The 114765-nt window shown below is 68.7% G+C and carries 105 protein-coding genes and 1 pseudogene; 74 read left to right on the top strand and 32 right to left on the bottom strand.

Features of this window, described 5'->3' with window-relative positions; genetic code table 11:
* The first annotated feature begins 94 nt into the window (after window positions 1-94).
* From QRN63_RS25060 to QRN63_RS25045, 4 genes are all read left to right on the top strand, one after another.
* Complete coding sequence (locus QRN63_RS25060) at window positions 95-1114, top strand: iron-containing redox enzyme family protein (RefSeq protein WP_267317227.1); 1020 nt, start codon at window positions 95-97, stop codon at window positions 1112-1114.
* 75 nt (window positions 1115-1189) lie between these two features.
* The gene (locus QRN63_RS25055; RefSeq protein ID WP_285033649.1) at window positions 1190-1750 is read left to right on the top strand and encodes a hemerythrin domain-containing protein; all 561 of its coding nucleotides are present in this window, start codon (window positions 1190-1192) and stop codon (window positions 1748-1750) included.
* Window positions 1751-1755: 5 nt separating this feature from the next.
* Window positions 1756-2868 (top strand): M42 family metallopeptidase, encoded by a 1113-nt coding sequence (locus tag QRN63_RS25050; RefSeq protein ID WP_285033648.1) that lies wholly within the window; start codon window positions 1756-1758, stop codon window positions 2866-2868.
* Entirely contained in the window at window positions 2865-3278 is a 414-nt protein-coding gene (locus tag QRN63_RS25045; protein ID WP_267317230.1) for a low affinity iron permease family protein, read from the top strand. The genes QRN63_RS25050 and QRN63_RS25045 overlap by 4 nt, the downstream gene beginning before the upstream one ends.
* A gap of 31 nt (window positions 3279-3309) precedes the next feature.
* On the opposite strand, the gene ctaD is transcribed toward QRN63_RS25045, so the two are convergent.
* Complete coding sequence (ctaD, locus tag QRN63_RS25040; protein WP_285033647.1) at window positions 3310-4989, bottom strand: aa3-type cytochrome oxidase subunit I; 1680 nt, start codon at window positions 4987-4989, stop codon at window positions 3310-3312.
* A gap of 73 nt (window positions 4990-5062) precedes the next feature.
* Between ctaD and QRN63_RS25035 the strand changes: the two genes are divergently transcribed.
* Entirely contained in the window at window positions 5063-5599 is a 537-nt protein-coding gene (locus QRN63_RS25035; protein ID WP_267317232.1) for a Dps family protein, read from the top strand.
* Here the strand turns inward: QRN63_RS25035 and QRN63_RS25030 are convergent.
* On the bottom strand, window positions 5590-6558 hold the full coding sequence (locus QRN63_RS25030) for a TIGR03557 family F420-dependent LLM class oxidoreductase (RefSeq protein WP_285033646.1): 969 nt from the start codon (window positions 6556-6558) through the stop codon (window positions 5590-5592). The genes QRN63_RS25035 and QRN63_RS25030 overlap by 10 nt on opposite strands.
* A gap of 83 nt (window positions 6559-6641) precedes the next feature.
* Between QRN63_RS25030 and QRN63_RS25025 the strand changes: the two genes are divergently transcribed.
* Together QRN63_RS25025 and QRN63_RS25020 are read left to right on the top strand one after the other, a co-directional pair.
* Entirely contained in the window at window positions 6642-7310 is a 669-nt protein-coding gene (locus QRN63_RS25025; RefSeq protein WP_285033645.1) for a PAS and ANTAR domain-containing protein, read from the top strand.
* A gap of 30 nt (window positions 7311-7340) precedes the next feature.
* Window positions 7341-8366: an Rv2578c family radical SAM protein gene (locus QRN63_RS25020; RefSeq protein ID WP_267317235.1), complete on the top strand. Its 1026-nt coding sequence runs from the start codon at window positions 7341-7343 to the stop codon at window positions 8364-8366.
* Between the two features lies 1 nt (window position 8367).
* Here QRN63_RS25020 and QRN63_RS25015 read toward each other — a convergent pair whose 3' ends face one another.
* Genes QRN63_RS25015 through QRN63_RS24995 form a run of 5 tightly spaced genes read right to left on the bottom strand, consistent with a single transcriptional unit; the run spans window position 8368 to window position 13000 of the window.
* Entirely contained in the window at window positions 8368-9387 is a 1020-nt protein-coding gene (locus QRN63_RS25015; RefSeq protein WP_285033644.1) for a zinc-binding alcohol dehydrogenase family protein, read from the bottom strand.
* The gene (locus QRN63_RS25010) at window positions 9387-10004 is read right to left on the bottom strand and encodes a TetR/AcrR family transcriptional regulator (protein ID WP_267317237.1); all 618 of its coding nucleotides are present in this window, start codon (window positions 10002-10004) and stop codon (window positions 9387-9389) included. Before QRN63_RS25010 ends, QRN63_RS25015 begins: the two co-directional genes overlap by 1 nt.
* Window positions 10005-10023: 19 nt before the next feature.
* Window positions 10024-10845, bottom strand: coding sequence for a mycofactocin-coupled SDR family oxidoreductase (locus QRN63_RS25005; protein WP_285033643.1), 822 nt, complete (start codon window positions 10843-10845; stop codon window positions 10024-10026).
* Window positions 10842-12404, bottom strand: a complete 1563-nt coding sequence (locus QRN63_RS25000) for a flavin-containing monooxygenase (RefSeq protein ID WP_285033642.1) — start codon at window positions 12402-12404, stop codon at window positions 10842-10844. Before QRN63_RS25000 ends, QRN63_RS25005 begins: the two co-directional genes overlap by 4 nt.
* Window positions 12401-13000, bottom strand: a complete 600-nt coding sequence (locus QRN63_RS24995; protein ID WP_285033641.1) for a TetR/AcrR family transcriptional regulator — start codon at window positions 12998-13000, stop codon at window positions 12401-12403. The genes QRN63_RS25000 and QRN63_RS24995 overlap by 4 nt, the downstream gene beginning before the upstream one ends.
* Window positions 13001-13097: 97 nt before the next feature.
* Here QRN63_RS24995 and QRN63_RS24990 point away from each other — a divergent pair, with 97 nt between their 5' ends.
* Entirely contained in the window at window positions 13098-14369 is a 1272-nt protein-coding gene (locus tag QRN63_RS24990; RefSeq protein ID WP_285033640.1) for an HNH endonuclease, read from the top strand.
* Here QRN63_RS24990 and ypfJ read toward each other — a convergent pair.
* Window positions 14366-15256, bottom strand: coding sequence for a KPN_02809 family neutral zinc metallopeptidase (gene ypfJ / locus QRN63_RS24985; RefSeq protein WP_267317242.1), 891 nt, complete (start codon window positions 15254-15256; stop codon window positions 14366-14368). The two genes, QRN63_RS24990 and ypfJ, sit on opposite strands and share 4 nt — an antisense overlap.
* 32 nt (window positions 15257-15288) lie before the next feature.
* On the opposite strand from ypfJ, the gene QRN63_RS24980 reads away from it, so the two are divergent.
* Entirely contained in the window at window positions 15289-16809 is a 1521-nt protein-coding gene (locus QRN63_RS24980) for a carboxylesterase/lipase family protein (RefSeq protein WP_502888191.1), read from the top strand.
* Here QRN63_RS24980 and QRN63_RS24975 read toward each other — a convergent pair.
* Together QRN63_RS24975 and QRN63_RS24970 are read right to left on the bottom strand one after the other, a co-directional pair.
* A complete protein-coding gene (locus tag QRN63_RS24975; protein WP_285033638.1) occupies window positions 16797-17297 on the bottom strand; it encodes an SRPBCC family protein in 501 nt (166 codons plus the stop codon). The two genes, QRN63_RS24980 and QRN63_RS24975, sit on opposite strands and share 13 nt — an antisense overlap.
* A 33-nt stretch (window positions 17298-17330) precedes the next feature.
* Window positions 17331-17795, bottom strand: a complete 465-nt coding sequence (locus QRN63_RS24970) for an MPT63 family protein (RefSeq protein WP_285033637.1) — start codon at window positions 17793-17795, stop codon at window positions 17331-17333.
* A gap of 75 nt (window positions 17796-17870) precedes the next feature.
* Between QRN63_RS24970 and QRN63_RS24965 the strand changes: the two are divergent.
* A pseudogene (locus QRN63_RS24965) lies at window positions 17871-18521 on the top strand (phosphoribosyltransferase); the annotation flags it as partial.
* A gap of 2 nt (window positions 18522-18523) precedes the next feature.
* Here QRN63_RS24965 and QRN63_RS24960 read toward each other — a convergent pair.
* On the bottom strand, window positions 18524-19417 hold the full coding sequence (locus tag QRN63_RS24960) for an oxidoreductase (protein ID WP_285033636.1): 894 nt from the start codon (window positions 19415-19417) through the stop codon (window positions 18524-18526).
* 70 nt (window positions 19418-19487) lie between these two features.
* Between QRN63_RS24960 and aspS the strand changes: the two genes are divergently transcribed.
* Window positions 19488-21263 (top strand): aspartate--tRNA ligase, encoded by a 1776-nt coding sequence (aspS, locus tag QRN63_RS24955; protein WP_267317247.1) that lies wholly within the window; start codon window positions 19488-19490, stop codon window positions 21261-21263.
* Here aspS and QRN63_RS24950 read toward each other — a convergent pair.
* Complete coding sequence (locus QRN63_RS24950; protein ID WP_285033635.1) at window positions 21235-23793, bottom strand: flavin-containing monooxygenase; 2559 nt, start codon at window positions 23791-23793, stop codon at window positions 21235-21237. The genes aspS and QRN63_RS24950 overlap by 29 nt on opposite strands.
* A gap of 78 nt (window positions 23794-23871) precedes the next feature.
* On the opposite strand from QRN63_RS24950, the gene QRN63_RS24945 reads away from it, so the two are divergent.
* Window positions 23872-24303, top strand: a complete 432-nt coding sequence (locus QRN63_RS24945) for a nitroreductase family deazaflavin-dependent oxidoreductase (protein ID WP_285033634.1) — start codon at window positions 23872-23874, stop codon at window positions 24301-24303.
* Window positions 24304-24306: 3 nt separating this feature from the next.
* Here the strand turns inward: QRN63_RS24945 and QRN63_RS24940 are convergent, their stop codons facing one another.
* Window positions 24307-25491 (bottom strand): thiolase family protein, encoded by a 1185-nt coding sequence (locus QRN63_RS24940; protein ID WP_285033633.1) that lies wholly within the window; start codon window positions 25489-25491, stop codon window positions 24307-24309.
* Between the two features lie 96 nt (window positions 25492-25587).
* On the opposite strand from QRN63_RS24940, the gene QRN63_RS24935 reads away from it, so the two are divergent.
* The 9 genes from QRN63_RS24935 to QRN63_RS24895 all read left to right on the top strand — a co-directional run bounded on the left by QRN63_RS24935 (window position 25588) and on the right by QRN63_RS24895 (window position 37557).
* Window positions 25588-26064 (top strand): winged helix-turn-helix transcriptional regulator, encoded by a 477-nt coding sequence (locus QRN63_RS24935; RefSeq protein ID WP_267317251.1) that lies wholly within the window; start codon window positions 25588-25590, stop codon window positions 26062-26064.
* 9 nt (window positions 26065-26073) lie between these two features.
* Window positions 26074-26985 carry a DUF389 domain-containing protein gene (locus tag QRN63_RS24930; protein ID WP_285033632.1) on the top strand — a complete coding sequence of 304 codons (912 nt, stop codon included), beginning with the start codon at window positions 26074-26076 and terminating at the stop codon, window positions 26983-26985.
* A gap of 49 nt (window positions 26986-27034) precedes the next feature.
* Window positions 27035-30334: a transglutaminase family protein gene (locus QRN63_RS24925; RefSeq protein ID WP_285033631.1), complete on the top strand. Its 3300-nt coding sequence runs from the start codon at window positions 27035-27037 to the stop codon at window positions 30332-30334.
* The gene (locus QRN63_RS24920; protein WP_267317254.1) at window positions 30334-33018 is read left to right on the top strand and encodes a circularly permuted type 2 ATP-grasp protein; all 2685 of its coding nucleotides are present in this window, start codon (window positions 30334-30336) and stop codon (window positions 33016-33018) included. The genes QRN63_RS24925 and QRN63_RS24920 overlap by 1 nt, the downstream gene beginning before the upstream one ends.
* Window positions 33015-33911 carry a transglutaminase family protein gene (locus QRN63_RS24915; RefSeq protein WP_267317255.1) on the top strand — a complete coding sequence of 299 codons (897 nt, stop codon included), beginning with the start codon at window positions 33015-33017 and terminating at the stop codon, window positions 33909-33911. Before QRN63_RS24920 ends, QRN63_RS24915 begins: the two co-directional genes overlap by 4 nt.
* Entirely contained in the window at window positions 33904-34953 is a 1050-nt protein-coding gene (locus tag QRN63_RS24910) for a zinc-binding metallopeptidase family protein (protein WP_267317256.1), read from the top strand. The genes QRN63_RS24915 and QRN63_RS24910 overlap by 8 nt, the downstream gene beginning before the upstream one ends.
* A 33-nt stretch (window positions 34954-34986) precedes the next feature.
* The gene (locus QRN63_RS24905) at window positions 34987-35295 is read left to right on the top strand and encodes a DUF4333 domain-containing protein (RefSeq protein WP_244872566.1); all 309 of its coding nucleotides are present in this window, start codon (window positions 34987-34989) and stop codon (window positions 35293-35295) included.
* Between the two features lie 68 nt (window positions 35296-35363).
* A complete protein-coding gene (locus QRN63_RS24900) occupies window positions 35364-36200 on the top strand; it encodes a DUF3097 domain-containing protein (protein WP_285033630.1) in 837 nt (278 codons plus the stop codon).
* Between the two features lie 34 nt (window positions 36201-36234).
* Entirely contained in the window at window positions 36235-37557 is a 1323-nt protein-coding gene (locus QRN63_RS24895) for a replication-associated recombination protein A (protein ID WP_267317258.1), read from the top strand.
* Here QRN63_RS24895 and QRN63_RS24890 read toward each other — a convergent pair.
* A complete protein-coding gene (locus tag QRN63_RS24890) occupies window positions 37554-38171 on the bottom strand; it encodes a hypothetical protein (RefSeq protein ID WP_285033629.1) in 618 nt (205 codons plus the stop codon). The genes QRN63_RS24895 and QRN63_RS24890 overlap by 4 nt on opposite strands.
* A gap of 163 nt (window positions 38172-38334) precedes the next feature.
* On the opposite strand from QRN63_RS24890, the gene alaS reads away from it, so the two are divergent.
* From alaS to aroB, 9 genes are all read left to right on the top strand, one after another.
* Window positions 38335-41022 carry an alanine--tRNA ligase gene (gene alaS / locus QRN63_RS24885; protein WP_267317260.1) on the top strand — a complete coding sequence of 896 codons (2688 nt, stop codon included), beginning with the start codon at window positions 38335-38337 and terminating at the stop codon, window positions 41020-41022.
* A gap of 2 nt (window positions 41023-41024) precedes the next feature.
* Complete coding sequence (gene ruvX, locus QRN63_RS24880) at window positions 41025-41534, top strand: Holliday junction resolvase RuvX (protein ID WP_267317261.1); 510 nt, start codon at window positions 41025-41027, stop codon at window positions 41532-41534.
* A 14-nt stretch (window positions 41535-41548) separates the two neighbouring features.
* Window positions 41549-42823, top strand: a complete 1275-nt coding sequence (locus tag QRN63_RS24875) for an endolytic transglycosylase MltG (protein WP_267317986.1) — start codon at window positions 41549-41551, stop codon at window positions 42821-42823.
* Entirely contained in the window at window positions 42820-43596 is a 777-nt protein-coding gene (locus tag QRN63_RS24870; protein ID WP_285033628.1) for a shikimate dehydrogenase, read from the top strand. Before QRN63_RS24875 ends, QRN63_RS24870 begins: the two co-directional genes overlap by 4 nt.
* Window positions 43597-43863: 267 nt before the next feature.
* Window positions 43864-44304 carry a prepilin peptidase gene (locus QRN63_RS24865; RefSeq protein ID WP_285033627.1) on the top strand — a complete coding sequence of 147 codons (441 nt, stop codon included), beginning with the start codon at window positions 43864-43866 and terminating at the stop codon, window positions 44302-44304.
* A 2-nt stretch (window positions 44305-44306) separates the two neighbouring features.
* Entirely contained in the window at window positions 44307-44801 is a 495-nt protein-coding gene (locus QRN63_RS24860; RefSeq protein WP_285033626.1) for a GNAT family N-acetyltransferase, read from the top strand.
* Between the two features lie 42 nt (window positions 44802-44843).
* The gene (gene aroC, locus QRN63_RS24855; RefSeq protein WP_267317265.1) at window positions 44844-46040 is read left to right on the top strand and encodes a chorismate synthase; all 1197 of its coding nucleotides are present in this window, start codon (window positions 44844-44846) and stop codon (window positions 46038-46040) included.
* A 4-nt stretch (window positions 46041-46044) separates the two neighbouring features.
* Window positions 46045-46680, top strand: coding sequence for a shikimate kinase (locus tag QRN63_RS24850; protein ID WP_267317266.1), 636 nt, complete (start codon window positions 46045-46047; stop codon window positions 46678-46680).
* The gene (aroB, locus tag QRN63_RS24845) at window positions 46677-47756 is read left to right on the top strand and encodes a 3-dehydroquinate synthase (protein WP_285033625.1); all 1080 of its coding nucleotides are present in this window, start codon (window positions 46677-46679) and stop codon (window positions 47754-47756) included. The genes QRN63_RS24850 and aroB overlap by 4 nt, the downstream gene beginning before the upstream one ends.
* Before the next feature lie 7 nt (window positions 47757-47763).
* Here aroB and QRN63_RS24840 read toward each other — a convergent pair whose 3' ends face one another.
* Window positions 47764-48129 carry a hypothetical protein gene (locus tag QRN63_RS24840; RefSeq protein WP_285033624.1) on the bottom strand — a complete coding sequence of 122 codons (366 nt, stop codon included), beginning with the start codon at window positions 48127-48129 and terminating at the stop codon, window positions 47764-47766.
* Window positions 48130-48273: 144 nt separating this feature from the next.
* Window positions 48274-48846, bottom strand: coding sequence for a B-4DMT family transporter (locus tag QRN63_RS24835; RefSeq protein WP_267317269.1), 573 nt, complete (start codon window positions 48844-48846; stop codon window positions 48274-48276).
* Between the two features lie 33 nt (window positions 48847-48879).
* On the opposite strand from QRN63_RS24835, the gene QRN63_RS24830 reads away from it, so the two are divergent.
* From QRN63_RS24830 to QRN63_RS24780, 11 genes are all read left to right on the top strand, one after another.
* The gene (locus QRN63_RS24830; protein ID WP_267317270.1) at window positions 48880-49983 is read left to right on the top strand and encodes a M24 family metallopeptidase; all 1104 of its coding nucleotides are present in this window, start codon (window positions 48880-48882) and stop codon (window positions 49981-49983) included.
* A gap of 28 nt (window positions 49984-50011) precedes the next feature.
* Window positions 50012-50575: an elongation factor P gene (gene efp / locus QRN63_RS24825; RefSeq protein ID WP_073693684.1), complete on the top strand. Its 564-nt coding sequence runs from the start codon at window positions 50012-50014 to the stop codon at window positions 50573-50575.
* Window positions 50568-51035, top strand: a complete 468-nt coding sequence (gene nusB, locus QRN63_RS24820) for a transcription antitermination factor NusB (RefSeq protein ID WP_073693685.1) — start codon at window positions 50568-50570, stop codon at window positions 51033-51035. The genes efp and nusB overlap by 8 nt, the downstream gene beginning before the upstream one ends.
* A 2-nt stretch (window positions 51036-51037) precedes the next feature.
* Window positions 51038-51577, top strand: a complete 540-nt coding sequence (locus tag QRN63_RS24815) for a hypothetical protein (RefSeq protein ID WP_285033623.1) — start codon at window positions 51038-51040, stop codon at window positions 51575-51577.
* A gap of 64 nt (window positions 51578-51641) precedes the next feature.
* Window positions 51642-53891 (top strand): molybdopterin-dependent oxidoreductase, encoded by a 2250-nt coding sequence (locus tag QRN63_RS24810; protein WP_285033622.1) that lies wholly within the window; start codon window positions 51642-51644, stop codon window positions 53889-53891.
* A gap of 367 nt (window positions 53892-54258) precedes the next feature.
* Window positions 54259-55029: a GntR family transcriptional regulator gene (locus tag QRN63_RS24805; protein ID WP_285033621.1), complete on the top strand. Its 771-nt coding sequence runs from the start codon at window positions 54259-54261 to the stop codon at window positions 55027-55029.
* On the top strand, window positions 55026-55256 hold the full coding sequence (locus QRN63_RS24800) for a 4Fe-4S dicluster domain-containing protein (protein ID WP_061006677.1): 231 nt from the start codon (window positions 55026-55028) through the stop codon (window positions 55254-55256). The genes QRN63_RS24805 and QRN63_RS24800 overlap by 4 nt, the downstream gene beginning before the upstream one ends.
* 8 nt (window positions 55257-55264) lie before the next feature.
* Window positions 55265-56686, top strand: a complete 1422-nt coding sequence (locus QRN63_RS24795) for an ABC transporter substrate-binding protein (RefSeq protein WP_285033617.1) — start codon at window positions 55265-55267, stop codon at window positions 56684-56686.
* Window positions 56683-57537, top strand: coding sequence for an ABC transporter permease (locus QRN63_RS24790; RefSeq protein WP_285033615.1), 855 nt, complete (start codon window positions 56683-56685; stop codon window positions 57535-57537). The genes QRN63_RS24795 and QRN63_RS24790 overlap by 4 nt, the downstream gene beginning before the upstream one ends.
* Entirely contained in the window at window positions 57534-58277 is a 744-nt protein-coding gene (locus tag QRN63_RS24785) for an ABC transporter ATP-binding protein (protein WP_285033613.1), read from the top strand. The genes QRN63_RS24790 and QRN63_RS24785 overlap by 4 nt, the downstream gene beginning before the upstream one ends.
* Window positions 58274-60985, top strand: a complete 2712-nt coding sequence (locus QRN63_RS24780) for a fumarate reductase/succinate dehydrogenase flavoprotein subunit (RefSeq protein WP_285033611.1) — start codon at window positions 58274-58276, stop codon at window positions 60983-60985. Before QRN63_RS24785 ends, QRN63_RS24780 begins: the two co-directional genes overlap by 4 nt.
* Here the strand turns inward: QRN63_RS24780 and QRN63_RS24775 are convergent.
* The 3 genes from QRN63_RS24775 to QRN63_RS24765 are packed head-to-tail and all read right to left on the bottom strand — an operon-like array spanning window position 60931 to window position 64927.
* Complete coding sequence (locus tag QRN63_RS24775) at window positions 60931-62367, bottom strand: amidase (protein WP_267317278.1); 1437 nt, start codon at window positions 62365-62367, stop codon at window positions 60931-60933. The two genes, QRN63_RS24780 and QRN63_RS24775, sit on opposite strands and share 55 nt — an antisense overlap.
* Before the next feature lie 8 nt (window positions 62368-62375).
* Window positions 62376-63674: an FAD-linked oxidoreductase, L-gulonolactone oxidase family gene (locus tag QRN63_RS24770; protein ID WP_285033609.1), complete on the bottom strand. Its 1299-nt coding sequence runs from the start codon at window positions 63672-63674 to the stop codon at window positions 62376-62378.
* Complete coding sequence (locus tag QRN63_RS24765; RefSeq protein ID WP_502888190.1) at window positions 63671-64927, bottom strand: alanine racemase; 1257 nt, start codon at window positions 64925-64927, stop codon at window positions 63671-63673. Before QRN63_RS24765 ends, QRN63_RS24770 begins: the two co-directional genes overlap by 4 nt.
* Window positions 64928-65028: 101 nt before the next feature.
* Between QRN63_RS24765 and QRN63_RS24760 the strand changes: the two genes are divergently transcribed.
* Window positions 65029-66033, top strand: coding sequence for an AraC family transcriptional regulator (locus QRN63_RS24760; RefSeq protein ID WP_285033605.1), 1005 nt, complete (start codon window positions 65029-65031; stop codon window positions 66031-66033).
* Here QRN63_RS24760 and QRN63_RS24755 read toward each other — a convergent pair.
* On the bottom strand, window positions 66009-67229 hold the full coding sequence (locus QRN63_RS24755; protein ID WP_267317282.1) for an FAD-dependent monooxygenase: 1221 nt from the start codon (window positions 67227-67229) through the stop codon (window positions 66009-66011). The genes QRN63_RS24760 and QRN63_RS24755 overlap by 25 nt on opposite strands.
* A 47-nt stretch (window positions 67230-67276) precedes the next feature.
* On the opposite strand from QRN63_RS24755, the gene QRN63_RS24750 reads away from it, so the two are divergent.
* Window positions 67277-68947 (top strand): sulfatase-like hydrolase/transferase, encoded by a 1671-nt coding sequence (locus QRN63_RS24750; protein WP_285033602.1) that lies wholly within the window; start codon window positions 67277-67279, stop codon window positions 68945-68947.
* Here QRN63_RS24750 and QRN63_RS24745 read toward each other — a convergent pair whose 3' ends face one another.
* Complete coding sequence (locus QRN63_RS24745; protein WP_267317287.1) at window positions 68948-70162, bottom strand: serine hydrolase domain-containing protein; 1215 nt, start codon at window positions 70160-70162, stop codon at window positions 68948-68950.
* A gap of 112 nt (window positions 70163-70274) precedes the next feature.
* On the opposite strand from QRN63_RS24745, the gene QRN63_RS24740 reads away from it, so the two are divergent.
* The 8 genes from QRN63_RS24740 to pyrF all read left to right on the top strand — a co-directional run bounded on the left by QRN63_RS24740 (window position 70275) and on the right by pyrF (window position 80229).
* On the top strand, window positions 70275-71567 hold the full coding sequence (locus QRN63_RS24740; protein WP_502888194.1) for an MFS transporter: 1293 nt from the start codon (window positions 70275-70277) through the stop codon (window positions 71565-71567).
* 67 nt (window positions 71568-71634) lie between these two features.
* Window positions 71635-72231, top strand: a complete 597-nt coding sequence (gene pyrR, locus QRN63_RS24735; protein WP_285033599.1) for a bifunctional pyr operon transcriptional regulator/uracil phosphoribosyltransferase PyrR — start codon at window positions 71635-71637, stop codon at window positions 72229-72231.
* Window positions 72228-73172, top strand: coding sequence for an aspartate carbamoyltransferase catalytic subunit (locus QRN63_RS24730; protein ID WP_285033597.1), 945 nt, complete (start codon window positions 72228-72230; stop codon window positions 73170-73172). The genes pyrR and QRN63_RS24730 overlap by 4 nt, the downstream gene beginning before the upstream one ends.
* A complete protein-coding gene (locus QRN63_RS24725; protein ID WP_285033595.1) occupies window positions 73169-74458 on the top strand; it encodes a dihydroorotase in 1290 nt (429 codons plus the stop codon). Before QRN63_RS24730 ends, QRN63_RS24725 begins: the two co-directional genes overlap by 4 nt.
* Complete coding sequence (locus QRN63_RS24720; protein WP_073693701.1) at window positions 74455-74958, top strand: PH-like domain-containing protein; 504 nt, start codon at window positions 74455-74457, stop codon at window positions 74956-74958. The genes QRN63_RS24725 and QRN63_RS24720 overlap by 4 nt, the downstream gene beginning before the upstream one ends.
* The gene (gene carA, locus QRN63_RS24715) at window positions 74955-76082 is read left to right on the top strand and encodes a glutamine-hydrolyzing carbamoyl-phosphate synthase small subunit (protein WP_285033592.1); all 1128 of its coding nucleotides are present in this window, start codon (window positions 74955-74957) and stop codon (window positions 76080-76082) included. Before QRN63_RS24720 ends, carA begins: the two co-directional genes overlap by 4 nt.
* A complete protein-coding gene (gene carB / locus QRN63_RS24710; protein ID WP_285033590.1) occupies window positions 76082-79423 on the top strand; it encodes a carbamoyl-phosphate synthase large subunit in 3342 nt (1113 codons plus the stop codon). The genes carA and carB overlap by 1 nt, the downstream gene beginning before the upstream one ends.
* Window positions 79420-80229 (top strand): orotidine-5'-phosphate decarboxylase, encoded by an 810-nt coding sequence (gene pyrF / locus QRN63_RS24705; RefSeq protein ID WP_285033588.1) that lies wholly within the window; start codon window positions 79420-79422, stop codon window positions 80227-80229. The genes carB and pyrF overlap by 4 nt, the downstream gene beginning before the upstream one ends.
* Before the next feature lie 4 nt (window positions 80230-80233).
* Here pyrF and QRN63_RS24700 read toward each other — a convergent pair whose 3' ends face one another.
* Together QRN63_RS24700 and QRN63_RS24695 are read right to left on the bottom strand one after the other, a co-directional pair.
* Window positions 80234-80632: a hypothetical protein gene (locus tag QRN63_RS24700; protein ID WP_267317293.1), complete on the bottom strand. Its 399-nt coding sequence runs from the start codon at window positions 80630-80632 to the stop codon at window positions 80234-80236.
* 306 nt (window positions 80633-80938) lie between these two features.
* A complete protein-coding gene (locus QRN63_RS24695; protein ID WP_267317990.1) occupies window positions 80939-81310 on the bottom strand; it encodes a hypothetical protein in 372 nt (123 codons plus the stop codon).
* A 790-nt stretch (window positions 81311-82100) separates the two neighbouring features.
* Between QRN63_RS24695 and mihF the strand changes: the two genes are divergently transcribed.
* The 5 genes from mihF (at window position 82101) to metK (ending at window position 85980) form a co-directional block, all read left to right on the top strand.
* A complete protein-coding gene (gene mihF / locus QRN63_RS24690; protein WP_011894593.1) occupies window positions 82101-82418 on the top strand; it encodes an integration host factor, actinobacterial type in 318 nt (105 codons plus the stop codon).
* 39 nt (window positions 82419-82457) lie between these two features.
* The gene (gmk, locus tag QRN63_RS24685; protein WP_267317294.1) at window positions 82458-83012 is read left to right on the top strand and encodes a guanylate kinase; all 555 of its coding nucleotides are present in this window, start codon (window positions 82458-82460) and stop codon (window positions 83010-83012) included.
* Between the two features lie 75 nt (window positions 83013-83087).
* A complete protein-coding gene (gene rpoZ / locus QRN63_RS24680; RefSeq protein WP_020101623.1) occupies window positions 83088-83381 on the top strand; it encodes a DNA-directed RNA polymerase subunit omega in 294 nt (97 codons plus the stop codon).
* 19 nt (window positions 83382-83400) lie between these two features.
* Window positions 83401-84660, top strand: coding sequence for a bifunctional phosphopantothenoylcysteine decarboxylase/phosphopantothenate--cysteine ligase CoaBC (gene coaBC / locus QRN63_RS24675; protein ID WP_267317295.1), 1260 nt, complete (start codon window positions 83401-83403; stop codon window positions 84658-84660).
* Between the two features lie 111 nt (window positions 84661-84771).
* On the top strand, window positions 84772-85980 hold the full coding sequence (gene metK, locus QRN63_RS24670) for a methionine adenosyltransferase (protein ID WP_267317296.1): 1209 nt from the start codon (window positions 84772-84774) through the stop codon (window positions 85978-85980).
* 137 nt (window positions 85981-86117) lie between these two features.
* On the opposite strand, the gene QRN63_RS24665 is transcribed toward metK, so the two are convergent.
* The 6 genes from QRN63_RS24665 to QRN63_RS24640 form a co-directional block, all read right to left on the bottom strand.
* Window positions 86118-87344 carry an MFS transporter gene (locus QRN63_RS24665; protein ID WP_267317991.1) on the bottom strand — a complete coding sequence of 409 codons (1227 nt, stop codon included), beginning with the start codon at window positions 87342-87344 and terminating at the stop codon, window positions 86118-86120.
* Window positions 87344-88369: a PLP-dependent cysteine synthase family protein gene (locus tag QRN63_RS24660; protein WP_502888193.1), complete on the bottom strand. Its 1026-nt coding sequence runs from the start codon at window positions 88367-88369 to the stop codon at window positions 87344-87346. Before QRN63_RS24660 ends, QRN63_RS24665 begins: the two co-directional genes overlap by 1 nt.
* A gap of 192 nt (window positions 88370-88561) precedes the next feature.
* Window positions 88562-88957 (bottom strand): putative copper homeostasis (lipo)protein LpqS, encoded by a 396-nt coding sequence (gene lpqS / locus QRN63_RS24655; protein ID WP_267317297.1) that lies wholly within the window; start codon window positions 88955-88957, stop codon window positions 88562-88564.
* Between the two features lie 107 nt (window positions 88958-89064).
* Entirely contained in the window at window positions 89065-90543 is a 1479-nt protein-coding gene (locus tag QRN63_RS24650) for a flavin-containing monooxygenase (protein WP_285033561.1), read from the bottom strand.
* A gap of 81 nt (window positions 90544-90624) precedes the next feature.
* Entirely contained in the window at window positions 90625-91599 is a 975-nt protein-coding gene (locus tag QRN63_RS24645; protein ID WP_285033560.1) for an alpha/beta hydrolase, read from the bottom strand.
* 3 nt (window positions 91600-91602) lie between these two features.
* Window positions 91603-92526 (bottom strand): alpha/beta hydrolase, encoded by a 924-nt coding sequence (locus QRN63_RS24640; RefSeq protein WP_285033559.1) that lies wholly within the window; start codon window positions 92524-92526, stop codon window positions 91603-91605.
* Between QRN63_RS24640 and QRN63_RS24635 the strand changes: the two genes are divergently transcribed.
* From QRN63_RS24635 to QRN63_RS24605, 7 genes are all read left to right on the top strand, one after another.
* Complete coding sequence (locus QRN63_RS24635; protein WP_285033557.1) at window positions 92525-93253, top strand: lysoplasmalogenase; 729 nt, start codon at window positions 92525-92527, stop codon at window positions 93251-93253. The genes QRN63_RS24640 and QRN63_RS24635 overlap by 2 nt on opposite strands.
* 50 nt (window positions 93254-93303) lie before the next feature.
* Complete coding sequence (locus tag QRN63_RS24630) at window positions 93304-95250, top strand: primosomal protein N' (protein WP_410506073.1); 1947 nt, start codon at window positions 93304-93306, stop codon at window positions 95248-95250.
* Between the two features lie 15 nt (window positions 95251-95265).
* Window positions 95266-96192, top strand: a complete 927-nt coding sequence (gene fmt, locus QRN63_RS24625) for a methionyl-tRNA formyltransferase (RefSeq protein WP_285033555.1) — start codon at window positions 95266-95268, stop codon at window positions 96190-96192.
* Entirely contained in the window at window positions 96189-97649 is a 1461-nt protein-coding gene (locus tag QRN63_RS24620; protein WP_285033553.1) for an RsmB/NOP family class I SAM-dependent RNA methyltransferase, read from the top strand. The genes fmt and QRN63_RS24620 overlap by 4 nt, the downstream gene beginning before the upstream one ends.
* A 5-nt stretch (window positions 97650-97654) precedes the next feature.
* Window positions 97655-98332: a ribulose-phosphate 3-epimerase gene (rpe, locus tag QRN63_RS24615; protein WP_267317305.1), complete on the top strand. Its 678-nt coding sequence runs from the start codon at window positions 97655-97657 to the stop codon at window positions 98330-98332.
* Window positions 98329-99339: a bifunctional diaminohydroxyphosphoribosylaminopyrimidine deaminase/5-amino-6-(5-phosphoribosylamino)uracil reductase RibD gene (gene ribD / locus QRN63_RS24610; protein ID WP_350224474.1), complete on the top strand. Its 1011-nt coding sequence runs from the start codon at window positions 98329-98331 to the stop codon at window positions 99337-99339. Before rpe ends, ribD begins: the two co-directional genes overlap by 4 nt.
* Window positions 99340-99666: 327 nt before the next feature.
* Entirely contained in the window at window positions 99667-99912 is a 246-nt protein-coding gene (locus QRN63_RS24605) for a hypothetical protein (protein WP_267317306.1), read from the top strand.
* Between the two features lie 70 nt (window positions 99913-99982).
* Here the strand turns inward: QRN63_RS24605 and QRN63_RS24600 are convergent, their stop codons facing one another.
* Entirely contained in the window at window positions 99983-101560 is a 1578-nt protein-coding gene (locus QRN63_RS24600) for an MFS transporter (RefSeq protein WP_285033552.1), read from the bottom strand.
* Entirely contained in the window at window positions 101560-102276 is a 717-nt protein-coding gene (locus QRN63_RS24595; protein ID WP_267317308.1) for an LppX_LprAFG lipoprotein, read from the bottom strand. Before QRN63_RS24595 ends, QRN63_RS24600 begins: the two co-directional genes overlap by 1 nt.
* A gap of 491 nt (window positions 102277-102767) precedes the next feature.
* Here QRN63_RS24595 and QRN63_RS24590 point away from each other — a divergent pair, with 491 nt between their 5' ends.
* The 4 genes from QRN63_RS24590 to QRN63_RS24575 all read left to right on the top strand — a co-directional run bounded on the left by QRN63_RS24590 (window position 102768) and on the right by QRN63_RS24575 (window position 105697).
* A complete protein-coding gene (locus tag QRN63_RS24590; protein WP_267317994.1) occupies window positions 102768-103376 on the top strand; it encodes a riboflavin synthase in 609 nt (202 codons plus the stop codon).
* 118 nt (window positions 103377-103494) lie between these two features.
* A complete protein-coding gene (locus tag QRN63_RS24585) occupies window positions 103495-104754 on the top strand; it encodes a bifunctional 3,4-dihydroxy-2-butanone-4-phosphate synthase/GTP cyclohydrolase II (protein WP_267317309.1) in 1260 nt (419 codons plus the stop codon).
* Window positions 104751-105224, top strand: coding sequence for a 6,7-dimethyl-8-ribityllumazine synthase (gene ribH / locus QRN63_RS24580; RefSeq protein WP_267317310.1), 474 nt, complete (start codon window positions 104751-104753; stop codon window positions 105222-105224). The genes QRN63_RS24585 and ribH overlap by 4 nt, the downstream gene beginning before the upstream one ends.
* Window positions 105221-105697, top strand: a complete 477-nt coding sequence (locus QRN63_RS24575) for a PH domain-containing protein (protein WP_267317311.1) — start codon at window positions 105221-105223, stop codon at window positions 105695-105697. Before ribH ends, QRN63_RS24575 begins: the two co-directional genes overlap by 4 nt.
* On the opposite strand, the gene QRN63_RS24570 is transcribed toward QRN63_RS24575, so the two are convergent.
* Entirely contained in the window at window positions 105672-106166 is a 495-nt protein-coding gene (locus QRN63_RS24570; RefSeq protein WP_267317312.1) for a GNAT family N-acetyltransferase, read from the bottom strand. The two genes, QRN63_RS24575 and QRN63_RS24570, sit on opposite strands and share 26 nt — an antisense overlap.
* Window positions 106167-106185: 19 nt before the next feature.
* On the opposite strand from QRN63_RS24570, the gene QRN63_RS24565 reads away from it, so the two are divergent.
* From QRN63_RS24565 to whiA, 7 genes are read left to right on the top strand one after another with little or no spacing between them, the layout of a single operon-like run.
* Complete coding sequence (locus tag QRN63_RS24565) at window positions 106186-106929, top strand: hypothetical protein (protein WP_285033549.1); 744 nt, start codon at window positions 106186-106188, stop codon at window positions 106927-106929.
* Window positions 106926-108257, top strand: a complete 1332-nt coding sequence (locus QRN63_RS24560; protein WP_285033548.1) for a MurL-like N-terminal domain-containing — start codon at window positions 106926-106928, stop codon at window positions 108255-108257. Before QRN63_RS24565 ends, QRN63_RS24560 begins: the two co-directional genes overlap by 4 nt.
* Window positions 108254-109567, top strand: a complete 1314-nt coding sequence (murD, locus tag QRN63_RS24555) for a UDP-N-acetylmuramoyl-L-alanine--D-glutamate ligase (protein WP_267317315.1) — start codon at window positions 108254-108256, stop codon at window positions 109565-109567. Before QRN63_RS24560 ends, murD begins: the two co-directional genes overlap by 4 nt.
* A gap of 9 nt (window positions 109568-109576) precedes the next feature.
* On the top strand, window positions 109577-111577 hold the full coding sequence (gene uvrC / locus QRN63_RS24550) for an excinuclease ABC subunit UvrC (RefSeq protein ID WP_267317316.1): 2001 nt from the start codon (window positions 109577-109579) through the stop codon (window positions 111575-111577).
* Between the two features lie 58 nt (window positions 111578-111635).
* Window positions 111636-112514, top strand: a complete 879-nt coding sequence (gene rapZ / locus QRN63_RS24545; RefSeq protein WP_410506074.1) for an RNase adapter RapZ — start codon at window positions 111636-111638, stop codon at window positions 112512-112514.
* Window positions 112511-113581, top strand: a complete 1071-nt coding sequence (locus QRN63_RS24540; RefSeq protein WP_267317318.1) for a gluconeogenesis factor YvcK family protein — start codon at window positions 112511-112513, stop codon at window positions 113579-113581. The genes rapZ and QRN63_RS24540 overlap by 4 nt, the downstream gene beginning before the upstream one ends.
* Window positions 113578-114555: a DNA-binding protein WhiA gene (gene whiA / locus QRN63_RS24535; protein WP_029105256.1), complete on the top strand. Its 978-nt coding sequence runs from the start codon at window positions 113578-113580 to the stop codon at window positions 114553-114555. Before QRN63_RS24540 ends, whiA begins: the two co-directional genes overlap by 4 nt.
* Window positions 114556-114765: the final 210 nt, after the last annotated feature.

Below are 114765 nucleotides of genomic sequence, written 5' to 3'. Positions count from 1 at the left end.
TTCTAATGCCCGGTGCCGGGCGGTTCTACACCCGCGGTGCAGGCGTCTACACGTGGGTTTAGCCGTCCTCGTCTGCGGGTATCGGGGTGGTCTCATGTGCACAGAAGAACTAGTTCAGCCTTTGCTGCCAGACCCCCGCGGTCCCGTGTCCAATGTCGTGCTCGGACTGCTGGGCGAGCGATTGCCCACGCAATACCTGGCGCGGATACAGCTACCGCTGGCGAACGCGGACCCTTTCGGGCTCGACCTGCAGCTGGCGCTCTATGTCTGCTACGAACTGCACTATCGGGGTTTCGCCGACACCGACGAGAAGTGGGAATGGAACCCCGCTCTCCTCGACGTTCGTCATCGCCTCGAGGAGCGGTTCCTGGCCGCAGTCCGAGAGCTCGTCGGCGAGATCAGCCCTGACAGTTCGGCGCATGCCGAGCTGGATCGCTGTGACACCGAGCCAGTGGATGAGTCGAGTCTGTCGGTGTATCTACAGGACCAGGCTACGTGGCCGCAGATGCAGGAGTACTTCGTCCATCGGTCGCTGTACCACCTGAAGGAAGCCGATCCGCAGTCGTGGGTGATTCCGCGGTTGACCGGTCGCGCGAAGGCCGCGTTCGTGGCGGTGGAATACGACGAATACGGCGGGCGTGGCGGTTACGCGACCATGCACCAGCGGCTGTTCGCCGATCTGCTCGACGCCGCGGATCTGCGCAGCGACTACCTGTACTACCTCGGCAACGCGACGGGCAGCACGCTTGCCGCCGTGAACCTCATGTCGATGTTCGGTTTGCACCGCCATCTGCGCGGTGCGGCCGTCGGCCACTTCGCCGCGACCGAACTGACCTCGTCGCCGGGTTCGCAGCGAATAGTCAAGGGCCTCAAGAGACTTGGTGCTCCGCGGCCGTGCGTCGAGTTCTACCGCGAGCACGTCGAGGCCGACGCGGTTCATGAACAGGTGGTTCGCAAGGACGTCGTGGCAGACCTGTTGTCGCGCGAGCCGGGCCTGGAAGCGGACGTCGTGTTCGGGATTCGGGCATTCGATGCGATCGAGGGGCGGCTCGCCGATCACATGCTGTCGAGCTGGGCCGCGGGGTGCCCGTCGCTGCAGCACTGGCCCGTTTGACCGTCGGCGCACCGGGTAATCGATGGGGGACGCGCCCACAGCCCGGGCGCGTCAGACGTTCTCACAGGAGGAAATATGGCTGATCACGCCCTCAAATCCCCGTCTGATGTGATCGATCTCCTCACCGATCAGCACGAGCAGATCAAGTCACTGTTCACCGAAACCCTGGTGCTGACCGGCGATGAGAGAGCGAGGTCGTTCCGGGACCTGCGCAGGCTCCTCGCGGTGCACGAAACCGCAGAGGAAGAGATCGTCCACCCGCGGGCGAAGCAGAAGCTGCCCGGCGGCGAGAAGGTTGTCGATGCCCGGCTGCAAGAGGAGCACGAGGCGAAAAAGCTACTCGTCGAGCTGGAGTCGCTCGACGTCGACAGCGAGGAGTTCACCACCAAGCTGACGAAACTCCGCGACGCCGTGATCGCCCACGCCGAACATGAGGAGGCGGAGGAATTCGCCAAGCTCGGTGCCGAGCTGTCGCAGAAGGAGCTCGAGCGTATGGGTGAGATCGCCAAACTCGCGGAGGCGGTCGCGCCGACGCGGCCGCATCCTGGCGTGGAATCGCCGGTGGCGAATCTGATCGTCGGGCCGTTCGCCGCCATGCTGGACCGGGTGCGGGACGTGATCTCGAGCGCCCGCTGAGTCCGATGATCCAGCTGCTGCAGGAGCTGTTGTGGGCGTACGGGCCCTGCGGCCAGGAGGATGCGGTCCGCGAGATCTGCCTGCGGGAGCTGGCACCCGTGGTCGACAGTGCCTGGGTCGACCGGGCGGGCAACGTGGTCGGGCGGGTGTCCTCCTCGCCGCGCGAGGAGGCGCACTCGCCCGTCCGCGTGATGGCTCATATGGACGAACTGTCGATGCTCGTGAAGCGGGTCCAGCCGGACGGCAGGGTGCGGCTGACGCCCCTGGGCACGATGTATCCGGCGAACTTCGGCCTCGGGCCGGTGCTGATGCTGGGTGATCGTGAGCACGTATGTGGTGTTCTCACAGTGGGATCCGAGCACACCACCCAGGAGAGTCCGCACATCTGGCAGACCAAGCCCGACGGCGGTGACCGCGCACTGAACTGGTCGGACGTGTATGTGTTCACGGGCCGCACGCCGGAGCAGTTGGCCGCGGCCGGCGTCCGTTCCGGCACTCGCGTGTGCGTCCACCGGAGCAAACGCGAACTCGTCGAGATCGACGATTTCCTGGGGTCGTACTTCATGGATGACCGGGCGCTGCTGGTGGTTCTGCTGTCGGCGGCTCGCGAGTTGCGGCAGCGGCCGCAGCGACCGCCGCAGGACGTGTATTTCGTGTGCACGGTCAGTGAGGAGGTCGGCGGACTCGGCGGCTCGTACGCCAGCCGGGCCCTGCCCGGTGAACTGACCCTGGCGCTGGAGGTCGGCCCGGCCGAAGCCGAGTACGGCACAACCGTCGCAGGTGGACCGATCATCGGCTACAGCGACGCGCAGTGTGTCTACGACAAGGGCGTCGCGGACCGGCTGATGGACGCGGCGACCGCGCTGGGCGCCGATCCGCAGCCGGCAGTCCTGGGTGCGTTCGAATCCGATGCGTCGCATGCAAAGTCGAATGGGCACACGGCCGCGGCCGGGCTGCTGTGCCTGCCGACACTGAGCACGCACGGCTATGAGGTCGTGCCGCGCGGTGGCATTGCCGCGTTGTCCGCGGTGTTGGTGGAGTTCCTGGCGCGCCCGGTGCCGTTTGGCGGGGGCCCGTCCCGGGTAAACAGCGCTGCACCAGGAAAGGACGCGTCATGACCGCCTCCGACAATCCGGACCCTGACGTGATGCCGTCCGGCGCCTCCGAAAAACTGTCCCCGTTCGACCGATTCGCCACCAGCACGGCCGAAATCGTTTCGCGGGCCTGGTTTTTCCTGGCGTGCGTACTGCTGGTGATCGTCTGGGCGCCGACATTCGCCCTCATGACCGTCGACACCTGGCAACTGGTCATCAACACGATCACGACGATCATCACGTTCCTGCTGGTCGCCCTGCTACAGAACACCCAGAGACGTGCCGATGAAGCGCTTCAGCACAAACTCAACGCCATCGCCGATGCGTTGGCGGATTTGATGCACCACCAGGGCAGGGAGAACGAGGGCATCCGCGAAGACGAGAAACAACTGCGGGAGGCCGTCGGTCTCGAAGACCGCGAAGGCACCGGCTGACGATGAACGAGACCGGCTGCACCACTGATCGTCAACGCCCCACATGCGATTCGGTGTGCATCCGTTCGGTCATGTGCGGGTAGTGCAGCTCGAAAGCCGGCCGCTCCGAACGGATTCGGGGGAGCTCGGTGAAGTTGTGCCGGGGCGGCGGGCAGGTGGTGGCCCACTCGAGGGAGTTGCCGTGCCCCCAGGGGTCGTCGACTACGACGGGCTCGCCGTAACGCCAGCTCTTGAACACGTTCCACGCGAACGGCAGCACCGACAGCGCAAGGATGAACGATCCGATGGTGGAGACCAGATTGAGGGCGTCGAAGCCGTCGCCGGGCAGGTAGTCCGCGTAGCGGCGGGGCATGCCCTGGTCGCCCAGCCAGTGCTGCACGAGGAACGTGGTGTGGAAGCCGATGAAGGTCAGCCAGAAGTGCAGCTTGCCCAGACGCTCGTCGAGCAGCCGTCCGCACATCTTCGGGAACCAGAAGTAGATGCCCGCGTAGGTGGCGAACACGATGGTGCCGAACAGCACGTAATGGAAATGCGCCACAACGAAATACGAGTCCGTGACGTGGAAATCCAGCGGCGGGCTGGCCAGCAGTACACCCGAAAGTCCGCCCAACAGGAAGGTGACGAGGAAGCCGACCGAGAACAGCATTGGTGTCTCGAACGTCAACTGTCCCTTCCACATGGTGCCGATCCAATTCCAGAATTTGATGCCGGTAGGGACTGCGATGAGGAATGTCATGAACGAGAAGAACGGCAGCAGTACGGCTCCCGTGGCAAACATGTGGTGCGCCCACACCGCAACCGACAGCACCGTGATGGCCCACGTCGCGTAAACCAGTGTGGTGTAACCGAATATCGGCTTGCGGGAGAACACCGGGATGATCTCGGTGACGATGCCGAAGAACGGCAGCGCGACGATGTACACCTCGGGGTGCCCGAAGAACCAGAACAGGTGTTGCCACAGGATCGCGCCGCCGTTGGCGGCGTCGTAGACGTGCGCCCCCAGATGACGCTGCGCCAGCAGAGCGAACAGAGCCGCGGTCAGGATCGGGAAGGCGAGCAGGATCAGCACGCCGGTGGCGACGATGTTCCAGGTGAAGATCGGCATGCGGAACATGGTCATCCCGGGGCAGCGCATGCAGACCACTGTGGTGATCATGTTGACCGCACCGAGGATGGTGCCGAGGCCCGAAATGATCAGGCCCACCGCCCACAAGTCGCCGCCGGACCCCGGCGAGCGGACGGCGTCGGACAGCGGGGTGTAGGCCGTCCACCCGAAATCGGCTGCGCCGCCGGGCACGACGAATCCGGCCAGCACCACAAGTCCGCCGAACAGGAACAGCCAGAACGACAGCGCGTTGAGCCGGGGGAACGCCACGTCCGGTGCGCCAATCTGCAGGGGCAGCACCAGATTCGCGAAACCGAACACCACGGGGGTGGCATACAACAGCAACATCAACGTGCCGTGCACGGTGAAGAGCTGGTTGTACTGCTCGTTGGACAGAAACTGCAGGCCCGGCGTGGCGAGCTCGGTGCGCATCAGCAGTGCCATGATGCCGGCGCTGAAGAAGAACGCGAACGACGCTGCCAGGTACATCTGGCCGATCAACTTGTGGTCGGTTGTGCTGACGAGCGCGTACAGGACGGCGCCCAAAGGCTTTCGGCGCGTCGGGAACGGCCGCCCCGGCGTCAACGGCACTTCGACAGCGGTCACCCCGGGGCGGTACCCGGGGTGACCCGGGACTAAACGGTGTTTGCCCCGGTTGACCCAGGGGTAGAGGCAAGCCATGAGCGAATTCACCATTCCAGGGCTTTCCGAAGAGCAGAGCAGCCGGATCCGAGTGCTGCTGCAAATCCAGCTGAGTACGTACAACGACCTGCACCTCACGCTGAAGCACGTGCATTGGAATGTCGTGGGCCCCAATTTCATTGGCGTGCACGAGATGATCGATCCGCAGGTCGAGCTGGTGCGCGGCTACGCGGACCAGACGGCGGAGCGGCTGGCGGCGCTGGGCGCGTCACCGGACGGTACGCCGGGGGCGATCCTCAAATATCGCACCTGGGACGACTACTCGATCGGCCGCGACACCGCGCAGTCGCACCTCGCGGCACTCGACCTCGTCTACGACGGCGTCATCAAGGACGCGCGCAAGGCCATCGAAGAACTCGATGAGCTCGATCTGGTCACCCAGGACATGCTGATCGGTCAGGTCGCCGAATTGGAGAAGTTCCAGTGGTTCGTCCGTGCCCACCTGGAATCCGCCGGTGGCGAGCTGGCCAGCGGCGGTGCGCACACCGAGCGCCAGGCGGCGGCTCAGGCGTAAGCCGAAGCCTGGAATTCCGGCAGTACGTCGCGCTCCCACGCGTCGAAGAAGCCGTCCATGTCCGGGCCGATCTGCTGGACGTAGATCTCATCGACGCCGGCGTCGACGTATTTGCGCACCTGCTCGACGTGGGCGTCGATATCGGGTCCGCACGCGATGGCATCGGTCACGGTGTCGCGCGCCACGAGGCTCGCGGCGGCGGCGAAATCCTTTGGCCGGGGCAGAATCTGGTTGAGTTGCCCGGGTAGCTGCTCGGTGGCCCACAGACGATGCGCCGTGTCGGCGGCGAATTCCGGGTCCACGTCCCAACAGACCTTCATCCCGGCCTGCACGGGCTTGCGGCCGCCGCCGGCCTCCCGGAAGAGCGCCACCCGGCCGGCGTCGGGCGCGGTGATGCAATAGCCGTCGCCGATCCGCCCGGCCAGCCTGGTCGCTTGCGGGCCGAACCCGGATACGTAGATCGGTATGCGGTGATCCGGCAGCGTGTAGATGCGGGCGTCCTGGACCCGGAAGTACCGGCCGTCGTGGTTCAGTTCTTCCCCGCGGTGCAGGGCCCGGATGAGCGACACCGCTTCCGCGAGGCGGTCCAGCCGTTCTGCGGCCGAGGGCCACGGGTCGCCCAAGATGTGCTCGTTGAGCGCCTCGCCGCTGCCGACGCCCAGCCGGAAACCACCGCGCAGCTGAACGGCGGCCGTTGCGGCGGCCTGCGCGATGATCGCGGGATGCATCCGGAACGTCGGGCAGGTGACGGCGGTGGTGACAGGCAGTGCCGTCACCTCGGACAGCGCGCCCAGAACGCCCCAGACGAACGGACTTTGGCCCTGGTCGTCGTTCCAGGGGTGGAAGTGATCAGATACCCACAGCGCGTGGAAACCGGCTTCCTCGGCTCGTCTGGCCTGAGAGACCAGGTCATGGGGATCGAACTGTTCACAGCAGAGGAAATAACCGATATGTGTCATGTGGTCCGCGTACCCGGCAAGTCGGGCGGAGAATCTCGGTAGCGAGTTACGATGACGTCGGCCACCTGCCATCACACAACGACATGAGTGAAACCGACGGCGAGATCGCCGACTCCGAAGCCTGGGACGTCGCTGCCGTGTTCAGCGGCGGCGATGCGCAGCATGTCGGCAGTTTTCAGTTCCACCTCGCCGAACAGCGGTGGGTGTGGTCCGCAGAGGTCGCCCGCATGCACGGCTACGCGCTGGGGGAGGTCGAGCCGACCACCGAGTTGTTGCTCAGCCACAAGCACCCGGATGACCGCGCCAAAGTCGCCGAGATACTTGACCGGGTACAGACGGGTGGCCTCTTCAGCAGTCGGCATCGCATCGTCGATTCCGGCGGGAAGGTCCACTGGGTCGTGGTGGTCAGTGATCGGATGACCGACGACAACGGCGAGGTCACCGGCACCCACGGCTACTACATCGACGTCACCACCGGTATCCAGTCCGATCTCACCGTGGCCATGGCCACGGTGGTCGAGTCGCGCGCCGTGATCGACCAGGCCAAGGGCATCCTGATGGCCGCCTACGGCATCGACGCCGACCGTGCGTTCGAGATTCTGAAATGGCGTTCGCAGGCCACCCAGATGAAGCTACGGACCGTCGCGGCCCGCTTGCTGGACGCCGTGATGCGCCAAGGACTGGCCCCCGAGACCGTCGCCGCGATCGACCATCTGTTGCTCGTCGACGGGCCCACGGAAGACAAGGCTTGACAAAGTGTCGAACAATTGTTCGAATAAAGTGTGCGGTGGGATGGGCAGGCGGTGGCGCGGGCCGAAGCGGACGGGGCCCTACCGGGTCTTGAACGGCTCGGGCTGGTCCGCAGCGTCCGGGTCCCCAAGTTCGACGGCATCACGTTCCACGAGGTGCTCTGCAAGTCGGCGCTGAACAAGGTGCCGGAAGCGTCGAATCTCCCGTTCCGGTACACCGTCAACGCCTATCGCGGATGCTCGCACGCGTGCCGTTACTGCTTTGCCCGGCCGACACATGAGTATCTGGACTTCGACTCCGGAAACGATTTCGATCGTGAACTCGTGGTGAAGACGAACGTCGCGGAAGTGTTGCGGCGGGAGCTCTTTCGGCGCTCGTGGACGCGCGACGCGGTCGCGCTGGGCACCAACACCGATCCATACCAGCGAGCCGAGGGCCGATACGCGCTGATGCCGGGAATCATTGCGGCCCTGACGGATTCGGGGACGCCGTTCTCGATCCTGACCAAGGGCACGCTGCTGCGCCGCGACCTGCCGCTGATCGTCGACGCGGGTACCCGGGTCGGGGTCAGCGTCGCGGTGTCGCTGGCGATGCTGGACCCGGACCTGCATCGGTCGGTGGAACCCGGGACCCCGACACCGGCCGCGCGTTTGGAGCTCATCTCGGCGATCACGCAGGCGGGCCTCGATTGCCACGTGATGGTGGCGCCGGTGTTGCCGTACCTGACCGACTCGGAGGCACATCTGGAGGCGCTGCTGTCGCGGATCGCGGCGGCCGGTGCCACTGGGGTGACGGTCTTCGGGTTGCATCTGCGTGGCGCGACCCGTGGCTGGTTCCTCGCGTGGTTGGGCTCGACGCATCCCGAGCTGCTGCCCAGATATCGCGAGTTGTATGGCCGCGGTGCGTATCTCGGCCCGGAATACCGCGAGAAGCTGCGCAATCGGGTGGCGCCGCTGGTGGCGCGATACGGCCTCGGCGGCAGAGCGAACAGACTTGACACCGTGCGTACCGCCCCGGCGGCAGTGTCCGCCGGGGCGGTGCAGCCTGCGTTGTTCTGAGTCAGCCGACGTGCAGTACCGCGGCGCCCGAGATTCGTCCCGCCGCCAGATCCCCCAGGGCACGGTCAGCCTGATCCAGGGGGTAGATCGGGGCGGTGACGTCGATGTGGTGGGTGCCGGCGAACGCCAGGAATTCCCGGGCATCGGCGCGGGTGTTCGATGCCACCGACCGCACCTGGCGTTCCTGGAACAGGTGCCGCTGGTAGTTCAGCGCGGGGATGTCACTGAGATGAATACCGGCGATCGCCAGTGTGCCGCCACGATCGAGGGCTTCGAGCGCCGGCAATACCAGATCACCCACCGGCGCGAACAGGATCGCGGCGTCGAGGGCGACCGGCGGCCGGGTCGTGGCGCCCTGGGCCGAGGCGGCGCCGAGATCGAGCGCGAGTTGCCGAGCGGCCTCGCCCCGGGTCATGACGTGCACCTCGGCACCCTGGGCGAGCGCCACCTGGGCGGTGATGTGGGCACTGCCGCCGAAACCGTAGATGCCGAGCCGGCCACCGGCCGGCAGGTCGGCCCGGAGCAACGACCGATAGCCGATGATGCCCGCGCACAGTAGCGGGGCCAGCTCGGCATCGGTGTACCCCGCAGGCAACCGGTGGACGTAATCGGCTGGTGCCGTGACGAATTCGGCGTAACCGCCGTCGGCGTCCCAGCCCGTATAGCGAGAATGCGGGCAGAGGTTCTCCGCGCCCCGGCGGCAGAATCGGCAGCTGCCGCAGGTGTGGCGGAGCCAGGCCACCCCGACCCGATCACCGACGGCGAGCTGAGCCTCGGTGTGTTCGCCGACCGCCACAACTTCGCCCACCACTTCATGGCCCGGGATGACGAGCGGTCGGTGGACCGGCAGGTCGCCCTCGGCGATGTGGAGGTCCGTGCGACACACGCCGCACGCGCGTACGGCGATGAGCACGTCACCGTCGCCGGGCACCGGGACATCGATGGAGCCGAATTCGAGTGGACCGCGCTCGATCGGCGCGGGCTCACTCACTCGCCATGCGCGCATGCGCCCAGAAGTCATCAATTCTCCAACGCGCGCAGGCAGAACGCGTAGATGCGCTCGCTGCCGATCGGGGTGAGGTCGAGGCCCGGTCCGAGTGCGCGCAGCCGCAGGGCACCGAAGATCGTCTGCATGACGAGGGCCGCGGTGGCTTCGACATCGAGGCCGGGTGCAAATGTGCCGTCGGCCATGCCGCGTTCGACGATGTCGACGATGAGCGCGTGCAACGGTGTCAGCACCCTGCCGTAGTCGTCCGGCATCGTTTCGGCCAGACGGTCGTGGTAGAAGGTCAGCCCACGATTGATGCTGTCCTGGGTGCTGGACGCGGGCGGCACGCAGATGCGGTCGACCAGCTCACGCAGCGCGTCCGCGGGGCTCAGCCCGGCCGCCTCGGCCTGCCACGTCGTGGTGAACTCGGTCAGCATCGCGTCGATCAACGCCAGCACCAGCTCGTCCTTGGTGGCGAAGTGCTGATAGAAGGCCCGCAACGACGTCTTCGACCGTTCCACGACCTGAAGCACCGTGAACTCCGTGCGGCCGGTTTCGCCGAGGATGTCGAGGGCCGAGCGCATGAACTGCGTGGCGCGCGCCTGCGCGTCCGAACTGTTGTTTGCCACCTCGGCGTTCGACTTCGCCATGGCGACTGAGGTTACCCGGTCAGATCTTGAGATAACCCTTGTCTGCGGGTATTTGCGCAGCCGTCACCAACGACGATGCGTCGCTCGCCAACCACACCACGATGTCGGAGATCTGGTCGGGCTTGATCAGCGAATCCGTCGGCAGCGCGCCGGGGGAGAAGCTGTGGATGTACTGCGGATGGTCCTGCAGGACCTGGTACATCGACACGTCGTTGCCCATCGGGGTGTCGGTGCCGTAGGGGTGTATCGAATTCACGCGGATGCCGAACTCGCCCAGCTCGACGGCCAGCGCGTTGATCATGCCCACCACGCCGAACTTGCTGGCGCAGTAGTGCCCGCAGCCCGGCACGGCCTTGATCCCGGCTGCCGAACTGGTGGCGATGATCGACCCACCGTTGCCGGCCTCGATCATCGCCGGCACCACAGCCCGGATGGTGTTCCACACCCCGGTCAGGTTGATGTCCAGGGTGTCCTGCCACTGCTGCCGGGAAATCTCCCAGAGCCGCCCCCAGTTCAGCACTCCCGCGTTGGCGACCACGATGTCCAGGCGGCCGAACTGTTCGATGGTCTCGGTGACCACGCGCTGCTGACCGTCGGCGTCCCGGACATCGACCTGCTTGGCGTAGATCTTGCGGCCTTCACCTTCGACGAGATTCACCGTCTCGGACAGATCTGCGGGGGTGGCGGGCGCGTACCCGTTGGCCTCCGCCACGGGCGCGCAGGCGTCGATCGCGACGATGTCGGCCCCGGCGCGCGCCAGGCGGACGCAGTGCGAACGGCCCTGTCCCCGAGCGGCGCCGGTGACGAACGCGACCTTGCCGGCCAGTGGTTGATCGATCATGCGCTCAGTTCCTCACTGATCGTGGCTGCGTGGACATCGCTGAACTGGTAGTCCGTGAGCGGCGAGCGCCGCGCGAAAATCCTTGCACCGGTGATGGTCTGCGGTCGGTAGTAGGGGGTTTCGTGCTGCGAGTTGACGAAATAGGTGCGCAGCTCTGATTTCCGGGTGTAGTAGGTGTGCGCGGTGCGGCCGCGCCGGTCCATCAGCGCATTCCATTTGTGGAACGCCTCATTGCTCACCGCCGCGATGGGCGCATCGGCCCGCCGGCGGGCCTCGTCGATCATCCGAACGGCATGGGCGGCAACGGTTTCGACGTAGTCCATCCATGCGAACCCGACGAACCCGAGCGGGCCGACGATCTCCCAGCGGTTCGGCAGTCGGGGATGGGCCGAGCCGGCATAGGCGTGCAGGCCGTGGGCGCGGTAGTACTCGGCGAGGTCGAAACCGTTGGAGCCCATGATGGTTCCAGGGCGGTAGGTTTCCGGGTCGGTCCACAGCTCGTAGCCGGTGGCGGTGACCAGCAGGTCGGCCGGGTGGTCCATGCCGTCGGCGGTGCGGACGCCGTCGCGGGTGATCCGCTCGATGGGCGTGGTGATCAGGTGCGTGTCGGGGTGATTGAGCGCCGGTAGGAAATCACTGGAGATCACCGGGCGTTTGGCCATGATTCCGTAGCGGGGCAGCAGCGCCTTGCGGGTGGCCGGGTCCTGCACGGTGGAACGCAGCAGCAGACGGTAGAGGTTGCGGCTGTGGCCGTCATACAAGGGCATGAGCTTGGTCAGCACCCTGCGGGGCAGTCGGGAGAAGACGTGGATGATCGGCGCGACCATCGCCGCGTCCATCAGGAGGCGGCCGAAGACGTTGACCGCGCTGACAAAGCCCGGAACCTTGAGCAGGACTCGCAGCCACGGCGGGATGTCGAAGTCGACCTTGGGTAGCACCCAGGCCGGAGTGCGTTGATAGACATCGAGATTGGCGGCGACCCCGGACAGTGCCCCGGTGATCTGAACGCCGCTGGAGCCCGTTCCGATCACCGCTACGCGCTTGCCGCGGACGTCGTAGTCGTCGTCCCAGGCGTTGGGGCGCAGGATGGTGCCCTCGAAGTCCTCGATGCCGTCGATGTCGACGACGTTCTTGGCGTTGACGTAGCCGCCTACCGAGCTGATCAGGAACCGCGCCGTCACGTCCGGCTGGTTGCGGATGGACAGCCGCCACAGGCCGGCGTCGTCGTCCCATTGCTGGCGCACTACCTCGGAGCCGGTGCGCAGATGCGGTCGCAGGCCGAGCTTGTCGGCGGTATCGCGCAGGTAGGCGTAGATCTCCGGGCCGGGCGCGAAGAACCGGGACCAGTTGGGGTTGGGCGCGAAGGACAGCTGGTACCACAACGACGGGATGTCGACGGCGAGCCCGGGATAGTGGTTGTCGCGCCAGGTGCCACCGAAGTCGTCACCCCGGTCGACGATGACGAAGTCGTGAATCCCTTTCTGTTGCAACAGGTGAGCGGAAGCGATGCCGCCCGGCCCGGCGCCGATGATGACCACTTCGTGGTCGGGTGTGGTCATGCTGCCTCTCCGTTGAGTCCATTGATGATGTGGTCGGTGACGAAGCGCCGGATGGCGCGCGGATTGTCGAGGTTGACTCCGATGGGTGGGAGAAGTTCGAAGCTCAGCAGCACCCGGACGATCCATTCGCCGGCGCGCGCCGGGTCGACGCCGGCGCCGACCTCACCGTCGCGTTGCGCGGCCTTGACGCGCGGCTTCCAGAGCTCGACGGCGCGCTTCATGAGGTCTTCGCCGATGTTGCGCAACAGCAGGACGACGATGCCCTCGTTGATGCCCTTCTGCGGCGCCGAGGGCGAGCTCTGCCGGTGCGCGCAGATCAGGACGGCGGCAGCGGCCACCTGGTCGGCCAGCGTCGATTGCTTGTCGATCTCGGCGGCCATGCCGTCGACGAACTTGGACGCCAGATGGTCCAGCGCGACGCTGATGGCGTGGTCACGACCGCCGAGTGCGTTGTAGATCGTGCCGCGCGAGACACCGGCGGCCTCGGACACTGCGGTGAGGCTGAATTGCCTTGGGCCCAAACGATGGAGCGTCTCCGCGGTGGCTTCCAGTAGGGCCGGCGAGATGGTGCGCGGCGTCGGCGGCTTGGCGGGCATTTGCACACATTAACGAAATTTGTTCAAAGTGGTCAACGAATCGGGAAACCGGTTTCGGTGGTGGTGCACGTCGGAGGTCGGGTGTATATTCGAACGTATGAGCGAAGGTATGGTGCTGGGTCCCGACGCCGATGACGCGGCGATGTTGGGTCGCATGGCCGAGCTCGAACGCGGAAAGTCGGCTGCGGCAGCCGAGCAGGCGCGGCTGGCCGCGGCATTGGAAGCCCGGCGGGTCGAGGCGGCGCGGGCGGGTGGGCCGCGGGTGTCGCGGGCGGCGTTGGGTTCGGAGGTCGGGTTGGCCCGGCAGGAGTCCCCGCACAAGGGTGAGCGGTTGATGGCGATGGCGCGCATCCTGGTCGCGGATATGCCGTGCACGCTGGCCGCGTTGGAATCTGGAGTGTTGTCCGAGCACCGCGCCGAGCTGATCACGAAAGAGGCAGCGTGCCTGTCGGTGTTGGATCGGCAGCTGCTGGATGCCGACCTGTGCAGCGACCCGGGCCCGTTGGCCGGGTTGGGGAACGCCGAGATCACCGCGGAGGCCGCGCGGATCGCCTATGAGTTGGATCAGCAGAGCGTGCTGGAGAAGATGACGCGGGCGCAGGCGACGCGGCATGTGCGGTTCCGGGTGAACTCTGACGGCATGATGTCGATGACGGTGCGGCTGCCGGCCGCCCAAGGTCAGCTGGTGCGCCAGACACTCGCACGCGAGGCGGCATCGGCGGTGGCGGCGGGTTCGGAACGTAGCCGTGCGCAGGTGATGGCCGATGTGGTGGCCGAGCGGGTCACCGGCCGCAATCCCGTCGAGTCGCCGGTGCCGGTGACGGTGAATCTGGTGCTTTCGGATGAGACGCTGCTGACCGGGGGTGAGGCGCCCGCGCACCTGGAGGGTTACGGGCCGCTGCCGGCGGCGGTGGCGCGGGATCTGGTGCTGGTCGCGGCGGCTGACGACAAGGCCGGGGCGGTGTTGCGGCGCCTGTACGCCCAGCCGGGGACGAGCAAGCTGGTGGCGATGGAGTCGACGGCGCGGGCGTTTCCGAAGGCGCTCGCGACGTTCATCGGTTTGCGGGACCAGATCTGCCGGACCCCGTTCTGCAATGCGCGGATTCGGCACATCGACCACGTCCGGCCGCATGCCCATCACGGGCCGACCAGCGCCCACAACGGAGATGGGTTGTGTGAGCACTGCAATTACGTCAAGGAAGAACCCGGTTGGCGGGCCGCCGCCAGTTACGACCGGTACGGCCGGCACACCGTAGAACTGACCACCCCGACCGGTGCGGTCTACACCTCAACCGCGCCACCGACACCGGTTGGATTACGCATCTTCACCCGCGATGTCCACATCACGCGGATCAACCCTGCGGCCTAGCCGAGGTCCTGTGCGTTGTAGGTGTCGCACTGCTTGGGGTCACCGGTCTGGTAGCCGGTGGTGAACCACTTCTGCCGCTCGGCCGACGAGCCGTGCGTCCACGACTCCGGGTTGACGCGCCCGGTGGCCTGCTTCTGGATGTGATCGTCACCGACGGACGCGGCCGCCGACAGCGCGTCGGCAATGTCCTTGTCGCTCAACGGCTGCAGGAACGGCACGCCTGTGCTCTTCTGCTTGACCGTCGACGCGTAGTGCGCCCACACCCCGGCGTAGCAGTCGGCCTGCAGCTCAGTGCGGACGCTGTTGCCCTCGGCGCCCTTCGGCCCGCGCTGTGCCTTACCGATGTCGCCGAGCAGGTTCTGCACATGGTGGCCGAACTCGTGGGCCACCACGTATTCCTGTGCCAAAGGGCCACCGCTGGAGCCGAATTGGTCGACGAGCGTCTGGAAGAAGCTGGTGTCGAAGTAAGCGACTTTGTCGCCGGGGCAGTAGAAGGGGCCGACCGAGGTATCGGCAGGGCCGCACGCGGTGTTGACCTGACCGCGGAACAGCCGGATCTTCGGCGGCGTGTAGCCCTTCAGTAGCTGCGACCACACGCCGTCCACCGAGTTGCCGGTGGCCACGATGCGGCACTCCAGGTATTTGTTGGCGTCCGCGCCGGTCTTGCACTTGCTCAGGTCGTAGGCGCTGGACCCCTGGCTGGACTGGGGTGCCTGGCTCTGATGGCCGAGAATCGAACTCGGATCCACTCCCAGGAACATCGCGACGACCACGATCACCAAGCCACCCATGCCGCCGCCGATCGCGATGCCACGGCCGCCGAAGCCACCGCCCCCGCTGGTCGACGTGTTGCTCGTGTCGATCTGCATACCTTCGTTGAAGGACATCACCGCTCCGTCCGGGCCTCGAATACGACTGGATGTCAGCTTTCCACACTAGGATTGGTGGTGTGGCCGTCCAGCCCGAAACCATCAACCGTTCGACCATCGTTCACACCGCCGCGGGCGCCCTGCGGGGCACCACCGAAGGCAGCGTGCACGTCTGGCGGGGGGTCGGCTACGCCGAACAGCCCGTCGGGCGGCTGCGGTTCCGCGGACCGCAACCGCTGATTCCATGGTCCGGTATTCGCGACGCCATCGACCACGGGCCCCTGCCGCCACAGGGCAAGTCATTCGTCGGCGGCGGGCGCGACGACCCCAAGATGCGCGACGAGGCCTGCCTCACCGTGACCGTGTGGTCACCCGATGTGACGGGCTCGCTGCCGGTCATGGTGTGGATTCCTGGCGGCGCGTTCGTGTTCGGCGCCGGCCAGTTGCAGCTGTACAACGGTTCCCGCTTGGCAGCCAACGGCAACGTGGTGGTCGTCAACGTCACCTACCGGCTCGGCGTTTTCGGCGGCTTCGAACTCAGCGATCTTGGCCCGGGGTTCGACGACAACCTGTGTTTGCGGGACCAGATCGCGGCACTGCAATGGGTGCGCGACAACATCGCCGCGTTCGGCGGCGATCCCGACCAGGTCACCGTCTTCGGCGAATCCGCGGGTGCGACGTCGGTGCTGGCGTTGCTGGCCAGTCCCGCGGCCGATGGTTTGTTCGGCCGGGCCATCGCGCAGAGCCCGGCGCTACCGCTCATCGCCGATCGCGAGACGAGGGCCCGTCAGGCCCATGAGTTCGTGCGCAGGCTCGGTGTCATGCCAGAAGAGCTGTCCGCACTGCCGCAGCGCCAGCTGCGTCGCGCCGCCGGACAGTTGCAGGGGGAGAGTGCGGCCAACAGTCCCAGACTGGCGTACGGACTGACCTACGGTGTCGACCTGCTGCCCGTGCATCCGGTGCTTGCCGCCCGGGCTGGGACCGTGGCCAAGGTGCCGTTGATCGTCGGCACCAACAGCCGCGAGGCGTCGATGTTCGCCTGGGGCAGGCCGCCGATGCTGCCCACCACCGTGCCCATGGTCGACGACTACTTCGCGCGCGTCGCGCCGGACGCCAAAGATGCTGTGCTGCAGGCCTATCCGAGCTATCCGCGGCGCCGAGCGCTGATCGCCATCGGCTCCGACGTCATGTTCGGCGCCCCGACATGGGCCTTCGCGGACGCCTACAGCGGGCACGCGCCGACACATGTCTACCGATTCGACCACACGACGTGGACATTGAAAGTGCTGGGACTCGGCGCGACGCACGGCAGCGAGATCGTGCACATCCAGCACAGCTACGGCTCGTACCTCGGGCGGATGCTGCATCCGCTCGGGCGTCAGGTGCAGCCGTCGGTCGGCCGGCGTATGCAGCGCACCTGGCTGGACTTCGCGACGGCGGCGCTGGCCAATTGGCCGACGTACGACACCGACCGTCGGGCCACGCGGGTCATCGGCTCGATGCGCGATGAGACCATCGATGACCCGGACCGGGCGCGCCGTGCGGTCTGGGAAGGGCTCTACGAGCCGTAGCGCTCGTCGGTATAGCGGCGCAGGTTGTGCAGGAACCGCTGGAACAGCCACGCCATCATCGGGCGGCCGGCCCGCATGCCCAGCTCGCCGGCAAGACCTTTCGGCTTCATCGCCATGACCCAGGTCAGGTGGCAACCATCGGCGGTCTCCTCGACGGTGTACCCCTCGGCGAAGGCCGACAGCATGTTCGAGGTACTGGTGTTGAACCTGAACGCCATGTAGGAGAACGGCTCCCAGCCGATGAACTCCTCGTCGCCGACGATGTGGCCGCGCATCGTCACCGTGCGGGTGGTTCCCACGCCATATGGCTTCGGGCTGGTCCACTCGACGTTGGTGATCAGCGTCGCCCAGTGCGGCCAGGACGTCTCATCCGCGAAGACCTCGAACAGCTGCTCCGGTTTGATCGCCAGATCGACTTTGCTGACGAAGCGGAACGGTGCGCTGTCGATGAAGTCGACGCCGACGGCCTCGCACTGGTAGGTCCTCATGAGTAGACACCCTAGAACAGGGTGTCTACTGGGTCACGGCGTCCAGACCATCAGGTCTTCCATGCCGTTGTTCATCGTCACCGTGGTGGGGGCGGGGCCGGTGACGTCGAAATGGATCTTTCCGGTCGATTGCCCGCCTTGCGGAATGGTCGCGCCGCTGATGTTGACCGGGCTCGCCACCATCCACAGCACGCGGTACGCCGCCTGGTTCGGTGCGACAGCGTTGAACTGCGAAATGCCCGGGGTCACCGGGCCGCTCAGCGCGCGAACGGTGGCCGTGGCCTCCCAGAGCTTTCCGGCGACCCGGTAGCCCGGCATCACATCGGAGCTGGGCTTGAGGTCGGAGACCTGCCAGCTCAGCTGGACCTGGCCGACGCTGTCCGTCATCGTCAGGGTGCTGCCGAGCTTGCCGACGAGTGGATAGCCGGCCGACGCGAGCGGCGCACTGGCGATGCCGATGACCGAGAGAACCGCTACAGCTGTTCCGGTGACTTTCACTTCTGCCTCCTCGAAACGGTTTTTTCTGGCCCTGTCAATTACGGATTACCACTGAAAACCGCTGATGGGAATAGGATCGGAACTACGCGAAACCATGTATCGAGGCGCGTCTTTCGTGATCGTGCAGAAGCGGGGCGCGTATTGGCCGGTCTGCTGGCGGCGTACCGCGGCAGGCGTGATGTCGTCGTGCTCGGTCTGGCCCGTGGGGGCGTGCCTGTCGCACGGGAGATCGCCGGCGCTCTCGGCGCGCCGCTGGACGCGCTGATCGTCCGCAAGCTGGGCGTGCCTGGACACGAGGAGTACGCGATGGGCGCGATCGGCGGTGGCGGCCACGTCGTGGTCAATGAGGATGTGGTTGGGCCACTGCAGATTTCGCAGCAGACGCTGGCCGAGGTCGCGGAGACGGAGCGCCGCGAGCTACAGCGGCGCGAAGCTGACTACCGCCACGGGCGGCCACCGCCGAACGTCAACGGGCGCACCGTGATCCTCGCCGACGACGGCATGGCTACGGGCGCCAGCATGCGCGTCGCGGCCGAAGTGGTGCGGGAGCGCAAGCCGCGGACGTTGGTGGTGGCGGTGCCTGTCGGCACCGAAGCGGCGTGCCGCCAGCTCCTGGGGATCGCGGACGACGTCGTCTGCGCCGACATGCCGACGCCCTTTGCGGCCGTGGGGGAGTCTTACCGCGATTTCGGTCAGGTCAGCGACGTCGAGGTGCGCCGGCTCCTGGGCTAACCCGGCCCGTCACTCGCCGCGGCCAGTAGCGGCACCAGGACGTCACTGATCGGGGTGGGAATGCCGTGCGCGGCGCCCTTGCGCTGGATGACGCCGTTGCGGATGTCCCACTCCAGCGGCCGGCCGGCCTCGCGGTCGGTCAGGATCGAGGTGGTGATGTCCTCGGGCAGTCCGGTGAACATGTCGACGGTCTGCCCGACGATGTCGTCGGGCAGATGGGCGCCCTCGGCCGTGGCGACGGCGAGGCACTCGGCGCCGTACACGCGCGCGAGGTCGGCAATGTCGGCACGCTGGAACATTCCCGACTTGCGGCCGGTCAGCACCATCAGACCTGCCATCGCGTTCACCAGCAGTTTGTGCCACGCCGCGGTCAGGAAATCCGGATCGAGCTCGACCGCCAGCCGCGGACCCTGAATGAGCTCCTGGAGTCGACGCGCAGCCGGTTCGTCGGGCAGCACCAGTCGTGCCGGCGTGCGCAGCCGAACCCAACCCTGCGGCTGCATCTCGGACGAGAACCACACGGCGGCAGGTACCACCGTCCCGGCCGGGCAGTACCGACCGACCCGCTGCACCTGCTCGACACCGTTCTGCAAGGCGCACACCACGGTGTCCGGACCGCAGAGCCGGTTGAGCCAAGGTTCGGCGTCGGCATTCTGGGTGTCCTTGACCGCCAGCAGCACGACGTCGACGGGACCGCTGATGGTCGCCGGATCGGTGCGAACCGGACCGGGTACCACGATCGGCTGCCCGTCATCGACGTCGGCATCAGGGCGGACCTCGATCTGGTCGCGCGCGGTACGGCCGCACAACAACACCGAGTGCCCCTGCGCGTACAGCAGTGCGGCGACGGTTGATCCGATGGCGCCTGGTCCGACGAGTGCAAAGCTCACTGTCGCCAAAGTACCGGTCGAGGCGCCCCTCTAGACTTAGCGGTCGATTCAGACGTCAGAGGAGATTTTCGTGTTGCGCAGCCACGCCGCCGGTTCGTTGCGGTCCACCGATGCCGGTCAGACGGTGACCCTCGCCGGATGGGTGGCGCGCCGGCGCGACCACGGCGGCGTCATCTTCATCGACCTGCGTGACGCCTCCGGAGTGTCCCAGGTGGTGTTCCGCGACGCCGCCGTGCTGGAGCAGGCGCACCGGCTGCGGGCCGAGTTCTGCGTCCTGGTCAGCGGCGTCGTCGAGGTGCGGCCGGAGGGCAACGCCAACAAGGACATCGCGACCGGTGACATCGAGATCAATGCGACGACGCTGGAGGTGCTCTCCGAGAGCGCCCCGCTGCCGTTCCAGCTCGACGAGACGCCGGGCGAGGAAGCCCGCCTGAAGTACCGCTACCTGGACCTGCGCCGGGAAGGCCCGGGCAACGCAATCCGGTTGCGCTCTAAGGTCAACGCCGCGGCCCGCGCCGTGCTCGCTGGGCACGACTTCGTCGAGATCGAAACCCCGACCATGACGCGGTCGACTCCCGAGGGTGCCCGCGATTTCCTGGTGCCCGCGCGTCTGCAGCCCGGCTCGTTCTACGCACTGCCGCAGAGTCCGCAACTGTTCAAGCAGCTGCTGATGGTCGCCGGCATGGAGCGCTACTACCAGATCGCGCGCTGTTACCGCGACGAGGATTTCCGCGCCGACCGCCAGCCCGAGTTCACCCAGCTGGACCTCGAAATGAGCTTCGTGGGCGCCGACGACGTCATGGGCGTGGCCGAAGAGGTGCTGGCCGCGCTGTGGAAGCTCATCGGTGTCGAGCTGCCGCTGCCGCTGCCGCGCATCAGCTACGAGGAGGCCATGCGTCGCTTCGGTTCGGACAAGCCGGACCTGCGCTTCGCCGTCGAGCTCGTCGAGTGCACCGACTACTTCAAGAACACCCCGTTCCGGGTGTTCCAGGCGCCGTACGTGGGTGCGGTCGTCATGCCGGGCGGGGCATCGCAGCCGCGCCGCACGCTGGACGGTTGGCAGGAGTTCGCCAAGCAGCGCGGTCACAAGGGTCTGGCCTACGTGCTGGTGGGCGAGGACGGCGAGCTGGGTGGCCCGGTGGCCAAGAACCTCACCGACGATGAGCGCGCCGGCCTCGCCGAGCACGTCGGCGCGAAGGTGGGGGACTGCATCTTCTTCGCGGCCGGCCCGGCCAAGGGGGCCCGTGCCCTGCTGGGCGCGACGCGCATCGAGATCGCCAAGCGTCTCGACCTGATCGACCCGAACGCCTGGGCCTTCACCTGGGTGGTCGACTGGCCGTTGTTCGAATCCGCCGACGCGGCCACCGCCTCGGGCGACGTCGCCGTCGGTTCGGGCGCATGGACCGCCGTGCACCACGCGTTCACCGCACCTCAGCCCGGCTCGATCGCGACCTTCGACACCGACCCGGGTGCGGCGATGGCCGACGCCTACGACATCGTCTGCAACGGCAACGAGATCGGCGGCGGCTCGATCCGTATCCACCGTCGCGACGTCCAGGAGCGGGTGTTCGCGATGATGGGCATCGATCACGACGAAGCGCAGGACAAGTTCGGATTCCTGTTGGACGCCTTCACCTTTGGCGCTCCGCCGCACGGCGGACTGGCCTTCGGCTGGGACCGCATCACGGCGCTGCTGGCCGGGGTGGACTCGATCCGCGACGTCATCGCGTTCCCGAAGTCCGGTGGCGGCGTCGACCCGTTGACCGACGCCCCGGCGCCGATCACCCCGCAGCAGCGCAAGGAGTCGGGTATCGACTTCAAGCCTGAAGCGAAGAAGGCTGAGTAGCCAGGAACCCACGCAGCGCCGCGGCCATCTGGGCGCGGACGGGCTCGCCCGACACGACGAGGTCGACCATCGTCGTCGACAGGTGCGTGTGGCCGCGGGCCTGGACGTGCTCGGTCGGCACGCCGGCCGCCGCCAGCGCGGCGGCATAGGCGTTGCCCTCGTCGCGCAGTGGGTCGAACTCGCAGGTGACCACCATCGCCGGGGGTAGGCCGGCGAGGTCGCCGCGTAACGGTGACCGCCGCGGATCGTCGGCGGGACCGTCGTACAGCGCGGCGAACCACTGCATCAGAGGCGCCGTCAGCCCGTAACCCTCGGCGTTCTCCTGATACGACGGATACGGCTGTGCGTCAGTCACCGGACTGAGCAGCAGCTGCCCACTGATGTGCGGGCCGCCGTGGTCGCGGGCCCACTGGCACACGACCGCGGCGATGTTGCCGCCCGCGCTCCAGCCCGCCACCGCGAGCCGGTCCGGTATGCCGCCGAGTACGGCGGCATTGTCGGCGACCCACCGCAGCGCGGCGATGCCGTCGTCGACGGCCGCGGGGAACGGATGTTCCGGGGCGTGCCGGTAATCCATCGACAGGACCAGTGCATCGGCCCGGACACACAGGTCGCGGCACAGTGGGTCGTCGGACCTGGCGTCACCCAGCACCCAGCCACCACCGTGGAAGTACACGACCACCGGGTGCGGCCGCGGCGTCGCCGGCCGGTACAGCCGGAAGTCGAGTTCGCCCGCGGTACCCGGGAATCGGCCGTCGATGATCTCGCCGACATCCGGACCCGGCGGCCGGGCGGCGTTCGCCTCGACCATGGCGGCGCGCGCCACGTCGACCGGAAGTGATTCCAGTGGAGGCGGATTCAGCATCGCCACCATGTCCAGCACCATCTGGACATCCGGTTGCAGCCGGCGGACCACACCGTCGTGACACTGCGAACCGGCCGGGCCGGTCAGTTGAAAGCCGAGGTAGCCCTGGGCGACGACGTCGGCGCAGGCGGCGGCATAGAAGTCGACACCCGCGGCGTACGGCATGAAGACGCGGGGCTTGCCGGGGATGTTCGCGCCGACGTACCACGAATTGGCTTGCGGGAAAAGGGTGATGGCCCCGGCGTCGGCGACGTGCTGCATCCAGCCGGCCTCGGCGGTCGGCGTCGGCTCGATGGTGTCGAAGCGGTGGTCACGCAGATACGCCATGGTGTCGGCGACGAGTTCGACGTGCTGTTCGATGGACACCGCCATGTTGGACAGCACCGACGGGCTACCCGGTCCGGTGATCAGGAACAGATTCGGGAACCCGGTGGTGGTGAGGCCCAGATAGGTCGACGGCCCTGGTGCCCATTTGTCTTTGAGCGTCAGTCCGTCGCGCCCGACGATGTCGATGGCCGTCACCGCACCGGTGATGGCGTCGAACCCGGTCGCGAACACCAGCGTGTCGAAGTCGAACGATTCACCGACGGTCGCGATGCCGCCCTCGGTGACGCCGACCAGTGGCTGGGTCCGCAGGTCGACCAGTCGCACGTGGGGCTGGTTGAACGTGGCGTGGTAGTCGGTGTCGAGGCACAGCCGTTTGGCGCCGACCGGATAGTCCTTGGGACACAACAGTTCCGCGGTCTGCGGATCGTGTACCGCGGTGCGGATCTTGTCGCGGACGAAGTCGGCGAACGCGGCGTTGGCGGCCGGGTTGCTCATCAGGTCCGAGAACATGTTGAGCGTTTCGAGGAGTTCGCCGATCTGCCAGGCACGTTCGTACCGCTGCTGGCGGTAGGCCTCGGGCACCGCGAATGTCGGGATCAGCGTGCGCTCCTGCGGCACCCCGCCGAATGACGCCCGTGCCGCGGCCCGGTAGGCAGTCTCGTCGGCCAGTGCGGCCTGCTTCTCCTGCGATACCGGCCCGTTGTGCGCCGGGATGGAGAAACACGGCGTGCGCTGGAAGACGGTCAGTTGCGCGGCCTGCGCGGCGATGAGCGGAATCGACTGGATGCCCGACGACCCGGTGCCGATAACCGCGACCCGCTTGCCGGTGAAGTAGACCGGCTCGTGGGGCCAGCGGCTGGTGTAAAACGTTTCGCCCGTGAAGGTTTCGAGTCCTGCGATGTCGGGTTCTTTGGGAATCGACAGGCAGCCGGTGGCCATAACCAGATGACGACATGCGACGTCGTCGCCGCGGTCGGTACGCACCCGCCAGCAACCGTCGTCCCAGTGCGCGCTGGTGACGCGGGTGCCGAAGGTCATGTCGCGGCGCAGGTCGAACTTGTCGGCGACGTGGTTCAGGTACCGCAGGATTTCCGGCTGGGTGGCGTACTTCTCCGACCACTGCCAGTCGCCGTGCCAGTCCGGGTCGAAGCTGAACATGTAGTCGAGGCTCGGGATGTCGACGCGTGCCCCGGGGTACCGATTCCAGTACCAGGTGCCGCCGATGTCGTCGGCGGCTTCGAATACTCGGACCGAGAACCCGCGCTCGCGGAGCCGGTGCACCAGACACAGACCGGCGAATCCGGCTCCGACCACGACGGCGTCGACATCGGACGTCATTGGCACCTCCGTCAATTCCCACGCAAGTATCCCGCTGCGACGGGAACATTTGGGCCGGTTCGCGAGGTTGGCTCAGGCATGACCGAATTCACGGATGCCGCGTCCTTCCATGCCTTCAACGCCGCCATCGTCGACGAGTTCCGCGCCAACGGCGGCAAGGTCGGTGGCCAGTTCGAGGGCGGCAATCTCCTGCTGCTGCACACCACGGGCGCCAAGTCGGGCCAGCCGCGGATGTCGCCGCTGGCTTATCTGCCGGTCGACGGCAAGATCATCATCGTCGGCTCGAAGGCCGGTGCTCCCACGCACCCCGACTGGGTCCACAACCTGCGTGCCAACCCGGCTGCCCGCATCGAGATCGGTGACGAGGAGTACGACGTCGTCGCCCGCGAACTGCCCGATGACGAGCGCGAGGCCACGTATCCGCTCATCACGGCCGTGGCCCCCGTCTTCGCCGACTACCAGGCGAAGACGTCGCGCGTCATCCCGCTGTTCGAGCTCGTGCGGGCCTGAGCGCTACAGCCGCTCGATGATGGTGGCGTTCGCCATGCCGCCGCCTTCACACATCACCTGCAGCCCGTAGCGTCCGCCGCGCTGGTCGAGCGCGTTGACCAGGGTGCTCATGATGCGGGCGCCGCTGGCGCCGAGCGGGTGGCCGATGGCGATGGCGCCGCCGTTGACATTAGTCTTGGCGAGGTCGGCTCCGGTATCGGCCGCCCAGGCCAGCACCACCGGAGCGAACGCCTCGTTCACCTCGAACAGGTCGATGTCCGACAGTGACAGACCGGACCGCGCCAGCACCTTCTCGGTCGCGGGGATGACGCCGGTCAGCATGTACAGCGGATCGGAGCCCACCGCTGTCATCGTGTGGATGCGGGCGAGTGGTGTGAGCCCGTGGCTGCGGGCGAACGCGCCACTGGTGATCATGACCGCCGCGCTGCCGTCGGACAGCGGCGACGAGTTGCCGGGTGTGATCTCCCAGCGGATTTGGGGGAAGCGCGCGGCGTAGGCGTCGCTGTAGAACGCGGGCTTCAGGCCGGACAGCGTCTCGACGGAGGTGCCGGGCCGGATGATCTCATCGGCGGCCAGACCCGCCACCGGCACGAGTTCGTTGTCGAACAGTCCGTCCTTGGCGGCGCGGGCCGCCTTCTCGTGGCTGGCGGCGGAGAATTCGTCCAGCTGGGTCCGGGAGAAGTTCCAGCGCGCCGCGATCAACTCGGCGCTGATGCCCTGGGGGACAAGCCCCTCGGGGTAGCGCTCGGCCAGACCGGCGCCGAACGGGTTGCTGCCCGGCAGGACGGCGGCGCCCATCGGGACGCGGGACATCGACTCGACGCCCGCGGCGATCACCGCGTCGTACGACCCGGCCAGTACACCCTGCGCGGCGAACGAGATGGCCTGTTGTGAGCTGCCACACTGGCGGTCGACGGTGGTGCCGGGCACGCTTTCGGGGAAACCCGCTCCCAGCAAGGCGTTTCGCGCGATATTGGCGGCCTGGTCACCGGCTTGCGTGACGGCGCCGGCGATCACGTCGTCCACCAGGACGGGGTCGACGCCCGTGCGCTCGACCACGGACCGCAGGCTGTGGGCCAGCAGATCGGCGGGAAGGACCTCGTGCAGCGCGCCGTTCGCCTTGCCCTTGCCGACCGGTGTGCGTACCGCCGCGACGATCACGGCATCGCGGTCTGTGTATCCCGACATGAGAATCCTCCTGTAACTCCACGCTGAGTACTGCTTCCTATACCCAGATCTAACATCTGGGTATGGCAAGAGCAACCCAGCGGTAGAGTGATTCGCATGACAGTGCTGCAGGGTGTGCTCGCCGAACGCGACACGTGGTCGGCGGTCGGCCGGTGCGCCATCGAGAAGACGATGTCGTTGGTGGGCACCAAATCCGCCATGCTGCTCATGCGCGAGGCCTACTACGGCACAACGCGTTTCGACGACTTCTCCAAGCGGGTCGGCATCACCAAGGCGGCCACGTCGGCGCGGCTCGCAGAACTGGTGGAGGCCGGCCTGCTGGCCAAACAGCCGTATCGGGAGCCGGGGCAGCGCAGCCGCGACGAATACGTGCTGACGCAGGCCGGCACGGACTTCATGCCGGTGGTGTGGGCGATGTTCGAGTGGGGCCGCAAACACCTGGGCGATACCGGCCTGCGGCTGACCCACCTGGGCTGCGGCGCCGACGCCACGGTCGAAATCCGGTGTGCGGAGGGACACGAGGTCCCGCCCGACGAACTCGGGATGAAGCTGGCCCGCCGCCGCGCTCGGTAATCTTCGGCGGTGCTGCATCTACGCGTGATCACCCCGCCGGAACTCGCCGAGTCGGTGCTCGAGCTCTACCGGCACCACGGCGGCATCGCCAACGTGGTGGCCCACCCCGGCGCGGCGATCGATCCGCGCGGTGACGTGATCACCGCCGACATCGCCCGCGATGCCGCCGACGGACTGATCAGCGGGCTGCGGGCGCTCGGTATCGATCAGGATGGCGCCATCACGATGGAGGTGCTCGACACCGTGCTGTCGACCGCCGCCTACCGCGCCGAGGACGAGATCGAAGGTGACGGCGAAGACGCGGTCGTCTGGGACGAACTCGTGCTGCGCACCCGCGAGCAGAGCAGCCTCGGGATCTCCTACATGGCTTTCCTGTGCATCGCGTGCCTGCTGGCCGCCGTCGGCGTGCTGACCGATTCGGCGATCACGGTCGTCGGGGCGATGGTGGTGGGCCCCGAATTCGGGCCGCTGGCCGCGCTGGCGGTGGCGGTGGTGCGGCGCAAGGGCTATCTGGCGAAGCGTGCGGCGCTGGCCCTCCTCGTCGGCTTCCCGGCGGCGATGCTCGTCACAGCACTGGCCACGCTCGGCTTCGAAGCGCTGGGCTGGGTGGCGTTGCGCAGCACCCATGAGCTGCGAAACGTCGACTTCATCTTCCAGGTCGGGCCGTTCTCGTTCGTGGTGGCGCTGCTGGCCGGTGCCGCCGGGATGCTGTCCCTGGTGACGTCGAAATCGGCTGCGCTGGTTGGTGTCTTCATCTCGGTGACGACGGTCCCCGCAGCCGGCATGTCGGTGGTCGCAGCCACCACAGGAGACTGGGACGTGGCCCTGGCGTCGGCGGGACAGCTGGCGGTCAACATGGTCGGCATCGTGGCGGCGGGGGTGCTGGTCCTGGCCGGGTACAACCGGGCGCGTCGCCGCTAGCGTTCTCCCACCCTGCGGCCCACCCGTTGTTGTGGTGGGATCGACCGTTATGGCAATCAAGGTGGCGCTGGAGCATCGCACCAGCTACACATTCGACCGGCTGGTCAAGGTGTACCCGCACGTGGTGCGGCTGCGCCCGGCGCCGCACTCGCGCACGCCGATCGAGGCCTACTCGTTGCAGGTCGAACCCGCCGACCACTTCATCAACTGGCAACAGGACGCCTTCGGTAACTTCGTGGGGCGCTTGGTCTTTCCGAACCGCGCCACCCGCCTGAGCATCACCGTCGGACTGATCGCCGACCTCAAGGTCATCAACCCGTTCGACTTCTTCATCGAGGAATGGGCCGAAACGGTCCCGTTCGCCTACCCGGACAACCTGCTCGAGGACCTCAAGCCCTACCTGCGTCCCGTCGACGATGCCGACGATCTGACGGCGGCCTGGGTCGGAAACTTCGACGTGGTGCCCGGCACCGGCACCATCGACTTCCTGGTGGCGCTGAACCGGGCGGTCAATGCCGACGTCGGCTACAGCGTCCGCCTCGAAGCCGGGGTCCAGACACCGGATTTCACCCTGCGCACCGGCATCGGCTCGTGCCGGGACTCCGCGTGGCTCCTGGTCGCGATCCTGCGGAAGATGGGTTTCGCGGCCCGCTTCGTGTCCGGCTACCTCGTGCAACTGAGCGCCGACATCGAGGCGCTCGACGGGCCCTCGGGCCCCGCCGCCGACTTCACCGACCTGCACGCCTGGACCGAGGTGTACATCCCGGGCGCCGGCTGGGTCGGCCTCGACCCGACGTCGGGTCTGCTGGCGGGGGAGGGTCACATCCCGCTGTCGGCCACGCCGCACCCCGAATCGGCTGCCCCGATCACCGGTGCCGTCGAACCCTGCGAATCCACCCTCGACTTCGTCAACGTGGTGACGCGGGTGCACGAAGACCCGCGCGTCACCCTGCCGTACACCGAGCGGGCGTGGGAGTCGATCCGGGCCCTCGGCGCCGTCATCGATGAGCGGATGGACGAGCGTGACGTGCGCCTGACGGTCGGCGGCGAACCCACCTTCGTCTCGATCGACAACCAGACGGACGAGGAATGGACCACGGCCGCCGACGGACCGCACAAGCGCACACTCGCCTCCGCGCTCACCGCCCAGCTGAAGGCCGCCTGGGCCCCGGACGGTCTGGTACAGCGCAGCCAGGGCAAGTGGTATCCGGGAGAGCCGTTGCCGCGCTGGCAGATCGGCCTGATGTGGCGCACCGACGGGACACCGCTGTGGTCCGATGCGGCGCTGCTGGCCGACCCGTGGGCCGGTGAATCCCATGCGGTCGCACCGGATGTGGCGCGCCGGTTGCTCACCGAGATCGCCGCCGGGCTCGGGTTGCCGGACAGTCAGGTCCGTCCGGCGTACGAGGATGCCCTCGCGCGGTTGGCCGATGCCGTCCGCCGGCCGGACGGTGAACCGGTCACCGACGATCTGGCCGACGACGGCGCCGCACGGCGGAAAGCCCTGGTGGACAAGCTCGATGCCGCGGTCACCGAACCCGCGGCCCACGTCCTGCCGCTGCACCGCAGCGACGACGACACCGGGTGGGTCTCGGCCGACTGGCGCCTGCGCCGCGGGCGGCTGGTGCTCACGGGCGGCGATTCGCCGGCAGGCCTGCGGTTGCCGCTGAACTCGATCAGCTGGCAGCCGCCACGGCCGGTTCCCGACGCCGACCCGCTGGCGCCCGGCCGTGCCGCCGGCCCCACGACACCGGCGACCGTCGTCAGCGCCGACGGCGCACCCCCCACCGCCCTGGTGGCCGAGGTACGCGACGGGCTGCTGTACGTATTCCTGCCGCCCACAGCGGCATTCGACGATTTCGCCGATCTGGTCGCGCGGATCGAGAAAGCCGCGGCGAATCTCGGCGTCCCCGTCGTGATCGAGGGCTACGGACCGCCGCCGGACCCCAGGCTGCAGCAGATGACCGTCACACCCGACCCGGGCGTCATCGAGGTCAACGTGGCGCCCACGGGCGGCTTCGCCGAGCAGGCCGCACAACTGGAGACCCTGTACGAGGCGGCCCGGCAGGCGCGACTCGGGACGGAGTCCTTCGACGTCGACGGCACCCACGGCGGCACGGGCGGTGGCAACCACATCACCCTCGGTGGCGTCACGCCCGCCGATTCACCGCTGCTGCGCCGGCCCGACCTGCTGGTGTCGATGCTGACGTACTGGCAACGGCATCCGGCGCTGTCGTACCTGTTCTCGGGCCGGTTCATCGGGACGACGTCGCAGGCCCCGCGCGTCGACGAGGGGCGCCTCGAGGCGCTGTACGAACTGGAGATCGCGTTCGCGGAGATCGACCGCATCACTGGACGTGGCGCTCAGGCTGATGGTCGCTCCGCAAGCGTCGCTCCGTGGGCCATCGACCGCGCACTGCGCCACCTCCTGACCGACATCACCGGGAACACGCACCGCGCCGAGTTCTGCATCGACAAGCTCTACAACCCCGACAGTGCCCGCGGCCGGCTCGGCCTGCTCGAACTGCGCGGCTTCGAGATGCCGCCACATTTCCAGATGGCGATGGTGCAGTCGCTGCTGGTGCGATCGCTGGTCGCCTGGTTCTGGGACGAACCGCTGCGCGCCCCGCTGATCCGGCACGGCGAGAACCTGCACGGCCGATACCTGTTGCCGCACTTCATTATCCAAGACATCGCCGAGGTGGCCGCCGACCTGCGGGCGCATGGCATCGCGTTCGACACCAGCTGGCTGGACCCGTTCACCGAGTTCCGCTTTCCGCGGATCGGCAGCGTGATCCTCGACGGCGCCGAACTGGAGCTGCGCGGCGCCATCGAGCCGTGGAACACCCTGGGCGAGGAATCGACCGGCACCGGCACCGCGCGCTACGTCGACTCCTCGGTGGAACGGCTGCAGGTCCGGTTGATCGGCGCCGACCGGAACCGGTACTTCGTCACGGTCAATGGCCATCCCATCCCGCTGCTCGCCACCGATTCGCCCGACGTCCAGGTCGGCGGCGTCCGGTACCGGGCCTGGCAACCGCCGAGCGCGCTGCACCCCACCATCACCGTCGACGGGCCGCTGCAGTTCGAACTGGTGGACGGCTTCACCGGATTCTCCAAAGGCGGCTGTACCTACCACGTCTCGCACCCCGGCGGCCGCGCCTACGACACCCCGCCCGTCAACGCCGTCGAGGCCGAGTCGCGGCGGGGCCGCCGTTTCGAGGCCATCGGATTCACCCCGGGCACCGTCGACCTGGCCGATCTCCGGGAGAAGCGGGCCCGTCAATCCACCGATGGCGGTGCGTCGGGCATCCTCGATCTGCGCCGGGTGCGTACCGTTCTGCGGTAATGGTTCTCCGTACACACAGATCCCCAGAGCTGGCCGAGGAGGCGGCGCCCATCGGCGACCCACTGGCCGGTTACCGGGCCGACCGCGCACAGGAGCCGTTGTTCGACGTCCGGGATGAGGCCGGCGCCGGTTACGACGAACTGGTCGATGAGTCGGGCGCGATCCGGCCGGCCTGGCAGGAGCTGACCGACTGCGTCCGCGACCGTGGTCGGGCCGGACTGGACCAGCTGCGTGGCGTCGTCCGCGAACTCGTCGACAACGACGGCATCAGCTATGTACAGGTCGGCCGCGACGGCGAAGCCGTCACCGATGTCGACGGCACGCCCGTGGTGGACACCTGGCAGCTCGACGCCCTGCCCCTGGTGTTGTCCGCGGCGGACTGGCGCACCCTGGAATCCGGACTGGTGCAACGGTCCCGGCTGCTCGACGCGGTGCTCACCGACTTGTACGGCGCCCGCCGCGCCATCACCTCCGGAGTGCTGCCGCCGGAATTGCTGTACGCCCACCCCGGCTACGTCCGGGCCGCCCGCGGTATCACCGTGCCGGGCCGCCACCAGCTGTTCCTGCACGGCTGCGACGTCAGCCGCCACCGCGACGGCGGCTTCGTCGTGAACGGGGACTGGACGCAGGCACCCTCGGGCGCCGGGTACGCGCTCGCCGACCGGCGCGTCGTCGCGCACGCCGTGCCCGAGCTGTACGAGAAGGTGGCGCCGCGTCCGGCGTCGCCCTGGGCGCAGGCGCTGCGGCTGGCGCTGATCGACGCGGCGCCCGAAGCCGCGCGGGAACCGGTCGTCGTCGTACTGAGCCCCGGCAGTCATTCCGAGACCGCCTTCGACCAGGCCTACCTGGCCGGCGTACTGGGTTTCCCATTGGTGGAGAGCGCCGACCTCGTGGTGCGCGACGGCAATCTCTGGATGCGCTCGCTCGGCACCCTCAAGCGCGTCGACGTCGTACTCCGCCGCGTCGACGCCGAGTATGCCGATCCCCTGGATCTGCGTCCGGACTCCCGGCTGGGCGTGGTCGGACTCGTCGAGGTGCTGCGCCGCGGGGCGGTGACAGTGGTGAACACGCTGGGCAGCGGCATCCTCGAAAGCCCGGGCATCACGCGGTTCCTGCCGGAGCTGGCGGAGCTGCTCACCGGGGAGAGCCCGGAACTGCCGAGTGCCCGATGTTTCTGGGGCGGCATCGAGGCCGAGCGCTCGCATCTGTTGAGCAGACTGTCCACCTTGTTGATCAGGCCGGTGACCGGCGGGCCGGCGATCGTCGGCCCGGCCCTGTCCGCCGCCAAACAGGCCGACCTGGCGGCCCGGATCAGCGCCGCCCCGTGGCAATGGATGGGCCAGGAACTGCCCGAGTTCTCCACGGCCCCGATGGACCTGCTGCCGAGCGGACTGTCCGCCGGCAGCGTCGGGATGCGACTGTTCACCGTCGCCCAGCGTGGGGGTTACGCGCCGATGATCGGCGGGCTGGGTTACGTGCTGGCGCGGGGGCACGCCGCCTACGGCATGGAAACCGTTGCGGCCAAGGATGTCTGGGTGCGGACCCCGGACCGGGCCACGGTCGTGCAGGCGCAGCCGGTCGAGCTGCCGGCCATGACGGCGAGCCCGACCCGCGCGGTGAGCTCGCCGCGTGTGCTCTCGGACCTGTTCTGGCTGGGCCGGTACGCCGAACGCGCCGAGTTCACGGCGCGGCTGCTCACCGTCACTCGCGAGCGCTACCACGAATTCCGCTACCGGCGGGACCTCGGCGGCAGCGACTGCGTGCCGGTACTGCTGACCGCGCTGGGCCAGATCACCGGCACCGACACCGGCGCCGACGGTGACTACGCCGAACAGCTGGCCATCACGCCGACCACGTTGTGGGCGCTCACCGCCGACCGGCACCGACCGGGTTCGCTGGCGCAATCCGTCGAACGGCTGGGCCTGGCCGCGCGCGCGGTCCGCGACCAGATGTCGAACGACACCTGGATGGTGCTGGCCGCCGTCGAACGCGCGGTGCTGCAACCGTCCGACCGGGCGCGGCACCGCCAGGGCACGACGCTGTCGCCGCCGGATTCGAAGACCAAGGGGGAGGCGTACCTGTCCACCGCGCCCAGCCAGACCCTGGCCGGGATGCTGGCCCTTTCGGGCGTGGCGGCCGAATCCATGGTCCGCGATGTGGGCTGGACGATGATGGACATCGGCAAGCGCATCGAGCGCGGTCTCGGCTTGACCGCGCTGCTGCGGGCCACCCTCACCACGGCGCACAGCGCCGAGACCGAGCGGACCGTCAGCGAGTCCGTCCTCGTGGTGTGTGAATCTGCGGTGATGTACCGCAGGCGCATGCTGGGACAGGTGAGCGTCGCAGCGATCGCCGACCTGGTGTTGTTCGACGAGGAGAATCCGCGGTCACTGGCCTTCCAGTTCGAACGCCTGCGCGCCGACCTGCGGGCACTGCCGTCCTCGACTGGGTCGACCCGCCCGGAACGGTTGATCGACGAGATCGCCGCCCGTCTGCGACGCCAGGACCCGGCCGACCTGGAGCACGTCACCGAGGCGGGGCGGCGCGCCGAACTCGCCGAGTTGCTCGACGGTATGCACACCGATCTGCGGGAGTTGTCCGAGCTGATCCGGGCCGCGCACCTGGCCCTCCCGAGTGGCATGCAGCCGCTGTGGGGTCCCGACGAACGGCGGCAGATGCCATGACGCGTGAGTACCAGATCACTCATCGCACCCGATATCGCTACTCCGACATCGTCACCAGCTCGTACGGTCGCGGATTCCTCACCCCGCGCGACAGCGCCCAGCAGCGCTGCCAGTCGTACCGGCTGAACATCGATCCCGAACCGGCCGACCGCTCCACGAGCCGCGACGCCTACGGCAATGTCAGCTCGTATTTCCATGTGACACAACCACATCGCGAACTCATCGTGACCGGGCGAAGCATCGTCGAGGTCGACCCGCCGCCCGCCGAGTGGTACGCGGCGGGCGCCGCTGTGGCGCCATGGGAGCAGTCCCGGCCATCCGGTCCCGACGGTGCGCTGGCCACCGAATTCGTCCTGGATCTGCAGTCCGCAGAGATCACCGACGAGGTGCGGGATTACGCCGCGCCGAGTTTCGTGCCCGGCCGCCCGCTGATCGAGGTGCTGCGCGAGCTGAACTCGCGCATCTTCGCCGACTTCACCTACCGGTCCGGGTCGACGACGGTGTCCACCCGGGTCGCGGAGGTGCTGGCCGCCCGCGAAGGGGTGTGCCAGGATTTCGCGCGCCTGGCCATCGCGTGCCTGCGCGCGAACGGTCTTGCCGCCAGCTATGTCTCGGGATACCTGGCCACCGACCCGCCGCCGGGCAAGGAACGTATGGTGGGTGTCGACGCCACCCACGCGTGGGCGTCGGTGTGGACGCCGCAGAACCAGTGGCTGGGGCTGGACCCGACCAACGACCAGCTGGTCGACGAACGCTACATCGTGGTCGGGTTCGGGCGGGACTACGCCGATGTCCCGCCGCTGCGCGGCATCATCTACACCGACTCCGACAGCAGCATCATCGACGTCTCAGTGGACGTCGCACCAATTGCGGGAGGACAACTGCGTGCGTGACTTCAACTGCCCCAACTGCGGCCAGCGTCTGGCCTTCGAGAACTCGCTGTGCCTGGGCTGCGGGAGCGCGCTCGGCTTCTCCCTGGAGGACATGGCACTGCTGGTGATCGCGCCACCGGACGCCAACGGCGACAGCGACCATGCCGGTGCCGTGGCTTCGACCGACTACCAGCTGTGCGCGAATCTGCATTCGGCGCAATGCAATTGGTTGGTCCGGATCGAGCCGGTGCGGCGACTGTGCCCATCGTGCACCTTGACCAGGACCCGTCCCGCCGATGATGACACCAAGGCGATGGCGGCGTTCGCCATCGCCGAGCAGGCCAAGCGCCGGCTGATCGTCGAACTGTCGGAGCTCGGCCTGCCGATCATCGGGCGCGACAGCGACCCGGCGCAGGGACTGGCCTTCGACCTGCTGTCCAGTGAGCGGCACCCCGTCGTCACCGGCCATCAGGACGGCATCATCACGCTGGACCTCGCCGAGGGCGACGACGTGCACCGCGAACAGCTGCGCATCGCCATGGCCGAGCCGTACCGAACGCTGCTGGGCCACTTCCGCCACGAGATCGGGCACTACTACTTCTACCGGCTGGTGCAGCCGTCGCCGGATGCCGTCGCGCAGTTCACCGAATTGTTCGGCGATCCCGACACCGACTACCAGGCGGCGCTGGACCGGCACTACCGCGACGGTGCGCCCCCCGGGTGGGAAGAGCAGTACGTGTCTTCCTACGCCACGATGCACCCGGCCGAGGACTGGGCCGAGACGTTCGCGCACTATCTGCACATCCGGGACGCCCTCGACACCGCGGCGGCCTTCGGTTTCGCGCCCGCGGGTGCCACCTTCGAGCGGCGGGTGCTGGGCCCCAGCGGATTTGACACCCTCATCGAGCTCTGGCTGCCCCTGGCGTGGGCGTTGAACATGGTCAACCGGTCGATGGGCAAAGAGGATCTGTACCCGTTCGTGCTGCCGGCGGCGGTGCTGGACAAGATGCGGTTCATCCATACGGCGGTGGACGAGGCCGTCGGCTCCCGCGCGGCGCGTTGACGCGGCGCACGGCGATAGAGCACGATCGCGCCCATGATGCGCGTACGGGTGGGGGCAGCGGTGCTACTGGGTCTGGTGGCCCTCGCGCCGGCTGGGTGTAGTTCGAAGACCACGGTCAAGGCCGATGACGCCGCCAAGCAGGTGGTCAAGCTCGTGTCGGATCAGAACAAGTTCACCCCCACCGACGTGAAGTGCCCGTCCGACGTGGAAGCCACCAAGGGCGCCCAGTTCGACTGTCACTTCACCGGGCCGCGCAAGGTCCAGTACGTCGCGCACATGAAGATCGTGAAGGTCGACGGTGAGCGCATCACCTGTGACATCAAGGTCGAGAAGGCCCCGTAACCGGTCTGTGACGAAAACGCGGGTGGCGCAACCGGATCTGGCCCGCAATCGTTCCTAGGATCGGTGCCGTGAGCGACCGATACGGATCCGATGTACTGGCCCGCAACCCGAACGCCAGGAAGCGATCGACCGAGCAGCCCGCCGAGAAGGGGCTCGTGGTCGAGTGCGCCACCACCGGCTTCGTGGGCGCCGTCATCTCGGTCGAGTACGGCCGGATGGTCCTCGAGGACTTCGACGGCTACCGCAAGCCGTTCCCCATCGGCCCGGGCTACCTGGTCGACGGGAACCCCGTCATCCTCACCGCGCCCAAGCGCACCGCACCGGCCGCTCCCACCCGCACGGCGTCGGGTTCGGTTGCCGTGCAAGGACATCGGGCTCGCACCGCGCTGGCCAGCCGCATCTATGTGGAGGGCCGCCACGACGCCGAGCTGGTCGAGCAGGTGTGGGGACATGATCTGCGGGTCGAGGGCGTGGTCGTCGAGTACCTCGGCGGTGTCGATGATCTGGCCGCCATCGTGCGGGAGTTCCAGCCGGGACCGGGCCGCCGGCTCGGCGTCCTCGTCGACCACCTGGTGGCGGGTTCGAAGGAGGCGCGCATCGCCGAGCAGGTGCGGCGTGGCCCCGGCGGCGAGCACACGCTGGTGGTGGGCCACCCGTTCATCGACATCTGGGAGGCCGTCAAGCCCGCCCGCATCGGGCGCGAGGCGTGGCCGGTCATTCCGCGCGGCATCGAGTGGAAGCACGGTGTCTGCGATGCGCTGGGCTGGCCGCACGCCGACCAGGCCGACATCGCCCACGCGTGGCAGCGCATCCGCGGCCGCGTGCGCGACTGGAACGACCTCGAACCCGCACTCATCGGACGGGTCGAGGAACTGATCGACTTCGTCACCGCACCTGCCGACTGAACCGCCGGTCGGTGCGGCGTGGTAAGCCTGAACCGTGTCTGATGGGCTGTTCGACGTAGGAGGCGATGCCGAGCCGGCATCCGGCTCCGTCGTGCAGGCGCCGTTGGCCGTACGGATGCGGCCGGCCGGCCTTGACGAGGTCGTCGGCCAGGATCACCTGCTCAAGCCGGGCTCGCCGCTGCGCCGCCTGGTCGAGGGCTCGGGCGCGGCAAGCGTCATCCTCTACGGGCCGCCCGGCACCGGCAAGACCACGCTGGCATCGCTGATCTCCGGGGCCACCGGCCGCCGGTTCGAGGCGCTGTCGGCGCTGTCGGCCGGCGTCAAGGACGTGCGCGCGGTGATCGACGAGGCCCGGCGGAGCGCCATCCACGGCCGCCAGACGGTGCTGTTCATCGACGAGGTGCACCGCTTCTCCAAGACCCAGCAGGACGCCCTGCTCGCCGCGGTGGAGAACCGGGTGGTGCTGCTGGTCGCGGCGACCACGGAGAATCCGTCGTTCTCGGTGGTGGCGCCGCTGCTGTCGCGGTCGCTGATCCTGCAGCTGCAACCGCTGACGGCCGACGCCGTGCGGACCGTCGTGCAGCGGGCGATCACCGATCCCCGCGGCCTGGGCGGTGCCGTCGAGGTCGACGACGACGCCGTCGCGCTGCTCGTGACGCTGTCGGCGGGAGATGCCCGACGGGCACTGACGGCGCTGGAGGTCGCGGCCGAAGCCGGGGAACGCGTGACCGTCGACGTGATCGAGCAGTCCCTCGACAAGGCGGCCGTGCGCTACGACCGCGACGGTGACCAGCACTACGACGTCGTCAGCGCGTTCATCAAATCGGTGCGCGGCTCCGACGTCGACGCCGCGCTGCACTACCTGGCGCGGATGCTGACCGCGGGGGAGGACCCGCGGTTCATCGCGCGCCGGCTGATGATCCTGGCCAGCGAGGACATCGGCATCGCCGACCCGACCGCGCTGCCGACGGCGGTGGCCGCCGCGCAGACCGTACAGCTCATCGGGCTACCGGAAGCCCAGCTGACGCTGGCCCACGCGACGGTGCACCTGGCGACGGCGCCGAAATCCAACGCGGTAACCGTCGCTCTCGGCGCGGCGATGGCCGACATCAAGGCCGGCAAGGCCGGCATGGTGCCCGCGCATCTGCGGGACGGGCACTACGCCGGTGCTGCCGCGCTCGGGCACGCCCAGGGCTACAAGTACGCGCACGACCACCCGGGTGGTGTTGCGGCGCAACAGTATCCGCCCGATGAGCTGGTCGGGGTCGACTACTACCGGCCCACCGCGTACGGGGCGGAACGCGAGATCGGCGGCCGGCTGGAGAAGCTGCGCGCCATCATCCGGCGCAAGCGCTAGACCAGTTCGGGCACCCGCAGGTGGGCGATGGCGAGATCGAACGCGCAGTCGTCGATCTCCGTCGCCCCGGCGGCCTGCACCGACTCGACCTTCAGCGCGGTGGCCTGCGGCCAGTAGTCCGCCATCAGTTCGCGGGTACGGAACGACGCCGACGACACTGCCCGGCCCGAGCCGCGATCGACCAGCAGGCTGGCGCTGCAGAACCCGGGCAGGTGCTCGATCTGCCGCAGTACGGTGTCGCGGTAGTAGTCGATGCCGGCCTCCATGAGATCCGGCGGCACGGTGAGCCAGGTGGCCCGCACGCACGCGCCGTTGCCGCGTTCGCGGTGCAGGACGGCGATCTCCCACTCCTCGACCAGCGGGGCGCCGCCGCCGAACCGTTCGGCGGCCAGATTGCGGAGCCTGCGGCCCTCGCCGGCGCTGTAACGCAGGGCGTCCTCGGACTCCCACGCGCTGGTGGCGATGCACCGGCCGGAATCCCGGTCGACCATCAGGGACAGGCCGACGGAACCGGGAAGTTCCTGCAGCACCGGCATGACGTCGTCGCGGATGTAGGCGATGCCGGCATCGATCTGGTCAGGGCGCGCCATCATCGTGGTAGAACGTGCGAACACGGTCCACCCCCTCTTTGTTCAGGGCGGCGCTCCGGCGGCGCCACCGGATAGACCCAACTGTCCTCCGCGGCGCCGCGACGCACAATGGTTCTAGGGCCGGGCCAAAAACCGCACCCGGTACTGTTATGCGGGCAACTACCCGGTCGATGAAGGACAACAGCACGTGCAGACACACGAGATCAGGAAACGATTCCTCGATCATTTCGTGAAAGCGGGCCACACCGAGGTGCCGAGTGCATCGGTGATCCTGGACGATCCGAACCTGTTGTTCGTCAACGCCGGCATGGTGCAGTTCGTGCCTTACTTCCTGGGCGACCGCACGCCGCCGTACGACAAGGCGACCAGCGTCCAGAAGTGCATCCGTACGCCGGACATCGACGAGGTCGGAATCACCACCCGGCACAACACCTTCTTCCAGATGGCCGGCAACTTCTCGTTCGGCGACTACTTCAAGCGCGGCGCCATCGCGCTCGCCTGGGATCTGCTGACCAACCCGGTATCCGAGGGGGGCTACGGCTTCGACCCCGAAAAGCTCTGGGCCACCGTCTATCTCGATGACGACGAGGCCATCGGGCTCTGGGAGGAGATCGCCGGCCTGCCGCCGGAGCGCATCCAGCGCCGTGGCAAGGCCGACAACTACTGGTCCATGGGCATCCCCGGCCCCTGCGGCCCGTGTTCGGAGATCTACTACGACCGCGGCCCCGAGTACGGCATCGACGGTGGCCCAGAGGCCAACGAGGACCGCTACATCGAGATCTGGAACCTCGTGTTCATGGAGAACGAGCGGGGCGAGGGCACCAGCAAGACCGACTTCGAAATCCTGGGCCCGCTGCCGCGTCAGAACATCGACACCGGCATGGGTGTCGAGCGCATCGCCTGCCTGCTGCAGGGCGTCGACAACGTCTACGAGACCGACCTGGTCCGTCCCGTCATCGACATGGTGGCCTCGGTTGCGCCCCGCCACTACGGCGCCGGCAACCACGCGGACGACGTGCGCTACCGCGTCATCGCCGACCACAGCCGCACCGCCGCGATCATCATCGGCGACGGCGTCACCCCCGGTAACGAAGGCCGCGGCTACGTGCTGCGCCGCCTGCTGCGCCGCATCATCCGGGCCGCCAAGCTGCTCGGCGTCGAGCAGCCGATCATGTCCGACCTGATGGCCACCGTGCGCGACACGATGGGTCCGTCGTACCCGGAGCTGGTCACCGACTTCGAGCGCATCAACCGAATCGCGGTCGCCGAGGAGACCGCCTTCAACCGCACGCTCGCGTCGGGATCGCGGCTGTTCGAGGACGCCGCGGCGGCCACCAAGGCCGCGGGCAAGACCGTCGTCTCCGGTAGTGACGCCTTCACGCTGCACGACACCTACGGTTTCCCGGTCGAGCTGACGCTGGAGATGGCGGCCGAAGCCGGCCTGTCCGTCGACGAAGAGGGTTTCCGCGGCCTGATGGCTGAGCAGCGCGCCCGCGCCAAGGCCGACGCCGCTGCCCGCAAGCACGCGCATGCCGACCTGTCCGCCTACCGCGACCTCGTCGACGCCGGCCCGACCGAGTTCACCGGTTTCGACGAATTGACTTCCGAGGCAAGGATTCTCGGCATCTTCGTGGACGGCAAGCGGGTGCCGGTGGTGACGCACGGTTCCGAAGATGCGGAGCGCGTAGAGCTCGTGCTGGACCGGACGCCGCTGTACGCCGAGTCGGGCGGCCAGATCGCCGACACCGGTTCCATCACGGGCACCGGCTCGTCGGCCACCGCCAAGGCCGCGGTCACCGACGTGCAGAAGATCGCCAAATCGCTGTGGGTGCACACCGTCAACGTCGAGTCCGGTGAGTTCGTCGAGGGCGACACCGTGACCGCCGCCGTCGACCCGACCTGGCGCCGCGGTGCCACGCAGGGCCACTCGGGTACGCACATGGTGCACGCCGCGCTGCGACAGGTGTTGGGCCCCAATGCCGTTCAGGCCGGTTCGCTGAACCGCCCGGGCTACCTGCGGTTCGACTTCAACTACCAGGGCGCGCTCAGCGACGAGCAGCGCACCCAGGTCGAGGAAGTGACCAACGAGGCCGTGCAGGCCGACTTCGAGGTGCACACCTTCAATGAGAAGCTGGAGAAGGCCAAGGCGATGGGCGCCATGGCGATGTTCGGCGAGTCCTACCCGGACGAGGTCCGCGTCGTCGAGATCGGCGGGCCGTTCTCTCTGGAACTGTGCGGTGGTACCCACGTCGAGCGCTCGGCGCAGATCGGCCCGGTGACCATCCTCGGCGAGTCGTCGGTGGGTTCGGGTGTGCGCCGTGTCGAGGCCTACGTCGGGCTCGAGTCGTTCCGGCACCTGGCCAAGGAACGCGCGCTGATGGCGGGCCTGGCCGCGTCGCTGAAGGTGCCCTCGGAAGAGGTGCCCGCACGCGTGGCCACCCTGGTCGACAAGCTCAAGGCCGCCGAGAAGGAACTCGACAAGGTCCGGCTGGCGGGTGCCAAGGCCGCTGCCGCCAACGCCGCGGCCGGCGCCGAGGTCATCGGCAAGGTGCGCGTCGTCGCGCAGCGCATGGCCGGCGGGTTCTCCGGCGGTGATCTGCGCACCCTGGTCGGCGACATCAAGGGCAAGCTCGGCTCGGAGCCGGCGGTGATCGCACTGATCGCCGACTCGGGTGAGTCGGTGCCGTACGTGGTGGCCGTCAACGCCGCCGCGCAGGACCTCGGGTTCAAGGCCAACGAACTGGTGCAGCAGCTGGGCACCGCGGTCGGCGGCCGTGGTGGTGGAAAGGCCGATCTGGCACAGGGTTCCGGTAAGGGGGCAGCGGGTATCGACGCGGGTCTGGCCGCGCTACGCGCTGAACTGGGCCGGAGCTAGCTTTGGCCGATACCGACCGTATGCCTGACCGCCCCGGGGCCGATGACCCCGGCCGCGGTCGTCGGCTCGGCATCGACGTCGGTACGGTGCGGATAGGTGTCGCCGTGTGCGACCCCGACGGCATCCTGGCGACGCCGCTGGAGACGGTGCGTCGCGACAAGACGGACAAACACCTGGGCCGGCTGGCGAAGCTGGCCGGTGAGCAGGAGGCGGTCGAGATCGTCGTCGGGTTGCCGCGCACACTGAAGGACCGGGCGAGCAGCTCGGCGCGGGACGCGATCGAGGTGGCTGACGCCCTGGCGGTTCGGGTGGCCCCGACTCCGGTTCGGATGGCCGACGAACGGCTGACGACGGTCACCGCGCAGCGCTCGCTGCGGGAGGCCGGAGTGCGTGCGAAGGGGCAACGTCAGATGATCGATCAGGTGGCCGCCGTCGGCATCCTGCAGAACTGGCTCGACATGCGCCGCACGGTGCTGGCCGCCCGCGCGCGGGCCGAGGAGGCCGACCTGTGACCCCGGCCGAGGACATGCGCCCCGACGCCCCGGGCGACGACGACGAGTGGGGCAGCAGCACCCGCATCAAGCCCGAATCGGTGGGCCGTCCGCGCCGCGGCATGAGCCGGGCCGAACGGGTGCGCGCCGAGCGCAACCGCAAGCGCCGGCGTCGCCGCAGCGTGGCGGCGCTGACGGTGTTCATCGTCGTCGTCGTCAGCGCGGTGTTCCTGGGTTCGCGCCTGTGGCACGGCATCTTCGGCTCGGGCAACGACTACTCGGGTGACGGCAACAACGACCTGGTCATCGAGGTCCATCAGGGCGACTCGACCACCGCCATCGGACAGAACCTGCACGACCACGGCGTCGTGGCGAACGTGAAGACGTTCGTACAGGCCGCCGAGGGCAACAAGGCGATGACCGAGATTCAGCCGGGCTTCTACAAGCTGCGGACCGAGATCTCGGCGGCCAACGCGGTGACCCGGTTGACCGAGAAGAACAACCGGGTGGGCCGGCTGGTGATCCCCGAGGGCCGCCAGCTCGACGACACCAGCGACGTCAAGACCAACAAGATCAACCAGGGCATCTTCAGCCTGATCTCGGCCGCCACCTGCGTCGACCTGGACGGCAAGCGCAAGTGCGTGTCCGCCGACGATCTGAAGAAGGCCGCCGGTGCCGCCGACGTCACGACGCTGCTGGTGCCGAGCTGGGCGGCGGGACCGGTGAAGGCGCTGGGCACCGACCACCGCAGACTCGAGGGCCTCATCGCACCGGGCACGTGGAACGTCGACCCGGCCGGCACGCCGGAATCGATTCTGGCGAGCCTGATCAGCTCGAGCGGTCACCAGTACGAAAAGGGCGGCCTGCTCGACGCCGGCGCGGCCGCCAACCTGAACCCGTACCAGATCCTGATCGTGGCATCGCTGGTCCAGCGCGAGTCCAACCCACAGGACTTCGCCAAGGTCGCCCGCGTCATCTACAACCGGCTGGCGACCCCTGATCACCGCCGGCTGCAGTTCGACTCGACGGTGAACTACCCGCTGGACCGCCAGGAGGTGGCCACCACCGACGCCGACCGCGAGCAGCCGACACCGTGGAACACCTATGCACGCGAAGGCCTTCCGGTCACGCCGATCTGTTCGCCCGGCCAGCCCGCCGTCGTCGCGGCGCAGGACCCGGCGCCGGGGGACTGGCTGTACTTCGTGACCATCGACCTGCAGGGCACGACGGTCTTCACCCGCGACTACCAGCAGCACCTCGCCAGCATCGAGCTCGCCAAACGCAACGGCGTGCTCGACAGTGCCCGATGAGGGCCGCCGTCCTCGGCTCGCCCATCGCGCATTCGCGGTCACCGCAACTGCACCTGGCGGCCTACCGGGAGCTCGGGTTGACCGACTGGACCTACGACCGCATCGAGTGCACCGAGGCGCAATTACCCGGTCTGGTCGGTGGTTTCGGGCCGGAATGGGTCGGTGTCTCGGTCACCATGCCCGGCAAGTTCGCGGCACTGCGCTTCGCGACCGAACGCACCGCGCGCGCTGAGCTCGTCGGCTCGGCCAACACGCTGGTGCGCGTGGACGGCGGCTGGCGCGCCGACAACACCGATGTCGACGGGGTTGTCGGAGCGTTGGGTGAGGTGTCGGGCGCCGCGGCCGTGCTGGGCTCCGGTGGCACGGCGCCTGCGGCGGTGGTGGCGTTGGCAGAGCTCGGCGTGCCGGACCTCGCGATCGTCGCCCGCAATGCGGAGAAGGCGGCGGCGCTGGTGGACCTCGGGCATCGGCTGGGTATGGCAGCCCGCTGGGTGGCGCTGGGCGAACCACTGAAATCCCTTGGCGTGGTGGTCAATACGCTGCCCGCCGCGGTGGCCGGCGAGTTCTCCGGCACAGTGGCCGGCACGGCCGTGCTGCTCGACGCCATCTACGACCCGTGGCCGACGCCGCTGGCCGCCGCGGTTGCCGCGGCCGGTGGCCGCGTGGTCAGCGGCCTGCAGATGCTGCTGAACCAGGCCTACGCCCAGGTGGAGCAATTCACCGGGATGCCGGCGCCGCGCGAGGCGATGGCCGCGGCGCTCGCTGCTTCCTGAGAATTAGCGCCGCAGGCACTAGATTTGTGTCGAGGGTGCGTACAGATCGCCAGATCCGCGGTCGAGACGCACTCGGTGCACGTTCGTGTGTGCGCATATGCTGGGCACTTGACAAGCAAATGCCTTGTGGGCGTTGATCCTGCGCTGGCGGTCACAATGTTCGAGTAGCGAAGACCCTGAGCTCAGGCTCAACGCACTGTCGCGGGGCACGGCACCACCAGAAGATTTGTGTCGGGACGCCCCGCGCAACTCACCTAGCCTCGAAAGATGGGGGTGGGCAAGGTTTTTTGGTGCGGGGCTGTTGGCGTTTGGCTGGTTGCGCTGTGTGTCTACGACCTCCGGGAACGACGCCTGCCGAACCGGCTGACGCTGCCCGGTGCCGCGGTCATTCTGCTGGCGGCTGTCGTTCTCGGCCGGGGCCTCGCCGCGCTGGCCGGGGCGACCGCGCTGGGTGCGCTCTACCTCTTGATCCATCTGGTGAGCCCGAAGGCGATGGGCGGCGGTGACGTCAAACTCGCCCTCGGGCTGGGTGCGCTCACCGGGATGTTCGGCGCCGATATCTGGGTGCTCGCGGCAATCGGGGCACCGCTGTTGACTGCCGTGTATGCCGTGGTCGTCCTACTGCGGCGCCGCGGCCGGACCGTGCCGCACGGCCCGTCGATGTGCCTGGCGAGCGCCGCGGCCGTCGCGCTCGGTACCTTTGCCTGACGATGACCACCCGTGCCGCCACCACCGCTGACCTGCCCGCCATCGCCGCGATCTACGCGCACTACGTGATCAATAGCGTCGCGTCGTTCGAGCTGGCGCCGCCGGCTGCCGACGAATGGCAGGCGCGGTTCGCCAAGGTAGCGGCGGCCGGCCTGCCGTTTCTGGTGGTTGAACGTGCGGGCAGGGTCGCGGGGTACGCATACTGCCTGCCCTGGCATTCCCGGCCGGCCTATCAGGGCACGGTGGAGGACTCGATCTATCTGGCGCCGTGGGCCACCGGACAGGGGGCCGGGTCCGAGCTGCTCGATGCGCTGCTGGACGCTGCCCGCGCCGCCGGCGTGCGCGAGGTGATCGCGGTGATCGCCGACAGCGGCGACCCGTCGTCCGTCGCGCTGCACAAGAAGCTGGGTTTCGACGAGGCCGGACGGCTGCGCCAGGTCGGCCACAAGCATGGCCGCGACATCGACACCGTGCTGCTGCAATGCAGCCTGCGCTGACGGATTTCAGCCGGTAAAGGCCCTCATGGGACAATGGGACACGTGTTGCGATGGACCACAGCAGGTGAATCTCACGGCCGCGCCCTGGTGGCCATGCTCGAAGGCATGGTGGCCGGTCTTTCGGTGACCTCGGACGACATCGCCACGCAGTTGCAGCGGCGTCGTCTCGGCTACGGCCGCGGTGCCCGGATGAAGTTCGAAAAGGACGAAGTGACGCTGCTCGGCGGCGTTCGGCACGGCCAGACGCTGGGTGGCCCGATCGCCATCCAGATCGGTAACACCGAGTGGCCCAAGTGGGAAACCGTCATGGCCTCCGACCCGGTCGACCCGGAGGCGCTGGCCAACACCGCGCGCAACGAACCGCTGACCCGCCCCCGGCCCGGGCACGCCGACTACGCCGGCATGCTCAAGTACGGCTTCGACGACGCCCGCCCGGTGCTCGAGCGCGCCAGCGCCCGCGAGACCGCGGCCCGCGTCGCGGCCGGCACCGTCGCCCGCGCGTTCCTGAAGCAGGCCCTCGGCGTCGAGGTTGTCTCGCACGTCATCGCCATCGGCGCATCGAAGCCCTACGACGGCCCGGTCCCGCAGCCCGAGGATCTGGAGGCCATCGACAACAGCCCGGTGCGTGCGTTCGACAAGGCCGCAGAAGAATCGATGATCGCCGAGATCGAGGCCGCCAAGAAGGACGGCGACACCCTCGGCGGTGTCGTCGAAGTGGTGGTCAGCGGGCTGCCCGTCGGCCTCGGCTCGTTCATCAGCGGCGACAACCGGCTGGACAGCCAGCTGGCCGCCGCCGTCATGGGCATTCAGGCCATCAAGGGCGTCGAGATCGGTGACGGTTTCGAGACCGCGCGTCGTCGCGGCAGCGTCGCACACGACGAGATCTACCCCGGTGCCGACGGCATCACCCGCTCCACCAACCGCGCCGGCGGTCTGGAAGGCGGCATGACCAACGGCCAGCCGCTGCGCGTGCGCGCCGCGATGAAGCCGATCTCGACCGTGCCGCGTGCGCTGGCGACCGTCGACATGGCCACCGGCGAAGAGGCTGTCGCCATCCACCAGCGTTCCGATGTGTGCGCGGTGCCGGCAGCCGGTGTGGTCGTCGAGGCCATGGTGGCGCTGGTGCTGGCCCGGGCCGCGCTGGACAAGTTCGGCGGCGACTCGCTGCCCGAGACCCGCGCCAACGTCGAGAACTACCTGCGTGCGGTGCATGAGCGCGAACCGCAGATGTCCGGATAACTCGATGGTGCCCAAGGCTGTACTGGTCGGCATGCCCGGTTCGGGCAAGTCGACGATCGGTCGACGGTTGGCGAAGGCGCTGCAGGTGCCGATGCTCGACACCGACGCCAAGATCGTCGAGACGACCGGTCGCAGCATCGCCGACATCTTCGCCGAAGGCGAACCGGTGTTCCGCAAGATCGAGGCCGACGTGATCCGCGCGGCGCTCGCCGAACACGACGGCGTCGTCTCGCTCGGCGGTGGCGCGGTGACCACCCCGGAGGTGCGCGAAGCGCTCGTCGGACACACCGTCGTCTATCTGGAGATCAGTGCGGCAGAAGGTGTTCGGCGTACCGCGGGCGGCGGACGTCCGTTGCTCGCCGGCGACGACCCGGGCGCCAAATACCGTGAGCTGATGGCGCAGCGCGTGCCGCTGTTCCGGCAGGTCGCCACGCTCCGCATCAACACCAACCGGCGCAATCCCGGTGCCGTGGTCCGCCACATCGTGCACCGGCTCGAGCAGTCGCGCTGCGACGAGCACTCCCGGCGCCGCCGCCGCTCGGCATGGCGCCGGTTGCCCACGGTCCTGAACCCCGGACCGACCACCGAGGCCCCGCCGAGCCCTGCGGCACTGGCGAAACGATTGAAAGGCTCGCAATGACTGAACCCGTCGTCGTTGAGGTTAACGTCGACCGGCCGTACCCGGTGATCATCGGGACCGGCCTGCTCGGCGATCTGGGCCGCGTCCTGCAGGGCCGGCACCGCGTCGCGATCCTGCACCAGCCGGTGCTCAACCAGACCGCGGAAGCGATCCGTGAGTACCTGGCGGACAAGGGAATCGACGCGCACCGCATCGAAATCCCGGACGCCGAGGCGGGCAAGGAACTGCCCGTCGTCGGCTTCATCTGGGAAGTGTTGGGGCGCATCGGGATCGACCGCAAGGACGCCATCGTCAGCCTCGGCGGCGGCGCGGCCACCGACGTCGCCGGGTTCGCCGCCGCCACCTGGCTGCGCGGTGTGGACATCGTGCACGTGCCCACGACGCTGCTCGGCATGGTCGACGCCGCCGTCGGCGGCAAGACCGGTATCAACACCGACGCCGGCAAGAACCTCGTCGGCGCCTTCCACCAGCCGCTGGCGGTGCTGGTCGACCTCGCGACGCTGGAATCGTTGCCGCGCAACGAGATCATCGCCGGCATGGCCGAGATCGTGAAGGCCGGCTTCATCGCAGACCCGGTGATCCTGGACCTGATCGAGGCCGATCCGGAGGCCGCGCTGGACCCCACCGGGACCGTGCTGCCCGAACTCATCCGCCGCGCCATCGCCGTCAAGGCCGAGGTGGTCGCCGCCGACGAGAAGGAATCGGCACTGCGCGAAATCCTCAACTACGGACACACTTTGGCGCACGCCATCGAGCGGCGCGAGCGCTACCAGTGGCGGCACGGCGCCGCCGTGTCGGTGGGCCTGGTGTTCGCCGCCGAGCTCGGCCGGCTCGCCGGACGTCTCGACGACGACACCGCTGACCGCCACCGCCGGGTGCTCACCGCGCTGGGCCTGCCGGTCAGTTACGACGCCGACGCCTTCGGCCAGCTGCTGGAGTCGATGGCGGGGGACAAGAAGACCCGTTCGGGCGTGCTGCGCTTCGTGGTGCTCGACGGCCTGGCCAAGCCGGGCCGTCTCGAAGGCCCGGACCCCTCGCTGCTGGCGGCCGCCTACTCGGTGGTGGCTAAGGACTGAGCTGCGCTCAGTAGGTGGGATTGAAGTAGTCGGTGCCGCCGACCGGGCATTCGACCTTGGCTTTCCACGTCGTGCCGGTCTGAATGCCCGGGAACCACAGGTTGTGGCTCTGGTTTGCCTGCAGCTGGAACGGCACCTTGTACACCGGCAGCGGCTTGACCGTCTGCCAGCCGAACCACGGCTCGGCCGAGTAGAAGCACAGGCCTTCGCTCCCCGCCGACGTGATGTGAACCGTGACGCCCGCGGCGTCACTCGTCGTCTCGAGCACAGACGCCGCCTGTGCGGTTCCGGTTCCGGGAAACAGCACAGCCGGGGCGGCCAGGGCGGCGGCTGCCGCGCCGAGTGCGGTGGTGACGGACTTCGTGCGATTCATGACGTGCTCCTCATTCAGGTTTGCGGCTCCCGTTGAGCCGCTCTCACTGGTTAGGAGCCGTCACACCGCCGAAGTCTTACAACTATTTCGGCAAAAAAATCGCGGCCAGTCCTGACGACTGGCCGCGATTCTCGTCTCCGAGTCTCAGGACTCGGGGTTGGTCTTGGGCGTGGTCTCGATGATCTCGGTTTCGCCTTCGGCACCATCGGCGGCGGGGACCGCGACGGAAACCGCGGCGAAGACGTCGGTGTCGGCGCGCTCGCCGTCCCCGGCGTGGTCGTGCTTCGGGGGCGGCGGGGCTTTGCGGTCGATCAGCCAACGGCCGAGCGACACACCGCAGACGCCGCCGACGAAGACGATCAGCGCGGTGAACGCGGCAAACGTGGTGACCTCGGCGGCCAGCGCGTCGACGTAGATGTTGTCGTAGAACTGGCCGATCAGCCACGAGAAGAAGCCGCTGACGACGCCGGCGAACAGGCCGCCGACCAGCCACGCCATCGCCAGGTCCTCGCGGCGGTCGGGGTCGGGCTGCGCCTTCGCGTCGCTCTGGCCATCGAGAACGCCCCAGGCAAAGGCGGCGATGATGTACAGCACGACGAGCGTCACACTGATGATCAGCGACTGTTTTTCCCAGGCTCCGATCATGGCGCCTTGCAGCAATCGGACGATCACCATCAACGCCGCAAAGACGATTCCGCGCAGCAACCACTTACTCATGAGCAGACAGCGTAGCGAGTAGCGTCACATATCGTGACAATTTCCCACCGGCGCCACATTCTGCGTCGCCACCTGGCGGCCGCCGGGTTGGATGCGATCCTGGTAACCGACCTGGTCAACGTGCGTTATCTGTCCGGATTCACCGGATCGAACGCGGCACTGCTGATTCCCAGTGAGCAGGACGGGGACGGGGAGACGTTTCTTCTCGCCACCGACGGGCGGTACCGCACGCAGGCCGCGCAGCAGTCCCCGGACGCGCAGATCGTCATCGAACGGGCGTGTGCGCCCGCACTGGTACGTGCGGCGGAGGCTGCCGGCATCAAGCGGCTGGGGTTCGAAAGCCATGTCATGACGGTCGACGCCCATGCGGCGCTGCAGCGCGTCAGCGGCGACATCGAACTGGTCCGGGCCCCCGGCACGGTCGAGGCGTTGCGCGAGGTCAAGGACGCCGGTGAGATCGCGATCCTGCGACTGGCCTGCGAGGCCGCCGATGCCGCGCTCAAAGACCTGATCGAATCGGGTGGGCTGCGGGCGGGCCGCACGGAGAAGGAGGTCGGCCGCGAGCTCGAGGCGCGGATGCTGGACCACGGCGCCGACGGCCCGTCGTTCGAGACCATCGTCGCGACCGGTGCCAACTCCGCGATACCGCACCACCGGCCGACCGATGCCGTGCTGGCGGCCGGTGATTTCGTCAAGATCGATTTCGGTGCGCTGGTCGAGGGTTACCACTCCGACATGACGCGCACCTTCGTACTGTCGCCGGTGGCGCAGTGGCAGCGCGACATCTACGACCTGGTCGCGACGTCCCAGCGGGCCGGCCGGGAAGCGCTGGTGGCGGGCACGACACTGGCGGCCGTGGACCGCGCATCACGGCAGGTCATCACCGATGCCGGGTACGGCGAGCAGTTCTCCCACGGGCTGGGGCACGGGGTCGGGTTGCAGATTCACGAAGCGCCGGGAATCAACTCCGCCGCCGCCGGTACACTGCTTGCTGGCTCTGTGGTCACCGTAGAGCCCGGTGTCTACCTGCCCGGCCGGGGCGGCGTCCGAATCGAGGACACGCTGGTCGTGGGCAGCGACAAGACACCCACACCCGAGTTACTTACCCGGTTCCCCAAGGAACTGGCCATCCTCTGATGACAGAGAGCTAGGAGCAGTACCCACCGTGGCATCTACCGCCGACTTCAAGAATGGTCTTGTCCTCAACATCGAGGGCCAGCTGTGGCAGATCACCGAGTTCCAGCACGTCAAGCCCGGCAAGGGCCCGGCCTTCGTGCGCACGAAGCTCAAGAACGTGCTGTCGGGCAAGGTCGTCGACAAGACCTTCAACGCCGGCGTGAAGGTGGAGACCGCGACCGTCGACCGTCGTGACGCCACCTACCTGTACCGCGACGGCAGTGACTTCGTCTTCATGGACGCCGAGGACTTCGAGCAGCACCCGCTGCCCGAGGCTCTTGTCGGCGACGCCGCGGGCTTCCTGCTGGAGAACCTGCAGGTGCAGATCGCGTTCCACAACGGCGCACCGCTGTACCTGGAACTGCCCGTCAGCATCGACATCGTCGTGGCACACACCGAGCCGGGCCTGCAGGGCGACCGCTCGAACGCCGGCACCAAGCCGGCCACCCTGGAGACCGGCGCCGAGATCCAGGTTCCGCTGTTCATCAACATCGGTGACAAGCTCAAGGTGGACACCCGCGACAGCAGCTACATCAGTCGGGTCAATGCCTGACCGTCGCTCCGATAAGGGTCGGCACCAGGCGCGCAAGCGCGCCGTCGACCTGCTGTTCGAGGCCGAGGCCCGCGGGATCACCGCCGCCGAGGGCGCGAAGCTGCGCAACGCCATTGCCGACAGCGACCCCGAGGTGTCGGTGCTGAACCCGTACACGGTGACCGTCGCCAACGGCGTCACCGAGCACGCCGCGCACATCGACGACCTGATCTCCGCGCATCTGCAGGGCTGGACGCTGGAGCGGCTGCCCGCGGTGGACCGGGCGATCCTGCGCGTTGCGGTGTGGGAGTTGCTGCATGCGACGGACGTGCCGGAACCGGTCGCCGTCGACGAGGCGGTCGAGTTGGCGAAGACGCTGTCCACCGATGAGTCACCCGGCTTCGTCAACGGCGTGCTCGGCCAGGTCATGCTGGTGACGCCGCAGATCCGGGCTGCTGCGGCGGCGGTCCGGGGCGAGTAGCCGTGGACGAGCCGCAGGACTGGGCGCCCTACTCGAGTGTCTCGGACGCGGCGAAGGTCTATCTGCGCGATCCGGAGCTGGCGCTCGAGCAGCTCCGGTCGGTGGTCGACTTCCGGTCCATCAAGTCCTTCATCATGTCGCGCGGCGCGTCCGAGGAGTCCTGGGGCGACGCCGTGTGGCAGGAGGTCGTCCTCACCGACGGCGAGCGGCTGATCATGTGGCGGGCCGACGACGACGCCAACGGTGACGACGAACAACTGCGCCGCACGTTGGACACCTCGGTGCGGACCATCCTGTTGTCCACCATCACCGACCACATCCTGACCACCCAGTTCGAGGTGCTGGCCGACGGCACGCGGCGCCTGGCCGAGGTGCGGCTGCGGATGTACACCCAGCTGATCACCCGCAGCCGGCAGAAGTCGGCAATCGACACCGACTTCTTCTGTGAGTCGTTCCGGTACACCAAGTCCGTCGACGACGGTGGCCTGGCCCAGATGCAGCGGTTGCTGCAATTCGGCCGGGAGCTTTCACACGCCTTGTAGCCTGTCTCCCGGACATCGGGAGCAATCGTGACCCAGGTCTCAGTAACGCCGTTACAGTCGGATGATGGGAACCGAGCCACGAGTCCTCGCCGAAGTCGGCGAAGACGGACTGCATCTGCACGCCTGCTGCCTCTGTGAAGCCATGTGCGGCTTGGAGATTCAGGTGTCGGGCGGCAAGGTCGCCGGCATCAGGCCGAACAAGGCCGACGAATGGAGTGCGGGCCACATCTGCCCGAAGGGCGCCTCCCTGGGTGCGCTCCACGAGGACCCGGACCGGATTCGCCGGCCGATGATCAAGGTCGACGGCCAGTGGCACGAAGTCGACTGGGACACCGCGTTCCGGCGCTGCACCGAACTGCTGGCGCCGGTCATCGCGAAGCACGGCATCGGCGCGGTCGCCGCATATACGGGAAACCCACTGGCGCACTCGTTTTCGCTGTCGCGGTACGCCGCGATCCTGCTCGGCCTGTCCGGCATGCCGATCACCTATTCGCCGGGCACCATCGACCAGTGGCCGAAGAACCTGTCGTCGCACCTCATGTACGGCAGCTGGTGGGCCTTCCCGACACCCGATGTGCAGCGCACCGACCTGCTGGTGGTGATGGGCGCCAACCCGGCGGCCTCACAGGGCTCGCTCCTGGCGGCCCCCGACATCATGGGCATCATCGGCGGAATCCGTAAGCGCGGCAAGGTGATCGTCATCGACCCGGTCCGGACGCAGACTGCCGCCAAGGCCGACGAGTGGCTGCCGATCACCCCGGGCACCGACGCGGCGCTGCTGCTGGGCGTCATCCACGCGGTGTTCGAAGAAGGACTGGTCAATCTCGGCCAACTGGAGCAGCACCTTGACGGGGTAGCCGAACTGCAGCGCGCCGTGGCCGACTGGTCGCCCGAAAGGGTCTCTGCCGCAACAGGTATCGAGGCAGAACGAATTCGGGAACTGGCCCGGGAGCTGGCCGGTACGCCCCGCGCCGTCGTCTACGGCCGCATCGGCACCTGCAACCAGGAGTTCGGCAGCCTCGCGAGCTGGCTGATCGACGTCGTCAACATCGTTACCGGACACTTCGATGTCCCCGGCGGCGCGATGTTCGCCACCCCGACCGCGTGGACCGTCACCAGCCAGACCATCCCCGGCCTGGAGGATGGGGCGGCGAACTTCGGCCGATACCAGACCCGGGTGCGCGGGGCCAAAGAGGTCATGGGCCAGGTGCCGGTCTCGTGCATGCTGGAAGAGATCGTCACTCCGGGCGAGGGCCAGCTCAAGGCGCTGATCACGGTGGCAGGCAACCCGGTCCTGTCGACTCCGGGCGGCGACAAACTCGACGAGGCGCTGCCGCAGCTGGACGCCATGATCTCGGTGGACCTGTGGCTCAACGAGACGACGCGGCACGCCGACGTCATCCTGCCGGGCGCCTCGGCTCTCGAGCAGGCGCACTCCGCGGACCTGCTGTTGGGAGCTGCCATCAACAGCTTCGCCCGGTACTCGCCGCCGGTGTTCCACCGCGAGGACCCCGATGCGCCGGAGGAGTGGGAGATTCTGATCCGGCTCACCGGCCTGTGCACCGGCACCCCGGCCGAGGACGTCGACGTCGCCGCGCTCGACGACGGCTGGTTCGACTACCTGTGCTTCACCCAGGGACTCGACGGCGCGGAGATCCGCAAGAGGTACGACCACGGCGGCCCCGAGCGCATGCTCGACCTGACGCTGCGGACTGCGGCGTTCGGTGACCGGTACGGCGAGAACCCCGACGGGCTGACACTCGAGAAGCTCAAGGCCCATCCGGACGGCATCAACTACGGACCGATGGTGCCGCGGGTGCCCGAGGTGCTGGGTACCGCGGACAAGAAGATCCGCGTGGCGCCGCAGTACCTGCTCGACGACCTGCCCCGGCTCGCGGCGCGCCTGGAGCGTCCGGCCGACGGGCTCGTGCTGGTCAGCCGACGCCATCTGCGGTCCAACAACTCCTGGCTGCACAACGTCGGCGCGCTGATGAAGGGCCGCGACCGCTGCACGCTGCTGATGCACAGCCGCGACGCCGCCACGCGCGGGATCGCCGACGGCGACCATGCCGAGGTCGCCTCCGGCGCCGGGAAGATCGTCGTCCCCGTCGAGGTGACCGACGCGATCAAGCCGGGCGTGGTGTCCATGCCGCACGGCTGGGGACACGGACAGCCCGGTACCCGCCTCGGCATCGCCAACGCGGCGCCCGGGGTGAACACCAACATCCTGTCGCTGCCGGACTTCCTCGACGAGCCGTCGGGTAACGGTGCACTGAACGGGATTCCGGTGACGGTGTCGGCTGCCGGGAGCTAGCTGCTGCTACTCGAACCTTCCCTGCGTCAGCCAGTACTTGGTCTCCATCACGAGGCACTGATAGACGTCCTGATTGAAGCCAGGTACTCCTTCGGGCCGCCAGCGGTCCCTGAGTTCAATCACCACGGCAAATTGTCATCACGATTGAACTCACGCACTTCGCGGAGTCGAAGGTTATGGCGAGCGTCAGGCTCGATTGGATTCACCGAGATTTGAAATGTCGGGCGATTCCCCGGTGGCGGAATAGCGGTTGAAGTACTGGTTTGTGCAGGTCACGAGCGTTGCGAGGCGGCGCAATACTGGTACCTTCGAACCACCCGATTTGTGGGTGCAGACCTGATCGCCGCTGGTCCCTAGCGTCATCGGCATGCCCGAGTCCTCCCCGTCGCTTCGCTCGCCCCGGGCGACCGATCCGACGCCGCTGCGCCGGCGCGCCGACCGCGCCCGCCAGGTGGCCGACGTGCTGCGCCACCAGGTCCGCGACGGCGTCTACGCGGACGGTCTGCCCGGTGAGGCCGAACTGGTGGCGGAGTTCTCCGTCTCCCGCAACACCGTGCGCGAGGCCCTGGCGATCCTCAAGGCCGAAGGCCTCATCGATCGGGGACCGCGGGTCGGCACCCACGTGGCCCAGCGCAAATACGACCACGGCCTGCACGCTCTGGTCGGGCTCAAGGAGACCTTCAAGGATTACGGCGACGTCCGCAACGAGGTCCGCGCCGCGACGCAGCTGGCGGCGCCGGCAGCCGTGGCCCGCCGGCTGCAGCTGACCCCCGGCGAACCCGTCGTCTTCATCGAGCGGCTGCGCTACCTGGGCGACCTGCCCCTGAGCCTGGACCTGACATACCTCGCGCCCGACATCGGTGCCGCGGTGCTCGAACACTCGCTGGAGACCAATGACGTGTTCGCGTTGATCGAGCAGGTCACCGGGCAACGGCTGGGCTCGGCGGACATTGCGCTGGAAGCGGTTTCGGCCGATCCGCACACCGCGGCCACCCTGGACCTCCCGGCCGGTGGGGCGATCCTCATGCTCGAACGGCTCACCACCCTCGACGACGGCCGTCCCGTCGACCTCGAATACATCCGACTGCGTGGTGACCGAATCACCATGCGCGGCAACCTGTTACGGAGTGAATCATGACGCTGGTCAACAACCAACGAGCCGACGTGCCGGTCACGATCGACGAGTCGCTGTGTATCGAGGGCTGCACCCTGTGCGTCGATGTCTGCCCGCTGGATTCATTGGCCATCAATCCCGACAACGGCAAGGCCTACATGCATGTCGACGAATGTTGGTACTGCGGGCCGTGCGCCGCGCGCTGCCCAACCGGTGCCGTCTCCGTCAACATGCCCTACCTCATCCGCTAAGGACCGCAATGAAACCCACTCGCCTCGCCGCCCTGGCCGCCACGGCCGTCCTCGCCGCCACCGGCTGCTCGGTCGATTCGGCCGGCAAGGATGACACCGCCGTCAACGTGGTCATCGGCTACCAGTCCAAGACCATCAACACCGTCACCGCGGGAACGTTGTTGCGTGCCCAGGGCTACCTGGAGCATCGCCTCGACGACATCGGCGCCAAGACCGGCAAGAAGTACCACGTCGAATGGCAGGACTATGACACCGGTGCGCCGATCACCGCGCAGATGGTCGCCGAGAAGATCGACATCGGTTCGATGGGTGACTACCCGATGCTGATCAATGGGTCGAAGACGCAGAGCAATGAACGCGCCAAGACCGAACTGGTGGCGGCCACGGGGTCCAGCCCCACCGGAGCGCTGAACATGGTTGTGGTGACCCCGGATTCGCCGGTTCAGTCGCTGAACGAGCTGGCCGGGCAGAAGGTGTCGGCCAGCGTCGGCTCGGCCGGCCACGGCACCCTGGTCCGCGCGCTGTCGAAGGTCGGCATCGATCCGAAGACCGGCGTCGAGGTGCTCAACCAGCAGCCGCAGATCGGCGCGTCGGCGCTGGAATCGGGTCAGGTCAAGGCACTTTCGCAGTTTGTCGCCTGGCCGGGGCTGCTGGTCTTCCAGAACAAGGCCCGGCTGCTGTACGACGGCGCCGAGCTCAACTACCCGACCTGGCACGGCGTCGTCGTGCGACGGGCATACGCCGCGGCACATCCCGAGGTGCTCGACGCGTTTCTGCAGGCACAGCTCGATGCCACCGATTTCCTCAACACCAAGCCATTGGAGGCGGCGAAGATCGTCGCGCAGGGCAGCGGCCTGCCGCAGGAGGTCGTGTACCTGTACAACGGTCCCGGCGGCACCCGATTCGACACCACGCTCAAGCCGTCGCTCGTCGATGCGCTGAAAGGCGATGTGCCGTACCTGAAGTCGATCGGTGACTTCGCCGACCTGGACGTCACCAAGTTCGTTGAGGACGGACCGCTGCGCAAGGCGCTGTCGGAGCGCGGTCGCGACTACAACGCCGAGGTTGCCCGTACCGCGAATCCGTCGGTCGTGCACGGTACCGACCCGGTGTGCAACGTCCCCGCCGACAACCCCGCGCTGGCCGGTGAGCTGTGGCTGGACGGTTCGGACACCACGCAGCCCACGGCCAACCCGACCTGCCTGTTGAAGGCGATCCGGGCCGCGGAGGCCAAGGGCGCCAAGGTCCGGGCCGCCTACGTGCCGGATGCCGAACTCGGAACCCGTTGGCTGGCAGACAAATCCGTCTGGGTGCAGCAGGGCACGGACTTCGTGCCCTTCGACACCGATGCCGGCGCCCGTCGCTACCAGGCGGCCCACCCCGGTTCCGCGGTGGTGACCTACCAGCAGGCTCTGGTGGGTGTGGCATGACGGCGATAGCCGCGGTGGCCGCCGCGCCGGCGCGGCCGGCCGAGACCGAGGCATCGCGGCCGCAGGGACCGGCGAAATGGCGAGGCTACGCCGTCAAGACGCTGTCGGTCATTGCGGCCGTGGGCATCTGGCAGCTGCTGACGGCCAATCACGTCCGGTTCTGGCTGCGGTTCGACAACCTGCCGACGGTGACCCAGATCGCCGCGAAGTTCGTCGAGCGGCTGGGCGCCACGCAGTACTGGCTGGACTTGACACAGTCGGTGATCCGGATCGTCAGCGGTTTCGGGCTAGCGGCGGTGATCGGCGCTGCCGTCGGTATCGCGCTCGGCCGGTCGCGGCTGTTCGCCGACGTCGTCGGGCCGCTCACCGAGTTGGCACGGCCGATCCCGGCCATCGCACTGGTGCCGGTCGCCATCCTGCTGTTCCCGACCGACGAGGCCGGCATCGTGTTCATCACGTTCCTGGCGGCGTTCTTCCCGATCATGGTCAGCACCCGGCACGCCGTGCGGGCCCTGCCCACGCTGTGGGAGGACTCGGTGCGGACCCTCGGGGGCAGTCGCTGGGATGTGTTGCGGCAGGTGGTGTTTCCGGGTGTGCTGCCCGGGCTGTTCGGTGGCCTGTCGGTCGGTATGGGTGTGGCGTGGATCTGTGTGGTGTCGGCGGAGATGATCTCCGGCCGGCTCGGCGTCGGCTACCGCACCTGGCAGGCCTACACGGTGCTGGACTACCCGAGCGTCTTCGTCGGCATCATCACCATCGGCGCGCTGGGATTCGGCACGTCGGCCGCGGTGGAAGTGATCGGCCGACGACTGACCCGCTGGCTGCCGCGCGGTGAGGAGAATGGGCGATGAGCGCTGTACTGACTGCCGGCCTGCGCCTCGAACTCGACCGAATCCGGCTGTCCTACACCGGCGAGCCGGTCGTGGACGGCCTGAGCCTGACGGTGCAGCCGGGCGAGATCCTGGTGCTGACCGGCCCGTCGGGTTGTGGCAAGTCGACGGTGCTGCGGGCGCTTGCCGGGCTCCTGAAGCCCGACGCCGGGCGGGTCCTGGCGGACGGCGAGCTGGTGACCACCACGTCGCGGGACCGCGGCATGGTGTTCCAGGACAGTGCGTTGTTGCCCTGGCGCACAGTGCGATCCAACATCGAGCTGGCGCTGCAACTGCGCGGCGTGCCGCGCGCCGGGCACCGGGAGCGTGCCGAGCGCTGGATCGACGAGGTCGGGCTCACCGGGTTCGCGGACTTCCTGCCGAAGAGCCTGTCCGGCGGCATGCGCCAGCGGGTCCAGCTGGCACGCGGATTGGCCGGGGCGCCACGGGCCGTCCTGATGGACGAGCCGTTCGGCGCCCTGGACTCGAAGACCCGCAATGCCATGCAGCACTTGCTGATCGACACCTGGCAGGCCCATCCCACCACCATCGTGTTCGTCACGCATGACGTCGACGAAGCCCTCGCCCTGGGAGACCGGGTGGCGGTCCTCGGCCGCGCCGGCCAGCCGCTGCGCGCGCTGCTGGATGTCCCGAGTCCCCGTGATGCTGATGTTCCCCGCACCGAGCTGCGGGCCGAAATCCTTGGAGCACTACACCAATGAGCACTCTGGAGATTCCAGACCTCGCCGATCCCGTCCGCATCGACTGTGACGTCCTGGTGATCGGTGGCGGTACTGCCGGCACCATGGCAGCCCTGACCGCTGCCGAGAACGGCGCCCAGGTGCTGCTGCTGGAGAAGGCCCATGTGCGGCATTCCGGAGCCCTGGCCATGGGCATGGACGGCGTCAACAACGCCGTCGTCCCCGGCAAGGCCACCCCGGAGGACTACGTCGCCGAGATCACCCGCGCCAACGACGGAATCGTCAACCAGCGCACCATCTATCAGACCGCGACCCGCGGTTTCGCCATGGTGCAGCGGCTGGAACGCTACGGCGTGAAGTTCGAGAAGGACGAGCACGGCGAATATGCCGTGCGCCGTGTACACCGGTCGGGCTCGTACGTGCTACCGATGCCCGAGGGCAAGGACGTCAAGAAGGCGCTCTATCGCGTGATGCGGCAGAAGTCCATCCGGGAGAAGCTGCGCATCGAGAACCGGCTGATGCCGGTGCGCGTGCTGACCGACAACGGGCGCGCCGTGGGCGCGGCCGCATTCAACACGCGTACAGGCGAATTCGTCGTGGTGGGGGCCAAGGCCGTCATCCTGGCGACCGGCGCCAGCGGCCGGCTCGGGCTGCCGGCCTCGGGGTACCTGTACGGCACGTACGAGAACCCGACCAACGCCGGCGACGGCTACTCCATGGCGTACCACGCGGGCGCCGAACTCTCGGGCATCGAATGTTTCCAGGTGAACCCGTTGATCAAGGACTACAACGGGCCGGCCTGCGCCTACGTCGCCAATCCGTTCGGCGGCTACCAGGTGAACGCGCTGGGGGAGCGGTTCGTCGACTCGGACTACTGGTCGGGCCAGATGATGGCCGAGGTCAAGAGCGAGATCGAATCCGCCCGCGGCCCCATCTATCTCAAGGTCACCCACCTGCCGGACGAAACCATCACCGCGATGGAGAACATCCTGCACACCACCGAACGGCCGACCCGCGGTACGTTCCACGCCAACCGCGGCCACGACTACCGCACCCACGACATCGAGATGCACATCTCCGAGATCGGTTTGTGCAGTGGGCATTCGGCGTCGGGGGTGTGGGTCGACGAGCACGCCCGCACCACCGTGCCCGGGCTGTACGCGGCGGGCGACATGGCGTGCGTCCCGCACAACTACATGATCGGCGCGTTCGTCTACGGCGACCTGGCCGGCGAACATGCCGCGTCGACCCTCGCCGATGTCGAAGCGCCCGTGGACCTTCCGCAGGACCAGCTGGCCGAGGCGCACGAACTGATCTACCGGCCCCTGCGGCATCCGGACGGGCCGCCCCAGCCGCAGGTCGAGTACAAGCTGCGCCGCTTCGTGAATGACTATGTGGCGCCGCCGAAGACTGCGACCAAGCTGTCCATCGCGGTCCGCACCTTCGAGCGCATGGCCGAGGAGATCGAGCAGATGGGCGCCCGCACCCCGCACGAGCTGATGCGGACGGTCGAGGTGTCGTTCATCCGGGACTGCGCCGAGATGGCGGCCCGGTCGTCGCTGACGCGGACCGAATCGCGGTGGGGGCTGTACCACGATCGTGCCGACATCCCCGAGCGCGATGACGAGGAGTGGCGCTATCACCTGAACCTGCGCAAGGGTTCGGACGGCGAAATGGAGTTCCTGAAGCGGCCCGTGGCACCGTATTTCGTGCCGGTTCCCGACCTGGATCACCTGCCGTCGGATCACGCGGTGCAGCACATACACCAGCCGGCCCTGGTGGGCGGTAAGGCGCCCGCCACCGCGGGCTCCCGGCTGCGCCCGACCGAACCGGCGACGCCGCCGTCCCCGCGGATCGCAGCCGTGGTGGCCCTGGAAGAGCCGGTGCTCTCCGATTTGGCCGAGTACCTGCAGGACACTGACGCCGGGGTGCGGCGAGCCGCTGTGGCCGTGCTGGTGGAGAACCTGCCGGACGGCTATCAGCCGGACCTGGTCGCAGCACTCGGTGACGATGACGGCGCGGTGCGCGCGGAGAGTGCCGACGCCTTGCGTGAGCTGGTCGAGGTGCTGCCCGATCCCGCGGCGGTCGCCCCATACCTGACCTCCGCCGACCCGGTCGTGCGGGCCGTGACGTTGTACGTCCTGAGCTCGCGCCGCGTTGGTGCGGCCACGGAATACCGTGCCGCGGTGACCGATGCCGATCACCGCGTGCGTATCGAGGCCGTGCGCGCCCTGGTCTCCGTCGATGACGTGGACGGGGTGGCCGAGGCCGCGGACGACGACAATCGCGAGGTGCGGATCGCCGCGAGCAATGGCCTGGCCACGCTCGGGTCCGGCGCGGACACCGTGCGGCGGCTGCTGGCCGACCGCGACCCGCTGGTGCGCGCGGCAGCGCTCGCCGCCTTGGCCGCCGTCGGCTGCGCCGAGCAGGACGTGCCGGAAGTGCAACGCGCGCTTCGGGAATCAGCGTGGCAGATCCGCCAGGGTGCGGTACGGGCGCTGTCCGGCGCGGCGCCGGACGTCGCCGTCGAACCGCTGTCGCGGGCACTGCACGACCCGCACCTGGACGTGCGCAAGGCCGCGGTGCTGAGCCTGACCCGGTGGGCCGATTCGGAGGAGGCGGCCCGGGAAGCGCTGGGCATCGCGCTGGAAGACGGCGACGCAGACGTGCGGGCCTACGCGCGGCACGCGCTGGGCGACGCAGCGCGGCACGCGCTGGCGACCTCCTGAATTCGGGCGAACGGCCGCTCGGCCTCCAGTAGGAAAGCCAGCTCGAGAAGGGTGCGCTCGTCGCCGTAGGCGCCGGACAGCTGGACGCCGACCGGTAGGCCTTCGGGGGACAGGCCTGCCGGTAGCGAGATGGCCGGCGTGCCCGCGATGTTGTTGAGCGGGGTGTAGGCCACATACCGGCGCAGACGGTCGATCAGGGTGGGGAACTCGACCGTCGGCGCGAGGTGGCCGAGACGTGGCGTGGTGTGCGAGAGCACCGGCGACAGCACGACTTCGTGCCGGGCGAACATCTGCGCATACTGGTCGGCGATGCGCCGCAGGCGCAGCAGTGCACCGGGCGTGCGGTGCAGGTTTCGGCGATGGTGCGCGCGCAGCCCCAGGCTCAGGCCGTCGGCCTTGGCGGCGTCGAACGACCGGTCCAGGATCAACCGGCCGGTGCCGACCGCGAGATCGGCCAACAATGCCCAGTATTGGACGAAGTCGTCGGCGAACTGGGCGGTGACCGGCAGCGAGATCGGCTCCACCACATGGCCCGCGGCCTCCAGCACCGCCGCGGTGTCTTCGACGGCAGCGCGGGTGGCGTCGTCGACCGGCTCGCCGGTGACGCTGTCGAAAAGCACGCCGACCCGAAGCGTCCGTTCGGCGGGCCCGAGAACCCGGCCGATGGGGGCGAGTTTCGGATTGCGCCAATGGTTTTCACTCGCGGCGAGGAACGCGGCGGTGTCGCGGACGCTGCGGGTGAGAACGCCCTCGGAGATCATGTTGATGGGCAGATGGCTCGCCTGCTCGCCGTCGCGGTGCCGGCCCCGGCTCGGCTTGAGCCCGACCAGGCCCGCGCAGGCGGCCGGGATGCGGATCGAGCCGCCGCCGTCATTGGCGTGCGCGATGGGGACGACGCCGGCGGCGACCAGGGCTGCCGACCCGCCCGACGAGGCGCCGACCGAGTATTCGGTGTTCCAGGGATTGCGGACCGGCGGCGCGGTCATGTATTCCGTCGTCGCGTTGAAACCGAATTCGGGCATCCGGCTCTTGCCCAGCAGCGTGAGGCCAGTGCTGAGGAGCTGCGTCGCGTAGGCGCCGTCCTGCTTGGCGGGCCGCGCTGTGAAGGCCTCCGATCCGTGCGTGGTCGGCAGCCCGGCGACGTCGGTGTTGTCTTTGATGAAGGTTGGGACGCCGAAGAATTCGGCGGCGGGGTCGGAGCTGTGCCGCGGTGTCTGGTCGCACGCGACGGCCTGCAGTTCGGGGTCGACGAGTTGCGCGCGGGCGATTGCGGCGGCGGCCACTTCATCCGGGCTGACCTGCATGTCGCGGACCAACCGGGCCAGGCCGACGGCGTCGTGGTCACCGAGCGCGTCATCGCCGAAGGCGTGGATCGTGGTCATGTGTGCCCTCATTCTCCGAGTACTCGGTGTAGGTGGTCGTTGGCGAATATCCTTCTGGGATCGAGCTTTTCGCGGACGGCGAGAAAGTCGTCGAACCGCGGGTAACTGTCCCGCAGGTCCGCGGCAGTGCGGTTGTGTATCTTGCCCCAGTGCGGACGTCCGTCGTGGCGGCGCATGATCTGCTCGACCGCGGTGAAATACTCGGTCGGGTCGTCGCGCACGTAGCGGTGTACCGCGATGTACGCGCTGCGGCGCCGGTATGCGGTGGACAACCAGTTCTCGTCGGCGGCGGCGGCGCGGACCTCGATGGGAAAGCCGATGCGCCAATCCCGTTCGGCGATCAGGTTGCGTACCTCGTCGAACGCGGCGCCCACTGACTCGTAGGGAACGGCGTACTCCATCTCGCGGAACCGCACCCGGCGGGGCGAGGTGAAGACGCGGTCGGAGCGCTGGGTGTGCTCACGGTCGGACAGGAACCGGGTGACGGTGCGGTTGAGCGTGGGCACCGCTGCCGGCAGGGCGCTGCCCACGGCACAGATCGCCCCCAGTACACCGTTCTCGATCAGTTCCTCATCGATCCACTGCGCCACCCGGTTGGTGGACTCCAGCGGGGTATAGGCGGGCAGCCGGATGTTGGTCTTGGTGAACGCGGTATCGGTGTGCGGGAACCAGTAGAACTCGAAATGGTCTGTCTGCGTGCAGCGTTCATCGAACGTCGCGACGACGTCGTCGACCGGCTCGACGCGTTCGATGGCATGGATCGCGAATCCGGGCACGCATTGCAGCGTCACCTCGACGATGATGCCCAGTGCGCCCAGCCCGACGCGCGCCGCGGGCAGCCATTCGCTGCTCTGCTCCTCGTCGATGCGGACCAGCTCGCCGGCACCCGAGACCAGGGTCAGGCCGACCACCTGGGTCGCCAGACCACCGAAGGCCAGACCGGTGCCGTGGGTGCCGGTGGAGATCGCGCCGGAGATGGTCTGCCGGTCGATGTCGCCCATGTTCTCGAGCGCGAGTCCGTACCGGGCGAGGAGTCGCGTCAGTTGCCACAGCGGAGTTCCGCCGCCGACGGTGACCCGCTTCCGCTCGCGGTCGACGTCGATCACCCCGGCCAGGGCACCCAGGTCCAGCTGGACGTCAGGTGCGACGGCGATGCCGGTGAAGCTGTGCCCGGACCCGACGACCTTGATGAGCCGGCCGGTCGCGGTCGCGCGGATGACGGCGTCACACACCGCCTGGACTGTCGTGGGTCGCAGTACTTCCGTCGGGTGCGCGGTCTCGCACCGGCCCCAGTTGGTCCAGCTCACAGGAACGTCTTCCCTTCGCCTCGGTAGGTGGGTGCGGTGCCGACGGTCCTGCCGTCATCGACCACGGCGAACGCGTCGATGTGCTCGCTGAGCTCGCCGGCCTTGCAGTGCCGGAACCACACGCGGTCGCCGACTTTCAATGCCGCAGCGGCTTTTCCGGTGACCGGGGTCTGCACCTCGCCGGCCATCTCCGCGGGCAGCAGGCGCAGTCCCGGTGGCCAGACCGGCAGCGGCACCCGGTCCCGGGCCGGTGGTCCGGAGGCGATCCAGCCGCCGCCCAGGACTGTCGCGATGTGCGGCGTGGGTTTGCGCACCACGGACAGCGCGAACGCCGCGGCCGGTGCCGGGGTGAAACCGCGGTACGTGTCGAACAGGTGTGGGCCGAAAAGTCCGCTGCCGGCGGCGATTTCGTTGATCGAGGGATCCGAGGCGGTGAATTCCACGGACCCGGTCCCGCCGCCATTGACGAATTCGAGTTCGGCCACCTGCCGGACCGCTGCCACCGCGAGACCTCGGCGCTCGAGTAGTTCGTCCTTGGAACGGCGCTGCATCCACCGGACCGCCTGGGACCGCGCGGACTGGCCGCGGACATCGTCGCCGACACCGGCGATCTGGGCCTCGTACGACATCAGGCCCACCAGCGTGAAGCCGCCACGGCCGGCGATGGCCGCGGCCAGGTCGCGGGCCTGCGCCGCGGTGTGGACGGGGGAGCGGCGTACCCCGAGGTGTCCGAGTATCGGAGCCCGCCACGAGGCGTCGAGGTCCAGGCAGACGCGCAGGGCCGGGCGCGTCGACGGTGCGGCGACGCTGTCCACCAGATCAAGTTGGGCGAGCGAGTCCACCATGAGCGTCACCCGGGCCGCCAGCTCCGGCGACGACGCCAGCCGGGCGATCGCGGTGTGGTCGGCCGTCGGATAGCCGACGACGACGTCGTCGTGCGGTGGGTGCGCATCGTCGCCTTCGGCCAGCCACAGCGCTTCGGGCAACGTGAACGCCAGTACACCCGCGTAGCCATCGAGGGCCGTGACGGCGTCCAGGATGGTGCGCGAGCGGACCGATTTGGATGCCACCCGGATGGGCGTCCCTGCCGCGCGGCGGCGCAGGTCCCGCACGTTGTGGTGCAGCGCACCGAGATCGACCGCGGCGAGCGGCGCTTCCAGATGGGAAGTTGCGTCAGTCAATGCCGGCCAATACCTGTCCGGGCGCGCCCACGACCCCTCGACAGCAGGCGGCTTCGACAGATCGACCGGCATTGACGTGACCATGGGTCGGGAGCTAACCGCATGTCGCGGGGTGCGCACGAGGGCATCGGTGACCACAATGGGGGGAAAACCGGACAGGTATCGGAGGTGGAGTGGATCGGGAAAGCGCGGCGTTGATCCCGACGTCGGTGCTCGTCAACGTCGTCGACGTCGCCGACCGCACGGGTCTGCCCACAGAGCGGTGGCTGGCCGCGGCCGGCCTGACGGCCGCGACGCTCAATTCGCCCGAGACGCGGGTGTCGTTCCGGCAGGCGGCGCTCGTGCTGCGGCATGCCGTGCGGGCCATGCCGGACCGGGGCCTGGGCATCGATGTCGGGGCCCGCGACATGTTCGTGTCGTTCGGTGTGCTCGGCCTGGCCATCCGGTCCGCCGAAAACCTCGGCGCGGCAATGCAGGTGGGCCTGGAACTACACCAGAGCGCCGGCAGTCTGATGGACGTCGGCGCCGAGCTGGTCGGTGACACCTTCGCGCTGCGCGCCTACGAGCGCCGCCCCGAACCGGAGCTGCTGCCGTTCCTGTGTGAGGAGTTGTTCTGCAGCGTGCTGGTCACCGTCCGGACCGTACTCGAGCTGCCTCAGCAGACACCGGAATTCGTCCAGGTCAGTTACCCGCCGCCGGTGTACGCGCAGCGGTACCGCGAGTTCTTCGGCTGCCCGGTCCTCTTCAACGCCGACGCCAACCGGCTGGCCTTCCCGGACCCGCTGTGGTCACAGCGGCTACCGCGCGCCGATCCGGCGACGCACGCCGTCGCCGTCGCCGCCTGCCGCGAGATGGTGGCCCAGGAGGAGCAGCCGACCGACGTGGTGCAGACGGTCGAGGCGATGCTGCGCGAGAGCGTGCGGGATCCGCTCACGATGGCCCAGGTCGCCAAGCGGCTCAACATCACCGAACGCACGTTGCGGCGACGACTCAATGCCGGCGGTCAGCAATTCATCGCATTGCGCGACAAGGTGCGCAGCGAACGTGCGCGGTACCTGGTCCGCGAGACCGCGATGCCCGTTCACGCCATCGCCACCGAGGTCGGGTTCACCGACCCGCGAGAATTCCGCCGGGCGTACATCAAATGGACAGGTCACCCGCCGACGCACGACCGATAGTCCGGGAGGTCGATCGACTCGGCCGTGGAGAACCACTTGCGGCCCGCCCACCGCCGCAGCGGCCAGCGCTGCACCCATTTCATGACAGCCGCGCCGATGGCGATATCACGTTCGGAGACCGGCGCGTACCCGTCGAGACCGGCGGGCAGATCCTGACAACGGGCGACGTACGGTCGCATCACCTTCTCGTACCGGCCCAGCGCCGCCGCGATCCCCGCTGCGTCCAGTGCCGAGGCCGGCCCGAGCTCACCCGCCAGCACATATGCCCCGACCAGGGCCAGGCTGGTGCCCATGCCGGACAGCGGTGACGCGCAGTAGCCGGCGTCGCCGCACAACGTGACCCGGCCCGCCGACCAGCTGTCCATGTGGATCTGGACGAAATCGTCGAAGTAGAAGTCGTCGGATCGGGCTGCGGCACCGAGCAGCTCGTCGCAGTACCAACCCGCGCCGCGGAACCGGTCGGCCAGGAGCGCACGCTGCGCGTCCGGGTCGCGGCGGTCGTACTCGATGGGTTCGGACCGGAATGCCAGACCGGCCTTGGCCGTCATCGCGTCGTGCGACGGCCGCAGCGAAGCGTTGAGCCCACCGGCGGCCTGGAACATCAGGTACCAGCCGTCCAGTCCGACCACGTCCGGCGCGGTGAACCAGGCGTTGTAGCCACCGAGGCGCCGGACGAACCGCTCCTCCGGCCCGAATACCAACTGCCGCACCGCGGAATGCGGGCCGTCGGCGCCGACCACCAGGTCGGCCTCGACCACGCAGCCGTCGGTCAGCGTGGCCCGCACCCCTGACTCGTCCTCCTCGAGCGCGGAAATCCGCGTGCCGAACCGATACTCGGCCACGTCGCGAGTGGCCCGGTAGAGCACATCGGTCAGGTCACCGCGCAGGATCTCGAGTGCCGAGACGATCCCGTTGCCGTCGAAAGCCTCGACCGGCATCTCCGCCCGCCGGGTGCCGTCGGAGCGCACCCAGGCGATGCCGCGCTGGAACAGGCACCGCTCGGTCATGGCCTCCAGCAGTCCCATCCGGGCGACCACTTCGCGGCCGGCGCCGCGCAGGTCGACCGTCTGCCCGCCCGGGCGGATGCCCGGCGCCGCCTCGACTACCACCACCCCGTAGCCGCCGGCGGCCAGCCAGTGGGCCAAGGCCGGGCCGGCGACCCCGGCGCCGCTGATCAACACTGTCGGCTGCACCATGACGAAAGCCTATGGCTTTCCCGACATTCGCTCCTAGGCTGGCCTGCATGGCGGACATCGACCGGCGGACAGTTCTCAAAGGCACGGCGGCGGCAGCGGGGGTGGCCGCGGCGGGGATCGGTGGCTACCAGCTCCTGTCGCGGGCGGGTCGGGAGCATTCGGCAGGCAGTCCCAACATCCTGGTGATCATCGTCGACCAGATGCGGGCGCCCCAGTGGTTTCCCGATGCCAAACAGCTCGGCGAACTACTACCGAACCTGGACCGGCTGCGGCAGCGCAGCGTGTCCTTCGAGTCGCACTACTCGGCATCCAACATGTGCACGCCGTCGCGCGGCGTCCTCACCACCGGGCTGTACTCGCACCAGACGGGGTGCCTGTACACCGGGGAAGGCCCCACCGAATCCACCCTCGCGCCGCGCTTCCCGACATGGGGCACCATGCTGCGCGACCAGGGCTACCGGACGTGGTGGTGGGGCAAGTGGCACCTGGGCCAGATCGCCGACACCACCCCGGACGGCCTTGACGCCCACGGTTTTTCCGGCGGCACCTACCCGTCCCCCAACGGCGCGCCGAATCAGGGGCTCAAGGTCGACCACACCATTGCCGACCAGTTCGACGGCTGGTTCGCCGACCACGCCGGCAGCGGACCGTGGTGCACCACGGTGTCCCTGGTGAACCCGCACGACATCTGCTGGTGGCCGAGAAACCCACTGCCGGACGATGTTCCGCGCGTCTTCTCCGGGACGCCCGTCAACTTCGAGAACGCCGACGACCTGCGGCGGCGCGGCAAGCCGCAGCTGCAGATCGACTACATGAACTTCATGTCGCCGCTGATGACCGGCCCCGTGCCTTATTCAGGTCCCGACATGGCAGCGCAGTGGGCCCGGTGCCTCGACAACTACCTGTGGCTGCATCAGCAGGTGGACGTCCAGATCGGCCGCGTCCTGGACACGCTGGCCTCCCGCCCCGACGTCGAGCGCGACACCGTCGTGGTGTTCACCTCCGACCACGGCGAGTACGCCGGATCGCACGGCCTGCGCGGTAAGGGTGCGGCGATTTATGAGGAGTCGATCCGGGTGCCGCTGTACATCCACGACCCGACGGGGCACCTGACCCCCAAACCGGGCGAGCGCCGGCGGCAACTCACCTCCAGCGTCGACATCGCGCCGTTGCTGCTCACGATCGCCGCGGGCGGCAACCGCTGGCGATCGGACAGCCGCTACTCCTACCTGCAGGCGCGCGGTGACATCGCGGCGATCGCGGCCGAACCCGGGGCTGCGGGCCGGCCCTGGGTGGCGCACGCGACCGACGACATGTCCGTCGAGGAGATGGCGACGCTGATGAAATCGCCTGCGGTGCAGAAGATGTTCGGTGGCGGCACCGCGCCCACCGAGATTCCGACGTCGGCGCCCAGCCACATCGTCGCGGTGCGGACACCCGATGCGAAGCTCGGCCGCTACTCCTACTGGCAGCCCGGCGGCATGGAGGCCGACCGGACCCGCAAGATCGATTACGAGCTCTACGACTACGAATCGCCTGCGGGCGCACACGAACTCGACAACCAGGCGGGCCGTAGCAGTAAGCAGGCCAAGCTGCAGGGGCTGCTCGAGGGCGAGGTACTGCCCGAGCTGCGGGCGCCGCTGCCGGCCTGGATGCACGACGCCCAGGAGCAGGGCATGGCCGACATGCAGCGCCTCACCGCCGCCCGGGCCGGCTAGTTACAAGCCCAGCGCCTGGTACGTCCGTTTCACGAATTTCGGTCGTGCCGAACGGAGTTTGGCCTGCGAGGCGTTGCCCGCGACGGCCGCCGCGGCATCCACGCTGAGCTCCGGCTGATTCTGGATCAGGTAGATCAGGATCAGGTTCGCGTTCGGGTCCGCCTGCCACCACGTGCCGAAGGCACCCGGCCAACTGAACGAGCCGGGACCGCCCGGACCGAAGAACGGCGTGGCCTTGGCCTCGTCGGTGACCAGCGACAGGTTCAGCCCGAAGCCGCGGCCGATCCAGAACGGCGCGCCCAGGAAGTTCTGCGACTTCTGCTCGGCGGTCAACCGGTCGGTGCGCATGGCCCGCACCGATTCCTCCGACAGCACCCGCACGCCGTCGACCTCGCCGCCGGCCAGCAGCATGCGCGCGAACGTCAGGTAGTCGTCGACGGTCGACCAGAGTCCGCCGCCGCCGGCGCAGAAGGTCGGCGGCATCACCTGCGGCGGCCCCATCTTCCCGGGCTGCAGGCGCAGGGCGTCGCCGTCGGCGGCCAGCTGGTACATGGTCGCCGCACGGCGCCGGCCCGAGTGCGTCACCGCAAACCCGGTGTCGACCATGTTCAGAGGTTTGAAGATGCGCTCTGCCAACACATCTGGCAGCGGCTTGCCCTCGAGGCGAGACAGCAGGAAGCCCAGTACATCGGTCGACTGGCTGTAGGTCAGCGCGTCACCGGGCTGGTGGGCCAGCGGCAGCTGGCCCAGCTCGGCCAGCCAGCGGTCCGGATCCTGCAGCGACTGCAGCTTGTTGTACGCCCGTCCCAATGGCGGCGGCACCGTGAACCCGTAGGCCAGACCACCGCGGTGGGTCATCAGATCCTCGACGGTGATGGGCCGGCGGGCGGGCACGGACCGGTCCAACGGCCCGTCGAGGCTCGTCATGACGCGCGGGTTGGCCAGCTCGGGAATCCAGTTCGCGATGGGGTCGGTCAGGGCCAGCCGGCCCTCGTCGACCAGCGTCATGGCCGCCGCCACCGTGATCGGCTTGGACATCGACGCGATGCGGAAAACGGTGTCGCGCTCCATCGGCAACTTGGCTTCCACGTCGCGGTGGCCGAGCGTGTTGACCTGCCGCACCGCGCCGTCCTGCCACACCAGCGTGACCGCGCCGGCCAGCAGGCCGGTGTCGATCGCCGCGCTGACCGATTCGGTGTTCGCGTCGAGATTCACCCCGGTCACGTTAGCCGGTGGGGACGGGATGTTTGCGGTGCCGTCCGAACCATCGGGATGGTGGGCGATACTGCCTGACGTGGCTGCAGACGTGTCGACCCCGAGCACACCGATGAACAAAGTGGCGTTCGCCAGTTTCATCGGTACCGCGATCGAGTTCTACGACTTCTACATCTACGGGACGGCCGCGGCGCTGATTTTCCCCCACGTGTTCTTCCCGAATCTGCCGCCGGCGATGGCGACCATATCGTCACTGGCCACGTTCGCGGTCGCGTTCCTGGCACGTCCGATCGGCGCGGCGGTCTTCGGGCACTACGGAGATCGCCTGGGCCGCAAGAAGACTCTCGTCGCGACGCTGCTGATCATGGGGCTGTCCACCGTCGGTGTCGGACTGGTGCCCAGCACGGCGTCGATCGGACTCGCCGCACCGATCATCCTCTTGATCCTGCGGGTGCTCCAGGGCTTCGCCGTCGGTGGCGAGTGGGCCGGTTCGGCGCTGCTGAGCGCCGAGTACGCCCCGGCCGGCAAGCGCGGCACCTACGGCATGTTCACCCAGCTGGGCGCCGGTGCCGGTCTCGCGGTCAGCAACCTGGTGGTGCTGATCGCCAACGTGACGATCGGGGAGAAGAGCCCGGTGTTCCTGGACTGGGGCTGGCGGCTGCCGTTCCTGTTCAGCGCGGTCCTGCTGGCGGTGGCGCTCTACGTGCGGCTGACCATCGACGAGACCCCGGTGTTCGTCGCGGAACAGAAGCGGGGGACGGTGCCGCGCGCGCCGCTGTCGGAACTGGTACGCCGGCAGGGCAAGCAGGTGCTGCTGGGTGCCGGCTGCATGGTCGGCATCTTCACCATGAGCTTCCTCGGCGGCACCTACCTGATGAGCTACGCCAGCACCCGCATCCACCATCCTCGGACGCTGATCCTGTCGGTCGGCGTCCTGGCCGGGGTGTCACTGATGGTGTTCTCGGCGATCTCCGCGGTGCTGTGCGACCGCTACGGGCGGCGCCGCGTCATCCTGGCCGGATTCGGCCTCGCGCTGCCGTGGGCGTTCCTGGTGATGCCGCTCATCGACTCGGGCTCACCGGTCGGGTTCGCGGTCGCTATCGCCGGCATCTTCTGCATCTTCGGACTGGCCTACGGACCCATCGGGGCGTTCCTGCCTGAGACGTTCGCCACCCGCTACCGCTACACAGGCGCCGGCATGGCGTTCAACCTCGCCGGGATCGTCGGCGGTGCGCTGCCGCCGCTGGTCGCCGGGCCGTTGGTCGCCGCCCTCGGGAGCTGGGCAATTGGGCTGATGATTGCCGTCTTCGTGCTGGTCAGCATCGTGTGCACGCTTGTGTTGCCCGAAACGCGCGGGTTGGACCTGGACGATGCGCCCGACGAAGACGCTCTGGCGGCCTGCTAAGCTACGCGGCTAGTTAGACGTCCTTTAACGACCCGTCCAGAGAGGCGGAGAAGGAGGTCAGGTACTCGTGGCTGCTCACGAAACTGGCGTGTCCGGTGACCCCACCGACCGGGAATTGCTGTCCGCCGCCGATGTCGGCCGGACCATCTCGCGCATCGCGCACCAGATCATCGAAAAGACCGCGGTCGACGCGCCCGACGCTCCGCGCGTAGTGCTGCTCGGCATCCCGACGCGCGGTGTCACCCTGGCCGCCCGCATCGCCGAGAAGGTCAAGGAATTCTCCGGAGTCGAGTTACCTGCCGGCGCGCTCGACATCACGCTGTACCGCGACGACCTGAACTTCAAACCGCCGCGGGCGCTGGCCTCGACCTCCATTCCGGAGGGCGGCATCGATGACGCGACGGTGATCCTCGTCGACGACGTCCTGTACTCGGGCCGCTCGGTGCGCTCGGCGCTCGACGCGCTGCGCGACATCGGCCGCCCCCGCATGGTGCAGCTGGCGGTGCTCGTCGACCGCGGCCACCGCGAGCTGCCCATCCGCGCCGACTACGTCGGTAAGAACGTTCCGACGTCGCGCAGTGAGAACGTCAAGGTGCGGCTGTCAGAGACCGATGGCGGAGACGATCACGTCTCCATTGCTCCCTATGGAGGACCTGCCCGGTGAAACACCTGTTGTCCGCCTCGGACCTGAGCCGCGATGCGGCCACGGCCATCCTCGACGACGCCGACAGGTTCCGCGAAGCGCTGCTGGGCCGCGACGTCAAGAAGCTCCCGACGTTGCGCGGCCGCACCGTCATCACGATGTTCTACGAGAACTCCACCCGCACCCGGGTGTCGTTCGAGGTGGCCGGCAAGTGGATGAGCGCCGACGTCATCAACGTCAGCGCCTCCGGGTCTTCGGTGGCCAAGGGCGAATCGCTGCGCGACACCGCGCTGACGCTGCGCGCCGCGGGCGCCGACGCGCTGATCATCCGGCACCCGGCTTCCGGTGCGGCACAACAGCTTGCGGCCTGGACGCTGGACGAGCACGGCGGTCCGTCCGTGATCAATGCTGGCGACGGCACCCACGAACACCCGACGCAGGCCCTGCTGGATGCGCTGACCATCCGCCAGCGCCTCGGTGGCATCGAGGGTCGGCGCGTGGTGATCGTCGGCGACATCCTGCACAGTCGGGTGGCGCGCTCCAATGTCTCGCTGCTGTCGACGCTGGGCGCAGAGGTGGTGCTGGTGGCGCCGCCGACGCTGCTGCCGGTCGGTGTCGCGGACTGGCCGGTGACGGTCTCGTACGACCTGGACGCCGAACTGCCGGCGGCCGACGCCGTGCTCATGCTGCGCGTGCAGGCCGAACGGATGAAGGGCGCGTTCTTCCCGTCGGCGCGCGAGTACTCGGTGCGCTACGGACTGTCGGAGAAGCGACTGGCCGGCTTGAGCGAGGACACGGTGGTGCTGCACCCCGGTCCGATGCTGCGCGGCATGGAGATCGCATCGTCGGTCGCGGATTCGTCGCAATCAGCTGTACTGCAACAGGTTTCGAATGGGGTGCATGTTCGTATGGCAGTGCTGTTCCAGCTTCTCGTGGGCGCCGGCCGGGAGGTGATCGCATGAGTGTCTTGATTCGTGGGGCCCGGCTGTACGGCGAGGGCGATCCGGTGGACGTGCTGATCGCCGACGGCCAGATCGCGGAAATCGGGGCGGGGATTGGTTCCGGCGCCGACGAGGTCATCGACGCCACCGGCCAGATCCTGCTGCCCGGTTTCGTCGATCTGCACACCCACCTGCGCGAGCCCGGCCGCGAATACGCCGAGGACATCGAAACCGGTTCGGCGGCAGCGGCACTCGGTGGCTACACCGCGGTGTTCGCCATGGCCAACACCGATCCGGTCGCCGATACCGTCGTGGTCACCGACCATGTCTGGCACCGCGGGCAACAGGTCGGCCTGGTCGACGTGCACCCCGTCGGCGCCGTTACCGTCGGGCTCGACGGCAAGCAACTCACCGAGATGGGTCTCATGGCTGCTGGTGCCGGCCAGGTCCGGATGTTCTCCGACGACGGCATCTGTGTCGACGACCCGCTGGTGATGCGCCGGGCGCTGGAATACGCTGCGGGACTTGGGGTCCTGATCGCCCAGCACGCCGAGGAACCGCGCCTGACCGTCGACGCCGTCGCGCACGAGGGCCCGAATGCGGCCCGGCTGGGACTGGCGGGCTGGCCGCGCTCGGCCGAAGAGTCGATTGTGGCCCGTGATGCGATCCTGGCCCGCGACGCGGGCGCCCGGGTGCACATCTGCCACGCCTCGACCGCGGGCACTGTTGAGCTGATCAAATGGGCCAAGGCCCAGGGTATTTCGATCACCGCCGAGGTCACCCCGCACCACCTGTTGTTGGACGACTCGCGATTGGCTGATTACGACGGCCGCAACCGGGTCAACCCGCCGCTGCGCGAGGCCAGCGACGCCGAGGCGCTGCGCCAGGCTCTTGCCGACGGGGTGATCGACTGTGTCGCAACCGATCACGCCCCGCACGCCGAACACGAGAAGATGTGCGAGTTCGCGCACGCCCGCCCTGGCATGCTCGGCCTGCAGACCGCGTTGTCGGTCGTGGTCGAGACCATGGTTGGTCCCGGTCTGCTGAGCTGGCGCGACGTCGCCCGCGTGATGAGCGAGGCGCCGGCCGCCATCGTCGGCCTGCCCGACCAGGGCCGCCCGCTCGCGGTCGGCGAACCCGCCAACCTGACCGTCGTGGACCCCGACACGACCTGGACGGTGCAGGGCACCGGCCTGGCCAGCCGCTCCGACAACACGCCCTACGAGTCGATGACGCTGCCCGCCACCGTCACTCTGACGATGCTGCGCGGCAAGATCACGGCGCGGGACGGGGTCAGCCCCGCATGAATACCGGGACGTTGATCACCTACCTGGTGTTGGCTGCTGTTGTGGTGGTGCTGCTCGGGTTCGCCATCCGGCAGATGCTCAAGGGCTGGATGCACCGGGTGCAGCGCCAGGCCGGGGCCGTCGGTCTGCTGCCCGCGCTGCCGGACACCGTGGGGCCGGCGATCGTGCCGGCGACCAAGGGCATGTACATCGGCAGCACGTTCGCACCGAGCTGGCAGGACCGAATCGCGGTGGGCTCCCTGGGGTTTCGGAGCAAGGCCGTGCTGACGCGCTACCCCGAGGGCATCATGCTGCAGCTCACCGGCGGCAGCCCGATCTGGATTCCCGACGAATCCATCACCGCTATCCGCACCGAGCGGGCCATCGCCGGCAAGGTGCTCACCTACGACGGGATTCTCGCCATCCGGTGGCAGTTGCCGTCGGGTACCGAGATCGATACCGGATTCCGCAGCGACGATCGTCGCGAACTGGCCAAATGGGTTGAGGAGGACAGTAAGTGACGAGTGACCAGACCGCCGTACTGGTGCTGGAGGACGGCCGGGTGTTCACCGGAACATCGTTCGGCGCCGTGGGCCAGACGCTGGGTGAGGCGGTGTTCTCCACCGGCATGTCCGGCTACCAGGAGACGCTGACCGACCCGAGCTACCACCGGCAGATCGTGGTGGCCACCGCGCCGCAGATCGGCAACACCGGCTGGAACGGCGAGGACAACGAGAGCCGCGACGACAAGATCTGGGTTGCCGGCTACGTCGTGCGCGACCCTTCGCCGCGTGCCTCCAACTGGCGCGCCACCGGCACCCTCGACGACGAACTGGTGCGCCAGGGCATCGTCGGTGTCGCGGGCGTCGACACCCGCGCCATCGTGCGGCACCTGCGCAACTTCGGGTCGATGAAGGCCGGCGTATTCTCCGGTCCGGCGCTGGCCGACACCGACACCCTCGTGGACCGCGTCCGCAACCAGCCGTCGATGCTGGGCGCCGACCTGGCCGGCGAGGTCAGCACCGGCGACCGGTACGTCGTCGAACCGATTGGTGCGGAGCGCTTCTCGATCGCAGCCATCGACCTCGGGATCAAGACCAATACCCCGCGCAACTTCGCGGCGCGCGGCATCCGCAGCCACGTGCTGCCGTCGTCGGTGACGTTCGACGAGATCGCCGCGCTCAAGGTCGACGGGGTGTTCCTGTCCAACGGCCCGGGTGACCCGGCCACCGCCGACCACATGGTCGAGGTCACCCAGCAGGTGCTCTCGGCCGGAATCCCGTTGTTCGGCATCTGCTTCGGCAACCAGATTCTGGGCCGCGCGCTCGGTCGCTCGACCTACAAGATGACCTTCGGCCACCGCGGCATCAACATCCCGGTCGTCGAGCGGGCCACCGGCCGAATCGCGATCACCGCGCAGAACCACGGCTTCGCGCTCGAGGGCGAAGCCGGGGAAGAGTTCGACACCCCGTTCGGCCGCGCCGTGGTCAGCCACACCTGCGCCAACGACGGTGTGGTGGAAGGCGTTTCGCTGCTCGACGGGCGCGCCTTCTCGGTCCAGTACCACCCGGAGGCAGCGGCCGGTCCGCACGACGCCGAGTACCTGTTCGACAAGTTCGCCGATCTCATGGCAGGGGAGAAGTAATGCCACGCCGTCCAGACCTCAACCACATCCTGGTGATCGGTTCCGGCCCGATCGTCATCGGCCAGGCCTGCGAGTTCGACTACTCGGGCACCCAGGCCTGTCGCGTGCTGCGCGCCGAAGGGCTGCAGGTCAGCTTGATCAACTCCAACCCGGCCACGATCATGACCGACCCGGAGTACGCCGACAACACGTACGTCGAGCCCATCACCCCGGCCTTCGTCGAGAAGATCTTTGCGCAGCAGGCCGAGCGCGGGAACAAGATCGACGCGGTGTTGGCCACTCTCGGTGGGCAGACCGCGCTCAACACCGCGGTCGCGCTGCACGAGAACGGTGTGCTGGAGAAGTACGGCGTCGAGATGATCGGCGCGGACTTCGATGCCATCCAGCGCGGTGAGGACCGGCAGAAGTTCAAGGACATCGTCGCCAAGGTCGGCGGCGAATCCGCCCGCAGCCGGGTGTGTTTCACCATGGACGAGGTTCGCGACACCGTTGCCGATGTCGGGCTTCCTGTGGTGGTCCGGCCGTCCTTCACCATGGGTGGCCTGGGCTCCGGCATGGCGTACACCAAGGAAGACGTCGAGCGGATGGCCGGCGAGGGCCTGGCCGCATCGCCTTCTGCCAACGTGCTGATCGAGGAATCGATCTACGGCTGGAAGGAATACGAGCTCGAGCTGATGCGCGACCATCACGACAACGTGGTGATCGTCTGCTCGATCGAGAACTTCGACCCGATGGGTGTGCACACCGGCGACTCGGTGACCGTCGCCCCGGCGATGACCCTGACCGACCGTGAGTACCAGATCATGCGTGACCTGGGCATCGCGATCCTGCGCGAGGTCGGCGTCGACACCGGTGGCTGCAACATCCAATTCGCCATCAACCCGGCCGACGGGCGCCTGATCGTCATCGAGATGAACCCGCGCGTGTCGCGGTCCAGCGCATTGGCTTCCAAGGCAACGGGTTTCCCGATCGCCAAGATCGCCGCCAAGCTGGCCATCGGCTACACGCTGGACGAGATCGTCAACGACATCACCAAGGAAACCCCGGCCTGTTTCGAGCCGACCCTGGACTACGTCGTCGTCAAGGCGCCGCGGTTCGCGTTCGAGAAGTTCCCCGGCGCCGACCAGACCCTGACCACCACCATGAAGTCGGTGGGCGAGGCGATGTCGTTGGGCCGCAACTTCATCGAGGCGCTCGGCAAGGTGATGCGGTCGCTGGAGACCAAGCGAGCCGGCTTCTGGACCGGTCCTGATCTGGACAAGTCCCTCGACGAGCTGCTCACCGGGCTGCGCACCGCGACCGACGGCCGGCTCTATGACATCGAACAGGCGCTGCGTCTCGGTGGTTCGGTCGAGGCGGTCGCCGAGGCATCCGGGGTCGACCCGTGGTTCATCGACCAGATCGCCACCCTGGTGGCGCTGCGCGGCGAACTCGTCGACGCCCCGGTGCTCAATGAGCGCCTGCTGCGCCGGGCCAAGCACAGCGGCCTGTCCGACCGCCAGATCGCCGCGCTGCGGCCGGAATTGGCGGGGGAGACCGGCGTGCGCGCGCTGCGCGAGCGGCTCGGCATCCGGCCGGTGTACAAGACCGTCGACACCTGTGCCGCTGAGTTCGACGCCAAGACGCCGTACCACTACAGCAGTTACGAGCTGGACCCCGCGGCCGAGACCGAGGTGGCCCCGCAGACCGAGAAGCCCAAGGTGCTGATCCTGGGCTCGGGCCCGAACCGCATCGGTCAGGGCATCGAGTTCGACTACAGCTGCGTGCACGCGGCAACCACGTTGAGCCAGGCCGGTTTCGAGACCGTCATGGTCAACTGCAACCCGGAGACCGTCTCGACCGACTACGACACCGCCGACCGCCTGTACTTCGAGCCGCTCACCTTCGAGGACGTGCTCGAGGTCTATCACGCCGAGCAGGCCTCCGGGGCCGGCGGGCCGGGCGTGGTCGGGGTGATCGTGCAGCTCGGCGGCCAGACGCCGCTGGGCCTGGCCGACCGGCTGGAGAAGGCCGGCGTGCCCGTCGTCGGCACCAGCCCCAAGGCCATCGACCTGGCCGAGGATCGCGGCGAGTTCGGTGAGGTGCTGCGCTTGGCCGGGTTGCCCGCGCCGCGCTTCGGCACCGCAACGAGTTTCGAGCAGGCCCGCCGCATTGCCGCCGACATCGGGTACCCGGTCCTGGTGCGCCCGTCGTACGTGCTGGGTGGCCGCGGCATGGAGATCGTCTACGACGAGCAGACCCTGCAGGGCTACATCGAGCGCGCCACCGAGCTCTCGCCCGAGCACCCCGTGCTGGTCGACCGGTTCCTGGAAGACGCCATCGAGATCGACGTCGACGCCCTGTGCGACGGCACCGAGGTCTACATCGGCGGCGTGATGGAGCACATCGAGGAAGCCGGCATCCACTCCGGCGACTCGGCCTGTGCGCTGCCGCCGGTCACGTTGGGCCGCACCGACATCGCCGCCGTGCGTAAGGCCACCGAGGCCATCGCCCACGGCATCGGCGTGGTCGGCCTGCTCAACGTGCAGTACGCGCTCAAGGACGACGTGCTCTACGTGCTGGAGGCCAACCCGCGCGCCAGCCGCACGGTGCCCTTCGTCTCGAAGGCCACCGCGGTGCCGCTGGCCAAGGCCTGTGCCCGGATCATGTTGGGTGCCACCATCGCCGAGCTGCGCGCCGAGGGCATCCTGGTCGCCGAGGGCGACGGCGCCACCGTCGCCCCCAACGCGCCGATCGCGGTGAAGGAGGCCGTCCTGCCGTTCCACCGATTCCGTAAAGCCGATGGCTCGCAGGTGGATTCGCTGCTCGGACCGGAGATGAAGTCGACCGGTGAGGTCATGGGTATCGACAGCGATTTCGGTACCGCCTTCGCCAAGAGCCAGACCGCCGCCTACGGTTCGCTGCCCTCGGGCGGCACGGTGTTCGTGTCGGTGGCCAACCGCGACAAGCGCTCGCTGGTGTTCCCGGTCAAGCGTCTGGCCGACCTCGGCTTCCGGGTGCTGGCGACCGAGGGCACCGCGGAGATGTTGCGCCGCAACGGCATTCCGTGTGAGGTCGTGCGCAAGAACTTCGAGGAGCCCAGCCCGGACCGCCCCGCGATGTCGGCGGTCGACGCCATCAAGGCCGGCGAGGTCGACATGGTGATCAACACGCCCTACGGCAACTCCGGTCCGCGCATCGACGGCTACGAGATTCGCTCGGCCGCGGTGTCGGCCAGCATCCCGTGCGTGACGACGGTGCAGGGCGCGTCGGCGGCGGTGCAGGGCATCGAGGCCGGTATCCGCGGAGACATCGGCGTGCGGTCGCTGCAGGAGCTGCACAGCCAGTTGGGTGCCAAGTGAGCTTCGGCTCCAGACTGCGGGCCGCGATGGCACAGCGGGGTCCGCTGTGCCTGGGCATCGACCCGCACCCGGAGCTCTTGAGCGCCTGGGGTCTGCCCGTGTCGGCCGACGGCGTCGCGACGTTCAGCGACATCTGTGTCGAGGCGTTCGCGGGATTTGCGATCGTCAAGCCGCAGGTCGCGTTCTTCGAGGCCTACGGGTCGGCGGGCTTCGTCGTGCTGGAACGGACCATCGCCCGGCTGCAGGAGGCCGGCGTGCTCGTGCTGGCCGACGCCAAGCGCGGTGACATCGGCTCGACCATGGCTGCCTACGCGCAGGCCTGGGCGGGGGATTCGCCGCTGGCCGCCGACGCGGTGACGGCGTCGCCGTACCTCGGCTTCGGCTCGCTGCAGCCGCTGCTCGACGTCGCGGTCGTCCACGGCCGCGGGGTGTTCGTCCTGGCCGCCACGTCCAACCCGGAGGGTGCATCCGTGCAGCGCGCGGTGGCCGGCGGACGCACCGTGGCGCAGACGATCGTCGATGACGTCGCGGCGGTGAACGGCGCGGGCGACGGATCGGTGGGCGTCGTCGTCGGCGCCACGCTGGCCGAGGTGCCCGATCTGTCGCAGCTCGGCGGGCCGGTGCTGATGCCCGGCGTCGGCGCGCAGGGCGGCCGTCCGGACGCGCTCGCCGGCCTCGGCGGAGCCCGGCCCGGCACGTTGCTGCCCGCGGTATCCCGCGAGGTACTCCGTGCCGGACCGGACGTCGCCGCCGTGCGCGCAGCGGGGGAGCGGCTGCGCGACGCGGTGGCCTACCTGGCCGGATAACCCGTCACAGCGGGATCCAGATGGGGCCCAGCCAGAAGCCCCAGGCATTGAACCCGGCATCCCATACCGGGTTCACCCACTGGCCGTTGTAGGCGAACGGCTGGTGGTCCCAGCGGGCATCGTCGATGCCGCGGTGGTACCAGTCGCGGCCGCGGTCGTCACGCCAGCCGTCGCGGTCCTGGTGCCAGTCGACACCGCGCTGCCAGTCGCCGCCACGCTGCCAGTCACCACCACCGCGCTGCCAGCCACCACCACCGCCGCGGTGGTCGTCGTGGCCCGAGCACGGTGTCCCCGGCGGGCACCACGGGTCGGCACTGGCTGTCGCCAGCCCGACGCCGAGCAGTCCCGCGGCGCCGATCCCGGCCGCCACGGTAGATGCGGTCAATGCGCGCTTGATTTTCATGGCTGCACTCCGTCTCAACTAGAGAACTATGTGGTTTTCTGCATTAGTCGTGGGCGGGCAATTCGCCACACTGAGCTGACGCTATGCCGGTCCGATGGGTGCACACTTAGCCGTACTTAGGTGTGTGCTGTGTATGCCACGACGGCGCCGGGAAACGGCAGAAGGCGGTCCGGCGTTGTGTTGTTGCCACCGGTGAAGACCTTGGATGACAAGTGGTTTCGGGGCGTTGATCGCGTCGACGGACGAGACGGCCCACCACGCGATGTGGTGGGCCGTCTCGTTGCGGGAACGCTCAGTGGGCGTCGATCACAGCGGGATCCAGATCGGACCGAGCCAGAAGCCCCAGGCGTTGTGGCCGTTGTCCCAGACCGGGTTCACCCACTGGCCGTTGTAGTCGAACGGCTGGTGGTCGAAGCGGGCGTCGTCGATGCCGCGGTGCTGCCAGTCGCGGCCCTGGTTGTCGTGCCAGTTGTCGTCCCGGTTGACAGGGCCGCCGGGTCCGCGGTTGTCACCGGGCCCTCGGTTGTCGCCCCGGTGATCGTCGTGCTGGCCGCACTGCGCGTTCGGTGGGCATTGGCCCGGGTCGGCATTGGCGCCGGCCAGGCCGACGCCGAACAGTCCGGCGACGCCGATGCCGGCTGCCAGGGTGGATGCGGTCAACGCTCGCTTGAAGTTCATCGCTGCGTAGTCCTCCTCGTAATGGGTTTCCTGCATGTGGTGGGCGTCTTGCCGTCGCACTGGAATCGAAGTTAGGGCCGCCTAGTGTGTGCGCACTTTGGTGTCGTTAGGTGTGTGCTGTGCGTGCCGCAACGGTTCGGTCACCGGTCGCTGATCGTTGCCTGTGGAACCCTTGGCCGCATGGGAAATCATTGGGCGGGAAACGCTTTCATAACGAATGTGGTTTCGGCTCGGTATCTTGCGGGCTCGGTGATGCCAAAACCTCGCGATGGTGCCGAGTTTGCCGAGGTGGCATGGGCGCGCACTTCTGGGCTGTGACGGCTGCGTCGTGGGGTGCTGAACCGGTCGTCGAAGGAGCAGAAACTCCACGATTTGGGCGGTCCAACCGCCCAAATCGGCCAATGAAGGCGCTTGCGGTGCGCCGGCCCGTCCGGCCTCGCACCGACACGCCCGACACGCCGTGACCTGGGAAAATTTTCCTGATAAACCCCGGCCGGCGGCCCGAAAATGCGCCCGGCCGCGCCGCGGCGGACCGGCCGTCGTCCCACTGAATGCTCAAAACCCTTGATACGCAGGCAGATCTGTGGCTGCAGTGGCCCGAAACCGACCTTCTCCAGCTTGCACTTCGCGGCCGCCCGGAGCCGCCGTTCGCACTACACGCTGGGGTTTTAGCTTCGTTACCCGGGGGGTGGGGTTAGCGCTTGTCGGGAAGCGTGGGTACGGTCGTCGTCGCTGGCTGGTTCACCCCAGCCGTGACAGAAATTATTTGACGGAGATACGGAGGAACCCCGTGGCCCTTCCCCAGTTGACCGACGAACAGCGCGCGGCAGCGTTGGAGAAGGCTGCTGCCGCACGTCGAGCACGTGCCGAGTTGAAAGACCGGCTCAAGCGCGGCGGCACCAACCTCAAGCAGGTCCTGACGGACGCCGAGACCGACGAGGTCCTCGGCAAGATGAAGGTTTCCGCTCTGCTGGAAGCCCTGCCCAAGGTCGGCAAGGTCAAGGCGCAGGAGATCATGACCGAGCTGGAGATCGCTCCGACCCGCCGTCTGCGCGGCCTGGGCGACCGTCAGCGCAAGGCCCTGCTGGAAAAGTTCGACTTTTCCTGATCTGACGCAAGACTGACGAGCAGTAGGGGCCGGCCGGCGATGAACCGTGTTGTTGTGCTGTCCGGCCCCTCTGCCGTGGGCAAATCCACGGTCGTGCGCTGCCTGCGTGAGCGGGTGCCCGACCTGCATTTCAGTGTTTCCGCCACGACGCGTGCGCCGCGTCCGGGCGAGGTCGACGGTGTCGACTACACATTCGTCTCGGCCGACGAGTTCCAGCGCCTCATCGATGACGGCGAGCTGCTCGAATGGGCCGAAATCCATGGTGGACTGCAGCGCTCCGGTACCCCCGCCCGCCCGGTCCGGGAAGCCATCGCCGCTGGTCGGCCGGTCCTCATCGAGGTCGATCTGGCCGGTGCCCGGGCCGTCAAACAAGCCATGCCCGAGGTACTGACGGTGTTCCTCGCGCCGCCCAGCTGGGAAGCGCTCGAGAGCCGCCTCATCGGCCGCGGCACCGAGAGTGCCGAGGTGCAGGCCCGCCGCCTGGACACCGCGCGGGCCGAACTTGCCGCTCAGGACAGTTTCGATGTGACTGTTGTCAACAGTCAGTTGGAATCCGCCTGTGCAGAATTGGTATCCTTGCTGGTGGGCCGCTGAGCGGTCTGCGCAGAACCGCACAGATATCGCTGATAGCGACACCAATCTTCACACCGAACGCCGGGAGAATCCTTCGTGAGCACCACTGTCGAGAGCATCGACTCCGACGCCGCCATCGCCTACGACACGCCGCTGGGTATCACCAACCCGCCGATCGACGAGCTGCTCGATCGCGTGTCCAGCAAGTACGCGCTGGTCATCTACGCCGCGAAGCGCGCGCGCCAGATCAACGACTACTACAACCAGCTCGGTGACGGCATCCTCGAGTACGTCGGCCCCCTGGTCGAGCCGGGCCTGCAGGAGAAGCCGCTGTCGATCGCCATGCGCGAGATCCACGGCGACCTGCTCGAGCACACCGAGGGCGAGTAAGGCCGCGTAGGCGCCGAACATGGCCGACCGCAAACGCATCGTCGTCGGAGTCGCCGGAGGTATCGCCGCCTACAAGGCGTGCACCCTGGTTCGTCAGCTGAGCGAGGCCGGACATTCGGTCCGGGTGGTGCCGACCGAGTCGGCCCTCAAGTTCGTCGGCGCCGCCACCTTTGAAGCACTGTCCGGCAATCCCGTGCACACGGGGGTGTTCGAGGACGTCTCCGAGGTGCCTCACGTCCGGTTCGGCCAGGAGGCCGACCTGGTTGTCGTCGCACCGGCCACCGCCGACCTGATGGCGCGGGCGGTGGCGGGACGCGGCGACGATCTGCTGACCGCCACGCTGCTCACCGCGCGCTGTCCGGTGCTGTTCGCCCCGGCGATGCACACCGAGATGTGGATGCACCCGGCCACCGTCGAGAACGTGGCCACGCTACGACGACGGGGCGTCGTCGTCCTCGACCCCGCCTCCGGGCGCCTCACCGGCGCCGACAGCGGTGCCGGACGGCTGCCTGAGGCCGAAGAGATCACCACGTTCGCGCAGCTCCTACTCGAGCGCGGCGATGCGCTGCCCCGCGATCTGGCGGGGGTCAAGGTCGTCGTCACCGCCGGCGGCACCCGCGAGGCCATCGATCCGGTCCGCTTCATCGGCAACCGCAGCTCCGGCAAGCAGGGCTACGCCGTCGCGCGCGTCATGGCCCAGCGCGGCGCCGAGGTCACCCTGATCGCCGGCAACACCGCAGGCCTGGCCGACCCGGCGGGCGTCGAGGTCGTCCACATCAGCTCGGCAGCGCAGCTGCGGGATGCGGTGTTCAAGTACGTCTCGGACGCGCACGTCCTCGTGATGGCGGCCGCGGTCGCCGATTTCCGTCCCACCGAGGTAGCGACCACCAAGATCAAAAAGACGCACGGCCCCGGCGAAGCCGACGGAGCCCCCGTCATCGCACTGACCCGGACCGACGACATCCTCGCCGGCGCGGTGCGCGCCCGCACCGACGGTCAGCTGCCCAATCTGCGCGCCATCGTCGGATTCGCCGCCGAGACGGGCGATGCCAACGGTGACGTGCTGTTCCACGCCCGGGCGAAGCTGCAACGCAAGGGCTGTGACCTGCTGGTTGTCAACGCAGTGGGGAACGGCAAGGCCTTCGAGGTCGACGTCAACGACGGGTGGTTGCTGGCGGCGGACGGGGCCGAGTCGGCGCTGGAGCACGGGTCCAAGACCTTGATGGCCAGTCGCATCGCCGATGCGATCGCGGCCTTCCTGCGTGGCAAGGACGAATGAACATCGCCTGAACCGCGCCGCGGAACGGGTTTGCTGTGCAGGGGTACACGACAGTTGTTGGCCGGGCGTGGATATTATGCGCGGACCAAAGTTTTGGAAGGGATTTGCGACGTGAGTGAAGGTCGGCTGTTTACCAGCGAGTCGGTGACCGAAGGACATCCGGACAAGATCTGTGACGCCATCAGCGATTCGGTGCTGGATGCGCTGCTCGCGCAGGATCCCAAATCGCGTGTCGCGGTGGAGACCCTGGTGACCACGGGTCAGGTGCACGTCGTGGGCGAGGTGACCACCACCGCCAAGGAGGCGTTTGCCGACATCCCGCTGATCGTCCGGGACCGGATCCGTCAGATCGGCTACGACCACTCCGACAAGGGCTTCGACTACGCCACGTGCGGCGTGAACATCGGCATCGGCGCGCAGTCCCCGGACATCGCCGCGGGCGTCGACACCGCGCATGAGGCGCGCGTCGAGGGCGCCGGCGACCCGCTGGACGCTCAGGGCGCCGGCGACCAGGGCCTGATGTTCGGTTACGCCATCAACGACACCCCCGAGCTGATGCCGCTGCCGATCGCGCTGGCGCACCGACTGTCGCGGCGCCTCACCGAGGTCCGCAAGAACGAGACCGTCGACTACCTGCGGCCCGACGGCAAGACCCAGGTCACCATCGAGTACCGCGACAACGTCCCGGTCCGACTGGACACCGTGGTGCTGTCGACCCAGCACGCCGAGGGCGTCGACCTGGACGGCACGCTGGCCCCGGACATCCGCCGCCACGTCGTCGAGACCGTGCTGGCCGACCTGGCCCACGACACCATGGACACCTCCGACTTCCGGCTGCTGGTGAACCCGACCGGCAACTTCGTCGTCGGCGGACCGATGGGTGACGCCGGCCTGACCGGCCGCAAGATCATCGTCGACACCTACGGCGGCTGGGCCCGCCACGGCGGCGGCGCCTTCTCGGGCAAGGACCCGTCAAAGGTGGACCGCAGCGCGGCGTACGCGATGCGCTGGGTGGCCAAGAACGTCGTCGCCGCCGGCCTGGCCGACCGCGTCGAGGTCCAGGTCGCCTACGCCATCGGCAAGGCCGCCCCGGTGGGTCTGTTCGTCGAGACCTTCGGCACCGAGCACTTCGACCCGGCCCGCATCGAGAAGGCCATCACCTCGGTCTTCGACCTGCGTCCCGGCGCCATCATCCGCGACCTGGACCTGCTGCGCCCGATCTACGCGCCGACCGCCGCGTACGGCCACTTCGGCCGCACCGACATCGAGCTGCCGTGGGAGCAGCTCGACAAGGTCGACGATCTGAAGGCTTCCGTCTGACGACGATCAAGCGGCGTGGGGGCACCTCCTGCTTGCGGGGGAGAACGAGCCGCGCTGAGGAGTCAGACAATCAGGCTTCGGTCTAGTCTTTCCGCGCAACACAGATGCCCCCGCACCGCGGGGGCATCTGTGTTGGGTCAGGCGACGGGCTCCGGCTCCAGCCGGCGGCTTCGGTACAGCGCCAGCGCGACCAAGAGGCTGATCGCGGTGAGCGCCACCCAGACCAGTTCCGGCCGGCCGGCATGGCGCGCCGTCTCCATCAGCGCACCCGTGGCGAGATTCCCTACCAGGATGCCGACGCCGACGATGGTGTTGTAGAAGCCGTAGTACGTCGCCACCAGCCGGTCGCCCGCCAGCGACACCACGGTATCCATCTCGAACGGGTACACCGCGGCCGAGCCGACGGCCAGCAGCGCGGCCGTCACGAGTAGTGCGGTCACCGCGGCCGGCTGCCCCCACCGGTCATCGGGCACCACGATGAGCGGGACGAATGCCGCCGCGAGCACCAGTACGCCGATGGTCAGCGACTGGGCGCGGCCGTAGCGTGCCGTGAACCAGGCCGTGATGCGCATCTGGCCGCCGATGGCGACCAGCCCAGACACCGCGAAAACTGCTGCCACGATGGCCGATTCGTGCTGCGGCGACAGCACCCCGGCGTGCAGCGGTAGCGCCAGGTACACCTGGAACGTCACCACGTAGGTGCCGACCATCGACGCCGCGAACAACAGGAACGGGCGGTTGGCCAGCACAGTGCGCCAGTCGTGCAGGATCGAGACGCGTTCGGCGACAGTGGCGTGGTCTTTCGGCAAGGCGAACAGTTGCGCGATGGTGAGCACCGCGAACACCACCGCGGCCATGCCCGCCGTCACCCGGAAGTCCAGCGCCATCAGGGCCAGTCCCACCAGCGGGCCGGCGAGGATGCCGCCTTGATAGAAGACATTGAACACCGTGAACGCCGCCACCCGGCGCTCGCCGGAGTCCGCGGCCAGGTAGGCGCGCACCGCGGGGTTGAACAGGGCCCCGGCGAAACCGGTTGCCGCCGAGGCGATCAGCAGTGCCGGCAGGGACTGTGCGACCGCCAGCAGGCCGAACGCCGCCGTGCGCAACAGGCAGCCGGTGACGATCAGCGGCTTGTAGCCGAGTCGGTCGGCCAGCGTTCCACCGACGATGAACATGCCCTGCTGCGAGAAGTTCCGTACCCCGAGCACAAGCCCGACGGCCCAGCCGGCCAGACCCAGCGGGCCGGCCAGATATCCGGCCAGGTACGGCATCAGCATGTAGAAGCCGAGGTTGATGCCGAACTGGTTGAGCATCAGCACCCGGCTGGGCCAGCCGAAGCTGCGGAACTCGGTGAGCGCCTGCATCACCGCCTCGCAGCTTCGGGCCTGCGCACCGTGGTGCAGCGGGTCCACGAATCCACCACGTGCTCAGTGTGGTCCGCGATCACCGCGGGCTCGGCGGGCGGTTCGATGCCGAGCAGGTTGTGCTCACGGCAGTAGTCGTCGTTGTAGACGGTGTCGAAATACCGTTGCGGCCCGTCGGGAAAGATCGCGGCGATCGTGGTGTCCGCATCGTGGCGGCGCGCCGCCCACCCCGCGACGAGCGCCACCGCGCCGCCGCTCCAGCCACTGCTGGCGTAACTGGTCGAGGCCAGTGCCCGGCAGGCCCACACCGACTCGGCGGGTGCCACCCAGTGCACTTCCGAGAACGCGTCGTAGTCGACGTTGTCCGGGTAGATGCTCGACCCCAGGCCGCGCATCAGCCGGCTCTGCGCGGGCTGGCCGAAGATCGTCGACCCGACGGTGTCGACGCCGATCAACTTCAGGTCAGGATTGAACTCGCGCAACACCTTTGCCACCCCGGCCGAGTGGCCGCCGGTACCGACCGAGCAGACCAGGATGTCGACCGAGCCCAGCTGCGACTGCAATTCGAGGGCGAGATCGCGGTACGCGTCGACGTTGTCGGGGTTGTTGTACTGGTCGGGATACCACGCGGTGGGGTCCCCGGCGAGGATCTCGGCCACCCGGTCGCGGCGGGCCTGCTGCCAGCCGCCGGTCGGGTGCGGCTCGGTGACCAGGTCGATGTCGGCGCCGTACGCGGCCAGCATGCGCAGCATCATCGGTTCCATGCCGGGATCGGTCACCAGCGTGACCGGGTGCCCGTACACGGTGCCGGCCAGGGCCAGACCGAGTCCGAGTGTGCCGCTGGTGGATTCGACGATCCGGGCGCCGGGCAACAGGTCGCCGCGGGCCCGGCCGCGTTCGACCATGTACATGGCGGGCCGGTCTTTCATGCCGCCGGGGTTGACGCCTTCGAGCTTGGCCCAGAAGCCCTGGTCGTCGGTGGTGAACGGAGCGGCGATCCGCAGTACCGGGGTGCCGCCGACCATGGTGCCGGGCCGGTCGTAGCGGGCCAGCCGGCACGGCCCCGACGCCGGTCGAGAGGATTTTCTGGGCAGGGTGAGGTTGATCGAATTGTTCATGAGTGCATCACTTTTCGTCGCTTGAGGCCGCGATGCGGCAGCGGAATCGGGCAGCGGACACCGATCGGCCACGCACTGTGGCCGACCTGCGCTAGCCGATCAGCGTCGGGAGATGCACAGCCGGGTCAGGACCGCCCGGCCGGTGTGAATCGCAGCCGCCGGACGGGGCGGGCCGCGGCTGGTCACCGGCGTCAGTGCGCACCAGCACACCATGGCGACGCAGACAGCGACGGCCAGGCCGAGAGCCAGGAGGTTGGAGGTGGACCGGGGCAGACCGATCATCAGATCCGGCGCCGACGGGATCGAATTGTCGCGCAGGTGTGGATGTTCGGCGGTCACCGACGGCAGCGTGTGGCCCGGGGCCACGAGGACGGGGGCTGCGTGGGCGTGCGCCGTGGTGGCGGGCTTGCTGCCCAGCTGGGTGCCGATCGCGAGGCCCAGCAGGGCGACAAGCAGCAGGGTCGCTGCCCGCCATCGCATCGGCCGGGTCGTCACCTCCGCGACTGTACCGACGATTCAGCGCCCATAGTCGTGCCGATGCCAACGCATGCGGAAAAGTTACCGGGTTCAAAGAACTTTCATACGGGCGCCGCCACGAACGCTCAGGCGCTGAACTCGTAGTCGTCGAGGTCGAAGCGGCGGCTGCGGACGTAGGCCTCCACAGTGGTGGCGGGCCGCAGCGGCACGTCGCCGTTCTTGTCGAAGTAGTAGCTGTTGGCCGACTGGCAGCTGTCCTGCCAGAACACCTGACGGTGGCGTTTGCGCATCATCTCGTCGAAGTAGCGGTCGTTGGCCTCCTGCGAGACCTCGACCCGGTGGGCGCCAAGCTTTTCCGCCCGCTGCAGGCAGCGCACGATGTGATGGGTCTGAGCTTCGATCAGCGCGAAATAGGACGAACCCACGTAGCCGTACGGACCCATGACGGTGAAGAAGTTCGGGAAACCGGGGATGCTGACGCCCTCATAGGCCTGCAGCCGCTGCGTCTCCCAGAACTCGCCGAGGGTATGGCCGCCGGCACCGGTGACGGGGAACGTCGGCACGCTGTCGACGTCCATCACCTTGAACCCGGTGGCCAGGATCAGCACGTCCACCTCGTGCTCCTGCCCGTCGGCGGTGCGTACCCCTGCGGGCGTGATGCGCTCGATGGATTCGGTTACCAGGCTGACGTTTTCGCGGTTGTAGGTCGCGAGGTAGGTGTTGTGGAAGCCCGGCCGTTTGCAGCCCACGGCGTACCGCGGGGTGAGCTTGTCACGCACCACGGGGTCGTGGACCTCACGGCGCAGGAACGACCGGCCCATCCTGGCCGCGCCGTCCGCCAACGGGAACACGCTGTAGTACTGCGCCGACAGCGGGAAGGTCAGCTCGACGTAGGCCTGGCTGGCCAGCCGCTGCAGCGTCTTGCCGCCGGGGACGCGCATGGCCCAGCGGGCCGCTGCGGGCAGCGGGAGATCCAGCTTGGGGAAGCACCAGATCGGCGTCCGCTGAAAGACCGTGAGATGCTCCACGATCGGTGCGATCTCCGGGATCACCTGGACGGCCGAGGCGCCGGTGCCGATGATCGCGACCCGCTTGCCACTCAGGTCGATGCTGCTGTCCCAGCGTGCGGTGTGCAGCGTGATACCGGTGAAGTCGCTGACGCCGTCGATGTCCGGCGGCTTGGGTACCGTCAGCACGCCGCTGCCGTTGATCAGGAACCGTGCGGTGACGGTGCCGGTGCCGGTGTGTACGCGCCACAGGTCGGCGGCGTCGTCGTACTCGGCTCCGGTGACCTCGGTGCCGAACCGGATCCGGTCCCGCAGTCCGTACTTGTCGACGCAGTGCTCGGCGTAGGCCTTGAGCTCGTGGCCCTTGGCGTAGGTGCGCGACCAGTCCGCGCTCTGCTCGAACGAGAACTGGTAGGAGAACGACGGAATATCCACGGCGACACCGGGATAGGTGTTCCAGAACCACGTGCCGCCGGGCCCGGAGCCGGCTTCGAGGATCCGGTAGTCGCCGAGCCCGGCCCGGTCCAGCAGGATGCCGGCCCCGATCCCGGAGAACCCGGCGCCGACGATCACCGTTTGGACATCAGGCGTTGTCATGACTCCATACTCTCGCGAACAGACGCGAAAACCCCCTATTTTTGTGGAAATAGGGGGTTTTCGCGTCTGTTCGGCGGCAAATCAGCTGTACAGAGCGGCCTTCAGTGCCGCGATGCCGCGGTTGGTGGCCTCGGTCGCGACCGGCGAGGCCAGGGCCAGGCTGACGAAGCCGTGCACCATGGTCGGCTCGTTGCTCAATTCGACCGGAACACCCGCCGCGGCAAGCAGTTTGGCGTAGTGTGCGCCGTCGTCGCGCAGCGGGTCGTGCTCGGCGGTGCCGATGTACGCCGGCGGCAGACCCTCCAGTGACTCGGCATTCGCCGGCGCCAGGTCGGTCGGGAGTGCGGCGGCGTCGCTGAGGTCCATGCCGGGCAGGTACCAGGACAGGAACGCGGCGGTGACATTGCTGTTGAGCATGGGCGCGTCGGCGTTCTCGGTGAACGACGGCAGCGACACGTCACCGGTGGTGACGGGGTACCAGAGCAGCTGGAACTTCAGCCCGGGGCCACCCGCGTCACGTGCCCGCAGCGCCATCACGGCGGAGATGTTGCCGCCGGCCGAATCGCCCGCCACCGCGAGGCGCTCGGGGTCGCCACCGAGTTCGGTGGCGTGCGCGCCGACCCACTGCAGTGCCGCCCACGAATCCTCGATGGCGGCGGGGAACGGATGCTCAGGCGCCAACCGGTACTCGATCGACACCACGATGGCGCGGGCGCCGACGGCATGGGCGCGGGCCACATGGTCATGGGAATCCAGGTCGCCGATGGCCCAGCCGCCGCCGTGGTAGAAGACCACGACCGGCAGCGGACGGGTCTCGCCGTCGATGGGCGGCCAGTAGATACGGGCCGGAATCTGGCCGGCGTCACCGCAATCGAGTACGCGGTTCTCGATCCGCAGGTCCGGCAGCATCGCGGCGGGCGGGCGCACCGCGGCGAGCTTGGACCGGGCCACCTCGACGCCGTCGTCGATGGTGAACTCCAGCGGCACGGCGTCCAGGAGGGCTTTGAGGATCGGGTCGATGGCGGGGCGGGTGTCCGGCGTCTCGTCCAGGGTCATGCCTCAGGCTAACGCGACCCGCAGCGCGGCGATGGCACGGTCGGCCGCCTCGGTCGTCGCGGGCACCACGCCGTAGTAACCGAGGTAACCGTGCACCAGGGTCTCGGCGTTGTGTACCTCGACGGAAACCCCTGCCGCGGTGAGCATCTCGCCGTAGCGGATACCGTCGTCGCGCAGTGGGTCATATCCGGCGACGGCGATGTAGGCCGGTGCCAGCCCGGCCAGGGATTCCGCGCGCGCCGGGACGAGCGTGGCCGGCGGGTTCCGCAGGTCGACGCCCGTGGCGTACAGCAACGAGAAGCCCCCGACGGCGTCGCGGCCCAGGACCGGGGCGTCGGCGTTCTCGGTGAACGACGGCAGTGACGTGTCCCAGGTGGTCGCGGGGTACCACAGCAACTGGGCGCGCAGCGTGATGCCGGCGTCGCGGGCCAGCTGTGCGACCGCCGCGGCCAGGTTGCCGCCGGCCGAATCACCGGCCACCGCAAGACGATCCGGGTCGCCGCCGATCTCGTCGGCATGGGCGGCCACCCACTGCGTGACGGCCCAGACGTCGTCGACCGCGGCGGGGAAGGGGTGCTCGGGGGCGAGCCGGTAGTCCACCGACACCACGACGGCGCCGGTCCCGACGGCATGCAGGCGGGCGGTGCCGTCATAGGTGTCCAGGTCGCCGACCACCCAGCCGCCGCCGTGGAAGAACAGCACCACTGGTGCCGACGGTGCGACGTCGGCGGGCCGGTAGATGCGGACCGGCACGCCGTCGACGACGCGGTCCTCGGCGCGGACCTCCGGGAACACCGGCTTGCGGGGCAGCTCGCGGAACCGCGCGCGGGCGGCTTCGACGCCACCGTCCATGGTCAATTGGAAGGGAACCGCTTCCAGTACCTTTTGCAGAATGGGATCGAGCGGGGGACGCACAGTGTCCGACATGAGATCACCGTACGCAGTGCGTCGGTGGCTGTGGATAGCGGCCGCCGTGGTCGCCGCCGGCTACGGCATCTTCCTCATCGCGACGGCGCTGCGGCTGCCGTCGGGCGCCGACCTGACCGGCCAGTTCGTACTGCAGCCTGCGATCAAGGCACTGCCTGCGCTCCTGCTGGCGGTGGCCGCGGCCGGCCATGCGATCGTCCGCGAACGCAACTGGCTGGTCGCCGCCCTGGTGTTCTCGGCGGGCGGTGACTTCCTGCTGGCCGTGCCGGGATGGCCCATGGGATTCGTGTTCGGGCTCGGCTCGTTCCTGATCGCGCACCTGTGTTTCCTGGCCGCGCTGCTGCCGCTGGCCCGGCGCACCCCGGCGGCCACCGCCGGTGCCGCAGTCCTCGTCGTGATCTGCGTCGGGCTCGTCGTCTGGTTCTGGCCCAGCCTGGTGGCGCAGCAGATGACCATCCCCGTCACCGTCTACATGGCGGTCCTGGTGGCCATGGTGTGCACGGCGCTGTTCGCCGACCTGCCGACCCACTGGACCGCGCTCGGGGCGCTGTGTTTCGCGGTGAGCGACGGCATGATCGGCATCAGCAAGTTCGTGCTCGGTGACGAGAGGCTGGCGGTCCCGATCTGGTGGGCCTACGCCGCGTCGCTGCTCCTGATCACCGCGGGCTTCTTCGCGGGCCGGACAGTGTCGACGGTGTCGGCCGTGTCTGCTACACCGACTGCGTGACCGTCACCAGAGCGCAGGCCGAGCACGAGCCCGTGGCTCGGGTGCTGCCGATGCTGTCGGTGCCGCACCTGGACCGCGAGTTCGATTACCTGGTGCCGGCCGACCTGTCCGACGACGCCCAGCCGGGCGTGCGGGCCAAGGTCCGGTTCAACGGCCGACTGGTCGATGCCTTCATTCTCGAAAGGCGTTCGGACACCGACCATTCCGGCAAGCTCGGTTGGCTGGACCGCGTGGTGTCGGCCGAGCGCGTACTGACCCCCGACGTGCAACGCCTGGCCGAAGCGGTGGCCGCCCGGTACGCCGGCAGCCGGCCCGACGTGCTGCGACTGGCCATTCCGCCCCGGCATGCGACGGTGGAGAAACAACCGCCACCGGAACTCCCGCCGTTCATTCCGCGGGATGTCGACGCCGGCGCCTGGCAGCACTACGGCCGCGGCGAGCAGTTCCTCGAAGCGCTCACCGAGGGCCGGGCCCCGCGCGCGGTGTGGCAGGCGCTGCCGGGCGAGGACTGGGCCCGGCGCCTCGCGGAGGCGGCGGCCGTCGTCGTCAACGCCGGCCGTGCGGCCCTGCTGATCGTGCCGGATCAGCGCGATGTCGACGCCCTCCACGCCGCGGCGCTGACGCTCGTCGACGAAACCCGGGTGGTGGCGCTGTCCGCCGGTCTCGGCCCGTCGCAGCGCTACCGGCGGTGGCTGTCGGTGCTGCGCGGGCAGGCGCGCCTCGTCATCGGGACCCGCAGCGCGGTGTTCGCGCCCGTCGCCGACCTCGGGCTCGTCGTCGTGTGGGACGACGGCGACGACTCGCTCGCCGAACCGCGCGCCCCGTATCCGCACGCGCGCGAGGTCGCGATGCTACGGGCGCACCAATTGCGTTGCGGCGCAATCATCGGGGGCTTCGCGCGCACCGCCGAGGCGCAGGCGCTGGTGCGCAGCAAGTGGGCGCACGACCTGGTGGCCGGCCGCAGTGTGGTGCGCGCGAGGGCCCCGCGGGTCGTCGCTCTCGACGACGACGCCCACACCCACGAACGCGACGCCGCGGCCCGCACCGCCCGGTTGCCGTCGATGGCCCTGGGCGCGGCGCGGGCGGCGCTGAGCGCCGGGCGGCCGGTGCTGGTCCAGGTGCCGCGCCGCGGTTACGTTCCCGCGCTGGCCTGCGGCAAATGCCGGACCATCGCCCGGTGCCGGCACTGCACCGGTCCGCTGTCGCTGCCGGACCGCGACACCGTCGGTGCGGTGTGCCGGTGGTGCGGTCGCCAGGACATCGCGCTGCGCTGCGGCCGGTGCGGCTCGGACGCGGTACGCGCCGTGGTGGTCGGGGCCCGGCGCACCGCCGAGGAGCTGGGCCGGGCCTTTCCGGGCGTGCCCGTCGTCACCTCCGGCGGTGACGCGGTGGTCACCGAGGTACCGGCCCGCCCCGCCGTCGTGGTGGCGACCCCGGGCGCCGAACCGCGTGCTGACGGCGGTTACGGCGCGGCGCTGTTGCTGGACGGTTGGGCGCTGCTGGGCCGCCAGGATCTGCGCGCGGCCGAGGACACGCTGCGCCGGTGGATGTCGGCGTCGGCCATGGTGCTCGACCGCGCGGCCGGGGGCACGGTGGCGGTGGTGGCGGAATCGTCGATCCCGACGGTGCAGGCGCTGGTGCGCTGGGACCCGGTCGGGCATGCCGAGTCCGAGCTCGACGGCCGTGCCGAGGTGGGGCTACCGCCCGCAGTTCATCTCGCGGCCGTCGACGGCGTCCCGGAGGCGGCCGACGCGCTGCTGGAGGCCGCGGCGCTGCCGCCCGATGCCGAGGTGCTGGGGCCGGTCGATCTGCCGTTCGGCGCCCGTCGCCCGCCCGGTGTGGACCCGGGCGCACCCGTGCACCGGATGCTGGTGCGGGTCTCGCGCGAGCGTGGCCTGGTGCTGGCGGCGGCCCTGCGCCGGGCGACCGGTGTGCTCAGCGCCCGCCACGATCAGACGCCGGTGCGGGTGCAGATCGATCCGCTGCACATCGGATGACTAGCCTGGTGGATCGTGCGTATCGTCTTCGCCGGAACTCCGGAACCCGCGCTGCCGTCATTGCGTCGGCTCATCGCGTCGCCCCGCCACGAGGTGGTCGCGGTGCTGACCCGTCCGGACGCGGCAGCCGGTCGCCGCGGCAAGCCGGCGCCGTCCCCCGTCGCGGAACTCGCTCTGGCCGAAGGTATTCCGGTGCTGCGGCCGCCCAAGCCGAATGAGCCCGAGTTCGTCGCCGAACTCGCCGCGCTGGCCCCCGACTGCTGCGCCGTCGTCGCCTACGGTGCCCTGCTGCGCGACGAGCTGCTGGCGGTGCCCCGGCTGGGCTGGATCAACCTGCACTTCTCGGTGCTGCCGGCGTGGCGCGGCGCCGCCCCGGTGCAGGCCGCCATCGCGGCGGGCGATGAAGTGACGGGCGCCACCACGTTCCAGATCGAGCGGGCCCTGGACTCCGGACCGGTGTACGGCGTGCTGACCGAGGCGGTGCGGCCCATCGACACCGCGGGCGATCTGCTGGCCCGACTGGCCGAAGCCGGCGCGGGTCTGCTGGAGACGACGCTCGATGGTGTCGAGGACGGCGCGCTGACCGCGGTGCCGCAGCCCACCGACGGGGTGACGATCGCGCCCAAGGTCACTGTCGAGGACGCGCGCGTGCGCTGGGACCTGCCCTCGCACGTCGTCGACCGTCGCGTCCGCGCGGTCACGCCGAACCCGGGCGCCTGGACCGAGATCGGCGACCTGCGGGTGAAACTCGGTCCGGTGGTTCCGGTCGAGGCAGAACCGTTGGCGCCCGGTGCAATTCGCGTGCAGAAGGCGGGCGTGCTGGTCGGCACCGGGAGCACACCGGTGCGCCTGGGCATGGTGCAACCACCGGGGAAGAAACTGATGAATGCGGCGGACTGGGCGCGCGGCGCCCGGCTGGACGAAGGTGTGGTGGCCCGGTGACCGAACGGAGCGGACGCGGACGGCAGGGCCGTCCCAACAGCCAGGGGCGCGCGGGTGGCCGGGACCGTCAGGACCGGCAGCCGGGCCGGTCGCAGGCGCCACGCGGGCCGCGCCGCAAGCCGCTGGATCCGGCCCGCCAGGCTGCGTTCGACGTGCTGCGCGCCGTCTCGCAGCGTGATGCGTACGCCAACCTCGCGCTGCCGGCCATCCTGCGCGAGCGCGATATCACCGGCCGCGACGCGGCTTTCGCCACCGAGCTGACGTACGGCACCTGCCGCTGCGTCGGGCTGCTCGACGCCGTGATCGAGAGCGCCGCCGGGCGGCCCACCGACCGGATCGATCCGGTGCTGCTCGATCTGTTGCGGCTCGGCGCCTATCAGTTGCTCCGCACCCGCGTCGACGCCCACGCCGCGGTGGACACGACCGTCGAGCAGGCCGGCGTCGAATTCGATTCGGTGCGTGCGGGTTTCGTCAACGGCGTGCTGCGTGCCATCGCGAGTAAGGACGAGGCGGCCTGGGTGGCCGAGCTCGCGCCGTCGGCTGCGGCCGACCCCATCGGCCACACCGCGTTCACGCATGCGCACCCGCGCTGGGTGGCGCAGTCCTTCGCCGACGCACTCGGTGCCGATGCCGGGGAGCTCGATGCGATGCTCGCCAGCGACGACGAACGCCCCGTCGTGCACCTCGCGGCGCGCCCGGGGGAGATCAGTGCCGAGGAGCTCGCCGCGGCGGTCGGCGGCGATGTCGGCCGGTTCTCGCCGTACGCGGTCTACCTGCCCGGCGGCGACCCCGGCCAGCTGGACCCGATCCGGGACGGCCTGGCGCAGGTGCAGGACGAGGGCAGCCAGCTGGTGGCCCGCGCGCTGACCGAGGTGCCGCTGGAAGGCAACGACACCCGCTGGCTGGACCTGTGTTCGGGGCCCGGCGGCAAGACCGCGATGCTCGCGGCCATCGCCGCGCAGTGCGGCGCCACCGTGACCGCCGTCGAACCGACTGAGCACCGCGCCGATCTGGTCGAGCGCAACACCACCGGCATGGGTGTCGAGGTCCTCCGCGTCGACGGCCGTGAGTCCGGTCTGGCGCCCGGGTCCTTCGACCGGGTCCTGGTCGACGCGCCCTGCACCGGTCTGGGCGCGCTGCGTCGCCGGCCCGAGGCGCGGTGGCGCCGGCAGCCGTCGGACGTGCCCGGCCTCGCCCGGCTGCAGCGTGAATTGCTCGCTGCGGCAATCAAACTCACCCGGCCCGGCGGTGTGGTGCTGTACGCGACGTGTTCGCCGCACCTGGCCGAGACCGTGGGTGTCATCGCCGACGCCCTGCGCCGTCAACCGGTCGAACAGATCGACGCCCGCCCGCTGTTCGCCCCGGCCGATCGACTCGGTCCCGGACCACACGTGCAGTTATGGCCACATCGGCATGGCACCGATGCGATGTTCGCGGCCGCGCTCAAAGTAGTCTGACCGCCATGGCAGGACCACTCATCGCCCCGTCCATCCTTTCCGCCGACTTCGCCCGGCTCGCCGACGAGACCGCGGCGGTCGAGGGCGCCGACTGGCTGCATGTCGACGTCATGGACAACCATTTCGTCCCCAACCTGACGCTGGGTCTGCCGGTCGTCGAGAGCCTGTTGAAGGTCACCGACATCCCGATGGACTGCCATCTGATGATCGAGGATCCGAAGCGCTGGGCACCGTCGTACGCCGAGGCCGGCGCCTACAACGTGACGTTCCACGCCGAGGCCACCGACGACCCGATCTCCGTCGCCCGCGACATCCGCGCAGCCGGCGCCAAGGCGGGCCTGTCCGTCAAGCCCGGCACCCCGATCGAGCCGTACCTGGAAATCCTGCGCGACTTCGACACCCTGCTGGTGATGTCGGTCGAACCGGGCTTCGGTGGCCAGAAGTTCATCGCCGAGGTACTGCCGAAGGTCACCGCGGTACGGCGCCTGGTCGACTCCGGTGAGCTGACCCTGGTCGTCGAGATCGACGGCGGCATCAACGCCGACACCATCGAAGCCGCCGCCGCGGCGGGCGTGGACTGCTTCGTCGCGGGTTCAGCGGTGTACAACGCGGCGGATCCGGGCGCCGCGGTGGAATCCCTGCGGCGTCAGGCCGCGGCCGCGTCACCGCATCTGGTGCTGTGACGCCGGAGGCCATCGAGACGGCCATGCGGCTGGCCATCGGCCAGGCCGACGCGGTCAAAGGCACGACGTACCCGAACCCGCCGGTCGGCGCCGTGATCCTGGACCGCGACGGTGAAGTGGCCGGCGTCGGCGGGACCCAGCCGCCGGGGGAGGCGCACGCCGAGGTCATGGCACTGCGGCGGGCCGGTACGCGGGCCGCGGGCGGCACCGCCGTGGTGACGCTCGAACCGTGCAACCACCAGGGCCGCACCGGCCCGTGCGTGGACGCGCTGCTGGACGCCGGGGTGGCGGCCGTCGTATTCGCCGTGGCCGACCCCAATCCGGTGGCCGCGGGCGGCGCCCAGCGGCTGACCGATGCCGGCGTGACGGTGTCCTCGGGTGTCCTCGCCGATGAGGTCAGCGGTGGTCCGCTGCGTGAATGGCTGCACCGCCAGCGCACCGGCCGGCCCCATGTGACGTGGAAATTCGCGGCCAGCCTCGACGGGCGCAGCGCCGCCGCCGACGGCACCAGCCAGTGGATCACGGGCCCCGCGGCCCGGGCCGATGTGCACCGGCACCGCGCGGCGGCCGACGCCATCGTCGTCGGCACGGGGACGGTCCTGGCCGATGACCCGACGCTGACGGCCCGCCAGTCCGACGGCACCCTGGCGGCCCGTCAGCCGCTGCGAGTGGTGGTCGGGGCACGCGAAATCTCGTCGGAGTCCAACGTCCTGAACGACGATTCCCGGACCATGGTGATCCGCACCCACGACCCGGTCGAGGTGCTCCAGGCCCTCTCGGACCGTACCGATGTGATCCTCGAAGGCGGCCCGACCCTGGCCGGGGCGTTCGTCCGGGCGGGACTCGTGGACCGGATCCTGGCGTATCTGGCGCCGACGCTGCTGGGCGGACCGATCACGGCGATCGACGATGCCGGGGTGTCGACCATCTCGCAGGCCCGCCGCTGGCGGTTCGACGGCGTCGAGACGGTCGGCGCCGACGTTCGGCTCAGTCTCGTACCGAACTGATTGCTCGGGCGCTTCCAGCGAACTTTTTGCGCGCTGCGCGCGGGCTCCGACCGGGACAGCCGCGGGCTGCGCCAGTCGAACTGGTTCCCAAAAGTGGCTGAGACGTGCGATTCACCCTGGCTGCTGATGTGAGTGGGCTCACCGCGGCTCATCTTTAGTTTTGCTAATCGTTATCAGTTCGAGATCAATGCCGAGACATTCGTGCAGGCGGCCAGGATTTCGCATCCGTAAAATTGACTGCAGACACCGGGTCACCTGGATCCGGCTGAAATATCGCGCTCACCGATGTCGTTAGAGCGAAGGTGATCACGAGCAAAGGATACGAGCATGACTGCACTGCAGGACTGGCTCAGCTTCCGTCCGAGTGAAGATGGCATCAGGGACATGATGTTCCGCCGCCCCCTGCGGGCGGTGCTGAGTGTCGTCGAAGAGTTCGACGAGGCCGTGGACGTGGCGCTGGAACGCCTCGCGGCACACGCGAACGGGTCCCACCCGGAACCCGCGCCCGCACCGAGCCCGGCGTACATCCCGGACAACGTGGTGCTGATGCGCCCGGGCGTAGAGCGCTGCTAGCCCGGACAACAGGCCAGATACAACGGAGCCGCAGAGTCGATCGACTCTGCGGCTCCGTTGTCGTTACGGCCTACGCCACCGGGGCGGGATCAACCTGGGGAGCGGTTTCGGGTTCCTCGGCCTGCTCGTGGCGGCCGGCGATCAGCAGACCGGCCAGCGCGCCCACCACACACACGATGGCGGTGATGAGGAAGATCGAGCTGTACTGCATGGTGTAAGCAGTCCTGGTATTTCGCGTGATCTGCTCCGCGGCCTCGGCAAGGCTGCCGCCCTTCACCGGCGGCATCGAGGCCAGCGCCTGCTGGACCTTGTACAGGCCGTATGCCGTCAGTGCCGCCATGCCGATGAGCATGCCGATCATGCGGGACACCACGACGGCGGCCGAGGCGATGCCGTGCTGGGCCGTGGGGACCACCCGCAGCGTCGCCGACGTCAGCGGTCCGATGACCAGACCCAGTCCCAGCCCGGCGATGATCAGGTCGGTCGGCAGCGTCGGCAGCGACACGATCGCGAGGTCGTGGGTGGCCGAGAGCACATCCATGTCCCAGTGCGACACCAGCAGGTACGCGCCCGCCGCGATGAGCAGACCGACGAACGCGACGATCCGGTCGCCGATCCGGGTGGCGATCCACCCGCCGACCACCGCGCCGACCGGCAGCGCGCCCAGGAACCACGCCAGTTTGAAGATCGCGTGCGCCTGGTCGATGCCGAGCACGCCGCGGCTGAACAGCTCGACGTTGACCAGCGTCACCATCAACGCCGCACCCGCGCACAGCGACGAGGCCAGACCCGCCAGGAACGGGCGGAAATGCACGCCCACCGGATCGATCAACTTGGTTCGGGCGAACTTCTCCCACACGAAGAATGCGACCGCGACGACCGCGGCGGCGATCAGCAACGGCGGACCGTTCTCCGGGAGTACCTGCTTGCCGTCCGGGTTGGGGTTGTACAGCCCCCAGGTCGCCAGTCCGAGCGCGACGGCCAGCAATACGCCGCCGAGGACGTCGATCTTCTCCGGATTCTCGGTTTCGATCCGCGATGGCAGGCTGAAGTGGATCATCGCGATGGCCACAATCGTCAGCGGCACATTGATCCAGAAGACATCGCGCCAGTCGTGCAGCAGCCACACCACGGCCACGCCGTACAGCGGGCCCAGCACGCTGCCCAGCTCCTGGGCGGCACCGATACCGCCGAGCACCCCGGCGCGGTTGCGTGCCGCCCACAGATCGGCGGCGAGTGCCAGCGTCACCGGCAGCAGCGCGCCGCTCGCGACGCCCTGGATGGTCCGGCCGACGATCAGCTGGTTCAGCGGTTCGATCAACTCGTTTGCCGGCGCGAACATGCCGGCCATTGCCGTGACGATCGAACCCACGGCGAACAACGCCAGGCTGACCTGCAACACGAGCTTGCGCCCGAACCGGTCCGAGGCCCGGCCCAGCAGCGGCATCGCCGCGATGTAGCCCAGCAGATACCAGGTGACCACCGGGGTGACCTGCTGGATCTTGTTGATCGGGATGCCGATGCCGTCCGGCGGGTCCTTCATCATGTCGGTCATGATCGTGACGACGACATAGGTGTCGAGCGCGCCGAGCAGGACCGCGAGGCTACCTGCGGCTATCGAGACGTGCCGGTTGTTACCCCGGGCCATTACTGGACGTCGGGCTTGTTGACGGTGACCGGCTTACCCCAGTCGGTCAGCGTCATCTGCAGGTTGTTGCCCGGGCTGGTCTCGAGCTGAGCCTGCGCCAGCTGGTGGTTGCCGCCCTCTTCGATCCAGGCCGTGCCCGGCAGCGCCTGGGTCACCTTCAGCTGCGGGGCGATCTTGTTGACCGCCTCGGCGCTGACGGTGCCGGTGACCTTGACGGTCTTCACGCCGTTGATGTCCTCACGGCCCACGGCCTTGGCGTCGGTGAAGTTGTCCAGGATGTTGGCCAGGCCGGTCTCCGGGCGCAGGATCGCCGAGATGTCGTAGATGGCGTCGGCGGGGCCGAAGTCCGACAGCGGGCCACCCGACGACAGCGAGGCGTACAGGTGGTTGTCGTAGACGACGAACGGCGCGTCCTGGACACCCATGCCGCCCACCGACAGGTTGGCCTTGCCCTGGCCGGCGACGGCCGGGGTCAGCGTCATGTCGCCGGTCAGCTTGGTGACCGTCAGCTTGGCGATCTTGCCGTTGACGGTCAGGACCAGGTGCACGCTCTGCTGGCCGCGGGTGGTGTCGGCGGACTGCTTGAGCAGCGCCGCGGCGTCCGGCAGCGGCGCCGAGGGGGCCTCGGACTTCGAGCAACCGGAGACCAGGAGCACCCCGGCCATCACGGTGGAGAGTAGGGAAACAAGCATGGCGGAGCGTTTGCGCGTCTGCATGTCCTGCATCGTAATAGGTGCGCCCGACTAACAAGTTGTCTCGACCGGCCGGTTGAACCACAGGCATGGTTGCTGAACTCGAATTCCGGGCGGTCCCGATCGATAGCGGCGACGGTGCGGTGCTGGTGGGAGCCATGGAGGCCGAAATGGCCGAGCTGTACGCCGACGTCCGCGGCGGCCTCGATCTGAACGCGGCGGACATGCCGAAGGCCGGGCCGGCCGAGCTCGGCCCGCCGCACGGCGTCTACCTGGCCGGATACCGCGACGGCCGGCCCGTCTGCGGCCGAATTCTGTTGCGGGCCTTGGAAGACGCCGCCCGCGGGCTCGGTTACGCGGTTGCCAGGCTCGACACCGGGGCGCGGCAGCCGTATGCCCAGCGGTTGTACGAGTCGGAGGGATACCGGCCGATCGCGAATCTCGGGCGGCAACCCGGTGGCGCACTACTTCGGGGAGAAGCAGCTCTGGACGGCGGCATAGCTAGGCTGAGGGCCATGTTCACCGGCATTGTCGAAGAGCTCGGCGAGATCGTCAGCAAGGACCAACTGGCAGACGCGGCGCGGTTCGTCATCCGCGGTCCGCTGGTCACCGCCGATGCCGGGCACGGTGACTCCATCGCGGTGAACGGCGTCTGCCTGACGGTCGTCGACGTGCTGCCCGACGGCGCGTTCTCGGCCGACGTGATGGCCGAGACCCTGAACCGGTCCAGCCTGGCCGGCGTCGAGGTCGGCGGCCGGGTCAATCTGGAGCGCGCCGCTGCGCTCAACAGCCGGCTGGGCGGCCACATCGTGCAGGGCCACGTCGACGGGACGGGCACTGTGTTGTCGCGCACACCGTCGGAGCACTGGGAGGTCGTGCGCATCGCGCTGCCGCCGCAGCTGGCCCGGTACGTGGTCGAGAAGGGCTCCATCACGGTCGACGGGGTGTCGCTCACGGTGTCCGGTCTGGGCCGTGACGAGCAGGGCGACTGGTTCGAGATCTCTCTCATCCCAACGACGTTGCAGCTGACCACGCTGGGCCGCGCCCCGGTCGGCACCACGGTGAACCTGGAAGTCGACGTCATCGCCAAATACGTCGAACGGCTGCTCACCCCGGCGCAGTAGCGCCCTGTCATGCCGTGTCCGCTGAGCGGACCGGCGGGAGTAAGTCGGCCGGTACCAGTGGTTCATACTGGTAGGTGATCAACATGGCCCTGATGTGGCCACGGCAAGGGTGGTGGAGATGACGAGGCTTGATTCCGTCGAGCGGGCGATTGCCGATATCGCGGCGGGCAAGGCTGTCGTCGTCATTGACGACGAAGATCGCGAGAACGAGGGCGATCTGATCTTCGCCGCGGAGAAGGCGACGCCGGAACTGGTGGCCTTCATGGTCCGCTACACCTCGGGCTACCTGTGTGTGCCGCTCGACGGCGCGATCTGCGACAAGCTGGGCCTGCTGCCGATGTACGCGGTGAACCAGGACAAGCACGGCACCGCCTACACCGTCACGGTGGACGTGAAAAAGGGTGTGGGAACCGGCATTTCGGCTTCCGACCGCGCCAAGACCATGCAGGCGCTGGCTGATCCGGATGCCGTCGCGGACGATTTCACCAAGCCGGGACACGTAGTTCCGTTGCGCGCCAAGGATGGTGGCGTGTTGCGCCGGCCCGGCCACACCGAGGCCGCCGTCGATCTGGCCCGGCTGGCCGGGTTGCAGCCCGCCGGCGCGATCTGCGAGATCGTCAGCCAGAAGGACGAGGGCTCCATGGCCCAGACCGACGAGCTGCGCGTCTTCGCCGATGACCACGACCTGGCGCTGATCTCCATCGCCGATCTGATCGAGTGGCGCCGCAAACACGAGAAGCACATCGAGCGTGTCGCCGAGGCCCGTATCCCGACCCGGCACGGAGAGTTCCGGGCCGTCGGCTACACCAGCATGTACGAGGACGTCGAGCACGTGGCGCTGGTGCGCGGCGATGTCTCCCCGGAGAACGGCGACGACGTGCTGGTGCGGGTGCACTCCGAGTGCCTCACCGGTGACGTGTTCGGCTCCCGGCGCTGCGATTGCGGCCCCCAGCTCGACGCCGCCATGGAGATGGTCGCCAACGAGGGCCGCGGTGTGGTCCTGTACATGCGCGGACACGAGGGCCGCGGCATCGGCCTCCTGCACAAGCTGCAGGCCTACCAGCTGCAGGACGCCGGCGCCGACACCGTCGACGCCAACCTCGAGCTCGGCCTGCCCGCCGATGCCCGCGACTACGGCATCGGGGCCCAGATCCTGGTCGACCTCGGCATCCGCTCCATGCGGCTGCTCACCAACAACCCCGCCAAGCGCGTGGGCCTGGACGGCTACGGCCTGCACATCATCGAGCGCGTGCCGCTGCCCATCGGCCCCAACGCCGACAACATCCGGTACCTGATGACCAAGCGGGACCGGATGGGCCACGACCTCATCGGACTCGACGATTTCGCCGGTGACGCAACAGACGGAGAAGGTAAATGAGCGGTGTCGGTGTTCCGGACATGCCGGAGCTCGACGCGTCCGGGATCAAACTGGCCATCGTCGCCAGCACCTGGCACACCACCATCTGTGACGCGCTGCTCGACGGCGCGCGCCGGGTGGCCACCGCGTCGGGTATCGCCGAACCGACCGTGATTCGTGTGCTCGGCGCCATCGAAATCCCGGTGGTGGCACAGGAATTGGCCAAGACCCATGACGCGGTGATCGCGCTGGGCGTGGTGATCCGCGGTGGCACACCGCATTTCGATTACGTATGTGATGCCGTCACGCAGGGCCTGACGCGGGTGTCGCTCGACGAGTCGACACCGGTCGCCAACGGGGTGCTGACGGTCAATACCGAGGAGCAGGCCATCGACCGCGCCGGCCTGCCCGGCTCGGCGGAGGACAAGGGTGAGCAGGCCGCGTCGGCGGCCCTGGCCACCGCGATCACGCTGCGCGACCTGCGGCGATGACGAAGGAAGCCGGCAGCTGGGACCTGGAGGTCCGGCCGCAGCGGGTGAAGTACGTCGCCTACGCCGCGGCTGCCGTCATCATCGTCGTGCACGTGACGGTCGGCGCGCTGCTGAAAATCGGTGCCACCGGGGTGATCTTCCAGACCGCCGACCAGGTGTCCATGGCACTGCTCGGGGTCATCCTGGCCGGTGCGGTGCTATTGCCGGCACGGTCCCGGCTGCGGGTCGGTCCCGCCGGTATCGTCGTCCGTAACGTCTTGAGCGACAAGACCATTGCCTGGTCCGACATCGTCGGGGTGTCGTTCCCGCTCGGCGCCCGCTGGGCGCGCGTCGACCTGCCCGACGACGAGTACGTCCCGATCATGGCCATCCAGACCGTCGACAAGGCCCGGGCCGCCGACGCGATGGACCGCCTGCGGGAGCTGGTCGCGAAATACCGCCCGGATCTCAGCTCAGCGTCAAAGACATCGTGAGCTCGTCTGCCGGGCCGGGGTTTTGGGAATCAGCGGCCGGACCGGCCGTGGCGACGAACCCGAAGGCGCGGTAGACCCCGAGCGCGGCGGTGTTGTCGCGGTGCACCCGCAGGGTCACGATCTGCGCGCCCAGGCCGCGGCCCCAGTCGATGGCGGCGGTCAACAGGGCGCGCGCCACGCCGCGGCCGCGGGCGACCGGATCGGTCCACAGCGAGTAGAGGTACACCGAGCTCGGGCTGGCCCGATGCGCCGCGATCAGGCCCACCAGCCGGTCCTCCTGGGCCAGCGCGAACTGGGCGTGCGCCCGCAGCCGCCGGCGCCACTGCGTCCCGGTGAAGCTCATCTCGGTGCGGTATTCGGCATCGTCGGTCCCCGCGGAATCGGCCAGCGCGCGCAGCCGCAGCGCCGCGAACTCCCGCCAGTCGGCTTCGGTGAGCCGGATCACCCCCACCTGGGTGCTCCCTCCCATGGGATAGAATTTGCTGATAGTGACCGATTTTCGCATGCCTTCGCCGCCGCCCGACGTCGTGGCGATCGCACCGGCTGAACTGGTCGGCCGCCTGGGTGCGTACCCGACGGTGACCGTGCCGATCTTCCAGGGCCGGACCGTCGACACCGCGTGGCTGTGGCGCCACCTCGCCGAACCCGCCGACTACTTCGGGCTCACCATGCCGTCCGAAGCCGATCTCGGCGCTGCCGTGGCGCGGTTCTCGGAGCAGTTCGTCGCCGTGACCGTCACGGTCACCGACGGCGGCCGGTGCGTGGTCACGGCCACGCCATCGCAGGTCCATGCCGCCGAGCCGGTCCGGATCGGCCGGCGCGACAGCGACTGGACGCCGCCGGCGGCGACGGGCGAGCCGTGGCTGCGGATGGCGGCCCGGACGACCAGCCTGGGCACCGTGGACCTGCTGCTGCGCCGGCTGGCCGAGCAGGGCTGCGTGGACGGCATCGCGCCCGGCCCCGATGTCACGCCCGCCGTGGCCGGTGCTCTGGTACTCGACATCGGTGCCGAACTGGTGGGCGTCGAGAACACCGAGCCCGTGTCGATCCTCGAGCAATTGCAGGCCTGCGGTGTGGTGCGGGTGCTCGCGCGGCGCGCTGCCGTGCCCGTCGACCAGGTGCTCCGCGCCTGGTGGATCTCGCCGCGGTACCGCACCCACCCCGTCGCGCAACTCGGGGCGCGCCCCGTCCCCGTTGATCCCGCCCACCCGCCGTTCCTGGAGCAGCTGTGACCAAACCTTTTGTCCCACAGTCCTACAAGTCGTTCCGCATCGACGGCTACGACATCGAGGGCGGCGTGTTCCGCGGGCGCTACACCATGTGCGGAGCCGACTCCGCCGACGATGTCAGCTTTGCCGAGACCGTCGACTTCGGCGACACCCTGGGCGGTGGCCGGCCCGACGACCGGCTGCTGCGCCTGCTGACGCTGACCTGCTCCCTGAGCTACTACAAGGCCGCCGCGCCACCGCAGATCGAGATCGCTTTCCCGACTTACGATTTCGAACGCGAGTATCTGCGCCAGGTGCTCGCCGGCGGCCTCGGTGAGTACGCCTACCGCAACGCCCTGCCGGGCGCATTGAGCCCGGAGCTCACCGGCGACCGCGCCGAGATCGCCGCGCAGCAGGCCGACATCTGGAATCCCGATGCGCCGCCGCTCGTGCCGGTCGGCGGCGGCAAGGATTCGGTGGTGACCATCGAGGCGCTCACCCCGCTGCGGCCGGTGTTGTTCAACGTCAACAAGTTCGACCCCATCGACCGCTGCGTCGAGATCAGCGGGCTGCCGCACGTGCGCGTCATGCGGACCATCGACCGCACGCTCATCGACGTCAACGCCGCCGGCGCCTACAACGGACACATCCCGGTCACCGCCATCAACAGCATCATCGGCTTGATCGTGGCCGACGCCAACGGACTGGGGCCGGTCGTGCTGTCCAACGAACGGTCGTCCAATGTCGGCAACGTCGAATGGATGGGCCAGGACATCAACCACCAGTGGTCCAAGAGCGTCACCTACGAGACGCTGCTGCGCGACACCCTCGCCGCGTACGGGCTGAACCAGGACCGGTACTTCTCGCTGCTGCGGGGCCTGTCGGAGTCGCAGATCGCCGACCGGTTCGCCGCCAGCCCGCAGTATTTCCGCGCGTTCATCAGCTGTAACCGGCCGTTCGCGCTCGACGCCGGCCGCCGCGGCGCCACCTGGTGCGGGCACTGCCCGAAGTGCCAGTTCGTCTTCGTGCTGATGGCGCCGCGGCTGGGCCGCGCTGAGATCGAGGCGATCTTCGGGCGAAACCTGTTCGAGGACACCGACAGCCGTGCCGAGTTCGAGGACATCCTCGGGGTGGGCGCGCACAAGCCGTTCGAGTGCGTCGGCGAGTACTACGAGGCCGCCGAGTCGATGCTGACCATCCTCGACGACGAATCGTGGGCCGGCCTGCCGCTGGTCGAGCAGTTCCGCAGCGCGCGAGCCGATCTGGAACGCGTGGCCGCCGACCACGACGACAGCCCCGCAGTGCAGTACGTGCCCGAGCGCTACCGCGCCGCCCTGGGCGAGCGGCCATGACGTCACAGCGCCCGCAGCTCGCGGGTGCCGCCGTCGGCATCTGGGGCTTCGGCAAGGAGGGCCAGTCGCTGGCCCGGACCGCGGCGGCCGCGGGCGCGGCGCGGATCGACGCCGTCGACGACGCCGGCCGGGGGACTCTGGACGCGCCGACCGATATCGCCAATCTCGACCTGTGGCGCGGCGCCGAACACCTGACCCGGCTGGCGGACTGCGACGTGGTGTTCCTCAGCCCCGGAATACCTTGGCATCAGCCGTTTTTCGCCGAGCTGCGCGCCGCCGGCGCCACGCTGTCCAGCGCCGCCGACTGGTACCTGCGTCGCTACGCCGCACAGACCGTCGGCGTCACGGGCACCAAGGGCAAGAGCACGACGGCGTCGTTCCTTTCGCATCTGCTGTGCCGGCTCGGCGCCGACGCCGTGGTGGCGGGAAACATCGGTACCCCGTTGTCGGATCTGGAGCCGGGGCCGGACGCCGTCGTGGTCGCCGAGCTGTCCAGCCAGCAGTGCGCCCTGGTCACCGCGTCACCGCGGATCTCGGTGATCACCAACCTCTTCGAGGATCACCTGGACTGGCACGGCGACATCGACGCCTATCACGGTGCGAAGGCCAATGTCTTCGCCCACGGCGGTGAGGTGCTGATCACCACGCCGCAGGTGCTGGCTGCGCTCGAGCGGCTGGGCATCGCGCTGCCGCCGGTGGTGCGCACCGTCGACCCGATGGACGTGACATGCCCCGAAGGCGATTATGTGATGGCCTACGAGCACAACGTCGTCAACGGCGCCCTGGCGGCTGTCGCGGCCGCGGAGGTGATCGGCCGCCCGGTAACCGAAGACGAATTCCTCGGCGCGGTAACGACATTCGAGGCGCTGCCGCACCGCCTGCAGGTCGTGCGGCGGACCGGTGACGTGCGCTGGATCGACGACACCCTGGCCACCACCGGCGAGAGTGTGGTCGCCGCGCTGCGCTCGATGCGGCCCGACGACCGGGTGGCACTCATCGTCGGCGGCATGGACCGTCAGCTCGACTACGACCAGATCGACGACTACCTGCTCTCGGGCGCACGTGACGTTCACCTCATCCAGGGGCCGACCAACGGGACCGCGATCGGCCGCCGCTTCGCCGCGGCGCAGCCCGCATCCGTGCACCCCGTGGACAGCCTGCGGGCGGCGGTGCAGGTCGCGGCCGCCGTGCCGGGTGTGACGGCTGTGCTGCTGTCGCCGGGTGCGGCCAGCTACGACCTGTACGCGAACTACGTGGCCAAGGCCGCGGCGTTCTGCGAGCTCATCGATGCTGTCAGCCAGTCGAACTAACCTGTAACAGTGCCTGATCCATCGACGTACCGGCCTGCGCCGGGAACCATCCCGTTGGAGCCGGGGGTGTACCGGTTCCGGGATCCGCATGGTCGGGTCATCTATGTCGGCAAGGCCAAGAGCCTGCGCAGCCGCCTGAACTCGTACTTCGCCGACCTGTCGGCGCTCGCGCCGCGGACCCGGCAGATGGTGACCACGGCCGGCAGTGTCGAGTGGACGGTCGTCACGACCGAAGTCGAAGCGCTGCAACTCGAATACAACTGGATCAAGGAATTCGATCCGCGCTTCAACATCCGGTACCGCGACGACAAGTCGTACCCCGTGCTGGCGGTCACCCTGGGCGAGGAGTATCCACGGCTGTTCGTCTACCGCGGCCCGCGGCGTAAAGGCGTCCGGTACTTCGGCCCGTACTCGCATGCCTGGGCCATTCGCGAGACGCTGGACCTGCTCATGCGGGTCTTCCCGGCGCGCACCTGCTCGAACGGAGTGTTCAAGCGGCACAACCAGATCGGTCGGCCCTGCCTGCTGGGCTACATCGACAAGTGCTCTGCCCCGTGCGTCGGTCGCGTGACCGCCGACGAGCACCGCAAGATCGTCGAGGACTTCTGCGACTTCCTGGCCGGTAAGACCGACCGGCTGGCGCGGGACATGGAACAGCAGATGGCCGAGGCTGCCGAGGAATTGGAGTTCGAGCGGGCGGCGCGACTGCGGGACAACATCTCGGCACTCAAGCGGGCGCTGGAGAAGCAGGCCGTGGTGCTCGGTGACGGTACCGATGCCGACGTGGTGGCGTTCGCCGACGACGATCTGGAAGCCGCCGTGCAGGTGTTCCACGTCCGGGGCGGCCGGGTCCGAGGTCAGCGTGGCTGGGTCATCGAGAAGTCCGGCGAGCCGGGTGAGTCCGGCGAGGACTACCTGGTGAGCCAGTTCCTCACGCAGTTCTACGGCGACCAGGCCGAACTGCGCGGCGCGGGACCGACCGACGAGGCCACAAACCCGGTGCCGAAAGAGGTTCTGGTGCCGGTACTTCCGGACAACGCCGGCGAGCTCGCCGACTGGCTCTCCGGCCTGCGGGGCTCGCGGGTACAGCTGCGCGTGGCACAGCGCGGCGACAAGCGCGCCCTGGCCGACACCGTGCAGCGCAACGCGCAGGACGCGCTGGCGCAGCACAAGCTCAAGCGGGCCGGTGACTTCAACGCCAGATCCGAAGCCCTGCAGAGCATTCAGGACTCGTTGGAACTGGACGACGCGCCGCTGCGCATCGAGTGCGTCGACATCAGCCACGTGCAGGGGACCGACGTGGTGGCCTCGCTGGTGGTGTTCGAGGACGGGCTGCCGCGCAAGTCCGACTACCGGCACTACGCGATTCGTGAGGCCGCCGGCGACGGCCGGTCCGACGACGTCGCGTCCATCGCCGAGGTCACCCGTCGGCGCTTCGCACGCCACGTCGCCGACACCCAGGTGCCGGCCGAGGGGACAGAGACCACCGAAACCCCGGCACGGCCAAAGCGATTCGCGTACCCACCCAACCTGTTCGTGGTCGACGGCGGTGCGCCGCAGGTCAACGCGGCCGCCGCGGTGCTCGACGAATTGGGGATCACCGACGTGGCGGTGATCGGGCTGGCCAAACGTCTGGAAGAGGTGTGGGTGCCCGAGCAACCGGACCCGCTGATCATGCCGCGCAACAGCGAGGGCCTGTATCTGCTGCAGCGGGTGCGTGACGAAGCCCACCGGTTCGCCATCACCTATCACCGCAGCAAACGGTCCAAGCGGATGACAGCGTCGGTGCTCGACGCGATCCCCGGCCTCGGTGAACACCGGCGCAAGGCATTGGTCACGCACTTCGGTTCGGTGGCACGGTTGAAGGAGGCCGGCGTCGACGAACTGACGGCGGTGCCGGGTATCGGGGCGGCGACGGCGCAGGCGGTGGTGGATGCGCTGCGGTCCGATTCCCGGCCGGAATCGGGGGCGGCGCCGACGGTTATCGGCAATGATCGGACAGGGCAGTGAGCGCGCAGCACCAGCGGATGAGCAGCGGGGGATGGACGAAGTCGTGACGGACGATCAGATGGACGGTGCTGCTGGTGAGATCGACGTGGTTCTGGTCACGGGTCTGTCCGGCGCCGGCCGCGGTACCGCTGCCAAGGTGCTCGAGGACCTCGGCTGGTACGTCGCCGACAACCTGCCCCCGGAACTGATCACGCGGATGGTCGAGTTGGGCCTGGCCGCCGGATCGCGCATCACCAAGCTGGCCGTGGTGATGGACGTCCGGTCCCGGGGGTTCACGGGCGACCTGGATTTTGTGCGCCGTGAATTGGCGACCCGCAGCGTCTTCCCGAGGGTGCTGTTCCTGGAGGCATCCGACGACATCCTGGTGCGCCGCTACGAGCAGAACCGGCGCAGTCACCCGCTTCAGGGCAACCAGACGCTCGCGGAAGGCATTGCCGCCGAACGGAGATTGCTGGAGTCGGTACGTGCCACGGCCGATCTGATCATCGACACCTCGACACTGCCGGTGCCGGCGTTGCGGGCCGGCATCGAACGCGCCTTCAGCGGCGAGGCCGTCGCCGGGACGAGCGTGACGGTCGAGAGTTTCGGCTATAAATATGGTCTGCCGATGGACGCCGACACCGTGATGGATGTCCGGTTCCTGCCGAATCCGCACTGGGTCGACGAGTTGCGGCCCCACACCGGGCAGCATCCGGCGGTTCGGGACTACGTGTTGGGACAAGAGGGCGCCGCCGAGTTCCTGGACACCTACCATCGGCTGCTGGACGTTGTCATCGACGGCTATCGCAGGGAGGGGAAGCGCTACATGACCGTGGCCATCGGCTGCACCGGCGGCAAGCATCGCAGTGTGGCGATCGCCGAAGCGCTGGCGGGCCGGCTCCGTGGCGGCGATCACCTGACCGTGCGCGTGCTGCACCGGGATCTGGGGCGCGAATGACGGAAGATCGGGCTCCCGCGCGCATCGTGGCGCTCGGCGGCGGGCACGGCCTGTACGCGACGCTGTCGGCGGCCCGCCGGCTGACGCCGCACGTCACCGCCGTCGTCACCGTCGCAGATGATGGTGGTTCGTCGGGCCGACTGCGTTCCGAACTGGACATCGTGCCCCCGGGCGATCTGCGAATGGCATTGGCGGCGTTGGCATCCGACAGTCCACACGGGCAGCTGTGGGCCACCATCATCCAGCACCGCTTCAACGGCAGCGGCGCGCTGGCCGGTCACCCGATCGGCAACCTCCTGCTCGCCGGCCTCAACGAGGTGCTGGCCGACCCGGTCGCCGCGCTCGACGAGCTGGGCCGGATCCTCGGGGTCAAGGGCCGCGTGCTGCCGATGTGTCCCATCGCGCTGCAGATCGAGGCCGACGTGTCCGGGCTCGAGGCCGATCCACGGATGAGCCGGGTGATCCGCGGTCAGGTCGCGGTCGCCACGACACCGGGCAAGGTGCGCCGGGTCCGGCTGCTGCCGGGCGATCCGCCGGCCACCCGGCAGGCCGTCGACGCCATCATGTCGGCAGACCTGGTGGTGCTCGGTCCCGGCTCCTGGTTCAGCAGCGTGATCCCGCATGTGCTGGTGCCCCAGCTGCTGGCGGCGCTGCAGGCGACCTCGGCACGCCGGGCCCTGGTGCTCAACCTCGCCGCCGAGCCGGGGGAGACCGCCGGGTTCTCCGCCGAACGGCATGTGCACGTACTGTCACAGCACGCTCCCGGCCTGACGGTGCACGACATCATCGTCGACGCGGCGAGTGTCCCCAGTGAGCGGGAACGCGACCAACTGCGCCGGGCGGCGGCGTTTCTCGAGGCTCAGGTCGAGTTTGCTGACGTATCCCGACCTGGTACACCTTTACATGACCCGGCACGGCTTGCGGCTGCGCTGGAGCGGGTGCGTCTCCACGGCGGCGCACCGCCCCGGCCCGCATACGAGCCATCCACTCCCGCCGCTCGGTCGGCCGACGGTTTCCGTCAGCAGCCGGCCCCTGAAGGACCAAGAGGTGACGATTCGTGGCGATGACGTCGGAAGTGAAGGACGAGCTGAGCCGGCTGGTCGTCAATTCGGTGACCGCCCGCCGGGCCGAGGTGGCGTCGTTGCTGCGGTTCGCGGGCGGCCTCCACATCGTGGCGGGCCGCGTCGTCGTCGAGGCGGAGGTCGACCTGGGCAGCATCGCCCGGCGGCTGCGCAAGGACATCTACGACCTGTACGGCTACAACGCCGTCGTGCATGTGCTGTCGGCCAGCGGCATCCGCAAGAGCACCCGCTACGTGGTGCGCGTGGCGCAGGACGGTGAGGCACTGGCACGTCAGACCGGACTGCTCGATCTGCGTGGCCGGCCCGTGCGTGGCCTGCCGGCTCAGGTGGTCGGCGGCAGCGTCGGCGACGCCGAGGCGGCGTGGCGCGGCGCGTTCCTGGCCCACGGTTCGCTGACCGAGCCAGGGCGGTCGTCGGCGCTCGAGGTCAGTTGCCCGGGACCGGAGGCAGCGCTGGCGCTGGTCGGTGCGGCCCGCCGGCTCGGGGTCAGCGCCAAGGCGCGCGAGGTCCGCGGCAGCGACCGCGTGGTGGTGCGCGACGGTGAGGCCATCGGCGCGTTGTTGACCCGGATGGGCGCCCAGGACACCCGGCTCAATTGGGAAGAGCGGCGGATGCGCCGTGAGGTGCGCGCCACCGCCAACCGGCTGGCCAATTTCGACGACGCGAACCTGCGCCGGTCCGCGCGGGCGGCTGTCGCGGCCGCCGCGCGGGTCGAACGGGCACTCGACATCCTCGGCGACACGGTGCCCGACCACCTGTCGGCCGCGGGCCGGTTGCGGGTCGAGCACCGGCAGGCGTCGCTCGAGGAACTGGGCCGGCTGGCCGACCCGCCGATGACGAAAGATGCTGTGGCAGGCCGGATTCGGCGTCTGCTGTCGATGGCCGACCGGAAGGCCAAGCTGGAGGGCATTCCGGACACCGAGTCGGCCGTCACCCCGGACCTGCTCGACGACGCCTAGCTGTACCCGGACAGGGGTCGGACCCGACGCGCGGAGCGCGCGTCGCGTACTGCACGTGGAGTTCGTCACAGCACTAGGCTGGCTGAGGATTCACCGCATGACCTGTCCAGGATTACCGGCGAGGGAGTACAGCAGTGACTATTCGGATCGGCGTTAACGGTTTCGGGCGTATCGGGCGTAATTTTTTCCGGGCTTTGGATGCGCAGAAAG

This window comes from Mycolicibacterium sp. lyk4-40-TYG-92 (assembly GCF_030209435.1).
Taxonomy (GTDB): Bacteria; Actinomycetota; Actinomycetes; order Mycobacteriales; family Mycobacteriaceae; genus Mycobacterium.
This window is presented reverse-complemented; position numbering and strand designations above follow the sequence as displayed.

What these genes read in the sequence shown, in the direction of transcription:
- QRN63_RS25060 (WP_267317227.1), top strand. Translation starts at nt 95, where the DNA reads ATGTGCACAGAAGAACTAGTTCAGCCTTTGCTGCCAGACCCCCGCGGT.
- QRN63_RS25055 (WP_285033649.1), top strand. Translation starts at nt 1,190, where the DNA reads ATGGCTGATCACGCCCTCAAATCCCCGTCTGATGTGATCGATCTCCTC.
- QRN63_RS25050 (WP_285033648.1), top strand. Translation starts at nt 1,756, where the DNA reads ATGATCCAGCTGCTGCAGGAGCTGTTGTGGGCGTACGGGCCCTGCGGC.
- QRN63_RS25045 (WP_267317230.1), top strand. Translation starts at nt 2,865, where the DNA reads ATGACCGCCTCCGACAATCCGGACCCTGACGTGATGCCGTCCGGCGCC.
- QRN63_RS25035 (WP_267317232.1), top strand. Translation starts at nt 5,063, where the DNA reads ATGAGCGAATTCACCATTCCAGGGCTTTCCGAAGAGCAGAGCAGCCGG.
- QRN63_RS25030 (WP_285033646.1), bottom strand. Translation starts at nt 6,558, where the DNA reads ATGACACATATCGGTTATTTCCTCTGCTGTGAACAGTTCGATCCCCAT.
- QRN63_RS25025 (WP_285033645.1), top strand. Translation starts at nt 6,642, where the DNA reads ATGAGTGAAACCGACGGCGAGATCGCCGACTCCGAAGCCTGGGACGTC.
- QRN63_RS25015 (WP_285033644.1), bottom strand. Translation starts at nt 9,387, where the DNA reads ATGACTTCTGGGCGCATGCGCGCATGGCGAGTGAGTGAGCCCGCGCCG.
- QRN63_RS25010 (WP_267317237.1), bottom strand. Translation starts at nt 10,004, where the DNA reads ATGGCGAAGTCGAACGCCGAGGTGGCAAACAACAGTTCGGACGCGCAG.
- QRN63_RS25005 (WP_285033643.1), bottom strand. Translation starts at nt 10,845, where the DNA reads ATGATCGATCAACCACTGGCCGGCAAGGTCGCGTTCGTCACCGGCGCC.
- QRN63_RS25000 (WP_285033642.1), bottom strand. Translation starts at nt 12,404, where the DNA reads ATGACCACACCCGACCACGAAGTGGTCATCATCGGCGCCGGGCCGGGC.
- QRN63_RS24995 (WP_285033641.1), bottom strand. Translation starts at nt 13,000, where the DNA reads ATGCCCGCCAAGCCGCCGACGCCGCGCACCATCTCGCCGGCCCTACTG.
- QRN63_RS24990 (WP_285033640.1), top strand. Translation starts at nt 13,098, where the DNA reads ATGAGCGAAGGTATGGTGCTGGGTCCCGACGCCGATGACGCGGCGATG.
- ypfJ (WP_267317242.1), bottom strand. Translation starts at nt 15,256, where the DNA reads ATGTCCTTCAACGAAGGTATGCAGATCGACACGAGCAACACGTCGACC.
- QRN63_RS24980 (WP_502888191.1), top strand. Translation starts at nt 15,289, where the DNA reads ATGTCAGCTTTCCACACTAGGATTGGTGGTGTGGCCGTCCAGCCCGAA.
- QRN63_RS24975 (WP_285033638.1), bottom strand. Translation starts at nt 17,297, where the DNA reads ATGAGGACCTACCAGTGCGAGGCCGTCGGCGTCGACTTCATCGACAGC.
- QRN63_RS24950 (WP_285033635.1), bottom strand. Translation starts at nt 23,793, where the DNA reads ATGACGTCCGATGTCGACGCCGTCGTGGTCGGAGCCGGATTCGCCGGT.
- QRN63_RS24945 (WP_285033634.1), top strand. Translation starts at nt 23,872, where the DNA reads ATGACCGAATTCACGGATGCCGCGTCCTTCCATGCCTTCAACGCCGCC.
- QRN63_RS24940 (WP_285033633.1), bottom strand. Translation starts at nt 25,491, where the DNA reads ATGTCGGGATACACAGACCGCGATGCCGTGATCGTCGCGGCGGTACGC.
- QRN63_RS24935 (WP_267317251.1), top strand. Translation starts at nt 25,588, where the DNA reads ATGACAGTGCTGCAGGGTGTGCTCGCCGAACGCGACACGTGGTCGGCG.
- QRN63_RS24925 (WP_285033631.1), top strand. Translation starts at nt 27,035, where the DNA reads ATGGCAATCAAGGTGGCGCTGGAGCATCGCACCAGCTACACATTCGAC.
- QRN63_RS24920 (WP_267317254.1), top strand. Translation starts at nt 30,334, where the DNA reads ATGGTTCTCCGTACACACAGATCCCCAGAGCTGGCCGAGGAGGCGGCG.
- QRN63_RS24915 (WP_267317255.1), top strand. Translation starts at nt 33,015, where the DNA reads ATGACGCGTGAGTACCAGATCACTCATCGCACCCGATATCGCTACTCC.
- QRN63_RS24905 (WP_244872566.1), top strand. Translation starts at nt 34,987, where the DNA reads ATGATGCGCGTACGGGTGGGGGCAGCGGTGCTACTGGGTCTGGTGGCC.
- QRN63_RS24875 (WP_267317986.1), top strand. Translation starts at nt 41,549, where the DNA reads ATGCGCCCCGACGCCCCGGGCGACGACGACGAGTGGGGCAGCAGCACC.
- QRN63_RS24870 (WP_285033628.1), top strand. Translation starts at nt 42,820, where the DNA reads ATGAGGGCCGCCGTCCTCGGCTCGCCCATCGCGCATTCGCGGTCACCG.
- QRN63_RS24865 (WP_285033627.1), top strand. Translation starts at nt 43,864, where the DNA reads ATGGGGGTGGGCAAGGTTTTTTGGTGCGGGGCTGTTGGCGTTTGGCTG.
- QRN63_RS24860 (WP_285033626.1), top strand. Translation starts at nt 44,307, where the DNA reads ATGACCACCCGTGCCGCCACCACCGCTGACCTGCCCGCCATCGCCGCG.
- QRN63_RS24850 (WP_267317266.1), top strand. Translation starts at nt 46,045, where the DNA reads ATGGTGCCCAAGGCTGTACTGGTCGGCATGCCCGGTTCGGGCAAGTCG.
- aroB (WP_285033625.1), top strand. Translation starts at nt 46,677, where the DNA reads ATGACTGAACCCGTCGTCGTTGAGGTTAACGTCGACCGGCCGTACCCG.
- QRN63_RS24840 (WP_285033624.1), bottom strand. Translation starts at nt 48,129, where the DNA reads ATGAATCGCACGAAGTCCGTCACCACCGCACTCGGCGCGGCAGCCGCC.
- QRN63_RS24835 (WP_267317269.1), bottom strand. Translation starts at nt 48,846, where the DNA reads ATGAGTAAGTGGTTGCTGCGCGGAATCGTCTTTGCGGCGTTGATGGTG.
- nusB (WP_073693685.1), top strand. Translation starts at nt 50,568, where the DNA reads ATGCCTGACCGTCGCTCCGATAAGGGTCGGCACCAGGCGCGCAAGCGC.
- QRN63_RS24810 (WP_285033622.1), top strand. Translation starts at nt 51,642, where the DNA reads ATGGGAACCGAGCCACGAGTCCTCGCCGAAGTCGGCGAAGACGGACTG.
- QRN63_RS24805 (WP_285033621.1), top strand. Translation starts at nt 54,259, where the DNA reads ATGCCCGAGTCCTCCCCGTCGCTTCGCTCGCCCCGGGCGACCGATCCG.
- QRN63_RS24800 (WP_061006677.1), top strand. Translation starts at nt 55,026, where the DNA reads ATGACGCTGGTCAACAACCAACGAGCCGACGTGCCGGTCACGATCGAC.
- QRN63_RS24795 (WP_285033617.1), top strand. Translation starts at nt 55,265, where the DNA reads ATGAAACCCACTCGCCTCGCCGCCCTGGCCGCCACGGCCGTCCTCGCC.
- QRN63_RS24790 (WP_285033615.1), top strand. Translation starts at nt 56,683, where the DNA reads ATGACGGCGATAGCCGCGGTGGCCGCCGCGCCGGCGCGGCCGGCCGAG.
- QRN63_RS24785 (WP_285033613.1), top strand. Translation starts at nt 57,534, where the DNA reads ATGAGCGCTGTACTGACTGCCGGCCTGCGCCTCGAACTCGACCGAATC.
- QRN63_RS24780 (WP_285033611.1), top strand. Translation starts at nt 58,274, where the DNA reads ATGAGCACTCTGGAGATTCCAGACCTCGCCGATCCCGTCCGCATCGAC.
- QRN63_RS24775 (WP_267317278.1), bottom strand. Translation starts at nt 62,367, where the DNA reads ATGACCACGATCCACGCCTTCGGCGATGACGCGCTCGGTGACCACGAC.
- QRN63_RS24765 (WP_502888190.1), bottom strand. Translation starts at nt 64,927, where the DNA reads ATGCCGGTCGATCTGTCGAAGCCGCCTGCTGTCGAGGGGTCGTGGGCG.
- QRN63_RS24755 (WP_267317282.1), bottom strand. Translation starts at nt 67,229, where the DNA reads ATGGTGCAGCCGACAGTGTTGATCAGCGGCGCCGGGGTCGCCGGCCCG.
- QRN63_RS24750 (WP_285033602.1), top strand. Translation starts at nt 67,277, where the DNA reads ATGGCGGACATCGACCGGCGGACAGTTCTCAAAGGCACGGCGGCGGCA.
- QRN63_RS24740 (WP_502888194.1), top strand. Translation starts at nt 70,275, where the DNA reads ATGAACAAAGTGGCGTTCGCCAGTTTCATCGGTACCGCGATCGAGTTC.
- QRN63_RS24725 (WP_285033595.1), top strand. Translation starts at nt 73,169, where the DNA reads ATGAGTGTCTTGATTCGTGGGGCCCGGCTGTACGGCGAGGGCGATCCG.
- QRN63_RS24720 (WP_073693701.1), top strand. Translation starts at nt 74,455, where the DNA reads ATGAATACCGGGACGTTGATCACCTACCTGGTGTTGGCTGCTGTTGTG.
- carB (WP_285033590.1), top strand. Translation starts at nt 76,082, where the DNA reads ATGCCACGCCGTCCAGACCTCAACCACATCCTGGTGATCGGTTCCGGC.
- QRN63_RS24700 (WP_267317293.1), bottom strand. Translation starts at nt 80,632, where the DNA reads ATGAAAATCAAGCGCGCATTGACCGCATCTACCGTGGCGGCCGGGATC.
- QRN63_RS24695 (WP_267317990.1), bottom strand. Translation starts at nt 81,310, where the DNA reads ATGAACTTCAAGCGAGCGTTGACCGCATCCACCCTGGCAGCCGGCATC.
- gmk (WP_267317294.1), top strand. Translation starts at nt 82,458, where the DNA reads ATGAACCGTGTTGTTGTGCTGTCCGGCCCCTCTGCCGTGGGCAAATCC.
- coaBC (WP_267317295.1), top strand. Translation starts at nt 83,401, where the DNA reads ATGGCCGACCGCAAACGCATCGTCGTCGGAGTCGCCGGAGGTATCGCC.
- QRN63_RS24665 (WP_267317991.1), bottom strand. Translation starts at nt 87,344, where the DNA reads ATGCAGGCGCTCACCGAGTTCCGCAGCTTCGGCTGGCCCAGCCGGGTG.
- QRN63_RS24660 (WP_502888193.1), bottom strand. Translation starts at nt 88,369, where the DNA reads ATGGTCGGCGGCACCCCGGTACTGCGGATCGCCGCTCCGTTCACCACC.
- QRN63_RS24650 (WP_285033561.1), bottom strand. Translation starts at nt 90,543, where the DNA reads ATGACAACGCCTGATGTCCAAACGGTGATCGTCGGCGCCGGGTTCTCC.
- QRN63_RS24645 (WP_285033560.1), bottom strand. Translation starts at nt 91,599, where the DNA reads ATGACCCTGGACGAGACGCCGGACACCCGCCCCGCCATCGACCCGATC.
- QRN63_RS24635 (WP_285033557.1), top strand. Translation starts at nt 92,525, where the DNA reads ATGAGATCACCGTACGCAGTGCGTCGGTGGCTGTGGATAGCGGCCGCC.
- QRN63_RS24640 (WP_285033559.1), bottom strand. Translation starts at nt 92,526, where the DNA reads ATGTCGGACACTGTGCGTCCCCCGCTCGATCCCATTCTGCAAAAGGTA.
- QRN63_RS24630 (WP_410506073.1), top strand. Translation starts at nt 93,304, where the DNA reads ATGCTGTCGGTGCCGCACCTGGACCGCGAGTTCGATTACCTGGTGCCG.
- rpe (WP_267317305.1), top strand. Translation starts at nt 97,655, where the DNA reads ATGGCAGGACCACTCATCGCCCCGTCCATCCTTTCCGCCGACTTCGCC.
- QRN63_RS24605 (WP_267317306.1), top strand. Translation starts at nt 99,667, where the DNA reads ATGACTGCACTGCAGGACTGGCTCAGCTTCCGTCCGAGTGAAGATGGC.
- QRN63_RS24600 (WP_285033552.1), bottom strand. Translation starts at nt 101,560, where the DNA reads ATGGCCCGGGGTAACAACCGGCACGTCTCGATAGCCGCAGGTAGCCTC.
- QRN63_RS24595 (WP_267317308.1), bottom strand. Translation starts at nt 102,276, where the DNA reads ATGCAGACGCGCAAACGCTCCGCCATGCTTGTTTCCCTACTCTCCACC.
- QRN63_RS24590 (WP_267317994.1), top strand. Translation starts at nt 102,768, where the DNA reads ATGTTCACCGGCATTGTCGAAGAGCTCGGCGAGATCGTCAGCAAGGAC.
- QRN63_RS24585 (WP_267317309.1), top strand. Translation starts at nt 103,495, where the DNA reads ATGACGAGGCTTGATTCCGTCGAGCGGGCGATTGCCGATATCGCGGCG.
- ribH (WP_267317310.1), top strand. Translation starts at nt 104,751, where the DNA reads ATGAGCGGTGTCGGTGTTCCGGACATGCCGGAGCTCGACGCGTCCGGG.
- QRN63_RS24575 (WP_267317311.1), top strand. Translation starts at nt 105,221, where the DNA reads ATGACGAAGGAAGCCGGCAGCTGGGACCTGGAGGTCCGGCCGCAGCGG.
- QRN63_RS24570 (WP_267317312.1), bottom strand. Translation starts at nt 106,166, where the DNA reads ATGGGAGGGAGCACCCAGGTGGGGGTGATCCGGCTCACCGAAGCCGAC.
- murD (WP_267317315.1), top strand. Translation starts at nt 108,254, where the DNA reads ATGACGTCACAGCGCCCGCAGCTCGCGGGTGCCGCCGTCGGCATCTGG.
- rapZ (WP_410506074.1), top strand. Translation starts at nt 111,636, where the DNA reads ATGGACGGTGCTGCTGGTGAGATCGACGTGGTTCTGGTCACGGGTCTG.
- QRN63_RS24540 (WP_267317318.1), top strand. Translation starts at nt 112,511, where the DNA reads ATGACGGAAGATCGGGCTCCCGCGCGCATCGTGGCGCTCGGCGGCGGG.
- whiA (WP_029105256.1), top strand. Translation starts at nt 113,578, where the DNA reads ATGACGTCGGAAGTGAAGGACGAGCTGAGCCGGCTGGTCGTCAATTCG.